The sequence below is a fragment of the Flavobacterium sp. NRK1 genome (genome assembly GCF_024054175.1).
Classification (GTDB): Bacteria; Bacteroidota; Bacteroidia; order Flavobacteriales; family Flavobacteriaceae; genus Flavobacterium.
Map to the genome: position 1 here is coordinate 3,318,140 of NZ_JAMXLA010000001.1, position 115,343 is coordinate 3,433,482.

Below are 115,343 nucleotides of genomic sequence, written 5' to 3' on the forward strand. Positions count from 1 at the left end.
CCCCCCCCTGACTTTTAACAAGATGACTTTGGATATAATAAGCACCTTTCAGAACAATTATTGTTTCTTTGTGAATTTTCTGAAGTGGTGTTATCTGTGTATAGCCTAACTGAGTTGTGCCCGTCTTTACTTCTATACGTTGAAAATGATACGAATCTTCTTCTGGGATATTCTCATCATCATGCCCCTGTTCAGCATGTTCACTATGATCAGGTTCCTTATGCTCATCTTCTAATATAAAAATATATTCCCTGCCCTCTGCTCTTACAACAGCCTCCGAAGGTATAGCCTCTACCCGGTGTGTTCCTACGTCAATAAGAGCATTTACATACATACCCGGAATGAGTGATTGTCCCGTATTTACAATATCGGCGTGAACAGCTACCGATTTGGTATCATTCTCAAAAGACTTGCTTACATTAAATACTTTTCCTATGATTTCAGTATTATCCTGATTTGTAAGCACAAAACGAACAGTTTGTCCCGGTTTTACTTTTGAGAGGTCTTTTTCATATACCAAAAGGTCTACATGAAGTTTGGAATTATCTACAATAGTAAGCAATGGTTTACCGGGTTCAGCACTGCTGCTTAGTGTTATATTAATTTCAGTTACATGCCCTGAAATGGGTGAAGTTACATACATTAGGGAGTTAACACTAGTTTTGCTTAAATTAAGAAGCGAAAGCTGTTTGTCAAGAGAATTAAATTTTGCCTTTTCAATTTCATAATCTGACTTAGTGCGCTGGAATATTTTTTTCGAATTTACATTCTCCTTACTAAGTATTTTTTGACGCTCAAAATCCAGTTTTAAAAACTCCAGATTACTTTTAGAGGTAAGATAAGCCTCCTGCAGGCGGGCAAATTCAGGGCTTTCCAACACCGCTAATATCTGTCCTTTTTTTACCTGCTCTCCCTCAATAACTTTGATTGATGTGACTATACCGCCCATATGCACAGAAACATCTGCCTGGTTCTGTGGTGGGAGTTTTGTATAGCCATTGGCATTAACCACTTCACTAAGATTCTTTAATGAAAAGCCACCCAATTCAATTGAAGCATTTTCAAACTGTGCCTTGCTAAGCTCCACCTCTTTCACTGCTGTGTTTTCTTCTTCTTTTACAGCTTCCTTATTTTTCTGATGCTTATGATCATGAGCAGTTTCCTCTGCTGGTTTGCGCAAAAAGAAATAATCGAGAGCAAAAACAACCGCAATTCCCAGGAGGATATAAAGTATAGTTCTAAAATTTATCTTTTTCATTTTCTATTGGTTTAAAAGGTATTGCAGGTTAATTACTGCCTGATTGTGTTTATTAATTGCATTAAGATAATTAAGCCTTATACCAAGGGCTGTTTCCAGTCCCTGTACATATTCTATATAAGAAATATCGCCATTTAAATAGGCTTTTGAAGCATTATTTTCAATGATACCTGCGTTAGGAAGTGCAGTATTTATATAATATCGGATAAGGGATTCAAAAGTTGTAAGCTGTTCAATCTGCTGACTATAAGCACTCTGAATCTGTTCCTTCATATAATCTGCATGTGCCTCCTGCGCGTGTGTATTAATCTTGGCTGCTTTAATTCTTGAAGAAGTACTACCTGCAAATATAGGTATGCCAATTCCTATTGAGAAACCGGTAAAACGTAATGCGCCATCATAATTTACGGTATTGCCGTTTACTTCCTGTGGCCCTCGTATGGACTGCATAAAATAACCGGCACTAACTTCAGGCCATAAAGCAGACTTTTCAATACGGGCATTAGCTTTTGCTATATCACTTTCCTTGCGGGCCAGCTTAAGGTTTGCATTGTTTTGAACCATAGTTGAGTCTGACAATTCAAAAGCCGGCAGAGATACAAATGCTGAATCGCTGAGTGTGAAATCATCTTTCAGACTCAACAGCGTTTTTATCTTATATTTTTCAATCTTCATTAAAGCATCATTTTGAAGTAATTGCTGTTCCAGTTCCTGCTGCTTGGCGTTGGCTGTGGTACTTTCAAGCGAGCCGGTTTCTCCTGTACGAAATTTCAGGTCGGAAGCCCGAACAAATTTCTTCATATGATCGTTTTGCTTCTTAAGGGCTTTATTTACGTGTAAGTAATAAAGCAACGCATTCCAAGATTGCCGTACACTTAATATCATATCCTGCTTATCACCTGTATAACGCAGTTCTGCTGCAAGAGCATTTTCATTAAGAAGCTTCTTTTTAGGCCCATAGGTAAAAGGACTGAAAGTTTGGGAAATGGTAATATTCTTATCCTGCTGTACTGTGTTTAGTTGTCCGAAAGTACCGGAAATATTAGTTTTTGGCAGGTCAAAAGCCGTTCCTTTTAACTGTGAATGCATTTTGCTTTCTAAAGAAGCTGCCTGCAATCCTTTGTTATTTTGCAAAGCAATGTTTATTGCTTTATTCAGGTTCAACGGTTCTGTGGATTGTCCGCGGACTCCAAAAATGGAAAATAAGAGTACAATTACAGTGATTACTTTCGTATCCGGCATTTTTCTGAATCCTTTTTCAAAGTAATAATAAAGAATAGGCAATACAATAAGAGTAAGCAGGGTTGCCGTTACCAGCCCGCCTATTACTACTGTTGCCAGAGGTTTTTGTACTTCTGCACCGGCTCCTGTACTTAAAGCCATAGGTAGAAAACCTAGTGAGGCTACCATAGCAGTAAGAATAACAGGTCTTAATCGTACTTTGGTACCTTCTTTAATACGTTCATAAATATTATCCATTCCTTCTTTTTTAAGCTGATTAAAATAAGCGATAAGCACAATACCATTAAGCACAGCTACACCGAACAAAGTAATGAAGCCTACACCTGCTGAAATACTGAAAGGCATATTTCTTATCCAAAGTGCAAAAACACCGCCAATGGCTGCCAGTGGAATAGCAGTAAATATGAGTATAGACTGCTTTACAGACCTGAATGTGAAATACAATAAGATAAATATCAAACCGAGGGCTATAGGTACAGCAACCATAAGCCGTTTATTAGCTTCCAGCAGATTTTCAAACTGTCCGCCGTAAGTTATATAGTAACCAGCGGGAAGTATAAGATTTTCTGATAATTTCTCCTGAATACGGCTTACCACGCTTTCCACATCTTCCCCCCTTACATTAAAGCCTACTACAATTCTTCTTCTTCCGTCTTCACGGCTTATCTGCATCGGACCCTCTTCATATTTTATATCTGCTACCTGTTCGAGGGGAATCTGGCTGCCGGATGGCAGGGTTACATACATAGATTTTAGGTTGTTTATGTCCTGTCGGTTTTCAGGTTTAAGGCGTACTACAAGATCAAAACGCTTTTCCCCCTCATAAACGGTACCTGCTGCCTCTCCGGCAAACCCCATACGGACCACACGGTTCAGCTCTCCTATGTTTAGTCCGTAAAGTGCCAGGCGATCTTTATTGTAACGTACTGTTACCTGTGGAAGTCCCGCCACTCTCTCTGCACGTGCATCGGAAACACCTTCAATACCCTGTATTACCTGCATTACTTCGTCACCTTTGGAAACAAGCATATCAATATCTTCACCAAATATCTTAATAGCTACATCACTCCTTACACCTGTCATCAATTCATTCATACGCATTTGTACCGGCTGAGAAAACTCTGTTATTGCTCCGGGTATCTGTTCCAGCGCTTCCTCCATTTTTTCCATAAGTTCTTCTTTGGTTTCAGCAGAGGTCCATAGTTTTTTATCTTTTAATATTATTATCATATCGCCGGCCTCAATAGGCATAGGATCGGTAGGTATTTCCGCACTGCCTATTTTGGTTACAATCATTTCTATCTCCGGAAAACGTTCTTTAAGAATTTTTTCTGCTTTAGTGGTTGCTTCCACTTCCTGAGACAGCGAACTTCCGGAAGCAATAATGAGGTGGGTAGCAATGTCACCTTCATCTAGTGTAGGAATGAATTCTCCCCCAAGAGAATTAAAAATAAACAAGGCTATTATAAATATCCCAACAAATACACTTATAATGATCCCTTTAAACTGAAGTGCAGTGTTTAACACAGGCTGATAAATAGTATAAATGGTGTTAAGTATTCTGTCACTGATATTAGGTTTGTGCCCTGTTTCTTTTTTAAGCACCCAAGCACTCATCATTGGCACATAGGTTAGCGAAAGCAGGAAGGCCCCCAGTATTGCAAAAGAAACCGTCTGGGCCATTGGCCCGAACATTTTCCCCTCTACGCCCACAAGGGCAAGTATAGGAAGATAAACTATAAGTATAATTATTTCTCCAAATGCAGCACTGCTTCGTATTTTAGAGGCAGCAGTATAAACTTCATCATTCATTTGATTGGAAGTTAACTGCTGTTTTTTCATAGCCTCCAGTCTTTGAATAATTGCCTCAACTATAATAACGGCACCATCTACTATTATCCCAAAATCAATAGCACCAAGGCTCATCAGATTGCCGCTTACACCAAAAAGGCGCATCATAGTAATAGCAAACAAAAGTGAAAGTGGAATAACAGATGCCACAACCAGGCCTGCACGCCAGTTGCCTAATAGCAGCACTAATACAAATATTACAATCAGCGCTCCTTCTATCAGATTGGTACGTACTGTTCCAATAGCATTGTCTACCAGCTTTGTTCTGTCAAGAAAAGGTTCTACAGACACACCTTCCGGTAATGATTTTTTTATCTGCTCCATTTTTTCTTTTACCCGGGCAACAACTTCACCACTGTTCTCCCCTTTCAGCATCATTACCATGCCGCTTACTTCTTCTCCTTTTCCGTCTTTTGTTACCGCACCATAGCGTATACTGCTGCCTATTTGGGCCGTAGCTACATCACGCACCAGTATAGGAATACCATTTTTATTTTTAATTACAATTTTTTTAATATCTTCAATACTGCTTACCATACCTACTCCGCGGATAAAATAGGCATAGGGCTTCTTATCGATATAAGCTCCTCCCGTATTCTCATTATTCTGTTCAAGAGCGTCAAAAATTTCGGTTATGGTTACATCCATACTCTTTAGCCTGTCAGGATCAACAGCTATCTCATACTGCTTTAACAAACCTCCCAAAGTATTTACTTCGGCTACACCAGGTGTTCCTGTTAACTGTGGTTTTATAATCCAGTCCTGAATAGTACGCAGTTCTATAGCGCTATACTTGTCCTCATAACCTTTTTCAGGAAATACAACATATTGATAAATTTCCCCAAGACCTGTACTGATAGGAGCCATTTCAGGGCTGCCTAAACGCTTGGGAATTATATTTTCTGCTTGCCGCAGCCTTTCAGAAATCTGTGCACGAGCCCAGTAAATATCAGTATCTTCTTTAAAAACCACTGTGACTACGCTAAGACCGAAACGACTTATAGAACGTAGTTCTACAATTTGGGGAATGGACTTTACTGAAAGCTCTATAGGATAGGTAATAAACTGTTCTACATCCTGTGTTGCCAGTGTAGGTGAAGTTGTTATGATTTGCACCTGATTATTAGTAATATCAGGAAGGGCATCAATTGAGAGGTTGTTAAGCGAATAACTTCCCACAGCTATTAATGCCAAAGTAAACAGCCCAACAATAAACTTATTGTTGATGCTGAAATGAATAATCTTATCTAACATCGAATTGTTTTACTATAATGACTACTATGTTAAAGTCCGGCTTAATGCCAAACACTTACAGCCGGTTCATCACCGGCACATCATTATACCAATTGGGGCGGCTGCCAGATAGAACCTTTGAACAAAGATTGTAATGATTGATAGAAAACAGGTTCCTGAAACGAAGTTGGAACAGGAATAAAAAATGTTATATCAAAAGGAGAATGTACAATTACAGCTGCCACACAACTGCCACAAACACAAAAAGGCGTACAAATTTCAATATCATCATGATGGCCGGCATGACTTTGTTCAATCTGACTGTGTTTTAAAACTACATTTTTAGTATGTGCATCACTACAAGGAAATACCATTAATACCAGTAAATATACTGATAGAAAATAAGTTGCTATTTGCTTTAAATTTTGCACGGGCTAAAATTAATAAATATAATTCAGTTGGGTTTAAATTGTTTCTAATTTTTATATAAAGCTAAACTTACAGATTTTACTTTAATACTATATTACATCAATATAAAAGAGCATAATATCAGGATATTAGATAAGCTAAAGTTAATACAATTGACAATTTTTTAAGAGATAATGATTGTAAATTTAACGTGACAAGTAAAAAAAATGCTTAAAAAATAGTAGCAATACCTCATGTATTAACCAACTAAAAATCTTACAATGAAGAAAAATGACACACCTACAACAGAAAATGCAAAATTAAAAGACCTGGAAAAAAACAAAGAATACAGCGAAAACCAGTTTATTACTACTGATCAGGGTGTTAAGATAAATGACGATCACAACACCCTAAAAGCCGGAGAACGCGGGCCTTCCCTACTGGAAGATTTTATAATGCGTGAAAAGATTACACACTTTGATCATGAACGTATTCCTGAACGCATTGTACATGCAAGAGGTTCTGCTGCTCACGGATATTTTGAATCGTATGGTAATATAAATCAATATACTAAAGCTGGATTTTTAAACGATACTACTATAAAAACTCCTGTATTTGCGCGTTTTTCTACGGTAGCAGGATTTAGGGGCTCAACAGACCTTGCGCGCGATGTACGTGGATTTGCTGTTAAATTTTACACTCAGGAAGGTAATTTTGACTTAGTCGGAAATAATATGCCAGTATTCTTCATTCAGGATGCTATGAAGTTTCCTGACCTTATACATGCTGTGAAACCGGAGCCGCATAATGAAATTCCACAGGCAGCTTCTGCTCATGATACGTTTTGGGATTTTATTTCCTTAATGCCTGAATCTATGCATATGATAATGTGGGTTATGAGTGACCGTGCCATTCCGAGAAGTTTAAGGATGATGGAAGGTTTCGGTATTCATACTTTCCGCCTTGTAAATGAAAAAAATATGTCAGTGTTTGTGAAATTTCACTGGAAACCCAAATTAGGTACTCATGCTGTTGTATGGGATGAAGCATTAAAAATATCCGGTAATGATCCTGATTTCCATAGAAGAGATTTATGGGAAGCTATTGAAAATGGAAATTATCCTGAATGGGAACTTGGAGTACAGATAGTGCCGGAAGAAGATGAACACAAATTCAATTTTGACCTGCTTGATCCTACTAAAATTATTCCTGAAGAATTGGTTCCTGTAACTAAGATCGGACGTATGGTACTTAACAGAAATCCTGATAACTTTTTTGCCGAAACAGAACAGGTGGCGTTTCACCCCGGGCATTTAGTTCCCGGTATTGACTTCTCTAATGACCCTTTACTACAGGGCAGGCTGTTTTCATATACAGATACTCAGCTATCACGACTGGGAAGTCCAAATTTTCATGAAATTCCTATCAACAGGTCTATTGCCCCTATGCATAATAACCAGAGGGACGGCCATATGAGACAGGAAATAAATGTGGGACGTACAAGTTATAGCCCTAATTCATTAGGTGGCGGATGCCCTTTTCAGGCAAAAATGGCTGAGGGAGGTTTTGTAAGTGTAAATGAAAGGGTTGAAGCTCACAAAGTACGCGAACGCAGTGAAAGTTTCGCCGATCATTTTAGCCAGGCGGCTTTGTTTTATAACAGTCAGACCGAAGTAGAACAAAATCATATTATAAATGCTTTACGTTTTGAACTTAGTAAAGTAGAAACTGTTGCTATTCGTGAAAGAATGCTTGGTTTACTATCTCAGGTAGATAAAAAACTTGCTAATAAAGTTGCTGAAGGTTTAGGAATTGCGGTACCATCCCAGCCTGAAAAGCCTTTAAATCATGGCATAGGCGCCGATACCGATACAAAGAAACATGAGCCAAAACCGATTGACAAAAGTTATAAGCCTTCGGATGCTTTAAGTATGCTAAAAAATCCAACTGTTACTAATACCATTGAAACCAGGCAAGTAGCTTTTATTTGCACAGATGGTGTTAGCGAAACATCAGTTAATAACCTTAAAAAGGCATTGGAATCACAGGGTGCAATGGCGATGATTATTGGCCCACATGCCGGCAATATAAAAACTGATAAGGGTAAAGAAATTAAGGCCGATCATACATTTTTTTCTTCGTCTTCTGTATTATTTGATGCAGTATATATTCCTGCATCACCTAATGCTGCGATGTTAGAGAATAACTATAATGTTTTAGAATTTATAAGCAATGCTTACAGGCATTGTAAAGTAATTGGTGCTGATATTGAAGTTCAGCAGCTTTTGGAAAAAGCGATTGGTAAAAAGCCTGCTGATAAAAAAGATGCAGCTATGTTAGGCATAGTAATTAATAACGACAAAAATTTTGCTGATAATTTTATCAAAGAGCTTGGAAAACATCGTATCTGGGAAAGAGAAGAAAAAACAATGCAGTAATAATCCGGAGGAAGGCATCGCCTTCCTCCTTTTATATATTATAATATGAAAACTACAGAAAAGCTAATTATAGCCGGAATTGTTGGTACTACATTTATGACTTTATATAGTTATTACATTTCTAAAAAGGAAAATGAGAAATACCTGGAACCCGAAATGATTAATGAACTTATTGACAATTCTAAAAATTTACCAAATGTAAATAATGAAAGATATCATCCTGCAGGATGGGGATTGCATTATGTTACAGGAATTAGCTTTATGGCTGTTTACTGGTTATTATGGAAAAGAGCTTTAACACATCCTACCATAAGTAAAATTTTAATTATTGGCTCTTTAAGCGGAGTTGTGGGAATTATTGTATGGAAAATTATTTTTTCACAACACGAGAAGCCGCCACATAATGATCGTTATGGTTATTACAAACAATTATTTACAGCTCATATTATTTTCTCATTTTTTGCTTTAAGTACATATAAACTATGCAATAAAGCCGATAATTATACTATAGAAAATAAGCATTAAAAAAACTCTTGCTAATAAGCTGGAAGAATATTAAAGGCAATCCCAATTAAACAGGATTGCCTTTTTTTGTTATAAGTAACGTTCCTTAAAAACATTAATATGATGATTCTGATGGCCTATAATAAGAAAACCAAACGCGCGGACAGACACTGTATAGCCTGAAGCAACACCTTTTCTTAGCATAGCATTTACAGGAAATGATTTGAACATCATAATATTTGCATGACGTAAAGCAGATATTTCGGTTAACAGATCATTTATAGATCTTTTTGAACCTTCAGCATTATCAGCATATAAATTTTCATCAAAGCCAGGTAATATGGTTTCATCGCCACGTGAAAAGCGTAAAGCCCTGTAAGCGAATATTCTTTCAGAATCAATTAAATGCTGAAGTATATCTTTTATAGTCCATTTTCCTTCTGCATAACGATAGTCATATTTATCCATAGGAATTTCCCTGACAAAGTGGATTAAATTATGAACACTTATCTCAAGCTCTTCAGTAAGTGTATAAGCCGGATCAACTAATTTAATATATGATTCCTGATAAGGCGCATATTCGTCAGTCTGTATATCGGTAATTTTCATTTTTTAAGCAGAATTTCTACTGGCATTAATATTTCCAAAAAGGGAACGGGTTACAATTTTTTCAAATACATCCAGCTTATCGGCATTCTCATCACCTTTTTTCATCTGCCTTATTTTTGTTAATGCATATTGTTGAATGGTAAGCAAAGGTAATACAATATGCTCTCTTAATTTAATTGAAGCTTTACCATCAGGGTAATTTTCCATTAATTCGCTATATCCCGAAATTTTAAGTAACAGTCGTTTCGTTTCAAGAAATTCTTCATAAATAATTTCCCAAAATTCACCAAATTCTTCGTCTTCTTTCATATAAGCCGTAAGCGGAAAAAATGATTTAGATAATGACATCATACTGTTTTCAAGAAGTGTTCTGAAAAACAGTGAATTATCATACAGGTTCTGAATTTTTTCCCATTCACCAGATTTTTCATAATGTGCTAATGCATACCCTACACCGTAAAAGCCCGGTACATTCTGCTTAAGCTGGCTCCATGATCCTACAAATGGTATTGCTCTTAATTCTCCGAAATCCAGCGAAGCTGATTTACTTCTCTTGGAAGGACGGCTGCCAATATTAGTTTTGGCATAGTAGTTTAGCGTACTCATCTGATCCAGATAAGGTAAGAATTTTGGATGCTGTTTAAAAGCAGTATATTTTTCGTAACCCAATTCAGAGAGATGCTTCATAATTTCACGCTGTTCCGGGGTAAATTGTTTTTTTTCTTTTTCAAATACACCATTTGTAATACCGGCACTTAATAAATTTTCAAGATTAAAACGACAGCTGTCTAATATGCCGAAATTAGAACTTATTGTTTGTCCCTGTATTGTAATCTGTATTTCATTATTATCTATTGTAGCTCCCTGAGATGCGTAGTACTTATGAGTTTTCCCCCCGCCCCTTGCCGGTGGTCCGCCACGCCCATCAAAAAACACAACTTTAATACCATGTTCACGGGCCATTAAAGTAAGATTTTCTTTTGCGGTATAAATACTCCAGTTTGCCATTAAATATCCCCCGTCTTTAGTACCGTCAGAAAAACCAAGCATAATGGTTTGTTTGTTACCGCGTGATTTAAGGTGTTTTGCATATACTTCATTTTCATAAAGCAATTTCATTATAGTGTCTGCTTCCTTAAGATCCTCCACAGTTTCAAATAAAGGGACTATATCTACAGGAGGATTTTTAAAATCCAGTAACGTAAATAATGTAAGCAGCTCAAGTACATTTAAAGCGCTTTCGTTATTGCTTATTATATACCTATTAACTCCAAGTTCGCCATTGCTTTGCTGGATAGTTTTTATAGTTATTATCGATTCTAATGTCTTTTTAGTATCTTCATTTTCAAAATCAGATGGTTTAATACTACCTTTTAGTGTGTTAAGTATTTTAATTTTCTCAAGCTCATCTAACTTGCCATAATCTGACAGATCCTTGTTAGTTTTGCTTAAATAATTTATTACATCAGAAAAAACAGAATCGTGTATTCTGCTATTCTGGCGAATATCCAGAGAAGCAAAGTGATAGCCAAAAAGATTTACCTTATTAATTAATTCGTCAATTTCATCAGAATACAAGGACTGATGCTCATTAACGATCAAATCACGAATTGAAGACAGCTCTTTTTTAAGCTCTTCCAGTGTAATATAAATCTCCCCCTGTGAATAGAAAACTGAGCGGTATAATTTTACTTCAATGTCAGTTATTTTTTCTTCAACACCAACAAAAGTAAGTTTCCTTTTAAGGTTTCTTATATCTCTGTAATAACACTTAAGAATAGAATTCCTAAGCCTGTCGGCTACTTTAAGTGTAATCTCAGTAGTTACAAACGGATTTCCATCACGATCTCCACCCGGCCAGAAACCAAATGACAAAACGGGATGCTTTAAAGTACCTTCTTTAAAAATTGCATTCTGTACATATGAAGACATATCACCCGCAGCCTTATAAAATACATTTTCCAGATACCAGATAAGACTTACTGCTTCATCATAAGGTGTAGGCTTCTCTTTTTTTATAAAAGGAGTTTTACCCAATTGTGATAACAGATTTTTAATCTCTCCCAGATTATTATTTTTAATGGCTTCAGTTAAATCGGTAATAATACCTAATACAGACCCGGGATAAAATTGGGTTGGATGCGCTGTTAAAACAGCACGCACCTGAAAGTCATCAAGAAAATCTCTTAATTCATCCATTAAACCCAGATTTTCAGCTTTATCACGGCTATGACGCAGCGAGCCATTACCTTCAAGATTATTAAGATTGGTAAAAGCAGCATCTTCTATAGCATCAAAAAGCACTATTTGCCTTTCTACATACTGAATGAAACGGAACATCATCCCTATTTTCTCTTCCTCTGAAGTATCAGTAAGGTACTTATCGGCAAATTCATTAAATATTTGTTCAGGGCTTTTATTTTCTTTATAGCCTTCTTCACATAGTTCAGAAAATAAAGGCAATAAACTACCTGTATTATCTATAGCCCTAAAGGGCAAGGTCATGAATATACTATTAAAAAGCTGGTATTTTAGCTGCACTTGTTCATTAAAGCGCTCTATTCTGGTAGCAGGATACATAAGATGTTTTTTATTGGATTGAATTTAATAAAAAAACCCTCATGTATATTACATGAGGGTTATAAAATTTTCATAAAAACCTTACAGGTCTTTAAATATTGTATGCATCAGTCTTTTTTTGTCATTGATGCTCTCTTCTAACGAAATCATTGTTTCAGTTCTGTAAACTCCTTCAATATCATCAATCATGAAGATAACCTCTTTAGCATGTTTTGTATCTTTAGCCCTGATCTTGCAAAAGATATTAAATTTACCGGTTGTAACGTGAGCTACAGTAACAAAAGGAATTTCGTTTATTCTTTCAAGCACAAATTTAGTTTGTGAAGTATTATGAAGGAAAACCCCAACATAAGCAATGAATGAATAGCCTAATTTTTCGTAATCAAGTGTTAATGAAGATCCCATTATAATACCTGCATCTTCCATTTTCTTAACCCTCACATGGACAGTTCCTGCAGAGATCAATAGTTTTTTTGCAATATCAGTAAACGGAACCCTTGTGTTGTCAATCAGCATATCCAGTATCTGATGGTCAACTTCATCTAAACGAAATTTGCTCATAAATGTGTCTTTTAAGGTTATATTGGTTTCTCTAATTCAATTTTTTAAAACCGTTATTAAAAAAATTCATTTATAAGGATATTTTACTACTCTATTTCTACTCCGTTAACAAATTTCCTGTTTAAATCAACAGAAAAATCTGCTTCATTTCCAATTATTGGCATTTTATTAAGCTCATCATCAAGAAATTCTGCACCAAAAGCATCAAATTCTTTGTGTGCATGCAACCCTTCCAAATTACCTATTTCGCTAATAATAGCTCGAAAAATTACAGAATTCTCAAATAGCACTTCCTTATATTGTGATGCAAAATTCGTTATTTTTTCTTTATTTTCATAATTTATTTTGACATTTTTGTACATGATATCATAAAATATAATCTTATTTTGAGGAATATTGAAATATTCTTCCTTTTTGTTAACAACTATAACGTTTTCGTAAATAGCATTAAATCCTGATAATAATGCAAAAAAGATGAATTTTCTTGTTTGCTCTCGCTCATAGTCATCCTGAAAATGTCCTGCTTCAAAAAGTATGGTTGGTACATTTAATGACTGGAACATATCCCCGATACAGTTTATATTAAAAGAATCATCAAACCTACCCACCTGCCCGGGTATAAATTGTTGGAGTGTTTCATTCATTGCCGCTATAACATTTATAGCTTTTAAACGGGTATTATTTATATCTCTTTCATTATTATAAGACGGGGCTAAGAAAGATACTGTAGCCGGCTTAGGAATATCTCCTACACCAAAAATAGTCCGCTGATCATGCATATTATAACAGTAGTCGGGCTTAAATTCCTCAAAAATATTTCTAAGTAATTTGCTTTCTGGTTGCGATAAATTAACTGAGTCACGATTAAGATCTACTTTAAATGCATTCTCTCTAGTATAAAGTTTTGCACCATCAGGATTAAGTATAGGAATAATTAGAAAAGTAAAAGTTGCTTTTAACCGCACAGCAAATTCATTATCTCCTTTAAGAAAATTAAGAAAATCAAAAATAGCTTTCGTAGTTGTCGATTCATTGCCATGCATCTGAGACCACATATAAATTTTTATTTTCCCACTCCCTGCTTTTACGCTATAGATAGGCTCATGAAGAACAGACGTGCCGATAACACTTACTGCGAAAACTTTTTTTAATTCATTTAAAACAGGTTCAATATGATTATTGGTAATATATCTGCCATATAATCTCTCCTCCTTGTTATCTATAAATATTTGCCTTAAATCCATGTATCTTAAATTTGATTACAAAAGTAAACATCTTAAAAGTTACAATTGTAAATACATCTAATTGTTTAATAATTTACTTTTGTAAACAGGCCTATTTTATTATCTTACAAATTAATCAATCACTGTTAAATACATATATTAAGCACTAATAAATCAGTGTATTATATATTGGAATTTAAAGTTTTAATACAGTTAATTTTTATATTTTTACCTCTGGTATTTTTTGCACAAATAAATTGTTTACATTTGTAATATCACAAATATATTTAAATAAGTTACAATGGTAAACACTGAAGATTTTGTAAAACGTCTTGAAATTATATTAGAATTTTATGGGCTGTCTGCTTCTGTTTTTGCAGATAAAATGAGTGTACAACGTTCGGCATTATCACATTTAATGTCCGGCAGAAACAAACCCAGCCTTGATTTTGTGATGAAGATTATTGACAACTTTCCTGAAGTAGACTTTTACTGGCTGGTAAATGGAGCTGGTAATTTTCCAAAGTCTGAAGCTGTACAAGAAACTGATAAAAAAGAGTATGACTCTCCTCCTCCTATTTCAGCCAAAGGAGCAGTTTCACTAGATTTATTTTCTTCTGAAGATAAAACAAGTGAACCAGAAATAAAAAAGGAATTGGATATAAAACCTGATACAGGCAAAACTGTTGAGTCTGTAAACAATAAAAAAGCTAATGAAAATTCTATAGAAAGAATTGTTATTTTTTACAATAATGGAACTTATAAAGAATATATCTCAGGCAATTAAAAAACCCCGATAGCTTTATAAAAAGCTGACCGGGGCCATTAACCAATAAAACAAACACAAATTATCTTTAATAAGATAATCCCCTTTTTCCGGGGAATGATATTCAATATATACTTTATTGGTAATAAGGTATCATTCGTATTTCTCTTGATGTAAAATTACTAAGAGTAGTTGTTAAATTGTTTAAACACTTAGTTAAACTATTCTTAATCATTTTTATAACTATATTCAGGAATATATCCGGCAACATCTTTATAATGTTTTTCTAACACCTTCATATCCCAATCTCTATCACCTGATAAATAATAAGGTTCAGCGATTTTTACGGTTTTATTGCCATAGTCAAATGCTACAGCAATTACAGGCACATTAGCTTTTAATGCTATGTAGTAGAATCCTGTTTTCCATACTTCAACTTTCTTTCTTGTCCCTTCCGGCGCAATCGCAAGCCTGAAAATATCACGCCCGTTAAAAATTCCGGCAATTGCATCCACTTTGTTTTCATTTTTTTGCCTGTTCAACGGAGCACCACCCATCCAACGGAAATAAGCACCAAACGGAAATCTGAAAAGCTCTTTTTTTGCTACGAAATTCATTTCAAGCCCTATACTTCCCCTGGCGAATACTCCAATTACAAAATCCATCCAGCTTGTGTGAGGCACTACGATAATAACGCATTTTTTTACTTCAGGATGCATCACACCTTCTATCTGCCAATGCAATAGCCTGAAAAATATAAATTGATATATTTTTTTCATATTCTTCTCAAAACAGAGCTGTAAAAATAATATATATTTACTGCCGAAAAATATATCCAATGCTTAAAAGACTCCTCAGTTTTTTTGTACCTATAAACATTTACAAGAAAAATTCTGCTATCAGTAATAAACTGGAAGTTACGTATAACAATGGACAGCTTATACTTGATTCTAAAAACACCAACTACTCTTATGGCAGCCTGCAGCGAATACTCCGTAAAGGCCTTAATTACATCGGGTACGAAAGAATACGAGGTTTTGAAAATGTTTTGGTATTGGGAGTAGCTGCAGGAAGTGTTATAAAAACCCTTGCAGAAGAAATACAATTTAAAGGAAAAATAACAGGTGTAGAAATAGATCCTGCAGCTATAGAAATTGCTAATACTTATTTTGACCTAAATAAAATAAAGAATCTGGAAATTGTAATAGATGATGCTTTTGAGTTTGTTTTAAAAACAAAAGAAAAGTATGACCTTATTATTATAGATATTTTTCAGGATACGAAAATGCCTAACTTTTTATTTGAAGATTTTTTCATTAACAGAGTTAACTATTTACTTAATGTAAATGGATTTATATTATTTAATACCATGACATTAACTGAAAAAGATTTTGAACGAAATAAAAATTATAAATCACGTTTCGATAATAATTATTCTTTACGAATGTACCCTAAAGTTGAGGTTCATAATGAGCTATACACTATTAAAAAACTTGCATAAAAATAATAAATGGTAAAGCAATATTTTTTAAGATATTGCTTTACCATTCTATTTGTTTAGCATTTTTCTTGCTTTCTCTAAATCTTCCGGAGTATCTATACCAATACCTGCATGACTGGTTTCTACCATTTTTATTTTCTTGCCATATTCAAGGTAACGAAGCTGTTCCAGTTTTTCTGAGGCTTCCAGTGATTGCATTGGTAAATTATAAAAATCTAACAAAGCATGTTTCCTGAAAGCATAAATTCCTATATGCCTGAAATACCTTACTCCTGCTTCCTTATCTCTTGGATACGGAATTACTGAACGTGAAAAGTATAGTGCAAACTTCTTTTGGTCTACAATAACTTTTACATTATTAGGATTTTCGATATCTTCCCAATCTGTTATATGCATCATAACAGATGCAAGGTCAATTTCATGAGCGGTATCACTTTTAAAAACCTCCAATAGATCAGCTAATGGTTCTTTATTTATAAACGGCTCATCGCCCTGAACATTAACTACAATATCTACATCAAGATTTTCAACAGCTTCACCAATCCTGTCGCTTCCGCTTTCATGCTCTTTTACACTCATAATGGCTTTACCGCCATTAGTTATTATTTCATTAAAAATAATATCAGAGTCAGTTACCACGAAAACATCATCAAACAGCCCGGTTTCCAGTGCTGCCTGATATGTTCTGGTAATAATGGTTTTACCACCCAGATCCTGCATTAATTTTGCAGGAAAACGGGTTGAGGCATATCGTGCGGGTATTACAGCTATTATTTTCATTATATTACAATTTATTCTTCAAAATAATCATCTTTAAAACCTATAAGGTACAATCTGTCTTTTGCCCTTGTTACAGCAGTATATAACCAGCGTATATAATCTTTAGTAATACCATCAGGCAAATACGGTTGTTCTATAAATACAGTATTCCATTGTCCACCCTGAGATTTATGACAGGTTATGGCATATGAAAATTTAACCTGTAGTGCATTAAAATGGGGGTTGTTTTTAACCTTTAGAAACTTTTTATATTGTGCTTCACCTTCATAGTCTTTCATTACCTCCTGATACAATCTATTAGATTCTTCATAAGTAAGAGATGGCGACTCACTTTCTACAGTATCCAGTAATAAATAGGTTTCAAGCGGAACCTGGTTAGGATAATCAACCATTCTTACCTTTACTTTTGCAAATTTAAATCCGTAAAGCTCCTCGATCCTGAATATTTCAAGTATTTCAATAATATCTCCGTTTGCAATAAATCCGGCTTCACTTTTTTCATTAAGCCAAAAATAATTATTCTTAACTACCATCATAAAATCTCCTGTAGAAAGTTCGCTTTCTCTTGATAATATTCTGGTACGTATTTGCTGATTATACTGATTAGCCCTTTTGTTAGAACGCACAATAAAAGCAGTATCTTCAATACTATAATTATTGTATGCCTGATTTATGGCATCCTGAATATCGTAGCCATCAGTTAGTCTTATAATATCTCTAAACCCTCTTAATTTAAACTGAAAGGTATCAATGAAAGATGACTTTAATATTTCTCTTAATTCAGTTGCATTATATAATATTCCTGAATTTTCTTCCTGACGCATTACTTCATCAAGCTCAATATGATGAACATCCTTAAAATAATGCAATGAAAGGGAATCTATATCTAATGCCGGGCTGAGATCAGAATTTACAGGAGGCAACTGTGCAGTATCTCCAATTAATATCATTTTACAATTATTGCCGGAATATACGTATGACATCAAATCATCCAATAATGACCCATTTTCATACATTTTAGATTCCTGTACAGTATCAGAGATCATCGAAGCTTCATCAACAATAAAAATTGTATTGGTAAATTTATTGGGTTGAAGCGTAAATCCTATATTGCCTCCACTACCCTTTTTAGGAAAATAAATACGCTTATGGATCGTAAAAGCCGGTTTATTGGAATATCCTGCAATTACTTTAGCCGCACGCCCTGTAGGTGCAAGTAAGACATATTTTTTATTAGCTTCTATTAAATGGTTTACAATAGTAGAAATTATTGTAGTTTTCCCAGTACCGGCATACCCTTTTAGTACAAACAATTCGTCTTTTGAAACGTTAGTAATAAAGTCTGCTGCTTTTTGCAAAAAAATATCCTGTTTTATCGTAGGATCAAAAGGAAATTTTTGACGGAGCAATTTATAAAATGTAGCAGAATTCATTAAAAAAGTGAAGTATGATATTTATTAGCCCAAAGATAACATGAATTTAAAGATGAGCCCGTACTAAACCAAAAAAGAATGTAAATTTGCAATGAAACTACGTATTAATGAACAACACCATAACTTCACGTAATTATAAAAAGCTGGCACTGCAGGTTTCTGCTAATGGTATGTCTTTTTGTTGCTTTGATACCCTAAACAGAGAGATAACACATTGCGTAACTGCTGATTTTTCTAAATACATTCCTTTAGAAGAAGAATTATGGAAAGCCTTTGTTAATAACCCTTTACTAACAAATCCTTTTGATGAAATTGTAGTATTGCACAACAATAGTTTTAACACATTTGTACCAACTGCACTTTTTGACAATAAATATCCGGGAAGCTACCTTCAGTATAATACTAAGGTTTTTGAAACTGATTTTTTTGCTGTAGATGAACTGGATAGCTATGAGCTGAATAATGTATACGTACCTATGATGAACGTAAATAATTTTCTTATAGACCAGTTTGGTGCTTTTGAATATAAAAATGCTAATAGCGTACTGGTTTCAAAACTATTAGATGCATCTAAAAATATTGATGAAAAGCAGGTTTATGTACACTTTCAGGATTCAAATTTTGAAATAGTGGTTGTTAGAAATCAAAAACTTTTATTATATAATTCCTTTGAATATAAAACACCTGAAGATTTTTTATACTTTTTGCTTTTCACAATGGAACAGCTTTTTCTTAATCCTGAAACAGCAGCAGTATATCTATTAGGAAAAGTAACTGAAAACGACGATAATTACACATTAGCTTATACTTATATCAGAAATATATCTTTATTTAACTCCCAGCCATTACAGCAAAAATGGAACATTACTAAAGATAATGCTTTACAACACTTTATACTATTTAACTCATGAGGATCATTTCAGGAAAATATAAAGGGAGAAGGATAACTGCTCCAAAAAACCTTCCGGTGCGCCCCACGACGGATATGTCTAAAGAGTCGTTGTTTAATATATTAAATAATCGTTTTGATTTTGAAGGCCTTAAAATACTCGATCTTTTTTCCGGCACTGGGAATATAAGCTATGAGTTTGCTTCACGAGGTGCAGCAAGTGTTACTTCTGTTGATGCTGATTTTGGGTGTATAAAATTTATAAAACAAACCAGTGCTGAGTTTGAGTTTGATATAATGGCCCAAAAAAGTGATGTAATTAAGTTTTTAAAAACCAACAAATCATCATATGATATAATTTTTGCTGATCCACCCTATAACCTAGATCAGAAAGTTTTTGAAGAAATAGTTACCCTTGTTTTAGAAAACGAACTTTTACAGCTTGATGGAATGATGATTATAGAGCATTCCAAGCATACAAACCTTAGCCATATGATGAATTTTTCTTTCCAGAAGAACTATGGTGGCTCGGTTTTTTCTTTTTTTGAATTTGATGAAGAAATAGAAGACGATATTATTGCCGATGAAGAAGATTATATGTAATTTTCCTGCAAAATAATTGTTAAAAAACTACTCTTCAATTTCAAATGAAAAAATTCTTTATGCTGGTATTAATACTGGCAGCATTTCCTGCAATTTCACAAACCTATATTAAATTTAATGCTCCTACAACTTTATTGGGCATACCACAAATTGGTATAGAAACAAGCCTTGCAAAAAAAGTAACTTTTCAGGGTGACGTATTAGGTGCATATTGGGAATCTGTAAACAATGCTCCTTTTAAAACATTAATGGTTTTTAGTGAAGTACGATACCATTTTAATGAAAACGATAAAGGCCTTTACGTTGGTGGCCATGTGGGTGGTGCCATATTTGAACTCCAAAAATGGAATTATCTTAATACTGATAAATACCAAAAAGGAGAAGCTTTCTTTTTAGGTATTACTATTGGCTATCAGGTAAAAATTAATGATAAATGGATGATTGACATGTTTATCGGCGGTGGTAACCAGCAGGCTCACTATAAAGGCCGTTACTTATCAAACAATGAACCCTACGAATTTGCCAAATACAATAAAAGCGGCGAATGGCTTCCTTACCGTGGCGGTATAATGTTTTGCTATAAGCTGTAAAAAAAGCAGGCCTGTAAGCCGGATTCTGTAACCCCGCCCAAAAGCGGGGTTTCTTATCATTTATCTAGTCCTTACATTACTGTAAAGGATCAATCTGCCTACCCCCCGGCATTGGGCGGGCAGCCCTTAATTGCCGGTATACATGGCATTTCACCGCATAGAGTTTACCTGGTTTCACTACAGCATTACCTGTACATACTTTCTGTTGCACTTGTCCTCTCCTATTTAAATAGAATGACGGGTGTTACCCGCTATGCTGCCCTATGGTGTCCGGACTTTCCTCCCTCTCTTTGAGACGGCGATAAGACGGCCTGCGGCTGCAAAGATACTCTTTACTTTTAAAGCCCGAAATTTAAAAGTATAAAGTAATTTACGGCCTCGTGCTGTGTGAGAAAATGTTTAACATTTCCTTGGCGGGGTTAAAAAAATGAAATATTTAATTTTAAGCATATAAAACAAACTAACTTAAATATTTTATACCATGGACAGACAAATGTATCATTATGCCACAGTTTCTAAGGCATTACAGGAATTAAGCGATAAAGGTTTTACAACAGATTTTAATCTTGAAGAAGATAGAATTAAAAATCATTGTGAAGATTTTGAGATTGAGCACATCTATCGATACGAAGGCGAAAGCGACCCGGGAGATGAAGCAACTGTTTATGGAATAAAAGCAAAAACAGGTGAAAAAGGCGTGTATGTTGTAAGTCCAGGTGCTTATAGCGAAAATAGCGCTGCAAAAGTATTACTTGATATGAGCATAAAAGGCAGAGCCAATTAAAAAGCCATGAACAGGCTGGAGAAAAAACTTGAAAAAATAGGGAGTAATCCTAAAGTCACTGCTAAAGCTGTTGGCCTTCGTTATTGTTTAAAATCTGATAAAGGTTTTTACAGAAAACGTAAGGGTAATGGCTTTAGTTATATAGATGAATCAGGACACACCGTTAAGGATAGGTATATATTAGAACGTATTAAAAAACTGGTAATTCCGCCCGCTTGGGAAAACGTATGGATATCACCATATGAAAATGGACATTTACAGGTAACCGGTACAGATGCTAAAGGAAGAAAACAATACCGTTATCATCCGGAATGGAACAGAATCAGAAACCAGTCAAAGTTTTACCGGTTAAGGCGGTTTGCACATGCTTTACCCTTAATTAGAGAACATGTTGAAAAAGATCTGAAAAGAAAAGGTTTGCCTTATGAAAAGGTAATTGCCTTAGTAATAAAACTTATTGAGTTAACAAATATCCGTATTGGCAACGACGCTTATAAAAAATTATACGGTTCATTTGGACTTACAACACTTCGGGATAAACATGTGAAATTTGAAGGAGCTTCTGTATCTTTTGATTTTATAGGAAAAAAAGGTGTCAAACATAAAATAAAATTGCAAAGCAAAAAGTTAGCTAATCTTGTAAAAAAATGCAAAGAAATTCCGGGTCATGAACTATTTCAATATTATGATGATGATGGGAAACGCCATACTATTGGGTCTGCAGATGTAAATAATTATATAAAAGATATTACAGGAGAAGATTTTACTGCAAAAGACTTCCGCGCCTGGGCAGGCAGCTTAAATGCATTATGTGCCTTTATAGACATAGGGAATTATAATAATGATACTGATTGTAAGCGAAAAGTAGTTGCCGTATTGGATTCCGTTGCTGAAAAATTAGGTAATACCCGTACTGTTTGTAAAAAATACTACGTTCATCCAACTGTTATTGCAGCTTATGAAAAAGGCACTATAAGTAAATATGCATATGCCGAAGATAATGATATAGAACTTAATCCTAATGAAAAAGCTTTATTAGACTTACTTATTTCTGAAGATATAGCAGAAGTGATTATTTAACTATAAAAGCAAATTATTACGCTATAATATTGGTGTCACTGCTGTAAAAAATTTTATATTTGTATCTCTTTACAGCCTATGGAACAGTTTATAGTATCAGCCAGAAAGTACCGACCGCAAACATTTAAGGATGTTGTTGGGCAACAAGCTATTACCAATACGCTGCTAAATGCCATAGAAAACAATCACCTGGCACAAGCTTTATTATTTACAGGTCCGCGCGGAGTAGGAAAAACTACTTGTGCACGAATATTAGCCCGAAAAATAAATCAGGAAGGTTATGATGACCCTTATGAAGATTTTGCATTTAATGTATTTGAACTGGATGCAGCTTCTAATAACTCAGTAGATGATATACGCAACCTTATAGATCAGGTTCGCATACCTCCGCAAACAGGTAAATACAAGGTATATATTATTGATGAGGTACATATGCTCTCCCAGGCTGCATTTAATGCCTTTTTAAAAACACTTGAAGAGCCGCCAAGACACGCCATATTTATATTGGCAACCACAGAGAAGCATAAAATTATACCTACCATCTTATCAAGATGTCAGATATTTGATTTTAAAAGAATCACCGTTAAAGATGCTAAAGAACATCTTGCAGAAGTTGCCACAAACCAGGGGATTACTTTTGAAGATGATGCATTGCATATTATAGCTCAAAAAGCTGATGGTGCAATGCGTGATGCCTTATCCATATTTGACAGGGTTGTTAGTTACTGCGGTAAGAATCTTACCCGTCAGGCCGTAACTGAAAACTTAAATGTACTTGATTACGAATATTACATAAATGTAACTAATCTTATTCTTGAAAACCGCATTCCTGAATTACTGCTGACGTACAATGAGATTTTAGCAAAAGGATTTGACGGGCATCATTTTATAGCAGGGCTTGCCTCTCATTTCCGCGATTTGCTTGTAAGTAAAAATCCTGCAACGCTAATTTTATTGGAAGCTGGTGAAATAGCTCAGAATTTATATGGTGAACAATCACAAAAAGCAAGTCAGGATTTTTTATTAAAAGCCATAGATATTGCCAATGATTGTGATTTGAAGTACAAATCAAGTCAGAATCAAAGGCTGCTTGTAGAGCTATGCCTTATGCAGCTTGCCTCCATCACTTTTGATGGAGAAAAAAAAAAGCTGACCAATTTATAATTCCTCCCCATTATTTTAAAAATAATCCCACAGTAGCAAAAACAAATGTTGCACCGGAGCAAACTGTTGCCCAAACTGAAAACACAGTTACCGTAACAGAAAGTAAATCTACGGTAATTACCCCGCTGCCTGCTGATAAACTTGAGGTAGATGAGCCGGAAATCATAAAACCTCCCGTAATTACAAAGGTTGATGATGATGGTAGTCCTAAAGTATCGGCTTTTTCACTGGCAGGTTTACGTCAAAAAAAAGAACTGCTGGAAAGTCAGAAGGCAATGGTAAGGCAGACTGATGAATTACCAAGAGAGCCTTTTAGTGAAACTGATATGCTGCTGCAGTGGAATAAGTTCGCGAAACGCCTTAGCGATTCCGGTCAGAAAATTATGGCTACCTATATGCAAATTAATGATCCTGTACTTGAAGGAACAATCATTAAGCTGGAATTGCCTAACGAAGGATCTAAAGTAGATTTTGACAACGGAAAGCACGAATTATTAGGTTATTTACGTGGTAAATTACATAATCACGACATTACTATTGAAGTAAACGTAAATGAAGTGGTTTCAACAAAACATGCCTTTACCCCTCTTGAAAAATTTGAAAAACTTAAAGCCATTAATCCTTCTGTTGAAACTTTAAGAAAAATGTTTGATCTGGACATTTAATATATTATGAAATTTCTCTATATCTTTTTCGTTTTGGGTTTTACATGTTTAGGGCAATCTCCTGAAAAACCAGGCTACCTCTTTAATGAAAAAGGTGAAATGATTACTCAGGATGTTTTTTCTAAAAAAACAAAAAGCAATAAGTATACATGGATTGCTTATGAAACCAAGGACTCAATAAATGCCAGGCTTATTTTAATAGAAGAATACGGAGAAATAAGTACAGAAAAAAGGAATCAGGTTTTAAATTATTTAAAAAAAATAACAGGATCAACCATTAATGAAGACCAGACTCTGGTTATAAATTTTGCATTTAAAAAGTCTATGCCTAACCAACCGCATTGCCTGGATTATTATAGTTCTGTAAAATCCTATAGAAACTTTTTTAAACGTAAAAAACAATTTATACAATTTTATATTACTGAAAAAGGATTTGTTTATCCTAAAGATTTTGTATTTGAAGATAATAATGATATTATAAGAAAATTACTTTTCCCTTTCGGATCAGGATGTAATTACATCATAATCAAACCTGACGGAAAATTTTACAGACAAATGGGTGAGCATCACCAAGATCAAATTCCTTCTAAAGTAAAAGCAGACTGGTGATAAAGTTTAAATAACTAAACTAATTTTAGTCAATCCTATTACAACATTAAAACATTATGTATTTTTATATATAATCTAAATGTACTTATATGCTGGTTGACAAACGGGTTCCTTTTCTTTACCTTTTAAAAATGGTAAAATATGAAATGCTTATTGTACTCTTTTTAGGCATTGGCATACATTTCCTGACTGAAAAAATTTATGATTATCTTCCTGAAATGCCCCTCACAATAGCAACATTTTTGGGTACGGCAATATCGGTATTATTATCATTTAAAATGAGCCAGTCTTATGACCGCTGGTGGGAAGCAAGAAAAATTTGGGGAGCTATAGTGAACGATTCCAGAAGCCTGGTTTTACAATTACAGGCATTTATAAAAACTGAAAATGCAGACAGCCACATAATAAAAACAATTTCTTATAGGCAAATTGCGTGGTGCTATTCGCTTGGACAATCATTAAGAGGGTTAAATCCATTACAAAATTGCGAGGCCTTTCTATCAGAAGAAGAATTAAATAAAGTTGCTAAGTTCAGTAATAAACCTTTAGGTATATTACAATTAAATACAGGAGAAATAAGCTCGTTGAGAAAACAAAATGCGCTAAGCGATTTTGAGCATATACAATTAAATACTACTTGTGTACGCTTTTCAGACAGTATGGGAGCAGCCGAAAGAATTAATTCGACAGTATTTCCTACTACCTACAGAATGTTTTTACATTTTACTATTTATCTGTTTGTAACTATACTGTCTGTTGCGTTAAAAAATGTAAAACTAGGATACGAAATACCCTTGCTTTTAGTTATTTCCCTTGTATTTTTTATGCTTGAAAAAACAGCTTTTCATTTGCAGGACCCTTTCAGAAACAGGCCTAGTGACACTTCTGTAACTGCTATAGCAAGAACAATAGAAATAAATATAAGGCAACTTCTTAAGGAAGAAAATGTACCGGAGCCTATTACAAAAGATGAATTTTATATTATGTAATTACAGATTTAATAAATCTTTGTAGAGTTTATAATTCTCATCATCAAAACAAACAAAAACTACTTCTTTTATATCTTCATTTTCCTCTAAAAAATGTTTTACAGTAGTAACAGCTATAGTAGCTGCTTTGTCTTTTGGAAATTGATAAATACCTGTACTGATATTAGGAAAAGCTATAGTTTGAATATTGTTTTGCAGAGCAATTTTTAAGCAGCTTAGATACGATTTTGCCAACAATTGTTCTTTCTCAGCTTTATCACCACTCCAAACAGGACCAACGGTATGTATAACATAATCTGCAGGCAGATTTCCTCCCGTGGTTATTACTGCATCACCAGTATTGCATCCACCCTGACGATTACGGATAGCCATACATTCTTCTAAAATTGCTTTTCCACCGGCTCTATGAATAGCTCCATCAACTCCCCCTCCGCCAAGTAAAGAAGAATTAGCTGCATTTACTATTGCTGCAACTTCTATTTTAGTTATATCACCCTTAATGAGTTTAATTTTTTGCATACATTGCTATATCTTATCATAATACATTGCCTTTACAATACCATCAGACAATCCTATTTTTGGAACGTAAATATTACGTGCTCCACTCCATTTCATAGCATTCAGATAAATTCTTGCTGCATATATAATAACGTCTGCACGGTCAGGATTCAACCCTAATTCTGCGATGCGTTGTTCATACGTAAGTCCATTAAGAAATTGATACTGGCTGTTCACATAGAAATATGATAATGGCTTTTCCTGTTGTTTGCCGGACATTTTAAATAATTTATTAATATTTCCTCCGGAACCAATAAGCGTAATAGTTTCATAAGGCGCTGTAACGGTTTTAATCCATTTTTCAATTTCTATCCATACAACCTCATTTACCATATTATTTAACAGTCTTACTGTACCATTTTTAAATGATTTGGAAGCCACTATTTTACCATTAGAAAATAAAGAGAACTCTGTACTTCCCCCTCCTACGTCAACATACAAATAGGTTTGGTCAGTTTTTACAAGATGATGTAAATCTGTTGAAGCAATAATAGCTGCTTCTTTTTTACCATCTATAATGTCTATTTTAATTCCTGATTCCTGTTCAATTATATCAGCAACTTCCTTACCATTGAAAGCTTCACGCATAGCCGAAGTTGCACAGGCCATATATTTTTCTACCTTATGCACTTTCATTAGCAGCTTATAAGCTTTCATGGCATCTACCATTCGCTCAATATTTTCATCTGTAATTTCACCCACCGTAAAAGCATCCTGCCCTAAACGTATAGGCACCCTCACTAATGAGCTTTTATTAAACTGAGGTTCTTTACCCTCCTGCTCTACGATATTAGACACTAATAGCCTCATGGCATTAGAGCCAATATCTATCGCAGCATATTTTTTTATTGTAATCATTCGTTAAATGCCTCAAAAACCAAAAACTATCATTTTCCGGTTACATGTTCATAAATAACTTCCAGTTTATCTCGATAATAATTGTACGTCTCTAACTGTGCACGAAATACTTTTTCATTAGGACGTTTCCTATATTTATTTTCAAGTGTTTCAGAATGTAATCTTGCCTTAACATTTGCCTTCCATCCAATATCAAAGGTTTCAAGAAGTTCAGTTTTAATTTCAGGATCATATACAGGGCATGTTACTTCAACCCTTGCATCCAGATTTCTGGTCATAAAATCTGCCGAAGAGATAAATATTTCCGGATCCCCGCAATTAGCAAACATATATACCCTTGAATGTTCCAGATAGTTATCTACAATACTTATTGCTTCAATATTTTCACTCATCCCGGGTACTCCCGGTATAAGACAGCATATACCCCTGATAATTAACTGAATTTTTACTCCTTCCCTGCTCGCCTCATAAAGCTTATCAATCATCTTAAAATCGGTAAGGCTATTCATTTTAAGTTTTATATAAGCTTCTTTTCCGGCAATAGCATTAAGTATTTCCCTATCTATGAGCTTATAAAACTTAGACCTGGTATAATGTGGAGATACAAAAAGATGCTTATAACGATGTACTCTGTAATTTACTTCAAAAAATTCAAATATTCTCTGAACTTCCTTCAATATCTGCTGATGGCTTGTAAACAGCGTAACATCAGTGTATACCTTAGCAGTAGATTCGTTAAAATTACCTGTAGAAATAAATCCGTAACGCCTAATTCTATTATTTTCCAGACGCTCAATAACACATATCTTGCTATGAACTTTAAGACCTTTAACACCAAAAATAAGATTTATGCCTTCAGTTTGCATCTGTTCTGCATAAGATATATTACTCGCCTCATCAAAACGTGCCTGTAACTCTATTTGTACAGTTACTTTTTTACCATTCTTAGCAGCATTTATAAGTGAACTAATAATCTGAGAGTTTTTAGCAAGTCTATATAAAGTAATGCTTATGGATGTTACTTTCGGATCCAAAGCTGCCTCACGAAGAAACTTAATTACATATGCAAAAGACTGATATGGAGCATTTAGCAGATAATCTTTCTGTCTTATTTTGTGAAGTATACTACCTTCAAGACTTAAACCCGGTACAGGTAATGGTACGTTTTGCTTATATAACAGATCATTTCTCCCAAGGTTGGGGAAATTCATGTAATCGCGCCTGTTATGATACCTTCCCCCTGGAATAATACTATCTGATGAATCAATTTCCATTCTTGTCTGGAAAAAATCCAGTGTATCCTGCTCTATTGCCTGATCATAAACAAAACGCACAGGTTCACCTATACGCCTGTCCTTAACGCTGGTCGAAATCTTTTCCATAAGACTTTTACTCTGGTCGCTGTCAATTTCAAGCTGTGCATCACGGGTAATTTTTATCATATGGGCAGAAATGCTCTCATACTTAAAAATATTAAATATACTGTGCAGATTGAACCTGATAACATCATCCAGCATAATTATATACTGCTTCTCACTTTTAGAAGGTAATATAACAAACCTGTTTATTGTTTTAGGAATTTCAATTACAGCATAACGTACTTCCTGCACAGGTTGGTCAGATCCATGAAAAACCTTTGGCTTCATCACGAGTTTAACTGCCAGATAGCCCGAAGTGTCTTTAAGCAGCGGAAACTCATCAAGATCATTTAAAATAATCGTAACAAGTTCCGGGCTTACTTTTTGTATAAAAAAATCTTTTACATAAATTTCCTGCTCTTTGGTAAGCTGGTTTTCATTTACCATAAAGATATTTTCCTTCTCAAGCTCTTTTTCAATTACGCTTAAAATACGAAGACTCTCTGATTGCTGTTCAATAACAATTTCGGTAATTTCCGTAAGAAGTTTTTGAGCAGTTATACCGCCAAGTATTTTTTCGCCCGTTTGTCCTTCAAGGCTTAAACGACGAATAGCCGCATAGCGCACCCTGAAAAATTCATCAAAATTATTGGAAAATATCCCTAAAAATCTAAGTCTGTCTAATAATGGTACCTTATCATCTCCTGCTTCCTGCAATACTCTGGCGTTAAATGCCAGCCAGCTTTTTTCCCTGTCAATATACCTGTTTACCGGTGAGTGGTGGATCATGTTTTTTTAATTCGCTTGGAAATAATACTTTTTCTATCTTTCCCTTTCGGATGTCTTTCCAGTCATTTTGCTGAAAGGAAAGGGATACAAAACCAGCAGTAGGTACATTATCTACAGCATGGCTCCCAAAGGTATTAACAAAATTAGTAATAGCGTCGTTATGTCCAAAAAGAATTAAGTTATCAAATTGGTTATTGCAGCTTTTTATTACATTTTCAAGGCTTTTCCCATCAAATGTGTATAAATCATCCTTAAACTCTATGGTATCAAGAGGTATAGAAAGGCTTTCTGCAAATATATAAGCAGTATTTTTTGCTCTTTTAGCTGTACTGCTCCAAACAATATAGGATTTTGGTAAATGACCTTCTACCTGCGAAGCCACCAAATGCGCATCATTAATCCCTCGCTTGGATAGGGGGCGGTCTTTGTCCATCAGTGGTGCCTCCCAACTCGACTTGGCATGCCTGATAAGGATTAAATTTTTCATACGCTAAGATTTTAATAGTTATGTATCAGTCTTTTAAATATCTAAAAAAAAACAAAGCCTTAATCCTTAAATTATGTTAAATTTTATCTTACGGAGCCAAACGTTCTTTAGTCCATGAAAAATCACTATTAAGTTTATATCGTATACGATCATGAAGCCTGTTAGGGCGCCCCTGCCAAAATTCAATTTCTATAGGCCTTACAAGATATCCTCCCCAGTATTCAGGCCGTGGAATATCTTTACCTTCAAATTCCTTCTCAAGCTTTTTTAAATTATTTTCAATAAAATCTCTTGACGGAATAACCTGGCTTTGAGGTGAAACCCTTGCTCCTAACTTACTCCCTGCCGGACGGCTCTCAAAGTAGCCATCAGATATATTATTTATAACTTTTTCAGCTTTTCCTTTTATTATTACCTGGCGTTCCATTCCTTCCCAAAAGAAAGAAAGGCAGACATGGGGATTAGCAGCTATAGCCTTACCTTTTTCGGATTCATAATTTGTAAAAAAAATAAAACCTTCATAAGTATATTGTTTAAGCAGTACAACCCTGTTTTTAGGAAACCCGTCTAAACCAAAAGTAGAAACAGTCATAGCATTTACTTCACCCGGCCCATCATATTCCTCTACTTCAATAAACCATTTTTTAAAGAGGTTAATTGGATCATACGGCAGATTGTTTTCTATAAGTTCACTCTTCTCATAAGATCTACGATAATTACTTAAATCCGTCATGATATGAAGTTTTAAAATTTAGTAAATAAAAATAAATCAGAATTCCGATTAATTAAATTCAAACAACTTTCCGTCGTCAGCCAATTGTGTATTGGCAAATATAGTTTCTGCCTCTTCTTTAAAAGGTTCTATAGCACCATAACGGGTAGAAAAGTGTCCTAAAATTAAATTCTTAGCGTTAGCTTTTAAAGCAATTGTTGCTGCCTGTTTTGCGGTAGAATGCATTGTTTTTTCACAAAGATGTTGTTCAGATTCCAAAAAAGTACTTTCATGATACAATACATCCACATCTCTTATCAAAGATATAATTGTTTCATCATACATAGTATCAGAACAAAAGGCATAGCTTTTAGGAGGATATGGATCAAAAGTAAGCAGTTCGTTATTAATAATCCTCCCATCTTCAAGTTTCATATCACTACCGCTCTTTATTTTATTGTAATAACATGTTTCTATTCCATATTGTTTAACAGCATCCAGATTAAGCTTTCTGTCACCCGTTTTTTCCTGAAAAAGATATCCATTAGTATAAACCCTGTGTTTAAGAGGTATGGTACTTACAATAACCTTCTCATCTTCAAAAACAACCTGAGGCTCTTTACTATCCAGCTCATGAAAATAAAGATTATAACTGGTCCACGAGGCCGAAAGCCGTAGTTGCAAAAGAGTAACTTCTTTAACTCCTTTAGGACCGTAAACGTGTAGGTCAGCCTGACGGTTAAGCAACGAAAATGTAGAAATTAAACCAATAAGCCCATAAAAATGATCTCCGTGAAGGTGAGATATAAATACATGATTTATACGGGAAAACTTGAGCTTATGCTTTCTTAACTGTACCTGTGTGCCTTCCCCACAGTCTATAAGAAACATCCTGTTTTTCATCTCCAAAACCTGAGATGTAGGATTGGTCATAGTTCGGGGTGTAGCGGCATAACAGCCAAGAATAGTTAAGTTCATTCTTATCTTGTTTAGGTTTCAGGCTATAAAGTTTCAAGCTTTACTATTACCTGAAAATCTAAATAGTTAATTAAAATCCGAGATCTCTTTCTATCTCTTCCATTTCTATAATATCATTGCCTTCAAGAAGTGTAGGCACAATTATCATTTCTTCGGGCATATCATTAAAATCAATACCTGAGACAACAAGCACAAAGGATTTTTTAGCCTTTCTGTGTTTGTTGGATAAAGGCAGAAACGAAAGAATAGCTTTTAAATCTACATCCGGATTCTGGCTGAGATCCAGTATAATATTAAAATCTTTAAAGCTATTATATTCAGTTGTTATTTTATCCCGAAAAGCAAAAATATCTCCCTGAGTTTCTTTTATAATAACGGTATGTCCTTTTTCTTCTACTTTCATTTTTCAAAAGGTTGCTGATTGCAGATTAGCTAAGATACAAAGTTGAAAAAGAACGCACTCTGCTCTTTACTAAAATTTAATAAATACTATAAACTTTACTGCTTAATTTTTGATGCAAGCAGATATATAACTGCCATTCTAATAGCTACACCATTCTCCACCTGCTCTAAAATTACAGATTGCTGAGAATCGGCCACATCACTTGTTATCTCTACTCCCCTGTTAATTGGGCCCGGGTGCATTATAACAATTTCTTTATTTAAAGAATCCAGCAATGCTTTATCTACTCCGTATTGCTGGGCATACTCTCTGGTAGATGGAAAGTAATTAACATCAAGCCTTTCATTCTGTACCCTAAGCATATTGGCTACATCTGCCCATTCCAATGCTTTACGCAGATTTGGTTCTACCTTTACCCCAAGTGATTCTACATATTTAGGTATAAGCGTTTTGGGGCCGCAAACTTTAACTTCTGCACCCTGCATCTGCAAAGCAAATATATTAGAAAGTGCCACCCTTGAATGAAGTATATCACCTACAATAACTACTTTTTTACCACCTACATCTCCCAGCTTTTCCCTTATTGTATAAGAATCCAGCAATCCCTGCGTAGGATGTTCATGAGCTCCGTCACCTGCATTTACAATGCTTGCGTTTACATTTCTCGAAAGAAAGTGTGCTGCACCTGGTCTTTCATGCCTCATAACTACCATATCAACCTTCATAGAAAGAATGTTATTTACAGTATCTATAAGCGTTTCCCCTTTTTTAACCGAAGACTGTGCTGCAGAAAAACTTATTACATCGGCAGAAAGTCTTTTTTGAGCCAGCTCGAAAGACAATTTAGTCCTTGTACTGTTTTCAAAAAATATATTAGCTATTGTAATATCCCTAAGTGAAGGAACTTTTTTAATTGGTCGGTTTATTACTTCTTTAAATTGATCGGCAGTTTCAAAAATAAGTTCAATATCGTTTTTGTTGATATATTTTATACCTAATAAATGATTAACGCTTAATTCTTTCATTGTAATTACTGTTGCAGTTAAGCCTTATATTAAATAAACACTGTCTTCTCCGTCATTTTCTTTCCACGATACTTTTACTTTTTCGTCGTTAATAGCATCAACCTGTCTGCCTCTGTAATCAGGCTGTATAGGAAGGTGACGGCTAAAACGGCGGTCAATAAGCACCAGCAGTTCAATTTCAGATGGCCTGCCAAACGATTGTATTGCTGTAAGTGCTGCACGAATGCTTCGCCCTGTATAAAGCACATCATCAATAAAAACCACTTTCTTGTTTTCTACCAAAAAGTCTATTTCTGTCCTGTTCGCTTCAAGAGGTTTATCAGACCTGCGGAAATCGTCCCTGAAAAAAGTTATATCAAGAAATCCAAGTTCTATGCCTGACACATTATACTCCAGTTCTAATAACTGTTTAATACGTTCTGCAAGAAATCGTCCGCGTGGCTGAAGCCCAATAAGTACGGTATCTGAAAAATCGAGATGCTTTTCAATTAACTGGCAGGCCAAACGGTGTAGGATGATATTGACTTCTCTTGAAGTAAGCAATATTTTATGGCTCATAATGCGGTATTGTGTTTGGTTTGTAAAAGTAGGGAAAAATTGGATTTAGAAAAAATAAGAATACGATTAATTAGTATTCCATCCTTTCTTTTTTGATTGAGAGGAAACCAGCAGGAGACAATTCTTAATTTTAAGATAATTAGTTTAATATTAACTAAATACTTCACATTCCTAAACTAATTTTATACATATAACCATTAAGAACAAAAAATTATGAAAAACAGGATATTTAAATTGGGACTGATTGCTTTATTATTAGGCAGCCTTACAAGTTGTGAAGCTATTGGAGATATATTCCAGGCAGGCGTAGGCGTAGGTATTTTTCTGGTAATAGCCGTTGTGGTAATTATTATATGGGTAATAAGCCGTTTCAGAAAATAAAACAATAACAAAAATCCCGTAAACATCAGCTTACGGGATTTTATATTAGTTATACATTTTCTTTCTCAATTCCTGCACTTTTTCATCATCAAGGTAATCATCAAAAGTCATATAACGGTCTATTACGCCGTTTGGTGTTATTTCCAGTACACGATTGGCAACGGTTTGCGCAAATTCGTGGTCATGTGTAGTAAATAATACAGATCCTTTAAAGTTTTTTAATGAATTATTGAAAGCAGTGATCGATTCAAGGTCAAGGTGGTTAGTAGGCTCATCCAACATAAGAACGTTAGCACGAAGCATCATCATACGCGAAAGCATACAGCGTACCTTTTCTCCTCCAGACAATACTCTTCCTGTTTTCAATGCTTCTTCACCACTAAATATCATTTTACCTAAAAAGCCACGGATATAAACTTCATCACGCTCTTCTTCTGTTTTTGCCCACTGACGAAGCCAGTCCACCAGAGTAAGATCGTTTTCAAAAAACTCGTGGTTATCTGCAGGTAAATAAGATTGTATTGTTGTAATACCCCAGTCAAAAGATCCGCTATCCGGAGTAAGATTACCATTAATGATTTCGTAAAAAGCAGTTGTAGCACGTGAATCTTTAGAGAAAACTACAATTTTATCGCCTTTCGCCATATTCAGATCAACATTTTTAAACAGCAGCTCTCCATCTACCGATGCGCTAAGGTCTTTAACGTTAAGTATCTGGTCACCGGCTTCACGTTCCTGGTCAAATATAATGGCAGGATATCTTCTGCTTGATGGTTTAATATCATCAACTTTAAGCTTTTCAAGCATTTTTTTACGGCTTGTTGCCTGTTTAGACTTTGCAACGTTTGCACTAAAACGCATAATGAACTCCTGAAGTTCTTTTTTCTTCTCATCAGCCTTCTTGTTTTGCTGCGCTCTTTGCCTTGCAGCTAACTGGCTTGATTCATACCAAAACGTGTAATTACCTGAAAAATGATTGATCTTGCTAAAATCTATATCTGAAATATGCGTACAAACAGCATCAAGGAAGTGACGGTCGTGAGATACAACAATTACAGTATTATCATAATTTGCTAAAAAGTTTTCCAGCCAAGCAATTGTTTCAAAGTCAAGGTCATTGGTAGGCTCATCCATAATAAGCACATCCGGATTACCGAATAAAGCCTGTGCCAGTAGCACACGTACTTTTAGCTTACTATCCATATCTCCCATAAGAGTATAATGGAATTCTTCACCTATACCAAGGTTAGAAAGCATAGCCGCAGCATCAGAGTCTGCGTTCCATCCGTTCATTTCTTCGAATATTACCTGAAGCTCACCTACTCTTTCACCATCTTTATCTGAAAAATCAGGCTTAAGGTATATTTCATCCATTTCTTTTTTAACGGCATACAGGGTCTTATTACCCATCATAACCGTTTCAAGCACAGTGTGCTCATCAAACATGTTGTGATTCTGGTTAAGTACCGACATACGTTTGCCCGGCTCTAAATATACATGGCCTGATGTAGGATCCATATCTCCTGCAAGGATTTTCAGGAATGTAGATTTTCCGGCACCATTTGCACCGATGATCCCATAACAGTTACCTTGTGTAAAAGAGGTATTAACTTCGTCAAACAATATACGTTTACCAAACTGTACCGATAAATTTGAAACTGATAGCATTTTAAAAAATTTTTGCAAAAGTACAAAAAAATGCCCCATTTTTAAAGGGAAGTCGTAAGATTATAATTCAATTTTTTTTAACGGTCTTTTAACTACCCGCAGCACATAATAAAAATATTTTTGTTAAATATTAACATCACCTTATGCTCAATTTTTGTAAAAACTTATTACTGCTGTTTACTCTGGCAGTGTTGGTATCATGTAAAAATGATAGTGATGATTATACTGCATATTTTGGAGGAATTGTAAGCAACCCTTCAACACGCTATATAATTTTAAGCCGGGACAATAAAGTAATTGATACTATTCCGCTTGACGAACATAATCACTTCTTTAAAAAGTTTGATTCTTTAACTCCGGGACTATACAGCTTTAAACACGATCCTGATTATCAGTACATATATTTCGATAAAAATGACAGCCTTATAATCAGTATAGATGCATTAAATTTTGATGAATCAATTGTTTTTAACGGACGTGGAAAAAAGAAAAACAATTTCATGATGGAATTGTATCTAATGAACGAAAAAGACAGAAAGCGTTTCCCTGATATTTACAAAAACAATATAGCCCAGTTTACTTCCATCTGTGATTCTGCTTATAAAGCTAAAGAAGTATTTTACAAAAAGCAGAAAAAACAAAGTAAGTGGAGCAATGATTTTGATTTTTACGCAAAAGCAAGACTTGATCTAAATTATTACACTAAAAACGAACGCTACGCCTATATACATAACATTCAGACAGGTGAAGATATAAGACCGCAGCTACCGGAAAACTATTATGACTTTAGAAAGAAGGTAAATTTAAACGATCCTAAATTAATTTACTTTTCTCCTTTTGCCAGATATATAACTTCAATGCTTAACAATATGGCTTCGGAAAGACATGATACTGCATTGGCACTTGAAAGTAAATCTCTGGAAGAAAATATAGATAAACTACAAATTGCAGATTCTATTTTTACTAATAAACAGGTGAAAAACGAAGTACTGGACAATATCGCTTTTGCATATATATTAGAGGATGAAAATATTGCTAATAACGAAAAATTCTTTGACGAATACACAAAGTTATCAGGCAGTAAAGATAATGACATAAAAAAAATGGGTAGGGCAATTAAAATACTTAAACCGGGCAATCCGATTCCTGCTATAACTCTGGTTGATAAAAAAGACAGGTCGTTCAATATAAATACAGACATTACCAGGCAAACCGTTATTTTTTTCTGGACTGCCTGTGCACAGTTACAACTGAATATGATGCATGAAAAAGTAAAAAAATTAAAAAAGGAATACCCCGATATAAATTTTATTGCCGTAAATGTAGATGAAGAAGCAGAATGGAAAAAAATGATGAGCGAGTATAGGTTTAGAGCTGCAAAGCCTCTTCATGCCGAGAACTTTAACGAACTAAAATTTAAATGGGTACTTACTAAAATAAACCGTACCATAATTTTAAATCCTGACGGTACTATTAAAAATGCTTTTACCAATCTTATGGATCCCAAGTTTACTGAGTATTTGAAGTAAGTTTAGAAGTTATTACATAGTGTCAAAGTTGCAAAATAGCAAAGTCAACTCTCTGAAGCTTGTCACTCCATTACTCTGTCACTTTGCAACTTTGAATAATTACCTAATCGGAATCCATATCTCCTCTTCTGAATCAGGATCTCCATTTTTGTATTTAGGTCCGAGTATCTCAAAATGCGGGCGGTCATCCAATTCATACCCCGAAGCCGGCAGCCATTCACTAAAAATATAGCTGAAGACATCAAACCCGTTATTGTGTGCGCCTTTATAAAAGAAAACAGCATATTGCCCACTGGGAAGCGTTAAAGCCTCCATTTCCTGAGGAATAGTATTAAAGTCTGACACCTCTACAGCAGCCCATTTTTTAAATTCAGTATGAGGATTAAACTTCACAAAAAATTCCTTGTCATAAATTTGTAAAGAATACATGTGATCTGTATTTATACTGTTCACTATATTTTTACGTTCCGGCATAAAACTGTTCCATAAATCGAATGTTTTATTATTGGCAAACGTCATGGTAAGGTGTTTACCAATAAGTTTTTTAGCGGGTATGGTTTGTATGGTTGGGGTCATTGATTATTAAATTGATAAAATTAGAAATATTCGTAAGTATATCTCCAAATATTAAACAACTTATCTGCTAAATATAACCTCTTTTCAACTATATCTCCATGATTATTATAAGTATAACTATAATTACTAACAACATCCCATTTCCTGTATTTTATTATATCTCCCCTTTTATTATAATAAATATCTTCTGAACCGCTATCCATATAAATATATTTAGCATTAACTAAAGTATCATTCTCATAAGTATATTTTTCAGTTGCCATAACGACTGGGACTTTCTCGATATATCCTATTCGTGAAACTTGAATTAGCTTATTTTTTCTATCGTAAGTCTTGAATTCTCTTGACGTTAATTCTCCAGTAGCTGAATAACTATCTACCGTAATAAGTGTATCGTTTTTAAATTCTTTTTCAATAAAATTATTATCTAACTCTTTTACTATTTTTTCTCTTATCAGATCAGAGTCAGAATAAAAAAACTCCTCTATTGTACCAAGATTGCTAATTTCAGATGTTTGAATTAAATGTTTCTGCTTATCATACTTGTAGATCTTAGTTATAAAGTTTGAAAAATCTCCAATAGTCTTATCATTACTATCAATTTCAGTCTTTAATCTTGATATATTATCTCCTACATATTCAAAAATTTTAGAAGTAGAAGTTTTACCATATTTATAGCGAAAAAAAGTGTTTACCTTGACAATTTTGGATTTTTTGTAATTTATTTTTTTCCATTTTTCAAATCTTTCTGCTTTTAACTTAGTTGAAGTTAAAAACCCATTATTGTCAAACACATAAGTTTCTATATCATTATTTAATGAATCTAGAATTTTAACTTTCTTAACCTTACTATAATATTTCAAACTTGTATTAGTAATATATTCTTGAGCAGATAGATTAGTTAATATGAATAAGCTTAATAAAAGGGAGATTGTTTTAAACATATGAACATTTTTTCATTTCAAATGTAAAAATATCTTTCAACTTATATCTACCACTTTAACAATTTCTTACCCAAACCCTCTGTATAAAAATAGCTTAAAAATGAGTACCTTTGCGTTTTGCACAAAATGCTATGCTAGATACTACCGATAATATAGAAGTGTTAGGCGCCCGTGCGCATAACCTTAAAAATATAGATGTTACCATACCGCGTGAAAAACTTGTTGTAATTACCGGGCTTTCGGGCTCCGGAAAATCATCTCTGGCTTTTGACACTATTTATGCTGAAGGGCAGCGCCGCTACATAGAAACCTTTTCAGCCTATGCCCGCCAGTTCCTTGGCGGACTGGAACGCCCTGATGTTGACAAGATAGACGGTCTTAGCCCCGTTATTGCGATAGAGCAGAAAACAACCAGTAAAAGTCCGCGTTCTACAGTTGGTACCATTACTGAGATCTATGACTTCCTGCGTCTTCTTTATGCACGTGGTGCTGATGCTTACAGCTATGTGACAGGTGAAAAGATGGTAAGCTATAGTGATGACCAGATAAAAGAACTTATCGTAGAAAAGTTTAACGGCAAACGTATTACTATTCTTGCGCCTATTGTTCGTACCCGTAAAGGGCATTACCGTGAACTGTTTGAGCAGATATCCAAACAGGGATTCCTTAAAGTACGTGTGGATGGCGAGATAAAAGATATTGAGCCGGGCATGAAGCTTGACAGGTATAAAAACCACGATATAGAAACGGTTATAGACCGTATGGCAGTAGATACTTCTGCCGATACAGATAAGCGCCTTGCGGACAGTATTAAAACAGCAATGTATCATGGGGAAGATGTTATGATGGTAATTGAACATGATACTAATGAAGTTCGTTATTACAGCCGTAATTTAATGTGTCCTTCATCAGGCATCTCCTACCCTAATCCTGAACCTAATAATTTTTCTTTCAACTCCCCTAAGGGAGCCTGTCCTAACTGTAATGGCTTAGGCACTATTAACGAAATTAATCTTAGAAAAATAATTCCAAATCCCAAACTTACTATCAAACAGGGAGGTTTTGCGCCTCTTGGTGAATATAAAAGCTCCTGGATATTTAAGCAGCTTGAGATTATTGGCGAGAAATATGGTTTTAAGCTAACTGATGCGATTGAGAAAATTCCGGAGGAAGCCATAACAATGATAATGAATGGCGGTAAGGAAAAATTTACTGTCAATTCTAAAACATTAGGCGTAAATCGTGAGTATAAAATAGATTTTGAGGGTATTGCCAATTTCATAAAAAATCAGCATGACGAAAGCGGATCGGCTTCGCTTAAACGCTGGGCAAAAGATTTTATGGATGAAATAGACTGCCCTGTTTGTAATGGCACAAGGCTTAGAAAAGAATCGCTTTACTTTAAGGTAAACGGGCTTAATATAGCCGAACTGTCTGCTATGGATATTGCTGACCTTGCGGATTGGTTTGAAAACCTTGACAGCAATCTCACTGAAAAACAGAAGGTAATAGCACTGGAAATTATAAAAGAAATTAAAGCACGTTTAAGCTTTTTAGTTGATGTTGGGCTTAACTACCTGTCTCTTAATCGCGGGTCGGGAACGCTTTCGGGTGGAGAAGCACAGCGCATAAGGTTGGCAACACAAATAGGCTCTCAGCTCGTCGGTGTGCTTTACATTCTTGACGAACCAAGTATAGGACTGCACCAACGTGATAACGAGAAACTTATACGGTCATTAGAGGCGCTTAGAGATATAGGCAACTCGGTTATTGTTGTAGAACACGACAAAGACATGATTGAACGTGCAGATTATGTAATTGATATTGGCCCGGCTGCAGGCCGTTTTGGCGGGCAGATAGTAAGTGAAGGAACTCCTGCCGAATTGCTTAAGGAGCACACGCTTACAGCAGCGTACCTTAACGGAGAAAAGGAAATAGCAGTACCAAAAAAGCGCCGCGAAGGAAATGGAAAAACGCTTAAACTTACAGGCGCTACAGGAAACAATCTAAAAAATGTTTCTATAGAAATACCTTTAGGTAAAATGATATGCGTTACAGGTGTTTCGGGCAGTGGGAAATCCACACTTATTAATGGAACCCTGTACCCTATTCTTAATGCCCACTTTTTTAATGGCGTTAAAAAGCCCCAGCCTTACAAAAAAATTGAAGGGCTAGAACATATTGATAAAGTTATAGATATAGACCAATCACCCATAGGGCGTACACCGCGTTCAAACCCTGCAACATATACCGACGTATTTTCAGAAATACGCTCATTATTTACACAAACACCGGAAGCAATGATACGTGGTTATAAACCCGGACGTTTTAGCTTTAATGTTAGCGGCGGGCGTTGTGAAACCTGTGAAGGTTCAGGACTTCGCGTTATTGAGATGAGTTTTCTTCCCGATGTATATGTAGAGTGTGAAACCTGTCAGGGTAAACGCTTTAACCGTGAAACTCTTGAGATACGTTATAAAGGGAAATCTATTGCAGATGTTCTTGATATGACTGTAGATGAAGCAGTTCCATTTTTTGAGAATATCCCTAAAATTTACAGGAAAATAAAAACCATTCAGGACGTAGGCCTTGGTTATATAACATTAGGTCAGCAAAGTACCACCCTGTCAGGTGGTGAGGCGCAGCGGATAAAACTTGCTTCTGAACTATCTAAAAAAGATACCGGTAATACTTTTTATATACTTGATGAGCCTACTACAGGCCTGCATTTTGAAGACATAAGAGTACTGATGGAAGTAATTAACAAATTAGTTGATAAAGGAAACACCGTACTTATTATAGAGCATAATATGGACGTTATAAAACTTGCCGATTACATTATAGATATTGGATATGAAGGCGGTAAAGGCGGGGGCCAGCTTATTGCCAAAGGCACACCTGAAGAAGTGGCTAAAAACAAAAAAAGCTACACTGCCCAATTCTTAAAAAAAGAATTATCTTAGAAGCCATTAAATTATTACCACAGCAAAGCCATGAGAGAAAAATTTGAAAACGACCACGAATGGATTAATGAAAGCCTTAAACAAAAATCATGGCATGAGATAAGAAGTAATGATTCCTGGGTTATTTTTAAGGTAATGTCGGAATTTGTAAATGGTTACGAAACCATGGCCAGAATAGGCCCTTGTGTATCAATATTTGGTTCTGCAAGAACACAACCTGAAAATAAATATTATAAGCTGGCTGAAAAGATAGCCGAAAAAATAACACGTGCCGGATATGGAATTATTACCGGTGGCGGCCCGGGTATAATGGAAGCAGGCAATAAAGGTGCTTCTCAGGGAGGCGGCCCGTCAGTAGGACTAAATATTGAGCTTCCTTTTGAACAGCACTTTAACCCTTATATAGATAATGACAAAAATGTGAATTTTGATTACTTTTTTGTTCGTAAAGTAATGTTTGTAAAGTACTCCCAGGGTTTTGTAGTTATGCCGGGGGGCTTTGGTACACTGGATGAAATGTTTGAGGCAATTACGCTTATTCAAACTAAGAAAATTGCTAAGTTTCCTATTATACTTGTTGGCTCTGAATTTTGGGGAGGACTTATGGAGTGGATTAAAAATGTAATGGTTGAGCAAAATAAAAATGCCAACCCTGAAGATCTAAACCTGATAAAAGTAGTAGATACTGCTGATGAAGTACTTGAGGTAATTGATGCATTTTATAAAAAATACAGTCTTAGTCCTAACTTCTAATATAGGGATTATTACTTATTTTAACATTAGCACAGGCAACCTATACCCTGCTTTTACATCTAAATTCAAACCTAATAAACATTGTGTAACTGCCATTAAATCTTTACAATAATTTGAATATAACAGCGAGGTTATTTTTCTTATTTCTACTGATGATTTCAGTACAACTGCATGCACAGCATTTGAACAAAATGTTTGTGGAAGCAGATACTGAAAAACAGATACTTAAAGTAAAACAGGAAATAATATATCATAACCAAACTGCTGATACATTAAAAGAATTTATACTTAACGACTGGAATAATGCCTACTCCGGTAAAGAAACGCCTTTAGCAAAACGATTTTCAGATGAATACATAAGGGCTTTTCATTTGGCCAGTGATAATGACCGTGGCTTTACAACCATATATTCAGTTATAGACCAGAACAACCTCAATTTAAACTGGAGCAGGCCTTCTAAGCACCCTGACCTTGTTGATGTAAAACTTAAAAATCCCATTTATCCCAATCAAAAGTTTAAGCTTATAATCACCTATCAGGTAAAGATACCTAACGAAAGATTTACAAAATTTGGTTATGATGACAAAACTCTTTCATTTAACCTTAAAGACTGGTACCTAACCCCGGCACGTGTAGAAAACAATAAATTTTTAAGATATAGCAATGAAAACCTGGATGATATAGCCAATGCCGTTGCTAACTATGAGATTACTTTATCTGTACCTAAAGGAACTATTATAACTACTGATCTTGATGACAGTAAATTACAAAAAGATACTGTTGACCAGTATTTGCTTACAGGTAAAAATCGCATGGGCTTCACTCTTGTATTAGAGACCAAAAACACTTTTGACGTATATAATAACACTTTTGCACAGGTTAGCTGCAACCTTAAGGACAATCGGGTTACAGAAATACAAAAAGCCTATCTCATAAATCAGATCACTGAATATATAGGGAATAATTTAGGAAAATACCCTTTCGAAAAAATTATGGTAACCCAGGCTGAATATGAACGCAGCCCCATGTATGGGTTAAATCAGTTACCGGCCTTTTTAAATCCCTACCCCGATTCATTTATGTTTGAAATAAGGTTTCTTAAAACATATATCAATGCTTATTTAAAAAACACACTTAAACTTGATCCGCGCAAAGATAACTGGCTGTATGATGGTATTCAGATAGACCTGATGCGAAAATATATAAATGAGTATCATACTGATAGAAAAATGATGGGACAGCTATCAAGCTGGGGAATACTTAAAGGGCATAACCTGTTTAATCTGAGTTTTAATGAACAATACAGTTATATATACCTGCTAACTGCCAGAAAGAATTTAGACCAGCCGATTGGCGATCCTAAAAACACTTTTATTAAGTTTAATGAGCAAATATCCGGTAAATACAGGGCAGGCCTTAGCATAAAATATCTTGATGATTATTTGGGTGACAGTATAGTACCAAAAACTATAATGGACTTTTATAGCCTGAATGTTAGTACTTCAAAAACAAACAGAAAAGATTTTGAAAACATTTTAAAATCTAAAACAACAAAAGATACAGACTGGTTTTTTAAAACTGTAGTTGGATCAAGAGATCTGATCGATTTTAAATTTGCTGATGTAAAAGAACAAAAAGATTCATTAAAAGTTACTATCAAAAACCGAACAGGTACTAATGTACCTGTTTCGTTATATGGTTTAGATAAAGATACTATTGTTTTTAAACAATGGATAGAAAATATAAGTAAAGACAGCACTTTTACTGTTGCACGCCTTAATGCAGACAGGCTTGCATTAAATTATAATAATGAAATTCCTGAATATAACAGAAGAAATAACTGGAGAAGGTTAGACAAGTTCTTTCCTAATAATAAGCCTTTAAAATTTACTTTTTTTCAGGATATTGAAGACCCACATTATAATCAGGTATTTTATGTTCCCAGTTTTACCTATAATTTATATGATGGTTTTTCTCCGGGTCTGAGGCTGCATAACAAATCTTTACTGGAAAAACCTTTTATTTTTGATATTGAGCCGACTTATTCAATAAATACAGGTGAATTGATAGGTTCATTTTCTTTATTGCTCAATAATTATATCAGAGACCAGTCATTATACAGTATCAGATATCTGGTTGGCGGCTCTACTTATCACTATGCTCCCGATGCCCGATATATAAAATTTAACCCTGCTGTAATTTTCCGTCTTAGAGAAGACGATTATCGTCAAAACAAAAAACAAACAATTGTTTTAAGACAGGTAATGGTAAACAGGGAGAAATCTGCCTATGTGAACACCGATAACCAAAATGAAAACTATTCTGTTTTTAATGCAAGATTCAGTAAATATGAATCGGAGATAATACGCCATTATAGCTTTTATACTGATGTACAAATAGCCGGTGCTTTTGGAAAACTTTCAGGTGAAATACAATATCGAAGGCTGTTTAATGATAACAGGAGAATAAACCTTCGCTTATTTGCAGGTGCATTTTTGTACCGCGATACAAACTCAGAATTTTTTAGCTTTGGGCTGGACCGCCCTACAGATTATATGTTCGACTATAACTTTTACGGGCGTTCTGAAACAACTGGTTTATTTAGTCAGCAATATATTATGGCAGAAGGCGGATTTAAGTCTAAACTCGATACAAGATATGCTAATCAATGGATGACAACCTTAAACGCCAGTTTTAATATCTGGAACTGGATAGAGGTTTACGGCGATGCAGGTGTTTTTAAAAATCATTATTCTGATGCTAAGTTTGCTTATGACAGTGGAATTCGCCTTAACCTGCTTCCAGATTATTTCGAATTATATTTTCCCGCCTATTCAAGCAAGGGATTTGAGCCATCTCAGGGAAGGTATATTGAAAAAGTACGCTTTGTAGTAACTATAAGTCCAAGTACATTAATCGGGCTCTTTACCAGAAAATGGCTCTAAAAAGTAATTACTCCAATAAAATTACACAAAACATAGTTTTTACGTTATTTTATTAAAATAAAATCATCCAAAACATCTTTAACTAAAGTTTTATTATCAAATATGAAATCATTTTTTCCAGATGTTCTTATGATATGTCATTCTTTTAATTAAATTTGTATTCATACAAAACCGGTTTTATGACAGATACAGAAATAAAAAAATCGATTTCATTTGAAGATTTCAGAACAGAGGTTCTAAATGATTATAAAATTGCTGTTACCAGCAGGGAATGCAGCCTGTTAGGGCGACGTGAAGTACTTACAGGTAAGGCTAAATTTGGAATTTTTGGAGACGGAAAAGAAGTGCCGCAGCTTGCTATGGCAAAGGCCTTTAAAAATGGGGATTTCCGTTCAGGTTATTACCGTGACCAGACTTTTATGATGGCAATAGGACAATTGAATATTCAGCAGTTCTTTGCCGGGCTTTACGGACATAGTGATCTGGAGCACGACCCTATGTCTGCCGGAAGGCAAATGGGTGGACATTTTGCAACTCACAGCCTTGATGAAAACGGAAATTGGAAAAATCTTACGCTGCAAAAAAATTCGAGCGCAGATATATCGCCAACAGCGGGACAAATGCCAAGATTACTTGGTTTAGCGCAGGCATCTAAAATATACCGAAACGTATCCGGAATTGAAAATAAAACCAATTTTTCTATAAATGGCAACGAAATAGCCTGGGGTACAATTGGTAATGCAAGTACATCTGAAGGATTATTCTTTGAAACTATTAATGCTGCAGGAGTATTACAGGTACCAATGGTAATAAGCGTTTGGGATGATGAATATGGAATTTCTGTACATGCACGTTATCAAACAACCAAAGAAAATATTTCAGAAGTGCTTAAAGGTTTTCAGCGTGATGAAAACAGTAAAGGATATGAAATAATTACTGTAAGAGGATGGGATTACCCTGAACTGGTATCGGCTTACGAAAAAGCAGCAGAAATTGCGCGTACCGAACATGTACCTGTTTTAATACATGTTTACGAACTGACACAACCGCAGGGGCACTCAACTTCCGGGTCACATGAACGTTATAAAAATGCCGACCGTCTTTCATGGGAAAGCGAATATGACTGTATTGTCCAGATGAAAAAATGGATGATAGAAAATAATATTGCGTCTGCCGAAGAGCTTGCTGTTATTGATGAAGAGGCTAAAAAGAATGTTTTAGAAGGTAAAAAAGCCGCTTGGGCTGCATATGTAAATCCTATTAAAGACGAACAAAAAGAGCTTATAACCTTATTAAATTCAATTGCTGCACAAAGCCCAAATAAAGTATTTATAGAAAAATACATCTCTGAGCTTTCATCTATAAAAGAACCTATAAGAAAAGATATATTAGTTACCGCCAGAAAAGTGCTACGCCTTATTCTAAAAGAAAACGGTAAAACATCACTTCCTAAATGGATAACATCATATATAGAAAAAATACAGCCAAAATTTAGTTCTCACCTGTTTTCTGAATCAGAAAAAAACGCACTGAATGTAAAAGAAGTATTACCGGAATATGGAGATAATACTGAAGATGCTGATGGACGCATGATAATGCGTGACAATTTTGATGCAATATTCAGCAAGTATCCTGAAGCACTGGTTTTTGGTGAAGACTGTGGTAATATAGGTGATGTTAATCAGGGACTTGAAGGCATGCAGGAAAAATACGGTGATTTTAGGGTTTGTGATGCCGGTATTCGTGAAGCCACTATCCTAGGCCAGGGTATAGGTATGGCAATGAGAGGGCTTCGACCTATTGCCGAGATACAATACCTTGACTATTTATTATATGCTATACAAATAATGAGCGATGACCTTGCAACACTGCAATACAGAACTGCAGGAAGACAAAAGGCACCGCTTATAATCCGAACACGCGGCCACAGGCTTGAAGGCATCTGGCATTCAGGATCACCTATGGGTATGATCATTAACGCAGTACGCGGAATCCATGTTCTTGTTCCAAGAAACATGACAAAAGCAGCAGGTTTTTATAATACCCTTCTTACTACAGATGAACCTGCATTAGTAATTGAATGTCTTAACGGGTACCGCCTTAAAGAAAAAATGCCTGAAAATCTTGGTGAGTTTAAAACGCCACTTGGTGTTGTAGAAACCATTAAAGAAGGAAAGGACATTACACTTGTTTCTTATGGTTCTACCCTACGCCTTGTTGAACAGGCAGCTAAAGAACTTTTAGAAATAGGTATAGATGCTGAAATAATAGATATTCAATCATTACTGCCTTTTGATATTAGCCATGATATTGTAAAAAGCGTTGCAAAAACGAACAGGCTTTTAGTTATAGATGAAGATGTACCCGGAGGAGCTTCTGCTTACATTCTTCAGCAAATAGTAGATGTTCAGGATGCTTATAAGCATTTAGACAGTAAGCCTGAAACATTAACTGCAAAAGCACATCGCCCTTCTTACGGTACTGATGGCGACTACTTTTCTAAGCCGTCTGTAGAAGATATATTTGAAAAAGTATATTCAATAATGAATGAGGTAAAACCGAATGAATTTCCTGAGCTTTATTAGAATTCTAAAGTAAAATAAATACCTTAAAAACTCCCGGATACAAATTGTATTCGGGAGTTTTATTTTAATACTATCTTAAACCGCTCTACACCTTTAAGTATAGCAATAAAAAAAGCCCCTCAATTGAGGAGCATTTTTATTCTATAAGAAATATATTATTTACCAGTTTGGTTTTTCATTTCTTTTTCAATCATATCGTAGAACTGATCTATTTTTGGTAGAACAAGAATTCTTGTTCTTCTGTTTGTGGCTCTGCCTTCAGCAGTATCATTTGACGTAAGCGGAATATATTCACCACGACCTGATGCTACTAAACGTTTAGGATCGATACCAAAATCATTCTGAAGAATTCTAACAATAGAAGTGGCACGTTTAACGCTTAGATCCCAGTTATCCTGTAACACAGGGTTTTTAATAGGCACATTATCAGTATGTCCTTCAACCATACACTCAAAATCAGGCTTGTCTTTTACAATTTTAGCAACTTTGCCTAAAATTTCTTTAGCTCTGTCGCTTACCTGATAGCTGCCGCTCTTAAACAGAAGTTTATCAGCTATAGAAATGTAAACCACACCTTTCTCTACATTAACTTCAATATCCGGATCATTAACACCTACTGCTCTCTTAATACTTGTAACAAGTGCAAGAGTTACAGAATCCTTACGTGTAAGTGCGTCCTGAAGCCTTGAGATCTTTAGATCTTTTTCTTTAAGGCTTTCTAAAGATTTCTCTATTGTAGCCGCTCCTTTAGAGGTTAAAGTGGCAAGATTGTCTTTTGTACTAATAAGGTCTGTATTCGTTTTTCTTAAGTCATCCAGATTACGGGCCATTGCATCTCTTTCAGCAAGGCATGTATTAAGCTTAATAGTAGCACTATTTAGCAAATCCTGGATCTCTTTGTTTTTAGCTTCCAGCTCGGCAATCTTCTTTTTAGAACCGCAGGAAGTCAGCGTCATAGCTGCTAAGGTAAGTACTAGAATGGCTCTTTTCATAAAAGTCAAATTTAAATTTCTAACAAAATTAAGGATTAATTAAAAAAACGGTTACAGTTTTGTCTATAAACTATTGTTAAATTTTGAATCAAATATCCTGCCTTTTTTTACAAAATACAAGTAAACAATACTCTTTACTTTATAGTAATTCTTATATTTCTTTGACTCTCTTTTATTTAGAAAATAAAAAAGTTTTAAATAAAAATAAAAATGTGCTTTTAGTACTGCCCAAAAGTGTAAAAACTGGCCTTGAGACACAAATTTAATACCTGCGAGGCCATCTTGCCAAAGCCTTACAAATAGTACCGGAAACAATTTGCCTGCTGGTAAATTCTTAAGCATCATCCATAATGAGTTCCTGAAATTCAAAAAGGTTTTTCGAGGATTGCTATTAGCAAGAGTAGCTCCTCCAACATGATAAATTACAGACTCGCTGCAAAAACGGACTTTATAATTTTTATTAAACGCCCGCCAGCATAAATCAATTTCTTCCTGATGTGCAAAGAAATCTTCATCAAACCCTCGCAATTCCCTATAAACATCTTTGCGTATAAAAAAACAGGCACCAGACGCCCAGAATATTTCACTTGTGTCATCGTACTGTCCCCTATCCTCTTCGATAGTTTCAAAAATACGGCCCCTGCAAAAAGGAAAACCATATTTATCTATAAATCCACCTGCCGCACCTGCATATTCAAAACATGTTTTATTTTTGTAATCAAGAATCTTTGGCTGAACTATAGCTGTTTCACTATCTTTTTCAAATAGTTCTATTACTGGTTCCAGCCATCCTTCTGTAACTTCAACATCAGAGTTTACCAAAGCATATATATCTTCTTCAACAAAAGCGAGCGATTCGTTATAACCTTTAGCATAACCAAAATTGCTGGTGTTTTCTATTATTTTTATATCAGGATAATTTTTACGGATAAAAGCAACAGAATCATCAGTAGATGCATTATCAGCTACATAGATTTCAGCCTCGGGAGAATATTTGGTAACAGATGGTAAAAACTTTTCAAGAAGGGCTTTTCCGTTCCAGTTTAAAATTACAACAGCTATGTTTTTCATAGATTGGGTGTATATACGGGCAGGTCTTCCAGAAAAAAATATTTTTCCTGTTCATAGTCCATTTGGCAAAAATAATGATTTAGACCATTTGTAACCATCATATGCACTGCATTTAATGACATATTATAACGTGCTATCTGATCAAAAGTATTTTGTGATATCGCAACTGCCGGAGCTTTACATTCAACCAGCAAAAAAATACTCCCGTCAGGATTAAAGATCACTACGTCATAACGTTTAATCAATCCATTGATTTTAATTATTTTCTCTACATTAATATAAGATTTTGGGTAGTTTTTTTCTTCTAAAAGATATCTCACTACATGTTGGCGTACCCATTCTTCGGGAGTAAGTATGATAAATTTTTTACGTATCTCATCAAAAATAGCGACCTTATTTTCACTATTTTTGAATCGGAATGTATAGTTTTTAAAGTTTAGCTTCTGCATTTGGCAAATTTACTTTTTTTCGGCTGTATATAATTCATTTCATTTAAATACCACTATTTTGGACGAAGTTATAAAGATTGTAAACGAAATAAAACAGGGCAATATTAAGCCCATTTATTTTTTTATGGGAGAAGAACCTTATTATATAGACCGGTTAACGGAATATATAGAGGACAATGTTCTTACTGAAGATGAAAAAGGCTTTAACCAAATGGTATTGTATGGAAAAGATGTATCAATAGAAGATGTGATATCAAATGCTAAACGATATCCGATGATGTCAGACAGGCAGGTAGTTATTGTTAAGGAAGCCCAGGAACTTTCACGCACCATTGAAAAACTGGAGAGTTATGCCGAAAATCCACAACTTTCAACTGTTTTAGTTTTCGCTTATAAATATAAAACCCTTGATAAGCGTAAAAAAGTTACCAAACTACTGGAAAAAAAAGGTGTAGTTTTTGAAAGTAAAAAAATGTATGACAATCAGGTAGCAGACTGGATAAAGCGCATACTGCAGGGAAAAAATTATACTATAGAACCTAAAGCTGCGGCAATGCTTGTAGAGTTTTTAGGCAACGATCTGAGTAAAATAAATAATGAACTTGATAAGTTAACAATAATATTACCCAAAGGCAGTACTATAACTCCGAAAACTATTGAGGATAATATAGGTATAAGCAAAGATTACAATGTATTTGAATTACGCAAATCAATTGGCGAAAGAGATCAGTTGAAAGCATACAAAATTGCCGATTATTTTTCTCAAAATCCAAAAGACAACCCATTAGTCATGACAACCGGCCTTGTATTTGGATTTTTTATCCAGTTATTACAATATCATGGGCTTAAGGACAAAAATCCTTCAAACGTTGCAAAAACTTTGAAAGTAAATCCTTATTTTTTAAAGGATTATGATATTGCACTTCGAAACTATCCTATGAAAAAAGTTAGTGCCATTATAGCAGCCCTAAGGGATATTGATGTTAAAAGTAAAGGCGTAGGTTCCAATTCAATATCACAACATGACTTATTAAAAGAGATGCTGGTAAAGATTTTTAATTAACCTTTTTAATCACGATATTTGTTAGCTAAAATTTGAATGAACAAATGGGAATGAATAAAAATACTATTTTAGGATGGGCAACATTTATAATGATACTTATGGGCTTCTTATTAATTGGACTTGGTGCCTTCCGTTATAATGATATAGCCGGCTGGGGATTTGCCGCCGTTGGAATAGGTTTTTTTGCCATTGCATGGGTGTTTAGCGCTTTAAAAGGCAGGGTTTAACTCCATTAGTACAAAACTCAAAATCTTTTCATTATAATAATCTAAACGTATAACTCATTAAGCTTTTATCATATGGCCAAGATTAAATATCCTATCCCCGAAAATGAAAAAGAAAGAGTAAAAGCCTTACATCGTTATAATATTTTAGATACACTTCCGGAACAGGAGTTTGATGATATAGCAAAGCTAGCTTCTTTTATTTGCAAAGTACCTATTGCACACGTATCCTTTGTTGACGAAAACAGACAATGGTTTAAATCAAAAATAGGACTTGATATTTATGATATGCCACGAGAGGAAACTTTTTGTCAGTATGCCATTATGGATACTAAAATGCTGGAAGTTCCTAATGCTGCCGAACATGAGATGTTTAAAAATCATCCTCATGTTACAGGAGATTTTCATATACGATTTTATGCAGGTGTGCCTTTAACAACCCCTGACGGATTTAATGTTGGTACATTATGTGTTGTTGATACTGAACCTAAAACTATAACCGATGAGCAGCGTATGGTACTTTCTACGCTAGCAAAACATGTAATAGTTCAGCTTGAGCTCAGAATCAAAAATTATGATTTAAAATCGGAAGTAGAAAGGCTTGCTTTAAAAGAGCTTGAAGCTGTAAGCCATGAGCTTGAAAGCTATAAACTGGCTTTAGATCAAACATCCGGTGTAGTGGTTTTTGATAAAGCCGGTATTGTGAGTTTTGTAAATGATAATACAGAAGCCATTTCTAAATATCAAAAAGAAGAATTAATAGGTCAACATATTAAACAAATAAATGCTGCTTATACCAGCGAATATGTATTTGACGATTTATGGAAAACCATAAGTTCAGGTAGAATATGGCATAACGAAATTAAAAACGAAGCCAAAGACGGGACCTTCTACTGGACAGATACTGTAATTGTACCCATACCTGATAAAACTGACAGCCCTTACAAATATGTTGAAATTAAAACCGACATAACTAATCGGAAGGAAGTTGAACAGGAATTAATTAAAGCAAAGGAAATTGCCGAAAAAGCAGTATTTACTAAAGATAGTTTTCTTGCTAATATGAGTCATGAAATAAGGACTCCAATGAATGCAATTGTAGGGTTTGCCGATTTACTTGAGCAAACTGCTTTGACAGTACAGCAAAAAGACTACATAAAAAATGTAAAAACTGCGGGAGACAATCTTTTAGTGATTATTAATGATATACTTGATCTTTCTAAAATTGAATCTGGAAAACTAACTATAGGCTCTGCCCCATTCAGTTTAAAAGATACAATGACACAGCTGTATAACTTGCTGAAAGTTAAAGCAGACGAGAAAAATTTAAAGTTCAGTTTAACTATTGATTCTGATGCACCTGATTATGTGATGGGAGATAAAGGGAGGATAAATCAGATATTGCTAAACTTAACGGGGAACGCTATAAAATTTACCGAAAACGGAGAAATAAAAATCACTGTAAAAAAAATAGCAGATTCAGCACAAAATCATACTATAAAATTTTCTGTAAAAGATTCAGGTATAGGAATACCGGTTGAAAAACTTGATACTATTTTTGAGCGGTTTACACAGGCAGAAGAGAGTACTACCAGAAAATTTGGCGGTACCGGATTAGGACTAAGTATTGTAAAACAACTTGTAGAATTGATGCAAGGTGAGATTAATGTAAAAAGTAAATTAGGTGAAGGTTCTGAATTTAATTTTACAGTTGACTTTTTAAAAGCTAATAATACTGCTAAACAAATTATAGATGCTGCTTCAAATTCTCACAATATAAGAGAACTTAATATTCTATTATGTGAAGACAATCCTTTAAATCAGCATTTAGCAAAAAATATAATAAAAGGTTTTGGATTTACAGTTGATGTTGCTGAAAATGGAGAAAAAGGTCTGGATCTATTAGCTAAAAATAAATATGATATTATTCTTATGGACCTTCAAATGCCTGTAATGGACGGATATCAAACTACAACCTATATTAGGAATGAGATTAAATCCGATATTCCTATTATTGCCATTACCGCCCACTGTTTGATAGGTGAAGAGCAGAAATGTTTAGATCTTGGCATGAATGCTTATATGTCAAAACCTTTTAAAAGGGAAGAATTATTAAACCAAATTCAGGGATTAATCAAAAGATAAGACTTTGAAGTATCAGCACTAATAGTTGATATTTTTTATTATTGAATTATATTTGTAATCCTAATTTATTCAGCAAGTTATATTAATAAACAGTCATATATTGATAAAAAATAAAATTAAATAAATCAAAATTAAATGTCAGACGATAAGAAAGTAATATTTTCAATGTCCCGCGTAGGAAAAACATTTCCCGGGGCTCAAAAACCAGTATTAAAAGATATCTATCTTAGTTTTTTCTATGGTGCTAAAATTGGTATTCTGGGTCTTAATGGTTCCGGTAAATCATCATTATTAAAAATTATTGCAGGTGTAGATAAAAACTATCAGGGCGATGTTGTTTTTGCTCCTGGATATTCTGTAGGATACTTAGAGCAGGAACCACAACTTGATGAGAATAAAACTGTAATTGAAGTTGTTCGTGAAGGAGTTGCTGAAACAGTAGCTTTACTGGATGAATTTAATAAAATCAACGATAGTTTCGGAGATCCTGAAGTATATGAAGATGCTGATAAAATGCAGAAGCTTATGGATCGTCAGGCCGAACTTCAGGACAAAATCGATGCTTCGGGGGCATGGGAACTGGACACCAAACTGGAAATAGCAATGGATGCTTTGCGTACGCCTGAGCCTGATACCCCAATTAAAGTGCTTTCAGGTGGTGAAAAAAGACGTGTTGCATTATGCCGTTTACTATTACAGCAGCCTGATGTGTTACTACTGGATGAGCCAACTAACCACCTTGATGCAGAAAGTGTATTGTGGTTAGAACAGCACCTTCAGCATTATGCAGGTACTGTAATTGCCGTAACTCACGACCGTTATTTCCTTGATAATGTTGCAGGTTGGATCCTTGAACTTGACCGTGGCGAAGGTATTCCATGGAAAGGCAATTATTCTTCATGGCTTGATCAGAAAGCCAAGCGATTAGAACAGGAGGAAAAAACAGCTTCTAAACGCAGAAAAACACTTGAACGCGAACTTGACTGGGTTAGACAGGGAGCTAAAGGCCGACAGACTAAACAAAAAGCCCGTCTGCAAAATTATGACAGGTTATTAAATGAAGATCAGAAAGAGCTTGACGAAAAACTTGAAATATATATCCCTAATGGTCCAAGGCTTGGTACTAATGTTATTGAAGCCAAAGGTGTTGCCAAAGGATATGGAGATAAGTTATTATATGACAATCTTAACTTTACCCTGCCTCAGGCCGGTATAGTTGGAATTATAGGCCCTAACGGTGCAGGTAAAACAACTATTTTCAGAATGATTATGGGTGAGGAAACTCCAGATGCCGGAGAATTTAAAGTTGGAGAAACCGTTAAAATAGCTTATGTAGACCAATCGCACTCAAACATTAATCCTGAGAAGTCAATATGGGAAAACTTTTGTGACGGACAGGAACTTATAATGATGGGTGGCAGGCAGGTTAACTCACGTGCTTATTTAAGCAGGTTTAACTTCAGCGGCAGCGACCAGAATAAAAAAGTAGCTACGCTTTCAGGAGGAGAACGTAACAGGCTTCACTTAGCCATTACCTTAAAGGAAGAAGGAAACGTATTATTACTGGATGAGCCTACAAATGATCTTGATATTAATACATTACGTGCTCTTGAAGAAGGTTTAGATAATTTTGCAGGTTGTGCAGTGGTAATTTCCCACGACAGATGGTTCCTTGACAGGGTGTGTACACACATTCTTGCATTTGAAGGAAATTCTGAAGTATATTTCTTTGAAGGAAGCTTCTCAGAATACGAAGAGAATAAGAAAAAACGTCTTGGAGGTGATCTAACTCCTAAACGAATAAAATACAAAAAGCTGATAAGAGGCTAAAAAATAAATCCCGCCTGAGAGCGGGATTTTTTATATCAACAACAGAAGTTATACGCTTACAGTTAAGATGTCTTAAAACAAAGAAAATCCCGCTCAGGCGGGATTTTCAATTTATATTTACTATGTAATTATTGCTTAATAATAAATGTTACTCTTCTAACAACCTGGCGAGCCTGTTTGTTATTTTTATTTACTGAAGCATCTTCTCCATTACCGATAATATTAAGTCTTGAAGCATCTATACCAGAATCAACAAGTATTTTCTTAACATTTTCAGCTCTTCTTTGAGAAAGTGCCTTGTTGTAATCGCTATTTCCAATCTCATCAGCATAACCAATAACATCAGCACTAGCAGAAGGGTTATTTTTCAGATATTTAGCTAAGAAGTTAATTCCTGAAGTTGACTGTGCATTCGGCATATCTTTATTAAAGTCAAAGTAAACATTTACATAACCTTCATTAATAAGCTCTTTAACATCAGTACCACCACCCATATTTTGGACAATTTCTTTATTTTTAGCATCTATATAAGATTCTAATTCGTCTGGCACACCATTATTGTTATTATCTATTGCTCTACCTTTAGTATCCACAGCAACACCTGTAGTTGAGTTAGGCTCAGCATCTAAATAATCAGGTACACCATCTTTGTCTGTATCATTCATCATTGTTTCAACAGATCCGATTCTGTCTTCTAATGCAGCTAACTCATCAGATTTAACATCCGTAGTCCAGTCAGCATGTTTTTCATGGCCTCCTAAATAGAACGTCAAACCAAGAGTACCATTAAGTACTACTCCGTCAAAAGTTCTGTTATTTTGGCTCATACCATCAAAATTCCAGTTTTGGAATCCATTAGCAATACCTGTAACATCTCCTGTTAACACGATGTGATCTGATAGTTTTAACTGAGCTGTAAAACCACCTATAAGGTTAGCTCCCCAGTCTTCTCCGTCAAATCCATTATCACTTTGCAGCTGGTACACACCTCCACCGGCGTGCGCTAATAAACCTATTACACTTGTCCAGTCTTCAAAATTTAATACTCTTCCAAGGTTTACTACACCCTGGATATCTCCTCTAAGGTAAGTACTTTCAAACTCTGGGCTGTCATCATTGTTTTCAAATTTGTTATAACCAAAATCAAGTTTCAAACCAAATTTGTTGTTAAACATGTACCTTGTTCCAAGATCTACTGTAAAAAAGTTTACACGATCTGTACGATACCCCGGTGTAAAAGTCCTAAAAGGCTTGTTTGCACCACCGCTTACTTCAATAGACCATTTATTAAAGTCATTGTTATCGGTGGCTACATTTTCCTGCATATCCTGCGCTTTTAAATTTGCCGATGTAAGGCAAACAAATAATAAGGGGAGTGCAATTTTCTTCATAATATTGGCTATTGTTTTTGTTGAATTATTTTGTAAAAGTAGTAATTTAGAAAAACTAAAAAAACGCCTTAAATAAAGGAAAAACATTGCTATCATGGAAAAAACAACAAAAACCATTAACCCATTTAACAGTAAAATATTGTTAAACTATCAGTATTATAATGAGATACAGGTATCAGAGTGTTTAAATATTAGTAAGGAAATATTTACATATTGGAAAAACCGTACCATTGAAGAAAGAGTAAATTTTATCAAAACTTTAGTATTTACTTTAACAAAACAACAACATTTGTTAGCCAAAAAGTGTACTTTAGAGATGGGAAAGCCTATAAAACAATCTATGGCTGAAGTAGAAAAATGTGGTCTTTTATGTCAATATTATATTGATAATGCCGCCACCTTTCTAAGTTCTAAGCATATTAAAACGGATGCTTCAGAAAGTTTTGTAACTCATGAACCATTAGGAGTAATTTTAGGTGTTATGCCATGGAATTTTCCCTATTGGCAGGTTTTCAGATTTGCTATTCCCGCTATATTAGCCGGTAATACAGTTGTTGTAAAACACGCTTCCAATGTTTCCGGATGTGCGCAGTTAATAGAAGATATTTTTATTGAGGCTGGATTTCCAAAGGGAGTATATCAAAATCTTATGATTTCCAGTGATCAGGTAGAAAGTGTGATAAATAACCCTATAATAAAAGCAGTATCACTTACAGGCAGTGAAAAAGCAGGTGCATCGGTGGCATCTGCAGCAGCAAAACAAATTAAAAAAGCAGTATTGGAACTTGGAGGAAGCAATGCTTTTATAGTGTGTGAAGATGCCGACCTTGAAAAAGCAATCCCTATCGCTGTAAATGCCCGTATGCAAAATACAGGACAAAGCTGTATAGCCGCCAAACGATTTTTTGTACATCAATCACTTTTTAAAACCTTCGTAAATAAATTTAAAGAAAAGGTAGAAGCATTAAAAATGGGAGATCCTATGCTTGAAGAAACTGAAATTGGACCTTTAGCCCGCATAGACCTGGCAGAAGATGTAGAAAAGCAGGTAAACAGATCGGTTAAGATGGGGGCTAAAATTATTACTGGAGGTAAAAGAAAAGAGGCTTTTTACGAGCCTACAATTTTGACAGATGTAACTACAGATATGCCTGTATTTAATGAAGAAGTATTTGGCCCGGCAGTTCCTGTGATGTCTTTTTCCACATTTGAAGAAGCGGCTGCATTAAGTAATAAAACCAGCTTCGGCCTTGGTGTAACAATATTTACTGAAGATATTGAAGGAATTAAAAGTAAAATTCCTTTGTTTGAAGAAGGGGCTGTATTTATTAATGCTATGGTAAAATCCGACCCTGCCTTACCATTTGGTGGAGTTAAACACTCCGGCTATGGAAGGGAGCTTGCAGAAAATGGTATAAAAGAATTTGTGAATGTAAAAACAATTTATATTAAATAATATAATAACAAACAAAAACTCACGCGTGGCGTGAGTTTTTGTTTAATCTAATGATAGTGTTATCTGACCATCATCATCCAGTGTTAAATTTCCATCATCAGTTATTTCCGTTTCTCCTGATACTTCCATTTCTTCAGGAATTTCTTCAACCGGTGGATCATATGGCAATGGCTCTAAAAGATTAACCTGTTTTAATTTATCAGCTGTGAGTTGGTTGCCAAGCGCTTTTATACCTTTTACTGCAATAAAATCTTCCATATCAATTATCTGATTTTCTTTTTGCACTCCTTTTACTTTGGCAAATACAAGTTCTGCTACAGGACGATAATCAGTAGATACTATCTCTAATTGCGATTTTGGATTTTCTGTAATAAATGTTTCTTCTTTATTTTCATTCTCAACCAGAAAACGTTTTATAAAATAGCGTTCTTTTTCACCATCAAAATAAATAGCAGATATTGGCTTATTAGGCATCCATTTTTCCAACACTATCATACCTTCATCAAAATGGGTTGTAAGTTCAGGAATAATGGTTTTTACTTTACCCGACTGATTTATAATAAGCAGCCTGTCATTGGGCCTGAATTCACCAAGCAGTTCTCCCCTGCCGTCTACATTAAGGCGCTGAACTGTATCATCAAACCAAACTCTTCTTGGCTTAAGTGTAGAAATACCCTTCTCTTTAAGCTCTATTTTTTTTATAGGATATTTGGTTACAGTATTACCTCTTGAACTTCGGCCTTTAATTGCCATAGCAGCAAAATCAAGATCGAATTTAAGCTTTTTAACACTGCCAACCTGACGAAGCAATACGGTAATTACTTCTGCTTCACCATTTGGGTTACAGGAGAAATACAATACCATAGAATCTTTTGTACCAGCAGTAAGATCATATATCTTATCGCGGGTAACACCAGATACATTAAACCTTTTAATATAAGAGGGCCCCGATTTACCATCACGATAAATCATATTGTAAATGGTACGTTTATCATTTTTGTCAAAAACAGCCACATGAATGATGTCTTTACCAACAAATGTCTTGACATCAACTTTGGTAATCATCATACTGCCATTTCGCAGAAAAACAATTACATCATCAATGTCAGAACAGTCTGCTACATATTCATCTTTTTTAAGGCCTGTACCTACAAAACCTTCTTCTCTGTTGACGTAAAGTTTAGTATTACGCAGCACTACTTTGGTAGCTTCTATATTATCAAAGCTTCTAAGTTCAGTTTTACGTTCCCGCCCTTTTCCGTACCTGTCTTTAAGGCCCTGAAAATAAGCAATAGTAAAATCTATAATATTATCAAGATGATGTTTTACCTGCTCTATTTCTCCCTCAAGTGCTTCAATCTTTTCCTGTGCCTTATCGATATCAAATTTTGAGATACGCTTAATTCGTATTTCGGTCAGTCTTACAATATCATCTTCAGTAACGGCACGCCTTAAATGTTTTGTATAAGGTTTTAACCCTTCATCAATAGCCTTTATAACTCCTTCCCAGGTCTCTTCTTCTTCAATAAGGCGATATATCCTGTTTTCTATAAATATTCTTTCCAATGACTGAAAATGCCATTGTTCTTCCAGTTCATCAAGTTGAATCTCTAATTCCCGTTTTAAGAGATCTACAGTTCGGTGCGTTGATATTTTAAGCATATCACTTACACCAATAAAAAGGGGCTTATGATTTTCAATAACACAGCCAAGCGGTGCTACTGAGGTTTCACAGGCGGTAAATGCAAACAATGCATCAATAGTTTTATCCGGAGAAACTCCTGTTGGCAGATGTATTAATATTTCTACATCAGCCGCAGTATTGTCTTCAATCTTACGGATCTTTATTTTGCCTTTTTCGTTAGCTTTAAGAATACTGTCTATTAAAGTAGTAGTGTTAGTACTAAAAGGTATCTGCGTAATAACCAAAGTACTTTTATCAAGCTGGGCTATTTTTGCACGAACCCTTATCCTGCCGCCACGCATACCATCATTATAAGCTGATACATCAGCTATACCAGCAGTAGGAAAATCAGGATAAAGCGTAAAAGGTTTGTTTTTTAATATTTTTATGGAAGCATCAATCAGCTCATTAAAGTTATGCGGAAGTACTTTTGTTGATAAACCTACAGCAATACCTTCGGCACCCTGAGCTAACAATAATGGAAATTTAACCGGAAGGTTTATAGGCTCATTACGCCTTCCATCGTATGAGGATTGCCACGGTGTAATTTTAGGGCTATAGAGTACCTCCAAAGCAAACTTAGAAAGACGCGCTTCAATATAACGGGATGCTGCAGCTCCGTCACCCGTAAGTATATTACCCCAGTTACCCTGTGTGTCAATAAGGAGGTCTTTTTGCCCTATTTGCACCATCGCATCACCAATACTAGCATCACCATGCGGGTGGTACTGCATTGTGTGCCCTACTACGTTAGCAACTTTATTATAACGGCCATCGTCAAGCTCCTTAAGTGAATGCATAATCCTGCGCTGAACCGGTTTAAAACCATCTTCTATGGCAGGTACAGCACGCTCAAGGATAACGTAAGACGCATAATCAAGAAACCAGTCTTTGTACATACCTGTTACCTTGGTAATAGTATCGCCAGAGTCCGGATTTCCTTCCTTATCGTAAAAATGTTCTCCTTCGTTTAAAGGCTCAAAATTTTCTTCGTCCATGTATTAACCTTCCGAATATATTGTGAAATTATTTTTTTTATTTTTTACCGCTATTCATTATTCGATTACATCAAGCTCAACCTTTAGGTTATTGATAATAAACTCCTGCCTGTCAGGTGTGTTCTTACCCATATAAAATTCAAGTAGAGTCTCGATAGAAGTAGCTTTATCCATTAAAACAGGGTCAAGACGAATGTCCTGACCTATAAAGTGTTTAAACTCATCAGGTGATATTTCTCCCAAACCTTTAAATCGGGTTATTTCCGGTTTACCTTTCAGTTTTTCTATAGCATCCCTGCGTTCTTCGTCAGAATAACAATATATAGTTTCTTTCTTATTTCGCACCCTGAAAAGAGGGGTCTGCAAAATATAAAGATGGTTTTCTTTTATAAGTTCAGGGAAAAACTGCAGGAAAAAAGTAATCAACAGCAGACGGATGTGCATACCATCAACATCGGCATCGGTAGCTATTACAATATTATTGTAACGCAGGTTTTCCATTTCTTCCTCTATATCAAGCGCAGCCTGCAAAAGATTGAATTCTTCATTTTCGTAAACAATCTTCTTGCTCATGCCATAAGAGTTTAATGGCTTACCTCTAAGACTGAATACTGCCTGTGTATTTACATCCCTCGATTTGGTAATAGAACCCGAAGCTGAATCTCCCTCCGTAATAAATAATGTACTTTCAAGGCTTCGCGGATTTTTCGCATCAGTAAGATGCACCCTACAGTCTCTAAGCTTCTTATTATGAAGTGATGCTTTTTTAGCTCTGTCCCTTGCCAGCTTACGAATACCTGAAAGTTCTTTACGCTCGCGTTCTGCCTGTAATATTTTTTTAAGCAGTAAATCGGCTACTTCAGGATTACGGTGTAAAAAGTTGTCGAGCTTATTCTTGATAAAATCATTAACAAATGTACGCACTGTGGGTGCATCCGGGCCCATATCTGTGGAGCCGAGTTTCGTTTTGGTCTGTGATTCAAAAACAGGTTCCTCAACCTTGATACTTATGGCACTGACAATTGACTTACGAATATCAGATGCTTCAAAGTTTTTATTATAAAACTCTTTTATAGTTCTAACTATAGCCTCACGGAAAGCCCCTAAGTGAGTACCTCCCTGTGTTGTATTCTGTCCGTTAACGAAAGAATAGTACTCCTCACTATATTGCGTTTTACTGTGAGTCATAGCTATTTCAATATCCTCATCTTTAAGATGGATAATAGGATATATCCTGTCATCTTCGCTAATGGTTTCGGCGAGCAGGTCTTTAAGTCCGTCTTCGCTAAAGTATTTTTCACCGTTATAAATTATTGTAAGCCCTGTATTCAGGTAACAATAATTTTTGAGCATTTTAATAATATACTCATTACGGTATTTATAGTTTTTAAAAATAGCTTCATCAGCCGTAAAGGTTACTTTTGTTCCTTTACGCTTGCTGGTTTCAGTCTGTTCTTCTTCACTTGTAAGATTACCTGCTGAAAATTCGGCAGCTTTTATAAGGCCATCCCTTACAGACTCTACACGGAAATAGTTAGACAATGCATTTACCGCCTTTGTACCGACACCGTTAAGACCTACTGACTTTTTAAATGCTTTTGAATCGTATTTACCACCGGTATTCATTTTAGATACTACATCTACAACTTTACCCAGGGGAATACCACGGCCAAAGTCGCGAACACTTACGGTTTTATCTTTAAGGGTAACTTCAATAGTTTTTCCGGTACCCATAACAAACTCATCAATAGAGTTATCAATAACCTCTTTTATAAGGATATAGATACCATCATCAGGAGATGAACCATCCCCCAGCTTACCGATGTACATACCCGGACGCATACGGATATGTTCCTTCCAGTCGAGTGAACGGATGTTATCTTCAGTGTACTGATTCTGCTCCAGCATAAAATTTATGGATTTTCTGCTAATGTAGCATTTCTGCGGAAAAAAAGAAAGCCGTAAGACAGAAACTTATCAATACTGAGAGAAAGTCTGTTTAATTACATTTTATGCTTTATTTATCTTGTAAGACGCAACGGACTTTTGATTAATATAGATTGTTAATGTTCCTACAGATTTACTGTTTAAAGGAATACTAAACGTAGCAATATCACCTTTTTTATCAGGATTTACCTCTTTAAAAATCCTGTCCCTGCTAAATGCATAAAATATGTTATCGCCAGGCTGCAGATTTTTTATTTTAAAAACAATATTTTCAGAAGAAGCAGCTTTAAAAATGCCCTCTTTAGGAGTTATAAACTCATAGTCTCCTAAAAGATAATTGCCATAATACAATGGCAGATTTGCAAAATCCTGTTCCGTTTTATCTGTTAATAACCATTTTTTATCATCAGGAAAATGGTTTAAAAAGAAGACATCCGGATCACTGAAAAAGTATTTATCATTAAATTTAAATACAAATTCAGGTTTCTCTCCTACAACAGTACCTGCCGCAAAGGTTGCATCCAGTAACTTCCACTCACCTCTTATTTTAACTGCATTCCATGCATGATCACTTGCTACCGGCGCTTTACCAATGTGAGCAGGATGAGACTTAGATGATCCCGGAATTATTACAGCTTCCAAACCCAATTTATCTGCAACTACAGCAAATAAAGTAGAATATCCCTGACACACACCTTTTTTTGATTTTAAAGTCTTTTGAGCTAACTCCTGCTTCATTGCTTTTTGCTTAAGCTCTTTTTCTTCCTGAGTTCTAAAAGAGTAAGCTACAGGGCGTTCATTAACACCATAAGCAGCATAATCATATTTAATATTAGTTGCAATCCATGTAAAGACAGCACGTGCTTTTTCATCATCACGGGTAAAATCTTTAGCTATCCGTTCAGCCAGCTTATCAGTAGATGAAAAAGATCCCGCATATGTTTTTACAATATTATCCACTTTTGCATAATCCTGGGCTTGCGCCGAAAAATCCAAGAACAAAAACAGTAAAAGAAAGAGATTGAATGTTTTAGTTATATTTCTCATAATGAGATAATATTCAAGAATCTTGCCAATTTTGACATATAGAAATCAGAGAGTAACAAAGTATTTACAAAATGAACTTCACTACTCATAATGACAAAAAATTCCTTTATCGTAAACTGTCCATAAAGCCGCTTTTTGATGTCCCGCCTTCAGGCAATTATTAGCCCAGGTATTACAGGTATAAAATAAGCTATACCTTCCTTTGCCTTCATAAAAAGCATCATACTTGCCATAGCTACGGTTAGCTATCCATTGTACATGGTCATCTTTATCCAAAAGAAAACTATCTTCAATATACTTTACCATATCCTGGTAGTCTTTTTTACTTATAGTAACCTTTACACAATCATTATCTTCAACAACAGTATTATAAAAGCGGGTGTGCATGGCAGATGTACCCATGTAAAAAGCTGCTTTAGCGGCCGTACTAGCTTTTAAATCACTCCATTCAGGCGTTTCTAAATAAAAACCTTTATCTCCCCAACCAAAGGCTACATAACGCATAAGACTATCTTTAGATGTAGTCTGTTCGTATAAGATTTCTTTCGTCCAGTCTTTTACCTCATTCTTAACAGGAACAAGTATATCAGTATGTACACCGTTGGAGTTAATGTATATAGTTACATCATCACCCTTTTCAGGATTAGAATTTACAGTTATATGTGACAGAATAAGTATTGCGATAACATACACAACAAGAAATAGCAATATACCAAGCACGAGTCTGCCTGAGAATTTTAAAACCTGTTTGAGTTTATTATTCATACTCGAAATTGCGTATAATTTCCTTTAACGCATTATCAAGTTCTTTATTTGATATATTACCTCTACTTTCATCAAAATTCTCTTTAAATGAAGGTAAGGAAAAAGTAGCTTTAATATTACCTCCATACCATTTCATACTTATCTGAGCTGCTTCCAGCGCACTGGCACCACCTCTTTTGCCAGGTGAAGCAGATAGCAAGAGCATTGGCGTATTATTGAAAACCAATTTCTTTTGACGTGATGCCCAGTCATATATATTTTTAAAAGCAGCCGTCATACCTCCGTTGTGCTCAGCAACGGAAATAACCAATACATCAGCCCACTCAATTTTCTCGTAAAAATCCTTAGCAATAGGAGGTTGTCCTATTAACTTTTCACGATCAACACTAAACAATGGTAATTCATAATCATTCAAGTCAAGTATTTCAATTTCATCGGCATTAAAAAGAGATGCAGCATAGGTAGCAAGCTTCTTATTAATCGAATTTCTACTGCTGCTTCCACCAAAGGCTAATATTTTCATAAGTTATTTGTTGGTTAAAAGATAAAAATACTAATTATTAATAAAAAAGCCCTACAATTTTGCAGGGCTTTAATATATCAGTATTCAGTATAAAAAATTTACACGTTAAATCTAAAGTGCATTACATCACCATCTTTAACTATATATTCTTTTCCTTCTACGCGAAGTTTACCTGCCTCTTTTACTTTAGCTTCTGTACCAAAAGTAACGTAGTCATTATAAGCGATAACCTCTGCACGAATAAATCCTTTTTCAAAATCAGTATGTATAACACCTGCTGCCTGTGGTGCAGTGTCACCAATATTAATTGTCCATGCACGAACTTCTTTAACACCTGCTGTAAAATACGTTTGTAAGTTTAATAGCTTATACGCAGACCTTATCAGTGAAGAAGCTCCCGGTTCTGTAAGGCCAAGGTCTTCAAGAAACATCTTACGCTCTTCATAGGTTTCAAGCTCAGTAATATCTGCTTCAGTACCTACAGCAAGAAACATTACTTCTGCATTTTCATCTTTCACAAGTTCACGAACCTGATCTACATATTTGTTACCGGTTGCAGCAGCACTTTCATCTACATTACAAACATACAATACAGGTTTAGTAGTGATAAGCTGAAAGCTATCCATCAACTCTTCTTCATCGTGATTTTGAGGCACAACTGTTCTTGCAGATTTTGCCTGTAACAATGCATCTTTTATTCTTTCTAACAATCCTGCTTCTACCTGAGCTTCCTTATTACCTGTTTTAGCAGTTTTTTTAGCCTTTTCCAGGCGTTTTTCTACTGTTTCAAGATCTTTAAGCTGAAGTTCAATATCTATCGTTTCTTTATCACGGATTGGGTTTACACTCCCATCAACGTGAACAATATTATCATTATCAAAACAACGTAATACGTGAATGATAGCATTACATTCCCTGATATTACCTAAAAACTGGTTACCAAGTCCCTCCCCCTTACTTGCTCCTTTTACAAGTCCGGCAATATCTACAATATCAACAGTTGCAGGCTGCACACGCTCCGGTTTAACCAGCTCTTCCAGTTTTTCGAGCCTCGGGTCTGGTACGTTTACCACACCTATATTAGGCTCAATAGTACAAAACGGAAAGTTAGCGCTCTGTGCTTTAGCATTAGACAAACAATTAAAAAGTGTCGATTTACCTACGTTTGGTAATCCTACTATACCTGCTTTCATGAATTGGCTTTTTTTGAGGGTGCAAATATATAATTTTTAGTCTAAAGTCTAAAGCCCAAAGTTGTAAAGTCTAAAGCCCAACTATAATGAAGGGTAATATCACAAACTTAACTTTACCAATACTTTATGTTTTTATACAAACTTGTTTAACATACAGGCTGTAATTTTGTTATGAGTAATAATCTAAAATAACAAAAGTCATGAAAAATATTGCAGTAATTATAATGCTTGCTTTAAGCTTATCGCTTAATGCGCAGGTTAATAAGAACGTCACGGAAGAAACAAAGACAACTAAAGTGACTGTTAATGACGGATCAAGTCCAAAAACACTTACCAAAACTGAAAAAAGAGCGGCTAAACAGGATATAGAATTAAAAGATGCCGAATCTAAAAAACTAAATAAAGATGTAAAACCAACTCCTGTAAAGGTTACAGCCACTACTACAGTTTCAGGTGATGGCGTACCAACACAAATAAACCGTTCATCTTTTTATACCATGAATGGCGAAAGATATCAGTTTGTAAGTGATAAAATGGGATACAAAATAGCCTCACCGGACAATGTAAGCTATGGAGTACTTAGAAAAACGTCTAACAACAACTACATTTATAAAACAAAAGACAGAACATCTGTTGGTTATTTTGATGCTGATGGGAATTTTGTAGTTGAAACTTATGATGAAAATGCAGATGGTATTACTGTAGAAACTTATAAAAAAGCTGAATAAAAATACAATTGCTATGAAAATAAAAAATCCTGAGTTTAAACTCAGGATTTTTTTATGTTTATTCATCTCCGTGTAAAAAAGCCTGCCTGTTAAGCAGCGTTTCTTCACTCTCAACATGGTTATCGTCGGGCACACAACAATCTACCGGGCAAACTGCTGCACATTGAGGCTCATCATGAAAACCTTTACATTCTGTACATTTATCAGGCACTATATAATAAATATCATCTGATATAGGAGTGCGTGGCTCTTCGCTGTCTACTTCTTCTCCGGATGGTAATACAACCCTGCCACGAAGGCTGGTACCATCTTTATACCTCCAGTCATCGGCTCCTTCATATATAGCCGTATTTGGACATTCAGGCTCACAGGCCCCACAGTTAATACATTCGTCTGTTATAATGATTGCCATAGCGTATCTTAGTATTTAAAAGCTTAAATTTGCAACAAAATTACATGCAAATCCATTCATACGCAAACATAATGACGTTAACGAAAAGAAAAAACGCTTTTATTGAGCTTGGAAAGTTTTTGAGCCAGTTTCATCTGGATAACAGCCAGCCAAAAAATGATGTGCTACATAATGATAATTTTTTCAGCAAAATGCTGGATTTGATACAGCAATCTAAATCACATAATGGCTGGTATACTGAAGAACAGGTTATTTTTGCCCTTCAATCATGGGCGGAAGCTTTAACACCTGAAAACCTTGACAACTGGTTAAGAAATTATACTTTAGATAATATAGAGCCTAAAACTGTTGGGCTGGTACTGGCAGGAAATATACCATTGGTCGGTTTTCATGACTTTTTATCGGTACTTATAACCGGTCATAAAGCATTAATAAAAACATCAGGCAACGATCAGCATTTATTGCCATTCCTATCAAAATACCTTATCGCAACTGAGCCTGAATTTAAAGATTTTATATTTTTTACTGAGGGTAAGCTTGAAAATTTTGATGCCGTTATAGCTACCGGAAGTAATAATACTGCCCGTTACTTTGAATATTACTTTCAAAACAAACCTTCCATTATTCGTAAAAACAGAAATTCAGCAGCCATACTTACGGGTAATGAAACCAAAGAAGACTTAATAGGACTTGGAGAAGATATTTTCCGTTATTTTGGTTTAGGCTGCCGTAATGTTTCTAAATTATTTGTACCGAAAGGATATGACTTCAAGGATTTTTTTGAAGCAATGTATGAATATAAAGATGTTATTCATTATGAAAAATACGCTAACAATTATGATTATAATAAAGCTGTTTTTTTAATGAGTAATTTTAAATTACTTGATAATGAATTTCTTACTATAAAAGAAGATTCCGGGTATGCCTCCCCTATCTCCAGCGTATTTTATGAGTTTTATGAGGATTTAAATACTTTAAAGCAAAAGCTGGAAGATGATCATGAACAGCTTCAGTGTGTTGTGAGTAATAATTTAACTCCAGATAGTATTCCTTTTGGTCAAACTCAAAAACCAGGATTGTTAGATTACGCCGATAATGTAGATACAATTGCATTTTTATCAAAAATATAGCAGAATTATTTATAATTTTTCTTGCTGTTATTCGGGCTTTAATTAGGAAATTTGCAATACCAAAATTCATCTCATTCCATGAAAAAACATAATTTCAGCGCAGGACCATCTATCCTGCCTCAGGAAGTTTTCGAAAAAGCTGCACAGGCTGTATTAGAATTCAATAACTCAGGCCTTTCCTTACTTGAAATTTCTCACCGAAGCAAAGATTTTGTAGCGGTAATGGAAGAAGCCCGCGCCCTGGCATTAGAACTTTTAGGACTTACAAGTAAAGGCTATCAGGCACTTTTTCTTTCCGGAGGAGCAAGTCTTGAATTCTTAAGAGTTCCCTATAACCTTATGACGCAACATGGCAAAGCAGCTTACCTTGACACAGGAACATGGGCTGCTGGTGCTATAAAAGAAGCCAGACAATTTGGCGATACAGTTGTTGTAGCATCATCTAAACCTGATAATTATACTTATATACCAAAAGATTATGCAATTCCTGCTGATGCAGACTATTTTCACTGCACAAGCAACAATACCATATTCGGAACGCAAATGCATAGTTTTCCTGAAATAGGAATACCTGTTGTATGTGATATGAGTTCTGATATTTTTTCACGCCAGCTTGACTTTTCAAAATTTGACATTATCTATGCCGGAGCACAAAAAAATATGGGACCTGCCGGTACCACACTAATTGTAATTAGAGAAGAAATTCTTGGTAAAACAGGCAGACAAATACCTTCAATACTTGATTATAAGCAGCATATAGACAAAGAAAGTATGTATAATACTCCTTCAGTATTTGCTGTTTATACTTCTTACCTTACTTTACAATGGTTAAAAAATAATGGCGGGATAGCTGCAATGGAAAAGAAAAATGATGCAAAAGCCAAGCTCCTTTATAATGAAATAGACCGTAACCCGTTATTTAAAGGCACTGCAAAACCGGAAGACCGTTCTAAAATGAATGTTACATTTTTACTAAAAGATGAAACACATACAGAGCAGTTTGATAAAATATGGAAAGCTAAAGGTATAAGCGGCCTTAACGGGCATCGTTCTGTAGGTGGTTATCGCGCATCTATATATAATGCAATGCCAATAAAAAGCGTACAGGTTTTAGTAGATGCAATGCAGGAATTAGAAAAAACTGTTCTGCAGTAGTGGGACACTAAGTCGCTTCACTAACTAACTAACTAACTAAATAACTAACTAAATAACTAACTAAATAACTAACTGAATATAATATGGTTGGAAACTTTAAGTTCATCCATCCTTAAATTTTAAATGAAGAAAATGAAAGTATTAGCAAATGACGGTATATCTAAAAGCGGTGTAACAGCTCTTGAAGATGGCGGATTTGAAGTTATAACAACAAAAGTAGCACAGGAACAGGTTGCCAATTATATTAATGCAAATAATATTAGTGTATTATTAGTACGCAGTGCTACTAAAGTACGTAAAGATATTATAGATACCTGTCCGGGTCTTAAAATTATTGGGCGCGGCGGTGTTGGTATGGATAATATTGATGTAGATTATGCCCGTGAAAAAGGTATTCATGTTATTAACACTCCGGCTTCGTCTTCAGACTCTGTAGCAGAACTTGTATTTGCACACTTATTTAGCGGGGTTCGTTTTCTTTATGATTCCAACAGAAATATGCCTCTTGAAGGAGATACTAATTTTGACGGTCTTAAAAAAGCCTATGCTAACGGTATAGAACTTCGTGGAAAAACGTTAGGTATTATCGGTTTTGGTCGTATAGGCCGCTCTGTGGCAAGAATAGCACTTGGTTTAGGCATGCGTGTTATTGCTTCAGATAAATTTGAACACAGCGCAGAAATACGCGTTGATTTTTATAATGGACAGTTTATTAATGTAGCTATACCTACTGAACCTATTGAGGATATATTAAAACATTCTGATTTTGTAACACTTCACGTACCTGCACAGGACAATGGTTATGTAATAGGAGCAGCGCAATTTGAAGCTATGAAAGACGGTGTAGGTATAATAAATGCTTCACGTGGCGGTGTTGTAGATGAAGTTGCCCTTATAGATGCTCTTGATTCCGGTAAAGTTGCTTTTGCAGGACTTGATGTTTTTGAGGAAGAACCTAAACCTGCAATTCAGGTATTAATGAATCCTAAAGTATCACTTACGCCACATATAGGTGCTGCAACCCTGGAAGCTCAGGATCGTATCGGGACTGAACTTGCTGAACAGATCATTAGTTTATTAAAGACAGAGAATTCGTAATTCAATTTTTTTTTATATCAAATTAAAGCTCCCTTTGGGAGCTTTAATTATTTTATTTTATCATTCTAAACGTAATCCAATGAAGTGAAGAATCTTATAATACAAATAGATTCTTTGTCAGAATGACAGGCAGCATGCTAAAAAATATCAATATCTCCTTTACCCTCCCTTATTACTACCGGTTCATCACCCGAAAGATCAATTATGGTTGATGCTGTATTATCTCCATAACCCCCATCTATAACAGCATCAACACGATTTTGCCATTTTTCGAATATAAGTTCAGGATCAGTACTATATTCAAGTACCTCATCTTCATCATGAATAGATGTTGAAACAATAGGATTTCCTAACTGACGTACTATTTCTAGCGCTATATTATTATCAGGTACACGAATACCAACAGTTGTTTTCTTTTTAAATTCTTTAGGTAGGTTATTATTACCCGGTAAAATAAAAGTATAGGGTCCCGGCAATGATCTTTTAAGTATTTTAAAAGTAGAAGTATCTATTTGTTTCACATAGTCGGAAATATTACTTAAATCACTGCATACAAAGGAAAAATTAGCCTTATCCAGTTTTATACCTTTTATCCTTGCAATTTTTTCAAGCGCTTTAGTATTTGTAATATCACACCCAAGCCCATATACTGTATCTGTAGGATATATTATTAATCCACCATCCCGTAATATTTTTACAACTCGTGCAATTTCCTTTTCGTTAGGATTTTCGGGGTATATCTTTATAAATTGAGCCATAATTAAATTTCATCTTCAGGCAAGATTCTAAATTTGAATCGCCTTATTCATTAACACTATTAAAGTTACAAATTTACACTATCAATCTTTACCTTATTAACACATATTTACTATTAACTATAAAATTTTAAAATAAAAGTAAATGCAATTATATATATTTGTGAGTATTGGTTTGTTCTGCTTCTATTCACCACCTTATGAGAATACATAAATACAAATTAAAAATCCCGAAAGATGAAACTTTTGAAAGCATTATGCTTGAAAGAGATAATGGTGCCAAATTTGTATTTTATGAATATGTGGTACCAAGGCCTATTATTGCTCCCGGACGAGCTCCTTCAAAAATCTATTTCGTTAAAAAAGGAGACCATAAAAGATATTATAGAAAATATAATTTAATAACACTTTTGTGGGGATGGTGGGGTTTACCTTTTGGTCCTGTATATGTTTATAAAGTTGTTGCAAATAATAAAAAGGGAAACAACGTTACAGAAGACGTATATGAAAACCTCACCAGAGAAGATTTTGAGCAAAGGCTGGTAGTAATAAAAACCGTTGCTACATTATTCATTCCTGTTGATAAGTCATCTTTTAGGGAGCTTACTAAATGTCTAAAAAAACACTCTCAAAAAAGAGGCAGATTTACATCTAACCCCATAGCCGGATTATATATAGATTCTGAAACACCTACCATTTATATTGGCTTGGATGCAAATGATATGGATAAAAAATATGATCTTAAAAAAGAGGTTTATAATTATTTTTATTCGCACACAAAATTTGAATTTGTAAACTTAAGCGATGATACTGAAATAGTGACTAAGCTTAAGCAGCAAGGCACATATATACAATGCGATTAGCAATTATTCCAATATATCAAGTTTAGCAAACCTCAGCAGTAATTTTTTAATACCGCCTACTTCAAACTGAATTTCGGCCTTTTTGTCGGCTCCTACACCCTCGAGATTAAGTACTTTACCCCTGCCAAAGCGTTCATGCATTACAACATTTCCAACAATAAGTTTAGTATCCGGCATTGCGGCACCCGATGAAACAGGAGCATTACCTGACATTGGTTTCAATTTTCTAATAGGCAAATCGGGTTTAGGATCATTATCTGTAACCCATTTTGGCGGTGCTGTATTGATAGGCTTAGTTTGCCTCAATTTTGATTTATCTATATCTCCAAAAATATCTGAATTGATCATCGGCTTATAACGATAATTACTCTCTGCCGGAGTTAGATATTCCAGGAATTTATCTGTTATTTCTTCAATAAATCGGGAAGGTTCGCTATCTACAAGTTTACCCCAGCGGTAACGCGACTGAGCATAGGTTAAATAAGCCTGATGTTCCGCTCGTGTAAGAGCAACGTAAAATAACCTCCGCTCCTCTTCAAGCTCACTACGTGTGTTAAGGCTCATTGCGCTTGGAAACAGGTCTTCTTCCATACCTACAATAAATACATATGGAAACTCAAGGCCTTTAGCAAGGTGAATCGTCATTAGTGCAACACGGTCATCATCTCCGGTATCTTTATCAAGATCTGTAGCAAGGGCAACATCTTCCAAAAATTCTGACAGTGCACCACGGGCACCATCTACCTCTTTTTGTCCTTCAATAAAGTCGCGCATACCATTTAGCAGCTCTTCTATATTCTCTATACGGGCAATACCTTCAGGTGTGGCGTCTTTCTTAAGCTCCTGTATAAGCCCGGTTTTTTTCGTTACAAGTTCAGCAAGATAAAAAGCATCATGATCCTGATTAAGAATCTGAAAACTCTTTATCATGGTTACAAAATCCTGCAGTTTATTTTTTGTACCACTGGTAAGTTTAAGATCTATGCGGTCTATGTTCTCCATAACTTCAAAAACAGAACGACCGTAATGATTAGCAGCTACAGTAAGCTTTTCAATGGTACTGTTACCAATTCCCCTTGCAGGGTAATTTATAATACGCATCAATGCCTCTTCATCTTTAGGATTAATAATCATCCTTAAATAAGCAAGCACATCTTTAATTTCTTTTCTTTGATAAAAGGATAGTCCTCCATAAATACGGTACGGAATATCTCTTTTACGCAGTGCATCTTCCATAGCACGCGACTGTGCATTGGTACGGTACAAAATAGCAAAACTTCCGTTATTTAACTGGTTTTGCATTTTTTGCTCAAATATAGTACTGGCTACAAAACGGCCTTCTTCTCCATCGGTAAGACTGCGGTGCACTTTTATTTTTGGCCCTTCATCATTAGATGTCCAGACTACTTTATCAAGCTTGGTTTTATTTTTATCTATAATAGCATTTGCAGCTTCTACTATATTTTTACTTGAACGGTAATTTTGTTCAAGACGGTACATTTGTACATTATCATAATCCTTCTGAAAATTAAGGATATTATTAATATTAGCCCCCCTAAAGGCATAAATACTCTGTGCATCATCTCCTACCACGCAAATATTCTGAAATCTGTCTGACAAAGCACGAACAATAAGATACTGTGAATGGTTGGTATCCTGATACTCATCTACAAGTATATACCTAAACCTGTCCTGGTACTTCATCAATACATCCGGAAAACGGGTAAGCAGCTCATTGGTTCGTAATAAAAGATCGTCAAAATCCATTGCCCCCGACTTAAAGCATCGTTCTACGTAGGCTTCATAAATTTCGCCCAAACGTGGCTTTTTAGACATTGCATCAGCTTCCTGAAGTTCCGGATTATTAAAATATGCCTTAACAGTAATAAGGCTGTTTTTATAACTTGATATTCTGCCTAAAACCTGTTTCGGTTTATATACATCTTTGTCAAGCTGTTTTTCTTTAATTATTGCACTTATAAGCCTAACGCTGTCCTGAGTATCATAAATTGTAAAGTTAGACGGGTAGCCAAGTTTATCGGCCTCAAATCGAAGAATTTTAGCAAAAATAGAGTGAAATGTACCCATCCATAGATTTTTAGCTTCAGAGTTACCTACTATATCTGCTATACGTTTTTTCATTTCTTTTGCTGCCTTATTGGTAAAGGTTAGCGCAAGAATATTAAAAGCATCTACTCCCTGACTCATCAAGTAAGCAATACGTATGGTTAGTACCCTTGTTTTTCCCGAACCTGCACCTGCTATAACGATCATCGGACCATCTTTTTGCAGCGTTGGTGCCTGCTGGGCTTCATTTAACTGGCTTATATAACTGTGAATATCCATTTTTGCAATTTACTACGCAAAAATAGACATTTTAAGTGACATTACCTTTAGTCATTTTAGTTCGGGAAAGCATAAAATTTTCAAAAATAAATGCTGCAACTACGCCTATGATATATGCTAATAGGTCACTCCATAAAAAGCCTGAACCTAATATAAGTTTACCCGGTAATGTTTGTCTTACAACAACAATCCATTCAGAATTATATAACTGTAAAAACTCTATACTAAAGCAGATAAATAGAGCCATATATGCTCTCGTGTATTTGTTTTTATGTACAACAATAAAACTAACTATGTAAAACATCATAAAAGCATATAATATATCTCCCAGATACAAATTCACAATATCGGGGAACCATGCTTTTTTCAATCTTACAAGCAGTCCTGTTAAAATTGTTAAACAACAAATAATTAAATACATTACCCTTTTGTTCATCATTGTTTTTTTAATACATTAAATATAATTGCAAATTATTTGAATAGCGCATTACAGGAAAAACTTATTTCCTTATTTTCGCTTTTTACAATTAGTATGTCTCTGTGACGTTATATCTTAAAAAACACCATAATTATAACTTATGAACGCTGACAAAATTATTGAACTTGCCTTTTATACACTACCGGCTCTGATAACCGGAGGCGTTGCCTATTACTTTTTTAATATGCATACGAGTAATGAAGAAGGAAGACGACGCTATCTTATACATAAAGAAGCACAAAAAAATGCTTTACCTCTACGTTTACAAGCTTATGAAAGGCTGACGCTATTCCTGGAAAGAACAAATCCTGCCAAATTGCTTATACGTATTACTCCCCAATCTTCAAACAAGCACGATTATGAAGAATATCTTATATCTCAAATAGAGGTTGAATATGAACATAATCTTTCGCAACAGATATACATATCATCTGAAAGCTGGGACATTGTTACAACAGCAAAAAATGCAACAATACAAATGATACGTAAAACAAGTTCAGATTCTACTATTGCAACAGCACAGGATTTGCGTGAAACGATACTCAAAAACCTTTTTGATAAGCAAAGTCCGAGCAGTGTAGGTATAGCTCATTTAAAAAATGAAGTATCCGGACTTTGGAGTGAATAAATATTTTTAAGCGAAAAGCATCTTGAAGATGCTTTTTTTGTACATATTTATTATTTTTATAGTAAATATCTTATAATATGAGAAAAACATACTATTCCTTAATTATCTGTTTCTATATAAATGTATTTTTTGCACAAACCGTGCAGGATGTTATTGGAGACTGGGAGTTCTATTCCTTAGAAGTAAAAGAGTCTGAAGCGAAACCTCAGGAAGCTAAAGCAAAATTAACACCGTTAATGAATAGTATGAAAATAAAGCTCAACAGCGATAAAAGCTATGAGTCAAGCCTTTTAGGTATTACTGAAACAGGAAGATGGGATATAAAAGATAAAAACATTGAATTTATTACCAATGACGGTAAAATGTATGGCTACCCTATTACAGCTTATGAAAAAAATAAGCTTACATTAGATCATACAAAAATTTACCTTATATTGTCCCGTGTCGGTGCCGGACTACCGTCTGCTCAGATGGCAGCAACCCCTCATGAAAAATCCAATTATCAGGTTATTACCCCAAATATTATTACAAAAAAATGGTTTCTTAAACAACGTCCTGCTCCCGCTAACCTTACCGAAAAGCAAAAAGAAGATTTTGGCGAAATGCTTTCGGGAAGTTATATTGAATTCAGTCCTAACAATAAATGCATCCTTCAATTAGGTAGTAAAAAAGAAAATGGGCAATGGACACTAAATAATACTAAAACTGGTGTAAAAACTACATTCAAAAATATACCTGCTCAATGGATGTTTATAAAAGTGTCTGCCAGTGACCTTATAATAGAAGATGCCTCTTCACATGAACAATGGGTATTTTCTTCTATTGAATAAAAACTTATGCATAACAAAACATTTAAAACCTATTTCAACTGGAGTTCCGGTAAAGACAGTGCTCTTGCTTTATACTATTTATTGCAGGACAAAAATTATAGTGTCGATTATTTATTAACATCAGTTAATTCACATTACAACCGTGTAAGTATGCATGGGTTAAGGAAGGAGCTATTAGAAAAACAGGTTCAGGCTGTAGGAATTCCGGGTACAAACATTGAATTATTGGAGCAGCCTACAAATGCAGAATATGAGACTATAATGAAAGGCAAAGTTGAAAATTTACTTACTGAAGGATATGAATATGCTGCATTTGGTGATATTTTTTTAGAAGACCTGAAAACCTATCGTGAAAATCAATTAAAGCCTTTCGGTATTAAAACTGTATTTCCCCTATGGAAAAAAGACACTAAGAAACTAATGAGCCAGTTTATTGATTTGGGTTTTAAAGCCATTACTGTTTGCATTGATGGAAGTAAACTTGACAAATCTTTTGCAGGCCGCATTATAGATCATGATTTTATTAATGATCTGCCGAAAGATGTAGATATATGTGGCGAAAATGGCGAGTTTCATACCTTTTGCTTTGATGGGCCTTATTTTAAAAAGCCTGTAAACTTCACCAAAGGTGAAATCATCATGCGGGAATATAATACTAAAGGTTTTAAGTCAAAGTTCTGGTTTTGTGATTTACTACCGGAATAACTTATTCTGCCAAAAGTTTTTCTAAACTTTTTTTCTCTGCTTCAGGTAATGTTGGTAACAGGCTTTCAAACTGCTGTCGGTAACCTTCTTTCTTCAGCAGCTTACGAATGTTATCCTTACCAAATTTTACAAACTGCCATTTATGATGCAGTGTAGCATTTACCAGATTTTGCAGTACAACCGGATCCTGTTTACCTAAATAAAGCAAGTTAGCTAATGCATTAAGACGCACTGTACTTTCATAACCGGGAGCTGCATAACTTTGAAGTTCTTCATAAAAACTTTCCTTTTCAGTATCATGATAACCTTTGGCTTTATATGCGAGCGTTAACCACAAAATACGTAGGTTTTTATCATTAAAGCCTACCCAGTCTTTGCCTGCATCTAAAAATTCATCCTGCCTGTCAGGAAAATTTCTGCAAAGTACATTTATTGCAATTTCGCGTGTTATATAAGAATCATCATATAAAAAAGTTTTATACTCCGGTATAAAGCTTTCTGGAAAAACAGTTACAGTTCTTGCAACTGCCTGACGCAGGCGTGTATCTTTATTCTGCATTGCAAGACGTATAAAATCTTCTTTTTCATCAAAAGGTACATCAGCAGTCTGAAATATAGCTTCTTCTTTTAGTGCATAAAAAGCATTAGATTCCATCATCTGCATAAAAACCTTTTTCTTTTCTTCAAAACTATTATTCTGAAGTTCTCCTACTCCAAAATATAATTCCATAAATTCGTTTTGTTTGAGCAATTCTATAGCCTCATCAACCTGAAAACTCCCCGATTCAAGCCAGCGTTTTTTCCAGTCGTTAGTGTCATAAGATGAAATTTTGTTAATCTCTGCCAAAAATTCATCGGTATTTACATTTTTAAAAGCATATTTTTCCAAATAGGATTTTACAGCAGTTTGAAACGCATCATGGCCTACTCTTTCTCTAAGCACGTGCAAGGCCCATGCACCCTTTTGATAAAATGAAAGCGAACTTGCCTTTTCGTTTAATACAGGTATTGTATCTGTTTTAGAAGCCTGCTGCAAGCGTTCTGCCATTTGATACATTTCGTAATTAAAATGATCTTCCCCAAAAAGCTTCTGCTCGGCAAGCAATGCATAATAGGTTGCAAAACCTTCCTGCAGCCAGTGATGCTTACCGCTTTTGGCTGTAACAAGATCGCCAAACCATTGATGAGCCAGCTCATGTGCATTAACATTGGTATAGGTACGGTCATTAAATCCTATAGAATCTACCACAAAATCCTGAGCAAAAATCGTAGAGGTAGTATTCTCCATTCCTGCATAAAGAAAATCGAGTACGGGAACCTGACGATACACTCCCCAGGGATATTTTACACCTATTTCCTGTTCAAAAAAATTAAATATATCCCAGCTATAACGATAAGTGGTTGCAAAATCCGCACTGTCTTTTTCTCTTAGATAAAACTCTAAAGGTGTCCCTGAAGCCGAAATCATTTCCCATCTTTTAAATTTTCCAATAGCCAGCATAACAAGGTAGCTACTCATAGGATTTTCCATTTGGTAATTCCACTTTTGAGATGCCCCTTTTATAGATTTATCTTTAAGCTTTCCATTAGATAAAACAGTATATTCTTTATTAAAAGAAGCAGATATATTAAAAATAACCTTTTCATTTACATCATCAAAACTTGGCAGCCAATGGCTGGTATATTTACCCTGCCCCTGTGTCCATATCTGAACATCGTTACAATCATTAACAAAATACAATGTTTGTTTTGGCTGTACGGAATAATCAAATTCCAGTCTGTTTTTCCCTTTCTTAAACCCCTTATAAAGTTTTAATGCTTTAGAAGAACTTACCCATCCGGCTTTTTTCCCATTAATAGTAACATTACTAAACTGCATGTTATGAGCATCAATAAAAATGGTATCGGTTTTTTTATCAATTACATTGAAAGAATAAACCATTTTACCAATAACTTTTTTTTGAGGCACATCAAAAGAAATGTCAGCGTTAGCGGTAATAAAATCTACCTTATTAGTTTGCTGTGCAAAAGAAAAAGTAGTTATAAGAAGAAAGAAAAGGTATTTCATTTGAATTTTCGGCGTTTATACAAAGCTAAGCAATTGCATATGTACTGGCAACGGTTTATTTTTAGAACATAACGTTAAAAACAGGAATAAGGCTGGTATATTTTTTCTAATTTTATATTTCATTCTGCTAATGCCACACCTATGCAATTACAAGCCGGACATATTTTAAAAAAACTGATACAATCTATATGTATTCTTATAGTACTGGTATCATCTTATACAGTTAATGCACAACTGTTAACGGCTACAAAAAGTGCTGCCGAAACAACAGAAGAAATCCCGCAGGATTCTTTAGGCAGGCGCAATCCCCGCGGAACGGTTAATGGATTTATTCAGGCTATGGCGGATCAGAACTACGTTAGGGCAAGTCAGTACCTGGTATTAAGCAAACGTTCTTTCAGGAAGGAAGAAGAAAGAGAACGCATAGTAAAATCTTTTCAGAGTTTACTCGATCAAAGCGGCGATATTGTTCCCTATTCATTAATAAGCAACAAAAGTACGGGACGCACCGACGATGATCTTGGACAGGGTATAGACCTTGTAGGTACAATTACAGTAGACGATAAACCTATAAGCCTTTATGTAGAAAACCAGGCAGGCGAAAAAGATCCGCCGCTATGGCAATTTTCCGCAGAAACGGTAGATGCTATTGCGGCAATAAATACTGAAGACCAAACATTGCTTGACAGAATACTGCCGGATGCACTTAAAGAAAGAAAGCTCGCAGGAGTACCTGTAGGCCACTGGGTTGCAGTTGTAGTATTAGTGCTTATTTCCTATTTAATGGCATGGGGAATTATTGCACTCATTAGTTTTTTACTAATAAAATTATGGCCCAAAGCACGCACGCAAAAAATGGAAGCCATTATAGAGGCTTTTTCGTTACCGCTAAAATTATATCTGGCGGTTTGGCTTTTTGTCTCGTTATCGCAGCATGTAGGTATTTCTATTATAGTGCGTCAAAGGTTTAGTTATATAACTGTTACCATAGGCATTGTAGCATTTTTAATATTACTTTGGAAACTAACTGACTTTATAAGCGTTTACAGCAAGGAGAAAATGACATTGCGTGGCCGTATATCTGCCATATCCGTAATATTATTTTTAAGAAGAACCGCTAAAATGGCTATTGTTATAATAGGTGTAATAGCTATTCTTGGTGCTATAGGTTTTGATGTTACCACCTGGCTGGCAGCATTAGGTATTGGTGGTATTGCGCTGGCTTTAGGTGCACAAAAAACTGTAGAGAACTTTGTAGGAAGCGTAGCCCTTATAACCGATCAGCCAATACGTGTGGGAGATTTTTGCCGTGTGGGAGATATTAAAGGAACCGTAGAGTCTATAGGGATGCGCTCTACAACACTGCGCACAGTGGCAAGAACGATAGTAACCATACCTAATGGCGAATTCTCTTCTAACAGTATCGAAAATTATTCACAGCGCGATCGTTTCCTGTTTAACCATGTGTTTGGCTTAAGAACTGAAACTTCACCGGATCAGATACGTTATCTTCTGGTTGAATTACGTGCAATACTCTACTCCCACCCTTTGATTAATCCCGAACCGGCAAAAGTGCGGTTTACAGGTGTGGGGGAAAGTTCATGGAATATTGAAATACTGGCTTATATAGAAGTGGGTAATTTTGACGCCTCGCAGGAGGTACAGGAAGATTTATTACTCCGCATGATGGATGTAATAAACAAAAGCGGCAGTGGTTTTGCCTTCCCTTCTCAAACGGTATATTTTGCAAAAGATGGCGGCCTGTCTAAAGAAAAATCAGATGAAGCCGCGACCAAAGTAAAAAACTGGAAAGAAAACAAAGAGTTACACCTGCCTAAATTTGACCCGAAACATATTGATGAACTTAAAGGTAGTATTCAGTATCCCGAGGAAGGAAGTGTTCTTAACAAAGATGAAGAAAACGGCAAATAGCAAAAGATGTGTTTTTGCATAATTATGTATGCTTTCTTATCTTCGTGATCCGATTTCGCTTTGTGACCTCGATGGGATTCGAACCCGCAACCTCACGTATTTATGAACAACCTACTCGAAACCCCTATTGAATACCTTAAAGGTGTGGGCCCGGCGCGCGGTGAGCTGCTCCGGAAAGAGTTGGGTATTCATAAGTATGCCGACCTTATAAACCTTTACCCAAACCGCTATATAGACCGTACCCGCTATTACCGCATCAACGAATTGCTAAACAGCAATAGCGAAGTTCAGGTGGTAGGCAAAGTAATAAACATCAAGTCGATTGGCGAGAAGCGAACACGTCTTGTGGCTACTTTTACCGATGGCACAGGCGAAATGGAACTGGTTTGGTTTCAGGGGCAAAAATGGATTCGTGAGAACCTGAAGATCAATACGCCTTATGTAGTGTTTGGTAAAGCCACATCGTTTAATGGCGTATTTAATATGGCGCATCCTGAAATGGAATTGCTTACCGAGCATGAGCAAAGCCTGCGAAGTGCTATGCAGCCTATCTATCCTTCTACCGAAAAACTGGTACAGCGTGGCATTACCAATAAGGTAGTAAACAAGATCATGCAGCAGTTGTTTATAGAAACCCAGGCATTGTTTACCGAAACCCTGCCCGGACATTTAATAAACGAACTGCAGCTTATCCCGAAAAATGCGGCATTGTTTAATGTGCATTTCCCTAAGAGCCAGGATTTGCTGGCAAGGGCACAATTCAGGCTAAAGTTTGAAGAATTATTTTTTATTCAGCTACAGCTTATAACCAAGAACCTTATAAGGAAACATAAAATAAAAGGGAATCCGTTTGATAAGGTAGGCGATTATTTTACAGGGTTCTACCAAAATCATTTGCCTTTTGAACTGACCGGTGCGCAAAAACGTGTTTTAAAAGAGATCCGTCATGATATGGGGCAGCCTGCCCAAATGAACCGCCTGCTACAGGGCGATGTAGGCTCGGGTAAAACCATTGTGGCATTAATGAGTATGCTATTAGCACTGGATAACGGATTTCAGGCGTGTTTAATGGCGCCGACAGAGATATTAGCCAATCAGCATTTTGCAGGGCTAAACGAACTGGCTAAGCCATTAGGAATAAACATAAAGATACTTACCGGCTCAACTAAAACGTCAGAGCGAAAAATTATACATGAGCAGTTAGAATCGGGGGAGCTGCATATTATTATTGGCACCCATGCCCTGCTTGAAGATAAAGTTCAGTTTAAGAACCTCGGACTGGCTATTATAGACGAACAGCACCGTTTTGGTGTAGAGCAGCGCAGTAAATTATGGCATAAAAATGAGATTCCGCCGCATGTGCTTGTTATGACCGCCACCCCTATTCCGCGGACGCTTGCCATGAGCCTGTATGGTGATCTGGATATTTCGGTAATTGATGAACTCCCTCCCGGACGTAAACCCATACAAACGGTTCACCGTTATGACAGCAACCGCCTTAAAGTATGGGCTTTTCTTAAAGAAGAGATTGCCAAAGGAAGGCAGATATACATTGTTTATCCGTTGATACAGGAAAGCGAGAAAATGGACTATAAAGACCTTATGGATGGCTACGAAAGCATTTCGCGCGACTTTCCATTACCGCAGTACAGCGTGAGCATTGTACACGGTAAAATGAAACCCTCGGAAAAAGACAGCGAAATGGAACGTTTTGCCAAAGGCAAAACCAATATAATGGTAGCCACCACAGTTATAGAGGTAGGTGTAAATGTACCCAACGCCAGTGTTATGATCATAGAAAGTGCCGAACGTTTCGGGCTTTCGCAATTGCACCAGCTTCGCGGACGTGTAGGACGTGGGGCCGAACAAAGTTACTGCATATTAATGACAGGACAGAAACTTAGCAACGACAGCAAAATACGTATGGACACCATGTGCCGTACCAACGATGGTTTTGAAATTTCTGAGGTTGACCTTAAACTGCGCGGCCCCGGTGATATTATGGGCAAACAGCAAAGCGGTGTACTCAACCTGCAAATTGCCGATTTGGTACGAGACAAAGACATACTACAACTGGCACGCCACCATGCCATAAAGATACTTAAAGACGATGCCGCCCTGGCACGCCCCGAGCATACTGCTATGCGCAATGCTTTTTTGGAAATGAGCAAGAAGAAAAGTATTTGGAATTATATTAGTTAACAGTTGCTTAATTATACACACTACGCGATCCCTGTCATTACGAAGAGAAACGACGTGGTTTAATATCAAAAGAAAATTTAACTTAATACCCTGATAATCTCACCTAAAAGCACATCCAAATCACTACTAAAATTAACTTGAGTTTTTGTTGGCAAAATCTCTTTTTTCCTAATATGAGTATGTAAAAACGAATCTGCTATTTTTCTGGAACTTTTATCTAAATGTATCATTGAATCTTTAAAACTTTTTGAACCATGCCCTCCCGCAACATCAGTAAAAGTCGTTTTGTTAAAAATTGGTGGAACGTGATCAATAATGGCACGCGTTAGCATTCCAACAGAAAAATAACACTTTGTTGAATATGCAACATTCAACTCTATACATTTTCTTACAAGTTTAGTTAAATCAAATTCTAAATTATTTATTTTTTTCAATTGTTCAATTCTTTCAGGATCAACAAATACTGATCCTTCCCCTAAATCTTTATTTTCTTTTTTTATTTGATCAACAATAAATTCAGTATGTGCTTTTTCGTCATAAATCAATTCCCCCATTTCATTTACCCACATAAATCCATGCACTTCAACCTGAGTATTTTTATTACTATTTTTAATTTCTGTTTTTAAATATTTAGTCCAATCCTCCATAACTTTAATTAATTTATCGACATCAATACTAAGTCGATATAAGGCTATAACATATTGGGCACTTTGTTTAAGTGATTTACCAGAATTTTTTAACCTATAAAATTCTTTAAAAACAACTTGGTTCGTTATTCCAATTTTTATTACTCCATCAATAGTTCCCTCACTTAAAAATTTAATGTAACTGTCAGTTATTTTAAGTTTTTCATTTTCTTCGATTATAATACCACATAAGCGCAAAAAATTAAGAGCTTTTTTTACATAGCTAGGTGTTTTTGCAATTGCATAAACAATTTTATTCTCAGTAATATCATCAGCTGAATATAATGTGAAATATTCTAAAATTTCTTCACATAACTTAAATGAAGGACTAATTAGATGCATTGGCTAATAACTTTTTTCTGATTTTTACTAAAGTTGCTTCAACAATTAGTAGATCATCCTCTTCCTGAATTTCTAGTGTTGTATTCATACCAGGTCCAACAAATTTAATTGTATATACATTCGATGGAACAATTAAAGCCTCATCAAAATAAGGTTGAGGTATTGACGGGTTAGTTTCAACATTACTTGATATGATTTCGGCATTAGACTCTACATCGTCATCATTTACAATTATTTGATTGTCGTTATCGTCATTTAACAAAATATCGTTACCTGACAAAGTAGCTAAGGAAGCTATACTTAATAATTTAATCAAAAACTCACCTCCTTTTTGATAATATACGGGACTTTTGTTAGGTATTCCATCTTTTAGAAAATGCTCTAACTCATGTAATGTTTTTTCTTTTTCATTTTTAAAAAATTCAGATTTTAAAGTTTGAAATAGAATATGGTTTTTAAAATGCTCTTTTAATTTATCTTTAGCTGCATCTTCTCTACCAGCTTTTAGTTCATAAGTTATATTTCTAACATAAGAGTTTTCATTAACTAAAAATTTTTGATTTTTTCCTTTCCCTCTTTCTTCTTCAACGATACCTAAATATTTCAGATAAGATAAATTCCTACTAATGTTATCCTCATTATTAGTATACAATCCCGACTTAATTAATTGTTCTTTACTAAATACATTTCCTGTTTTAGAAATAGTCAATAAATATCGCCATATTGATTCAGGATTAACAAGCATCCAATTGCTTGGTAACTTAATCTTTTCATTTAAATTCTCCATAATTTTTAATTATTATATACAAAATAAAAACAACTTACCTAGACAACGTAAGTCATTTTCAAAATTACAAAACAAGAAATATAAATCATTTAAATTTTATTCACAAAACATACCATTTATTAACATTTAAAGCGTAATATTTATGATTTAAAATAAAACTGTTAATCTAATTTTTCACTTATCAACTATTCCTTAACTTAGGAATATGAAAATCGCAACTTATAATGTAAACGGAGTTAACGGCAGGCTTCCGGTACTTTTGCGCTGGCTTGGCGAGGCAAAGCCTGATATTATATGCCTGCAGGAGCTTAAAGCACCACAGGAAAAGTTTCCTGAAGCTGAAATTAACAAAGCAGGCTATAATGCTATATGGCACGGGCAAAAGCAATGGAACGGTGTCGCCATCCTCTCAAAAACAGGTTTAAAAGCTGAAGAAGTGGGCCGTGCATTGCCCGGTGATGCCGAAGATGTACAAAGCCGTTACCTTGAGGCTATGGTTGAGGGCATACTTATCTGCTGCCTGTACCTGCCCAACGGCAATCCTGCCCCCGGCCCTAAATTCGATTATAAATTAAAATGGTTTCAGCGATTGACCAATCGTGCCAAGGCATTGTTAGAATTTAAAATTCCGGTTATCCTGCTGGGCGACTTTAATGTTATGCCTACCGAACTGGACGTATATAAACCCGAACGCTGGGTAAAGGATGCGCTCTTCAGGCCGGAAGTGCGTGAGGCTTTTCATAACCTTGTGGCACAGGGCTGGACAGATGCCATACGTAAACTCTACCCCAACGAGAAGATCTATACCTTTTGGGATTATTTCCGAAATGCATACGGCCGCGATGCCGGACTGCGGATAGATCATTTCCTGCTAAGTCCGCAACTCGTAGATAAATTAAAAAACGCTAAGGTTGACCGCCATGTGCGCGGCTGGGAAAAGACCAGCGATCATGCCCCCGTATGGATAGAGATAGATAGTAAATAGGTTTGCGCAGTTTTAAATCAGCACTCACCAATGTACTGACAACCGGCTGTTTAATGAAAAACACGTTATTAAACCAAGTTTTTATCGGTTTACCTGTACATAATTTCCATTCATCTATTTAAAACTACCATTCACCTAAAAATCAAATAAGTATAATTTTGATTGAGTAAGTTTGGGTATAACTTTAAACCTTACGCTCATGAGAAATGCCCCCCACGCACATTCTTTCAGGAAAAACTTTACTTTAAGGTTTTCAGCGCTTATGTACGCTGTTACACACCTGGAATCGATTATTAGGTTTTAAACGAAATAAGGTGGGTACTTTTAGAAGTACCTGCCTTATTATATTACATCATTATACATCATAGCCGAAAAATATCTCTACATTTTTCTACATTTGCTTTCGTTAAAATACAATAGCAAACTATGATCTCATACAACCCAAAAGAGTGGTTCTCATTTATTTTCAGGTTTCATAAAGGCGATACCTTCAGAAAATTAATTCCTATAATGGCAGGCATTGCTGTTTATTCCGCCATTATTGCTTTTCTGGAAATCGAGTATTTTCAGCTTTCAGAAGCCAGTCACATAAAGAATGTTACCGTTATGCATACAATGCTGGGGTTCGTTATCTCATTATTACTTGTTTTCCGAACCAATACTGCTTACGACCGTTGGTGGGAAGGAAGAAAAATGTGGGGTGCGCTGGTAAACAACAGTCGTAATTTAGCCCTAAAGCTTGCCGTTATACTTCAGGAGAAAGAAGATAAAGAAATTATGCGCAAACTTATTCCTGCTTATTCTTCTGTACTTAACCTGCACCTTAAAAACGTAGATATAAGCCATGAGTTGTTTGATGATGCAACACTCTCGGCAGATCATTACAAACACAAACCCAACCAGATAGCTAAAACCATTATGGCTAAAATTAATGAATTGTATAAGCAGGGCAAAATAACCGGCGATCAGCTTATTATACTTAATGCCGAGGTGCAGTCGTTAACAGACATTTGCGGTGCATGCGAGCGTATAAAAAACACTCCTATACCCTATTCTTACAGTGCTTTTATTAAGAAATTCATTTTTGCTTATGTAATTACACTGCCTTTTGGCTATGTGTTTCAGCTTGGTTATTATGTTATACCTGTAGTAGTATTTATATTTTATGTGCTTGCCAGCCTTGAGCTGATTGCAGAAGAAATTGAAGATCCGTTCGGTAATGATCCTAATGATCTGCCAACCGCTAAAATTGCCGAGAACATAAGTAAAAATGTGGAAGAGCTAATTTATTAAAACGCAGCTTTACAAATAAATTAACAGAACTGAAAAATATCATTTATAACTTTATTGTTCAAAAAATTTAAAGTTATGAAAGACGATAAAAAACCTTCGGAAAGCAGAATAACTGCCGATGATAACATGAGTAATAATGCTCATTATACAAAATCCGGAAAAGTTGTACGTGAAGACGAGCGTGATCAAAACGACAGCTCTGAAGAATGGAATGCAGAAAAAAGCCGCACAAGCCGCAACAAATAACCAATTATTTACCGGTAGATAAAATGACCGATACAATTACCTCTGAACGCCTGACAATTGAAAGGCTGTCTGTTAATGACGCAGTATTTATATTCAAACTGCTCAATTCAAAAGAATGGATTGATAATATTGGAAACAGGAATATTGTAACACAGGATGATGCTTTAAACTATATTAAAAAAGTAAATGCCGTAGATGATTTTTATTTCTGGACGGTAAGGATCGGTGAAATTCCTATTGGTATAATTACCCTGCTCAAAAAAGAATACCTTCCCTGCCCCGACATTGAATTTGCTTTCCTTAAAGAGTATTCGGGTAAAGGATATGCTTTTGAGGCAAGTAAGGCTGTTATAGATCAGGTGGTACACAAGCACAATATAGCTCCTGTATGCGCCGTTACTATAAAAGAAAATACCAGATCACAAAAACTTTTAAAAAGACTGGGGCTAAACCGGCAGGGAACTATTACTCTTGAAAATGAAGAGCTTGAGTTATTTATGCTGCCTGATAAAAACTGATTAACATGGCATACAAATTGATAGTTGTTATGTTAAAATAATTAGATTTGCAATGTGCAGGCAAAGCTTTAAAATTATGAGATACATATATACCAGATACTTTTTTATTTTTACGCTGATACTTTCGGGAACATGTATGTTCGCACAGATAGATAACCCAATGGGAGGACTTTCCATACCAAAAAGCAATACTACAACTACGGCATCTCCTACCCTTCCTGCAAAAGCTGATGTAATTTCACCTATAACTCCTCCTAAAAAAAATTATTCTTCATCTGACTTTAAAGAAGAAAGTAATTTTAGCATGATTAAAAAAGACGAGTTTGTTAACCGTGGTACAGAATTTCAGGAGAAAGTAAATGCCAGCGTACAGCGAAAAGGAGAATCAAACGAAGCATATCGTGGTAATCAGTCTTTTGGAGAAATACGTACAAAATCCGGATATTTAAATATACTTTCCGCAGATTACGGACTTGAAGATGGCGACAGGATTAGAGTTCTTGTTAATGACCGTGTTGTAATTCCTGAATTTACACTTACAAATAATACAAAAGCTTTACAAATAATGCTTCAGCCTGGATTTAACAAGATTGATTTTGAAGCAATGAATCAGGGTACCTCAGGGCCTAATACGGCTCAGTTCAGTGTTTATGATGATAAAGAAGATCAGCTGTTATCCAATCAGTGGAATTTAGCTACAGGATTTAAAGCAACTGTAATGGTTATAAAAGAATAGTGTAGTATATTTGTCTGTAAGCCAACTAAACTTATGAGACGTTTATTATTACAATACCTGCCACTTCTTTTTTTACTTGTATTTTTACCGGTTACCGCACAGGAACACAAAGCAATACTTTATTTTCTTGACGGCACAGACATTAGTGGGTATGCAACCCTAAAGTTCGATAAAGAATCTTTTTATGGCATGCCACAGGATAAAATTGTTTTCAGGGTATCTAAAGACGAGGAAGCCGATACATGGGATGAAGAATCTGTATCTAAAGTCGTATTTACTGACTTTGAGTTTCCCCGAACTTTTGAGTATGTTGAAATAAAAACCTTTAATGTTTCAGAATATTATCTTTTGGAATTATTAGTTTCAGGAGAGGTTAATCTCTATGCAGACGCTATGGAAGCATGGAAAATGAAACCTGCCAAAGAAGATGAAGGTACTCTGCCAATACCTGATGAAAAGTACTTGAGGGTTAAGCGAAAAAATGAAACAAAACTAACTGCTTTTGGCGGAAGCAAAAGAAAAATAGCTAGTTATTTTTATGAATGCCCCGGTATTATTGAAAGGCTGAACAGTAATGTTTTTAATGTAAGAACGTTAATGGACATTGTAGAATATTATAATGATCTGTGCGATACTGAAATTGCAGATATTGAATCGGCAAGGAAAAAAGCAGAAGAAGACGATCAGAAAGGTGAATAAAAAAATGCCCCGCAATATGCGGGGCATTTTTATAATTTAATCATTCATTGATATAAGAAACTCTTCATTGTTTCTTGTTTTCTTGAATCTTTCATTAATAAAGTCCATAGCTTCAACAGGGTTCATATCAGCAAGATATTTCCTCATTATCCACATACGTTGTATTGTTTTCTCGTCAAGTAATAAATCATCTCTTCGCGTACTTGAAGAGGTAAGATCAATAGCCGGGAATATACGCTTATTAGCAATTTTCCTGTCAAGCTGAAGTTCCATATTACCTGTACCTTTAAATTCCTCAAAGATAACTTCATCCATTTTAGAACCTGTATCGGTAAGTGCAGTTGCAATAATACTTAAAGAACCTCCCCCTTCAATATTACGTGCAGCACCAAAGAAACGTTTTGGCTTTTGAAGTGCATTAGCATCAACACCTCCACTTAATACTTTACCCGATGCAGGCTGAACTGTATTATAAGCTCTTGCAAGACGTGTTATAGAGTCAAGAAGAATTACTACATCATGACCACATTCAACTAAACGTTTTGCTTTTTCAAGCACTATATTAGCAACTTTTACGTGACGCTCTGCAGGCTCATCAAAAGTAGAAGCAATAACTTCACCCCTAACGCTGCGCTGCATATCTGTTACCTCTTCAGGGCGCTCATCAATAAGAAGAACAATTAAATATACCTCAGGATGATTAGCCGCAATAGAATTGGCTATATCTTTAAGAAGCATAGTTTTACCTGTTTTCGGCTGGGCAACTATCATTCCCCTTTGTCCTTTACCTATTGGTGAGAACAAATCTATTATCCTTGTAGATATAGTACTTTGTTTATCGGCAAGATTAAATCTTTCCTCAGGAAAAAGCGGCGTTAAGTGTTCAAAAGACACCCTGTCGCGAACAACTTGCGGATCATGACCGTTAATTTTTAAAACTCTTACAAGAGGGAAATATTTTTCACCTTCTTTAGGCGGGCGAACCACACCTTTTACAGTATCACCAGTCTTCAGTCCGAAAAGACGAATTTGAGAATTTGATAGATAAATATCATCCGGAGATGCAAGGTAGTTGTAATCTGATGATCTAAGGAAACCGTATCCGTCAGGCATCATTTCAAGAACACCCTCGCTCTCTATAATTCCATCGAACTCATAATCAGGTTCGCGATAATTTTGTTTTTTATTTTGAGGTGTATTTTGTGCAGCTACAGGCTGGGCAGCAGCGACTGTGGGTTGTGCTGCAGATCCGTTTTCCTTATTAAGGTTGCCCTTATAACTGGGATGGTTAGGATTGTTGGCATTAGCCCTTTCAATCTGTGCAAGCCTTTCTTCTTCACTAAGCTGAGGTTTCTGTGGCCTGTTTCCCGGTGCCGCCTTTGTTTCGGCACTTGCGGCAGCTTGCCTTGCCTGCGCATTATCTTTTGCAGGAATATTTCTTTTTCGATTTTCTTCCTTTACAGGAGTTTCTTTATCCGTACCAGCCGTTTTAGCAGATATATCAGCTGCTTTTGAGGCTGTTTCAGTTTCACCAGCATCTGCTTTGGCTGTTGGTTTTTTAAATTCTGGTTTAGTCTTAGCTGCAGCAGTATCTTTTTTTTCAGCTTCACTATCAGCTACAGGTTTCGTTACTGCCGTTGACGGTTTAGCAGGTTCTGTTTTTTTAATTGCAGAATCTTTTTTAGCACTATCAGGAGCTATTCGTGCTCTTTTAGTTTTTTCAGCCGGCTGCTCTGTTACTGCAGTGGGTGCAGGAACAGCTTCTTCAAAAAGAGGCTTAATAGTAGAGGGGTTAGCAGCCTGATGATCCAGTATCTGGTAAACCAATTCATCTTTTTTAAGACCTCTGTATTTATTTATTTTTGCCTTTTTTGCAATTTCCTGAAGCTCAGGAAGCTTCATTTCTTTTAGTTCGGAAATATCAAACATGAAAAATTTTTGGTTAAATTAAATAGTGTAATGGTAATGTTTTGGTGGATGCAATTTTTAGGGTTACCCCTTTACTTCAGAATGAAGCAGTTATGATTTTGGTACTGCAATATTACAAATTTATTTTTACTATGCAATAGTATTTTTTAAAAAGAAAGCATATTTTTGTACAGCAAATAAAGCAAAAATGTTACAACGAATACAAACAGTATATCTAATTATATCATTTATAGCAACGGGAGTACTACCATTTGTATTGCCAATTGGTGTTACTGAAACGGGTGAAAACTATTACTTTATAAGAGATCTTTCTTTTGTAATGCTGTTTGCCTTTAGTACAACATTAAGTATTGTAAGTATACTTACTTATAAAAAAAGAAAAAATCAGTTTGTAATGGGCAGGCTGAACATAATATTAAATTTAATTTTATTAGGGTTATTTATAATTAGGGTACTAAACTTATCCGGAGAAACAGATCCTGAAAAGGTGGTTTCAGAGAAGGGTATTGGATTGCTTCTTCCTATTGTTTCTATCGTTTTTTTAAGCTTAGCCAATAAAGCTATCAAGAAGGACGAAGATCTCGTAAAATCAGTAGACCGATTACGATAAACCTTTTAACTTAGTTTATTAGTGCGTTAAAAAAGCCAGACCATACGGTCTGGCTTTTTGTATTATTTGACTATACTATCTCTTCCCTATCTCTATTACTTCAAGATTCTGAATTTTTTCTCCTTCAATTTCAAACCGCAACATTGTACGCACCTGATGAAAACCGCTAATACCCGCAGCTCCCGGATTCATATGAAGCAACCCTAATTTTTTATCGAACTGAACTTTTAATATGTGTGAATGTCCGCAAATAAAAAGTTTAGGCGGGTTAAGATTTAATTCTTCCCTTACTGCCTGATTGTATTTTCCCGGATATCCGCCTATATGGGTTATCCATACATCTACACCTTCACACATAAAACGATTATTTAACGAAAATTCCAAACGGGCTTCATTACTGTCTATATTACCATAGACCGCTTTCAATGGCTTTTCTTTTTTAATAGTATCCGTTACCGAAAGATCGCCAATATCCCCTGCATGCCAAACCTCGTCTGCCTGGTGTACATATTTCAGTATTGTATCATCTATATAACTGTGAGTATCGCTAAGCAGGAGAATTTTTGTCATTTTTTTATAGTTACAAAAGTGTAAGAGTTACAAAGCTGCAAAGTTTTCAGGAGGTTTCAAAGTAAACAAGTCAATTATGTACAATACACTTTAAAATTTAGACTCAAATTTTTAACAGCAAAATACTGCTGCTTTGAAACTTCTAATTCCACAAACTTTGCAACTGAGCTACTCTGCTACTTCGTAGCTTATTCTTATCTTTGCAGCCTTATGAGGTATTTTATAGAGTTTGCATATAACGGAAAAAATTATTGTGGCTGGCAATATCAACCGCACAGCCCATCAGTACAGGAAACATTAAACAAAGCACTCTCAACTCTCATAAGAACAGAAATAGACGTTACTGGAGCCGGGAGGACAGATACCGGTGTACATGCCCGCCAAATGTATGCGCACTTTGATCATGAAGAGATTAGAGATACGGCAAAACTTATTCAAAGGCTTAATTCGTTTTTACCAAAAGATATTGTTGTTTATAATATTATACCATTACACGACGGTGCCCATGCTCGTTTTGATGCTGTAAGCCGTACTTATGAATACCATATACATACCTTTAAAGATGCTTTTGACAATGAAGGAAGCTGGTATAACTTTAACAGCCTTAATGTAGAAAAAATGAACGAAGCAGCTCAGCAGCTTTTTAATTATACCAATTTTAAATGCTTTTCAAAAACACATACCGATGTAAGAACATTTAACTGTGATATTAAAGAAGCATACTGTGTACAAAATGGCAATAAACTGGTATTTACTATTAGCGCTGATCGGTTTTTAAGAAATATGGTGCGTGCCATTGTAGGCACTTTGGTTAACGTAGGGATGGAAAAAATAACTATAAACGACTTTAAAGATATTATAGAAAGTCGCGACAGAAACAGAGCAGGTTTTTCGGTTCCTGCTCACGGATTATATCTTACAAAAGTAATTTATCCGTACCTTTAAACCGATAAATTGATATGAAAGCCATAAAATCTACATCGTTTCAAAAGGTAATGCAGTTTGCAAAACCTTATAAAGCCCGTTTTGTATGGGTAATATTATCCTCAATATTTCTTTCTTTATTTGCTGCAGCAAGGCCCTACCTGCTAAAGCAGACTGTTGATGCTTATCTTATTCCTAAAGATACATCAGGACTTGTTTTTTATGTAACCCTTATGGGTATTGTTTTAATGCTTGAAGTGTTGTCTCAATTTTACTTTGTGTATCTGGCTAACTGGCTGGGACAGGATATTGTAAAAGATATTCGTGAAAAGTTATTTATGCACATAAATAGCTTTAGAATGAAGTTTTTTGATAATGAGGCTGTAGGAAGACTGGTTACAAGAACAGTTTTTGATATCGAATCTATTTCAAAAATATTTAGCCAGGGGCTGTTCATGATAATCAGTGATATGCTGAAGATGCTTGTTATCCTTACATTTATGTTTTACATGAACTGGAAGCTAAGCTTAGTAGTTATGCTTGCCATGCCTGTATTGGTATATGCTACCCGAATTTTTCAGAAGAAAATGAAAGGTGCATTTGAAGAAGTTCGTACACAGGTAGCAAATCTAAATACATTCGTTCAGGAGCGTGTTACAGGTATGCGCATAGTTCAGCTTTTTAACCGTGAAGACATCGAGTATGAAAAATTTAAGGAAATAAATAAAAAGCATAATGATGCCTGGCAGAAAAATATCCTTTACAACTCTATCTTCTTCCCTATTGCCGATACTATATCATCATTAACCTTAGGTGTAGTTATATGGTATGCGGGTATTAGTATTGTTAGCGGTGATACTATTACCGAGCCTGGCGACATGTTCGCCTATATAATGTATATAGGAATGCTTTTTAATCCGTTGCGCCAGATTGCAGATAAGTTTAACGAGATGCAAATGGGTATTGTAGCTTCGGACAGGGTTTTTGAATTACTTGAAATGGAAGACCTGGTGCAGACAACAGGAACTGTTACAGCAGGGCATTTTAAAGGTGAAATTCAATTTAAAAAGGTACATTTTAGTTATATAGCAGACGAAGAGGTAATTAAAGGCATAGACTTAAAAATAGAAGCAGGAGAAACGATTGCTATTGTTGGGGCTACAGGAGCAGGTAAATCAACTATTATTAATCTGCTTAACCGTTTTTATGAAATAAGCAGCGGAAAAATTACTATTGACGGAACCGATATTAATGAATTTACACTTGAAAGCCTTAGAAAGCAAATAGGTATTGTATTACAGGACGTTTTCTTATTTGCTGATACTATACTGAATAATATAACACTTAATAACCCTGAAATTACGCGTGAAACGGTTATTACTGCCGCAAAAGATATAGGGGTTCATGATTTTATTATGAGCCTGCCGGAAGGATATGACTATAATGTAAAAGAGCGCGGTGTTATGTTGTCATCAGGTCAGCGACAGCTTATCGCTTTCTTAAGAGTATTGGTAAGCAACCCAAGTATCCTGATACTTGATGAAGCTACATCCTCTATTGATACTTACTCTGAAGAGCTAATACAAAATGCTACAGATAAAATTACTGAAGGCAGAACATCTATAATTATAGCGCACAGGCTTGCAACAGTTGTAAATGCCGATAAGATTATAGTTATGGATAAAGGAAAAATTGTTGAGGCAGGATCACATTATGATCTTATAAACCGTGCAGAAGGGTATTATAAGAACCTGTATTATTCACAGTTTGTTGTAGAAAATGAAACTGAATAATAAATGGTAAGGGCTTATTACAGCCTATAAAGGATTAATAAACATTTTAGAATAACCAAATTTATACTTACTTTCGTAGGCACAAATTAATACAGAAATTATACACTGATGAAATACGATGTTATTGTTTTAGGAAGTGGCCCGGGCGGATATGTTGCCGCTATCAGGGCAGCACAATTAGGATTTAAAACTGCAATTGTGGAAAAAGAAAACCTTGGCGGTATATGCCTTAACTGGGGCTGTATCCCAACGAAAGCACTTTTAAAAAGTGCACAGGTTTTTGATTACCTGAAACACGCTTCAGATTACGGACTTACCGTAAACGAATTTGACAAAGATTTTGGTGCTGTTATTGCACGCAGCCGTGGCGTTGCCGATGGTATGAGCAAAGGAATACAGTTCTTAATGAAGAAAAATAAAATTGATGTTATAGATGGTACCGGAAAACTTAAGCCGGGTAAAAAACTTGATGTAACTTCTAAAGACGGAAAAACTACAGAGCTTAGTGCAGATCATATAATTATTGCTACTGGTGCACGTTCTCGCGAACTGCCTAACCTGCCTCAGGATGGTAAAAAAGTAATTGGTTACCGTCAGGCTATGAACCTGCCGGAACAGCCAAAATCTATGATAGTTGTAGGTTCAGGAGCTATAGGTGTTGAGTTTGCTCATTTTTACAACTCTATGGGTACTAAAGTAACAGTAGTTGAATTTATGCCAAACATTGTTCCTGTAGAAGATGAGGATGTATCAAAGCATTTTGAGCGTTCGCTTAAAAAAGCAGGTATAGAGATCATGACTAATTCTTCCGTAGAGAAAGTTGATACTTCAGGTAACGGAGTTAAAGCTACAGTTAAGACTGCTAAAGGCGAAGAAATTCTGGAGGCTGATATTCTTCTTTCTGCAGTAGGAATCAAATCTAATATAGAAAATATTGGTCTTGAAGAAGTAGGTATTGCTACAGACAGGGATAAAGTATTGGTTAATTCATATTATCAGACTAACATACCGGGCTACTATGCAATTGGAGATATTGTTCCGGGTCAGGCATTAGCACACGTAGCTTCTGCAGAAGGTATTCTTTGCGTTGAAAAAATCGCAGGTTTACATGTTGAGCCATTAGATTACGGAAATATACCAGGCTGTACATATGCTACTCCTGAAATAGCATCTGTAGGTTTAACTGAAAAACAGGCTAAAGAAAAAGGATATGAACTTAAAATAGGTAAATTTCCGTTCTCTGCTTCAGGTAAAGCCAAAGCTGCAGGCACTCCTGATGGTTTTGTAAAAGTTATATTTGATGCTAAATATGGTGAATGGTTAGGTTGCCATATGATTGGTGCTGGTGTAACAGATATGATCGCTGAAGCCGTTGTTGCAAGAAAACTTGAAACAACAGGTCATGAGATTATCAAATCGGTTCACCCTCACCCAACTATGAGCGAAGCTATCATGGAAGCTGCTGCGGCTGCTTATGATGAAGTTATTCACTTATAGTATTTCACAGAAAGTAATAATTGGCAATATACCGACATTTATAATAAAATCCGCCTTGAGCAATCAAAGCGGATTTTTATTTGAATTAATTCTTATTTTAGCACGAATTAACCTGTAACCATTCATGAAGAAAATTTTTACCCTCTCATTATTTATCCTGTTCTTATCTGTTCTAGCAAGTAGTTGTAAAAATGATACCGAAACTATTGTTAATAAAGAAAAAACTACTTCTCCTGAAAAGGCTAAAGATGAAGTATTTGCTGTTGCAGATAAATTTCACACCGCATTTAAAAATAAGAACATTGAGGAAATAAAAAACCTCCTTACCGGAGAAGGCTTTTATATGGGTACAGATCCTGCTGAAGTATATAACTCTTTAAGTTTTACCGATTATCTAAATAAAAAACTACTGAATCCTGCCATAGGAACTATTGAATATACTATTGACAGGCGCGAGTTAGTTTTAGATGACGATGGTAATGGAGCTATTATAGTTGACCAGTTTAATCCTGCTGTTTTTACACAGAATATTCCCTGGAGGATGTGTTCTCATCTTATAAAAAAAGATAATAGCTGGAAGTTTAATTTTATCTCTTTTTCACTTACACCTGATAATGATGTTTTACCTGCAGTAAATATGGCTGCTTACCGTGAGGAATAACTTTACATCCTATCCTATCCTATCCTATCCTATCCTATCTGTTAATTTTGAAATTAACGACTCTTTAGTACTGATCGTTTATAATCATAACTATATTTAATATTTAAAAACACGTTATGAGCAAACTCAGGAAAAAGGCGAAAAAAAGCAGCGAAAAAAAGAACAAACTTGGCGTTAAAAATTCGCTTGTAAATAATATCAATGCCCGAAAGCATAAAGGAATTTCACGGTCTAAAAAGAAATCTACAGTTTCTAAAAAGTCATACAAAAAAATGCAGAAGAACTGGGGTAGAAAAAATAAAAAATAAACCTGAAAAATAGAAAAACATTTTCTAAACCATGATTAATATCAGGTAATGTGGTTTTTGTCTTACATACTTTTGACTTGTAATTCAAAAACAAATACACATGAAAAAATTAATATTATCTGTTCTGGCTCTAACATTATTAGGACTAACAACAGTATCTGCCCAAACAGAAAAACAAGATTTATCTCGTGATCTTAAAAAATGGCAGGTTCGTGTTCGGGGTATAGCTGTTACTCCTGATGAAAGCGCCAATATAAATGTAATTGGCGGTGATGCTTCTATATCATCTACATTTATACCTGAACTTGACTTTACTTATTTTTTTACTAAAAATTTTGCAGCAGAACTAATTTTAGGAACATCAAAACATGATGTAAACACAACCGGATCTGATATCTCAGCAATTGGGGGACCTTCAAAAGCAAATATAGATCTTGGCAGTGTTCGGCTATTACCTCCTACACTTACTTTTCAGTATCATTTTTATCCATTAGCAGATAAAGCCTTTAAGCCTTATGTAGGAGCCGGTATTAATTACACCATTTTTTATGATGCTAAAGAAGGTAATACTGTAAAGGGTATTGAATATGAAAATGCGGTAGGCTACGCTTTTCAATTAGGTATAGACTATATGCTAACTGATACTTTTTTTATAAACATAGATGCTAAGAAACTGTTTCTTAGTACCGATGTAACCGTAGATGCTTCTAACCTTTCACCGGAGCTTAGCATACCGGCCGAAGTGGACATCGACCCATGGCTATTTGGCTTTGGTGTAGGCATGAAGTTCTAAATTGTAGCTTATGTTGTAAAGCCGCCACATGGCGGCTTTTTTATTTTATACAGTCATTAATGCAGCTATCAGCATGTCAATATCATTTTTAGTATTAAAATGACTGAAAGAAATACGTAAAGAAGGTTTCTTAACATCTTCACCTGTTAGTATTTCTTTCAATACATGAGAAGGTTTAACACTTCCTGACTGGCAGGCACTGCCTCTTGAGACTGCTACGCCCTGCATATCAAGATGAAATAATATCATAGATGTTTTTTCATCAGGTAAAGGAAGCATAACATTTATAATATTGTAGAAAAGGTCTTCACTATATCCATTAATCTTATATCCCGGCATATGAATATCCATTTGTTCAATAAAATAACTTTTCAATGAACTTATATACTTTGTTTCTTCTTCCATATTTTGACATGAAATTTCAAGTGCCTTCGCCATTCCTGCTATCTGATGAATTGCTTCTGTTCCTGCTCGAAATCCTTTTTCCTGCTCGCCGCCATAAATGAGAGGCTCAACAGTTATATTCTTTTTAATATAGGCAAAACCAACTCCTTTAGGCCCATGAAATTTGTGTGCGCTGGCAACTAAAAAATCAACAGACAAATTTTGAAGATACAAAGCTGTTTTACCCATAGATTGTACAGTATCGGTATGGAAGTAAGCATTGTGCTGTTTACAGATACGGCCTATTTTATCAATATCCAAAACTGTTCCTGTTTCATTGTTAACATGCATTAAGCTGACAAGAGTCGGAGTTTCCTGATCGAGTAATTGCACCAGATGAGTTATATCAATACTGCCATCCGGTAATAAATTCACATAATCTACCGTAACATTAAACTGTTTCTTTGCTTCAATTACCGAATTAAGCACAGAGTGATGCTCAATTTTACTACTTATGATTCTCTTAATACCAAGGGCTTTTACTGCACTGAAAATAATCCAGTTGTTTGCTTCGGTTCCGCCTGATGTAAAAATTATTTCACGTGCTTCTGCATTTATTTGTCTTGCAATATTTTTACGTGCCGTTTCTATAATAACTTTTGCACTTCTGCCAAAACTATGTGTAGATGAGGGATTGCCATAATTTTCGGCAAGTATGTGCGTTATTTCTTCTATTACTTCCGGTCGAAGAGCAGTTGTAGAAGCGTTATCTAAATATGCTTTTTTCATTGGTGCAAAATTACTTAAAAAGATTTTACCATTTTATTTTATGCTATATAGCTTACAAACATTTCTAAAAACTGATTAAAAACATTATTTTTGTTTAAAATACTCACATATGAAAAAGATTTTTAGCCTCATTGCCATACTTATAATTATAGCAGGCTGTGATGATGGTGATATAACTTTTAAAACATTTAATTTTACTGATGCAGAAGTAAATGTTTGTACAAATACAGACATAAATACATTTTATAAACAAAATGAAACTGAGATCCTAGAATTAAAACTTGCAGAAGGATCATTAAGGAACAGGTCAACAGTAGATCCTGAAACTAAAAATGATATCCCATACACTATTGCTGTTGGCGGAGATGCTCCTAATAAAATTACTTATAAAAATTACAATAGTAAAGTAACAAGTTATTGTACTTCTACAACTGCAGCATCTGAAACATGGAATGGAACAGGAACACTTTCTGTAATTACCAGAGAAAGAAGAGTAGATGGCAAATTAAAGGGATATAGTCATGTAATAACGCTGCAAAATATCACCTTTAGTAAAGGAGACGAAACCATAACTATAAATAATAATGCGTTTGGCAGTGTAAATAAAGATTTCAATTTTGATTTTGATTTTTCACAAAATGATGCAGATCCTATAGTGCAGAAATGCGACGAAACTTCAACCTTTATTTATACTACTAAAAGTAAAGAAGTATTAGTATTAGCTTTTAATGACTTTAATGGAACTTTTCAAAACACCAGTGGTACTACAGAAATTGCTTTGGGTGCCGGCAGTGATGATAATACACTAAAATTCACATTATACGATGGCACTTTAACCCGTAGTAAAATATGCGATCCTGATTCTCAGGCACCGGTTACTCCAAAGTCAGTTGAGCAATGGCAGGCAACTAATGGAAATATAAAAATTGTAACTACAGAACAATCAACAGGAGAATTTGAGCACAAAATATATTTATATGATGTTACTTTCTTAAATACTGCAACAAACGATGTATTTATATTGTCTGATGTGGTTGATACAACTGAAGATAATGGCTATTTATTCGGAACTTATATAACAAGCCCATAAAAAATCCCGCTTCGCCGGATTTTTTATTTTACCTGTTTGGGTTTTGCTTAATATAAACTTCTGTAGCACCCAATCCGTATTTTTGATAATCGGCATCTTTAAAATCTATTCCTTCATAGCGCCCAAGCAAAAAATCAAGTTCTGCTTTTAATACTCCCTCTCCTACTCCATGGATAAATACAACTTTTTGCATTCTGTTTTTTATAGCAAATTCAAGTTGTCTTTTGGCAGTGTCCGATTGTAGGGTTAATATATCATAATTAGACATTCCTCGTTTGTTGGGCACCAGCTTTTCTATATGCAGGTCAACTTCTAGAACAAAATCATCTTTACGTGATTTTTTTTCTTTTACAAAACTTCGTTTCCTGGGTTCTTCTTTCTCCTTCAAAACAGCATTTACGCTTTGATGGGAAATAAGTGATTTCAATTCATTTGAATTATGATTCTTAACAAGCTCTTTTTCTTCAAAAGCAAGTTCAAATCCTTCATTAGTCTCAATAATAATTTTACCGCCCTTAAATGCTTTTACGCGGCCGCTGAAAGAGTCATCTAATACTGTAACCTCATCACCTATCTTAAACATCATTGTGATTTTCTTCGTTGTTATCTCCCTGATTTTTACTCGGAACTTTAGACATAAGTTTCATCATTCCCATCATAAAAATGACTATACAGCTTATCATAATAAACATATTAGGATGACCTGTAGATTGTTCATATAAAGCAACAAAAGCTGCGGCAAAAAATAAAACTATATAAATAGTTTTCATATAAATAATAATTTAATTATAGCTTGTGCTAATTTGCAAATATATACTTTCTGGCTAACTCATTAAACTCTAAAACAAAAAACCTCCGGCCAGGAGGTTTAAATAAATTATAAAATCTATCCGATTAAAAATAAACATTGCAACCGGGCAATGCTTTTTTAATAACTTCCCTTTCCTGTTCAGATATAGGATTTCCTGTAAGTATTAGTGTTTTTAGGCCTGTCATTGCAGATATCTGGCTTGGTAAACTTTTAATATTATTATGTGACAATGATAGCAATTCAAGATTTGTAAGTTTGCTAATGTCTATAGGTACTGCCGAAAGTTTATTGTGATCTGCAATTAGAGATTTTAGTTCTCTAAGGGACGCTATTGTTTCCGGGATATTTAGTAACTGATTATACTCCAGATTTAGCTCCTGCAAGGATAATAGTTTTATCCATTCTGCATCAAATTCATTAAACTGGTTTCTTCCCAAATGCAGGGTTTTGAGTTTTTTTAGCCCGGTAATATCCTGTGGTAAATAGCTTAACTGATTATTATTTAATGCTAAAACTTCCAAATCACTGCATTTACCAATGCTTCCCGGAACAGAAGTGAGCATGTTCTCTGATAAATACAGATATTTTAATTTTTTTAGTTTTTCAATCTCATCCGGAACTCCTGTAATTTCATTATCGGAAAGATTTAAATTTATAAGTGATTTGAAAATTGAGATTTTTTTTGAAATATATTTTAAATTATTTCCCTGCATATTAATAACTTCAAGTTTAGTCTGATTAAACAATACATCATCCCAAATTGCCAGATTATTTCCCATGAGGTTTATAAAATGTAACCCTTTTAAATTATTAAGCTCTTCCGGAAGGTTAAAGTAATGCCTGTCACGCAAGTTTAGCTGGGTCACGTTTTTTGCTGCCAGAGCATCTGTTATGCTATAATAAACAGGCTCTTTTAAAGGATTTGCATTTTGAGCGTAGCTGTTAATAGCAAATAGGACACCTAAAAACAAAATTGAATTTTTAATCATAATAAAAATTAAAAAAGGACCGATATGAACATACCGGCCCTAAAAAAATTAACTTAACTATTTAGTTCTTTTTAAGCAGTTTGTAAGTACCGGTTTTGTCACCTACATGCACACGAACAATAAACACCTGGTCACCGGCTGCAGAAGCAAGATTAATATCTAATTTCTGATTGCCTCCTATAGACTGTCCTTTAGTTTCAGAAACTTTTCTTCCAAGCATGTCAAATACTTCTACAGAAACATTGTTTCCTGCTTCACCATTTATTTCAACAGTAACAATACCGTCTGTAGGGTTAGGATAAAGACTTACCATGCCTTTTAACTGGTTAGGCATATCTGTACCTAAAACTTCTTCTACTACAATATAATCTGTTTTATCTGCTGCTTCACTTGTACCTGCAGCATTAGACGTAACAAGAGTAACATTATAAGTACCAGGCTCAGCATAAGTTACTACAGGAGATTCTTCAGTAGAAGTTGGAGGCTCACCACCTTCAAATGTCCACATCCAGCTTGTTGGGTTGTTTGTACTCATATCAGTAAACGTTACTGTTTCCCCCTGATTTACTGTAGTAATATCAGCAGTAAAGTCAGCCATTGGAGTATGAGCACCAAGATCTTTATCAAGAGCAAATACTATAGTAGTAGATGCATTAAAAGTTACATCTCCAAATGTTGCGTCCTGTTGTGCAGCATTATTACCGTTAGGGTGCTGTACAGAGAAGAAACCATATTTAAAGTCAGGAGTAAATGTTAAACCTGTAGGCTCTGAACCAGCTGGCATAGAAGCAAATAACTTCACATTAGGATTACTTTGTGTATGATCCGGACGGATTACCCAAATATAATTTAATCCACCATCCTGAAGTACCCAAAGGTTACCCTTATCATCAAAAGTAAGGTTATCATTACCATCAGCCCAAGGCTCGTTCACTGTACCATTTGCAGTTTCAATGTTATAGTTCATACCTCCAACGAATGTTTCAAATTCAGAGATAGTGCTTCCGTTATCTTTAAAACGATATACACGGTTTTTACCTTTACTTGTAAAGTATATTTTACCATCAAGCGGGCTGATCTCACAATCTTCAACTCCGTTAAAGTTTGTACCTCCAAGGTTAGAAGCAACTGTACGAAGATTGTTACGGTCTGCCTGAGTAGTATTAGGTACCAGTACCCATGTAGCAGTAGCAGAACTAGGCTCATCGTTAGATAAAGCTAAATCCATTTTAAGTACATATACTTTACCCGCAGTAAAATTATTAGGAGTATCAGCTACAAATTTGTAAACACAATGAGTACCTCCATCTTCACCATAATAAGCCGTAGTACCATCAGCAGTTATTACAATATTCTCGTGGTTCATTCTTCCAAGAGCCCAAAGTTTTTCCTGTTTGTTATTACCGTATTCCATAACAGAAGCAGTAGTAGGATCAATTTCCACAAACCATCCAAGGTCTTCATAACCATCTCCGTTGGTATCTCCTGAACCTGAATCTTCTTCAGTAGTAATTACGGTACCCCAAGGCGTAATACCTCCCGAACAGTTTCTTGAAGTAGTTACAAGGTCAGTATTATACATATCAACCATTTGAGAATTATCTACAACCCAAAGTTTCTGTTCTTCATCCAGGTGAATGTTTAACATTGAAACGCCACCAGGAGTATTTTCCTGATTAACTGAAAGATGACCTGCTGCGCTGCTGCCTTCTATAGGAAGATAAGCCGTAAAGTCATTATTACCCGGAACAATTCCTCCTCCTGTCATGTAAGCAGAACCTTCTTTAAAAAGCACCTGGAAACGGTGTTCCGGAGCTATGATAAGATGGTCTAACTGAGCTGTTGGATTGATAGATGTAAAACAACCTATATGTTCTTCATCACAATTTACAACAAGATCATTGTTTGTGTTTTTGATATAAAGGTCAAAACCTATATCAGAGCTGGATCCGTCACGATTATGCACTTCTACTGCAATCCTGTTAATACCTGTCTGGAAAACAGTTTTAGGAACTTTATGAATAAAGAATCTTTTTTCATCAGCACCATCTACAATGCTCGAAGAGAAAGTTAAGTATGTAGTAGGTTCTGCAGGCATATTATCTCTGTAAACCTCAACACCGTTTACATACACTATAGCACCGTCGTCTCTTCTTAGTCCAAATTCTACAAACTCTGTAAGAGATGAAGGATTTACATCAATATCTTTATAAAAATAAGAAGTAATGTATTTATTTCCGGAATCAGGCCCAAAAGATATTACTGTTGCGGCAGGGTCTCCGTATCCAAGAGGTGCAATACCTGAATTCCATCCGGTATTAGCACCGGCAGGCATGTTCCAGTCAGTATCATCTTGGCTTGTACCGTTATCAAGATACATCCATTGAGATCCTTTTGCTACAGGAAAAATTCCTTCCTGGGCATAAATTGCACCTGAAAGCAAAAGACTTACAATTAGTAAACGTTTTTTCATAATGTTAATTAGTTTTTGTTATGTAGGACAAAAGTAGGCCCGGCAGGTTGCCTGTATCTGAAGTAAGGCTTAAGTTTAGATTAACTATACCTTTAAATTTTAAGCAAATCTTAAGTTATTGTTTACATATTATCAGATAAAAAAACCGGGTATAAAACCCGGTTTTTCTAATTCAGTAGATTTATTTCTTTTTATGAGGAACATCATTCAATGAGTTTATAAATGCAATCAACTCATTTTTTTCTTTTTCCGTTAGATTTAATGGATCGAGAGATAATGTCTGATTAATAACATTAAGCCCTAAACCGCCCCCTCCGCCATTATTATAAAAATCTATAACCTGATCAAGAGTTTTATAAGCACCATTATGAAAATAAGGTGCTGTAAGGCCTGCGTTTCTTACAGTACTCGTTTTAAACGATTTTTCATAAATCCAGGCATATTCATTTAAAATAGAATTTGCCCAGCGTCCTTCATCTGAATCAAGTTTTGGCGATTTTGTATCAGGATCGGCTAATACACCTAATATTTCACTTTCATTTTCACTATATAATGGCGGTACCAGTCCTGTAAATGTCGGAGCAAAATGACAGGTAGCACAATTGGCTTTACCCATAAAAAGATTAAATCCGTTTTTCACATCCTCACTCAACTGATCTGACTCACCTCTTACATATTTATCGAAAGGGCTATTGAAAGATCGTAATGATAGTACATAGGATGCCAATGCTTTAGAAAATTTTTCACGTGTAACTTCACCCTTGCCATATACTTCTTTAAACTGTTTGATGTATTTCTTACTTTGAGCCAGTTTCTTTAATATAGAACTATATGCCGTATTAAATTCATCAGGATTAAAAATTACATGTTCAGCCTGTTGTTCAAGCGTGAATGCACGAAGATCATAAAAAAAGCGATCTGCATATACAGCATTTACAAGTGTAGGCGCATTGCGCAATACTGTTTTCCCCTGAACATTACTTAATGATTTTGTAATACCGTCGGCAAATCCTTTCTCGGGCTGATGACATGAAGCGCAACTCATATTGCCGTTCCCACTTATTATAGGATCATAAAATAAAGCTTCTCCTAAAGCCCGAAGTTCTTCACTATCGTCCTCTTCTTTTAAATCAGTAAAAAAGTATGGATTAAGAAAGTTATTACCAAATATTGAGGTGCTTGAAGGATTCCAGGCACTGGTCTCCATAAGAAATTCCGGCTCTGCCCCTATTTCAATATTACCCAGTTTATTATATATAGGATCAATGTATTTCTTTAATATTTCAAGCCTGTCGAGTGTATCAAACGTATTATTTACCTTAAGATAGTTTAGAGTCTCATCAAATAACTGCAAAATATCATTAGGCTTTTCATTAGAATAGTTTTCTGCCAAATAGCTTTTCATACCTTCAAGAGAAGCAATAGCTTCGGGTATAGCATTAAGTGATCCCGGAGTATCAAATCCTGTAAGCCCTAATGAGTAAATCCTAACCAACTGTATTCTCATAGCAGCAATATTACCTTTACCTGTATTTTTTGAATTAAGGCTGGCAAAGAGTAATTTATAATTAGAACTAAGCTGTTTTGCCAATGCAGATATCTGTACTTTTTCTTCAGAAGCCTCTTCAGAAAAAACAAGTTCATCTAATACCTGAAGCCCCTCAGGAGTTAATACAACAGGACTTGTGCCTGCTTTTTCAATATGCAGCAATGGTGCTCCGTTTATATGTTCTTTTACATAATCTGCATAATGAAATGCAAGGTAAAATTCTATCTTTTTATAACTTATCCTCGTATCAGTTAAAACTTTTTGCAATGAATCCAGACTTATCTTTTCCTGTCTAAAATCTTCAGCAGCTTTATCAAGGTTAGCTGCCGCTTCTTTAAAATTAAAAGTATACTTATTTATTACTGCTGGTAAAACTTCGTAATTAGCTGTTGAAGAAAATGAAAAAGACATAGCTGCTGCTATCATAACAATAGCAGTAATAATAAAGAACTTTATTTTATTGTAATTTACAAACATAGATAGTATTGCTTATTAAGCTTAAATTCCGCAAACTTAACAAAGCATAAAGGGCAACAGGTTAAGTGCACATTAAGTAATGATTAAAATAAATTGATGGAAACCGCCTCAAATAAAACTTCCGGGTAACTTTTTTAAAATTTTTAAAGCACCATACTTATTAAGTATATTTGAATGAAATTTAGTTCCAAAAATGTCTCTTACCATACATGCATCATAACAAAAAACATATAACTAAATTAGTATTTATACTATTATTGGCTTTAATGCCACTATATATAAATGCCCAAACTAAAACCTACTGCGACTCACTTATAAAAAAAGGCCAGGAAGCCAGGCACAATAAAAATCACGTTAAGTCGCTGGAGTTATTATCAACCGCAAGATCTATTGCAGAAAAAAACCGATGGAATAAGCAGTTATTTTATGCAACGCTCTATACAGGCTCTAATTACCTTGCAATGATGGATTATGGCGAAGCCCTGAACTATTATCTTGAGGCTTATAATCTTTCTATAAAAGATCTGGGGCCTGAATATGAAATGATTGCCTTAAATAATATTGCTACTCTTTATACCGGAGATAAAAATTATAAAAAAGCACAGGAATATTATTTTAAAGCTTATAAAACAGCTAAAGATGAGAATTACAAGAGCCTTGGTATTTATCTTGTCAACCTTGCCAATATTGAGAATATTTTAAATAATCCTTTAAAAGCAAAAGCATATATAGCAGAAGCAATGCCAAATCTTAAAAAGCACTGGCCCAGATCTGTAGTAGCCGCTGATATGATTATTGCAGAAAGCGATCTTTTAGAAGGCAAAAATAAACTTGCCCGTGAAGAAGTACAAAAATTAATGCTCAATAAAGAAGATGTTAGTTATAATGATATAGGTATTCCGCTTCAGGAATTGGTAGTACGAAGCTACATACAGGAAAAAGATTATACGAATGCCGCTTTAACAGCCGAAAAAATATTAAAAGAAAAAAAACCAGACTTTGAAACAAAAAAAAGATTATTTGAGCATCTTATAGAAATTTATATTAAAACCAAATCATTAGAAAAAGCACTTCGCTACAAAGACTCAATTATTGAAACTGATAAAAAGCTTAACGAAATAAGAAGCGGCAGACTATTTGAAAACAGCCGTGTTAAGTTTGAAATGCAGGATTATAAAAATCAACTGGCAATTAAAGAAGAAAAAGTTGCTGCAGAACGTAAAATAATATACTCGTTACTGGCGATATTTATAGCTGTATTAACAGGAACAGTTTTTATTTTAAGACAAAAGAAATTGATTGCAGAGCGCAATCAAAGAATTATAGCACTTGAACTTGAAAAAGAAAAAAACGATAATTTACTTTTAGAAAAACAATTCAGGGAAAATGAAACTAATGCGCTTTTAGAACAGGAGCGACTTAAAAATGAAATTGAAGCCCGCAACAGAAAATTATCGGCCAAAGCGCTTTATCTGTCTGACAGGAATCAGTTGATAGAAGAAATACTTACATCTTTATCCAAGAAACCTAAATTATCTAAAGATCTGTCGCTAGCCAATCAGATAAGATCCCTTAAAAATCATCTTAAAACAGATGAAGAATGGGATAGTTTCATAACTCATTTTGAAGAGGTAAATCATGGCTTTCTTACCCGCTTAAAAACACTCCACCCCACCCTTACAGCTAATGATGTAAGATTTATAGCTTATATTTATATGAACCTGAGTATTAAGGAGATTGCCTCTATCCTTAATATTACAGTAGAGGCCTGCAGAAAGAGAAAAGACCGTTTGGCAATTAAAATGGAACTTCCTGAAAATTTAAGCCTATATGATTATATATCAACACTATAATATATACATGTCTTACTTTTTCGACTAATTGTCGTACTGTTTCCTATTCGATTGTTATGCGCATTTTAAATATTGCGTGAAATTTTTGTTAATGTTGTGCTCAGTAACATAAGCGATAAAATTTATGAAGATGAAATTCAGCTTAAATTTTCGCCTCGGCCAAACTCAAAATTTACTACACACATAAACTACTAATTATTAATCATCAAAAAAAGGGAAACGGTATGAAAAAAATCTCACTCTTTTTAATTGCATTGCTTTTTTCATTAAGCAGCTATGCACAGCTGCCTCTCGAGAGTTTTGAGAGCTGGACTCCGGGACAGGGACCTGCCAACTGGAAAATTCTCCAGAATGATATTGGCACAAATACACAATGGGTACAAACAACATTAAATTTTGATCCTACACCTCCGCATACAGGCCAATATGCTGCTTATATGCAGCCTCAAAATGTAAGTACAGGAATTCCTGAAGATTACTTAGTAACGCCTTTATTTAATGCTCCTGTAAATGGGCGGGTTGAGTTTTATTCACGACTCATACAGGTTGGCGATCAGGGAAGCATTTATAAGGTTAAACTATTACCGGCAGGTGCAGATGCAGATGATATAACCAATTATATTGAACTCCAGTCCTGGACAGAGCTTGAAATTAATCCTGTACAAACAGATTATACAAAAGTTACTGTAGAAATTCCTGCAGAATACGAAGGAACAAATGTGCGCATTGCTTTTGTTATACTAAGTGATAATGGAGACAGATGGCTTATTGATGACGTGAGAGTGATATCGCTATGTGTTGCACCAGAAAACCTTTCTGCCGCAAATATTACAACTACTACTGCAGATTTAAGCTGGGATAATCCTTCAGGGGCTACAGAATGGGAAATAGAAATTAAAGAAGAAGGAACTCCTGCTACAGGAACAGGGATCACTTATAATGGAGCTCTGCCTTATACGGCAACAAACCTTAATCCGGGAACGCAATATAACTTTCTTGTAAGGGCGCTTTGTGATGATGGTGGAGAAAGCGAATGGGTAGGTGCTTATAACTTTACTACTTTTAAACCCGGAGACAATTGTCAGACTCCTAAAATAATCACATCGCTACCCTATAGTTCTACAGATAATACTGCCAATTATTTTGACGTTTATCAAGGAAATAACGGAGGATGCGGTACACCTTCATTTTCAAGTTATTTGGATGGAAATGATATTACATATGCATTTACACCTACACAAGATGGTATAATAAGCATTAATGTAACAGGTATTACAGAAGCTTATGCAGGTATATTTATATATACTTCTTGTAATGATATTGGTACAAATTGCTTTGCAGGTACTGTTAATGAGTATGAGACTCCGGCACCCGACCTTAATATACCAAATATGAATGTTACAGCGGGTACTACTTATTATATTGTAATATCTACCTGGTTTGCACAAACAACCGGATTTACACTTAATATTCAACAGGAATTTTGTGATAAGCCTTCTGATTTAACGGCAACAAATCCCACTAATGATGGTATTACTCTGGGGTGGGAGTCTTCATCATCATCATGGCAATATATAATACAGCCTGTAGGTTCAGGATTACCGATGGGATCCGGCCTTACTGCTACCACTAATCCTATAACAGTAACATCACTTAACCCAAGTACGCAATATGAATTTTATGTACGTGCAAATTGTGGTGATGGAACTTTTAGCAGCTGGGCAGGCCCTTTAGTATTCAATACATTATGCGCATCATTTACTGTTCCATATACCGAAGGTTTTAATTCAAATTCAACCTCACAGTTCTGCTGGAATATAGCAGATAACAATAATGACGAGGTAGTATGGGATATGGACTTTACGTATGATTCCTATGAAGGGGATCAGTCTGCTAAATTTGATGTAGGGTCAACATCCGAAAATGATGATATGCTAATATCTCCTGCAATATTACTTACAGGTAATGAGCGTCTTAGATTTTTCTATAAAACGCAGCAATATGGTGCAATAGCGTTTAAGGTAATGGCTTCAACTACAGGAAATGCTCCTGAAGATTTTACTATAGAGCTATCGCCTTTAACCAGCTATGGAGTAGATAATTTTACTGAAAAAATAATTAATTTAACTAATCTACCGGCTGGGCCTGTATATTTTGCATGGTATGTTCCTGCAGGTTTTAACGGAGGCTATGAGTTAATGATCGACAACATTATTGTAGAGACTATGCCGGACTGTGCAGAGCCTTCGGACATAGTTGTAAACGACATTTCTAATAACTCAGCGCATATAGAATGGACTGCGGGTAATAATGAATCGCAATGGGAAATCATAGTTGGGCAAGCAGATGTAGTAGGTACTCCGGGAGCATCTACAACAGGAACTCCATGGAACAGTACAATGTATAATGCAACTAATCTGAATTCAAATACACTTCAGGCAGTATATGTTCGCTCGGTATGCAGCTCTGCGAGTAAGAGTATATGGCAGGGACCTTATTATTTCACAACCAAATGTGATGCATTTGACACTCCATTTACAGAAGGATTTAATAGTGACTCAGCTACTGAACAGTGCTGGAAAGTTGTAAATAACAACGGAGACTGGGCAGAATGGAATATGTCTGATAATGTTGCATTTGAAGGCGATGAAGCAGCCTCAATTTATGTCGGCAATCCTGCAAATGATGAATGGCTGATTTCCCCGGCAATAAATCTTACAGGTAATGAAAGACTTAAATTTCATTATAAAATAAGCGATGCCAATAATGGCCAGACAGGTTTTAGATTATTATTATCTACTACAAATAGTGATCTTAGCAGCTTTACGGAAGTACTATTACCCGAAACAGCTTATACTAACGAAGAGTACTTAATAAAAGTAATTTCACTGGAAGCATATACAGGTCCGGTTTATTTAGCATGGCATGTATCCTCAACTTATGAATTCGGATCAGATCTATACATTGATAATGTAATTGTAGAACCTATACCTTCATGTCCGGAACCGCTATATGTTGAAGTAAGTAATATTACACAGACATCAGCCGAAGTTACCTGGCAAGCAGGCGGTACAGAAACAGAATGGGAATTATTAATAAATATTCAGGGAGAAGAGGTGCCTGCTACAGGTATATCAGTTACAAGCCTGCCATTTACAATTACCGAATTGCCCGATGGTACACCTATAGATTCAGGTACACCTTATGAAATTACTGTAAAAGCAGTATGTAGTGCTACTGAATCCAGTTTAGCGTCGGATAAGGTTGTTTTTGCCACGCTTATTTCAAATGATAACTGCGACACAGCTAAAACAATACCGGTAAATGTAGGCCCTGTTTGTGATGTTTATGCAAGCGGAACACTTAATGGAGCTACAGAATCATCACAGCAAAATCCTTGCGGAGACTGGACAAGTGCAGATGATGATGTTTGGTTTGAATTTACAGCTACCTCTTCACTTCACACACTATCTCTTATAGATATCACTCAGGGTGCCCCATACCTTATGTATATTATTTATGAGGGTGATGATTGTGACAACTTAACGCAAATTGGTGACTGTATGACTGCTTATTCTGAATATGGTATAGAGGCATCTACAACACTTCTTGAAAACTTAACTGTTGGTACAACATATAAAGTGAGAATATTTAGTGCAGAGGCTACTACAAACCAAACAACTACGTTTAAAGTTTGTATTAAGGTACCTGTTACACCTATTGCTGTAAACACAGATCAATATACAGTAGAACAATTGGTTACAGATGTTCTATTTAATGGAGATTGCGCGCAGGTTAGTAATATTACATGGTCTACAGGAACAAATTATCCCGATCCTGATAATATATTTGGAGATAATCCTAATGGTATAGGATATTTTAATCAAAATGGCTCTGGTTTTCCATTCGCTGAAGGAATCGTAATGACAACCGGAGATGTATTAAAAGTTCCGGGACCTAACTATAGAGGTATGGAGCAGGGATCGGCAGTATGGTTAGGTGATACAGATGTATATAATGTTATGGAAGGTATGCTTGGCGCGCCGCCATTCCAGGATAATACAAATGCATCGGTTATAGAATTTGATTTTGTACCATCGCAGCCTACATTCAGTTTTGATTTTATTTTTGCATCTGAAGAATATGGTGATCTTATACAGTGCTATAGTTATGATACTTTTGCAGTATTACTAACAGATTCAAATGGTAATACACAAAATATAGCGGTAATTCCGGGAACGCAGACTCCTATATCTGTATTTAGTATTAGTGGTGCGGGCTATCCTAATTTCTGTCCTGGTTATAATCTTGACTATTTTGATAAATACAATGTTTTTGGAAATAATGATTTATCAAGTACTGCTTTTGACGGACAAACAGTGGTAATGACAGCTACCGCAGATGTACAGGTAAATCAGCCCTATCACCTGAAAATAGCAATTGCAGAAACTGATAATAACTTAGATTCAGGAGTATTTATTAAAGCGGGTATAAATGGTAGCGGCGAAGGCAGCGTTGATCTTGGAGAAGATTTACTTGTATCAACTAACAATGCTATCTGTGAAGGTCAGACTGCTACATTACATACGGATTTAGATCCTTCAGTTTTTGAAATTGAATGGAGTTTAAATGATAATGTTATAGATGGAGAAACTGGTCAGGATTTAGTAGTTAGCCAACCGGGTAACTATAAAGTTAGTGCAAATATAATAGGCTACAACTGCTTAAGAGAAGACAGTATTGTGGTAGAATTTTATCCATCTGTAGCAGATGCTACCGGAAACCCAACAGATCTTACTGTTTGTGATGCAGATGGCTTTGCAGAATTTGACCTTTCTCAAAATACGGTATTAATATTGGAAGGCTTAAATCCGGCTGATTATACAATTAGCTATCATTTAACATCTGATGAAGCGGCAAATAATACCAGAGCTATAAATAATCCATATACAAATGTAACTCAGTTTACACAAACTTTGTATGTAAGAATACAGGATAACAGTAACCTTTGTTATGCAATAAAATCTTTTACTATAAATGCAGAAGATTTAACTCCGCAGTTTACTATTACAGAAGATTTTTCAATTTGTGAAGGAAATAGTGCAGCAATAGTTGTGACCCCTATAAACTTTAATATTGAAGATGTTACTTTTACCTGGACACTGAATGGAGATGCTTTAGCGGATACTACTCCTGCTATAGAAGCAGATACGGAAGGGGTTTATGAAGTTACGGTAGGCGATACCGGCTGCACAAGTACAGCTGCAGTAAAAGTTACTGCAATCCCTGCTCCTATTGCCGATGCTCCTGCTGATATTGAAGCTTGTGATAGTTATATGCTGCCGGCACTTAGTCCTGGCAATAATTACTATACCCAGACAGGTGGTACAGGAACAATGCTTATAGAAGGAGATGTAATTACTTCCACACAGGAAATATTTGTGTATGCTCAAACAACAACTACACCAGCCTGTAATGATGAAAATTCATTTATAGTTACTATTACTCCTACACCTGCATTTAGTTTAGGAGGGCCATATGAGGCTTGTTCTGCTGATAATGTTATTATCGAAATTATTGATGCTAACTTTGATATGAATGATGCAGAGTATG

At 35.3% G+C, this 115,343-nt stretch carries 97 protein-coding genes and 1 other RNA gene (1 of these 98 cut by a window edge); 50 read left to right on the plus strand and 48 right to left on the minus strand.

Translation table 11 applies throughout. The features are described 5' to 3' along the window. The 3 genes from NHE85_RS15355 to NHE85_RS15365 form a co-directional block, all read right to left on the minus strand. On the minus strand, nt 1-1,258 hold a 1,258-nt coding region (locus NHE85_RS15355), incomplete at its 3' end, for an efflux RND transporter periplasmic adaptor subunit (protein ID WP_252813021.1). Nucleotides 1,259-1,261: 3 nt separating this feature from the next. Next, nucleotides 1,262-5,605 carry a CusA/CzcA family heavy metal efflux RND transporter gene (locus tag NHE85_RS15360; RefSeq protein WP_252813022.1) on the minus strand — a complete coding sequence of 1,448 codons (4,344 nt, stop codon included), beginning with the start codon at nt 5,603-5,605 and terminating at the stop codon, nt 1,262-1,264. A gap of 83 nt (nt 5,606-5,688) precedes the next feature. Next, a complete protein-coding gene (locus NHE85_RS15365) occupies nt 5,689-6,015 on the minus strand; it encodes a DUF6660 family protein (protein ID WP_308219365.1) in 327 nt (108 codons plus the stop codon). 258 nt (nt 6,016-6,273) lie between these two features. Here NHE85_RS15365 and NHE85_RS15370 point away from each other — a divergent pair, with 258 nt between their 5' ends. Beyond that, on the plus strand, nt 6,274-8,430 hold the full coding sequence (locus NHE85_RS15370) for a catalase (protein ID WP_252813024.1): 2,157 nt from the start codon (nt 6,274-6,276) through the stop codon (nt 8,428-8,430). Nucleotides 8,431-8,475: 45 nt separating this feature from the next. Then, nucleotides 8,476-8,955, plus strand: a complete 480-nt coding sequence (locus NHE85_RS15375) for a hypothetical protein (RefSeq protein WP_252813025.1) — start codon at nt 8,476-8,478, stop codon at nt 8,953-8,955. Between the two features lie 69 nt (nt 8,956-9,024). Here the strand turns inward: NHE85_RS15375 and NHE85_RS15380 are convergent, their stop codons facing one another. The 4 genes from NHE85_RS15380 to NHE85_RS15395 form a co-directional block, all read right to left on the minus strand. Next, entirely contained in the window at nt 9,025-9,543 is a 519-nt protein-coding gene (locus NHE85_RS15380) for a DinB family protein (protein WP_252813026.1), read from the minus strand. Nucleotides 9,544-9,546: 3 nt separating this feature from the next. Further along, on the minus strand, nt 9,547-12,123 hold the full coding sequence (locus tag NHE85_RS15385; protein ID WP_252813027.1) for a phosphoenolpyruvate carboxylase: 2,577 nt from the start codon (nt 12,121-12,123) through the stop codon (nt 9,547-9,549). A gap of 81 nt (nt 12,124-12,204) precedes the next feature. Continuing rightward, nucleotides 12,205-12,684 (minus strand): Lrp/AsnC family transcriptional regulator, encoded by a 480-nt coding sequence (locus NHE85_RS15390; RefSeq protein ID WP_026300077.1) that lies wholly within the window; start codon nt 12,682-12,684, stop codon nt 12,205-12,207. Between the two features lie 86 nt (nt 12,685-12,770). After that, entirely contained in the window at nt 12,771-13,928 is a 1,158-nt protein-coding gene (locus tag NHE85_RS15395) for a M14 metallopeptidase family protein (protein ID WP_252813028.1), read from the minus strand. A gap of 280 nt (nt 13,929-14,208) precedes the next feature. Here NHE85_RS15395 and NHE85_RS15400 point away from each other — a divergent pair, with 280 nt between their 5' ends. Beyond that, complete coding sequence (locus NHE85_RS15400; protein ID WP_252813029.1) at nt 14,209-14,694, plus strand: helix-turn-helix transcriptional regulator; 486 nt, start codon at nt 14,209-14,211, stop codon at nt 14,692-14,694. 206 nt (nt 14,695-14,900) lie between these two features. On the opposite strand, the gene NHE85_RS15405 is transcribed toward NHE85_RS15400, so the two are convergent. Then, nucleotides 14,901-15,452 carry a 1-acyl-sn-glycerol-3-phosphate acyltransferase gene (locus NHE85_RS15405; RefSeq protein ID WP_252813030.1) on the minus strand — a complete coding sequence of 184 codons (552 nt, stop codon included), beginning with the start codon at nt 15,450-15,452 and terminating at the stop codon, nt 14,901-14,903. Nucleotides 15,453-15,511: 59 nt separating this feature from the next. Between NHE85_RS15405 and NHE85_RS15410 the strand changes: the two genes are divergently transcribed. Beyond that, nucleotides 15,512-16,174, plus strand: a complete 663-nt coding sequence (locus NHE85_RS15410; protein WP_252813031.1) for a spermidine synthase — start codon at nt 15,512-15,514, stop codon at nt 16,172-16,174. Nucleotides 16,175-16,222: 48 nt separating this feature from the next. Here the strand turns inward: NHE85_RS15410 and kdsB are convergent, their stop codons facing one another. Then, nucleotides 16,223-16,954: a 3-deoxy-manno-octulosonate cytidylyltransferase gene (gene kdsB, locus NHE85_RS15415; RefSeq protein ID WP_252813032.1), complete on the minus strand. Its 732-nt coding sequence runs from the start codon at nt 16,952-16,954 to the stop codon at nt 16,223-16,225. Nucleotides 16,955-16,965: 11 nt separating this feature from the next. Further along, nucleotides 16,966-18,387: an ATP-dependent RecD-like DNA helicase gene (locus NHE85_RS15420; RefSeq protein ID WP_252813033.1), complete on the minus strand. Its 1,422-nt coding sequence runs from the start codon at nt 18,385-18,387 to the stop codon at nt 16,966-16,968. Between the two features lie 107 nt (nt 18,388-18,494). Here NHE85_RS15420 and NHE85_RS15425 point away from each other — a divergent pair, with 107 nt between their 5' ends. Genes NHE85_RS15425 through NHE85_RS15435 form a run of 3 tightly spaced genes read left to right on the plus strand, consistent with a single transcriptional unit; the run spans nt 18,495 to nt 20,469 of the window. After that, entirely contained in the window at nt 18,495-19,298 is an 804-nt protein-coding gene (locus NHE85_RS15425; RefSeq protein WP_252813034.1) for a DUF3822 family protein, read from the plus strand. Then, nucleotides 19,295-19,879, plus strand: a complete 585-nt coding sequence (rsmD, locus tag NHE85_RS15430; RefSeq protein WP_252813035.1) for a 16S rRNA (guanine(966)-N(2))-methyltransferase RsmD — start codon at nt 19,295-19,297, stop codon at nt 19,877-19,879. Before NHE85_RS15425 ends, rsmD begins: the two co-directional genes overlap by 4 nt. Nucleotides 19,880-19,923: 44 nt before the next feature. Further along, nucleotides 19,924-20,469, plus strand: a complete 546-nt coding sequence (locus NHE85_RS15435; protein WP_252813036.1) for a DUF3575 domain-containing protein — start codon at nt 19,924-19,926, stop codon at nt 20,467-20,469. Here NHE85_RS15435 and rnpB read toward each other — a convergent pair. Continuing rightward, an RNA gene (rnpB, locus tag NHE85_RS15440) (RNase P RNA component class A) lies at nt 20,468-20,787 on the minus strand. The genes NHE85_RS15435 and rnpB overlap by 2 nt on opposite strands. A gap of 163 nt (nt 20,788-20,950) precedes the next feature. Between rnpB and NHE85_RS15445 the strand changes: the two genes are divergently transcribed. The 6 genes from NHE85_RS15445 (at nt 20,951) to NHE85_RS15470 (ending at nt 25,760) form a co-directional block, all read left to right on the plus strand. After that, entirely contained in the window at nt 20,951-21,253 is a 303-nt protein-coding gene (locus NHE85_RS15445; RefSeq protein ID WP_252813037.1) for a hypothetical protein, read from the plus strand. A gap of 6 nt (nt 21,254-21,259) precedes the next feature. Next, nucleotides 21,260-22,333 (plus strand): DNA topoisomerase IB, encoded by a 1,074-nt coding sequence (locus tag NHE85_RS15450; RefSeq protein WP_252813038.1) that lies wholly within the window; start codon nt 21,260-21,262, stop codon nt 22,331-22,333. A 78-nt stretch (nt 22,334-22,411) separates the two neighbouring features. Further along, nucleotides 22,412-23,497 (plus strand): DNA polymerase III subunit gamma/tau, encoded by a 1,086-nt coding sequence (gene dnaX, locus NHE85_RS15455; RefSeq protein WP_252813039.1) that lies wholly within the window; start codon nt 22,412-22,414, stop codon nt 23,495-23,497. A 275-nt stretch (nt 23,498-23,772) separates the two neighbouring features. Continuing rightward, complete coding sequence (locus tag NHE85_RS15460) at nt 23,773-24,162, plus strand: hypothetical protein (RefSeq protein WP_252813040.1); 390 nt, start codon at nt 23,773-23,775, stop codon at nt 24,160-24,162. A gap of 6 nt (nt 24,163-24,168) precedes the next feature. Beyond that, nucleotides 24,169-24,771, plus strand: coding sequence for a hypothetical protein (locus NHE85_RS15465; RefSeq protein WP_252813041.1), 603 nt, complete (start codon nt 24,169-24,171; stop codon nt 24,769-24,771). Between the two features lie 89 nt (nt 24,772-24,860). Beyond that, nucleotides 24,861-25,760 carry a bestrophin family protein gene (locus tag NHE85_RS15470; RefSeq protein WP_252813042.1) on the plus strand — a complete coding sequence of 300 codons (900 nt, stop codon included), beginning with the start codon at nt 24,861-24,863 and terminating at the stop codon, nt 25,758-25,760. Here the strand turns inward: NHE85_RS15470 and NHE85_RS15475 are convergent, their stop codons facing one another. The 9 genes from NHE85_RS15475 to pyrR all read right to left on the minus strand — a co-directional run bounded on the left by NHE85_RS15475 (nt 25,761) and on the right by pyrR (nt 33,486). Next, entirely contained in the window at nt 25,761-26,279 is a 519-nt protein-coding gene (locus NHE85_RS15475) for an O-acetyl-ADP-ribose deacetylase (RefSeq protein ID WP_252813043.1), read from the minus strand. Between the two features lie 6 nt (nt 26,280-26,285). Then, nucleotides 26,286-27,176, minus strand: coding sequence for a Ppx/GppA phosphatase family protein (locus NHE85_RS15480; RefSeq protein WP_252813044.1), 891 nt, complete (start codon nt 27,174-27,176; stop codon nt 26,286-26,288). A 29-nt stretch (nt 27,177-27,205) separates the two neighbouring features. After that, nucleotides 27,206-29,323 carry a polyphosphate kinase 1 gene (gene ppk1, locus NHE85_RS15485; protein WP_252813045.1) on the minus strand — a complete coding sequence of 706 codons (2,118 nt, stop codon included), beginning with the start codon at nt 29,321-29,323 and terminating at the stop codon, nt 27,206-27,208. After that, the gene (locus tag NHE85_RS15490; RefSeq protein WP_252813046.1) at nt 29,289-29,810 is read right to left on the minus strand and encodes a histidine phosphatase family protein; all 522 of its coding nucleotides are present in this window, start codon (nt 29,808-29,810) and stop codon (nt 29,289-29,291) included. Before NHE85_RS15490 ends, ppk1 begins: the two co-directional genes overlap by 35 nt. Before the next feature lie 88 nt (nt 29,811-29,898). Beyond that, the gene (gene pdxH / locus NHE85_RS15495) at nt 29,899-30,543 is read right to left on the minus strand and encodes a pyridoxamine 5'-phosphate oxidase (protein ID WP_252813047.1); all 645 of its coding nucleotides are present in this window, start codon (nt 30,541-30,543) and stop codon (nt 29,899-29,901) included. A 48-nt stretch (nt 30,544-30,591) separates the two neighbouring features. Beyond that, on the minus strand, nt 30,592-31,500 hold the full coding sequence (locus tag NHE85_RS15500) for a ribonuclease Z (RefSeq protein WP_252813048.1): 909 nt from the start codon (nt 31,498-31,500) through the stop codon (nt 30,592-30,594). A 70-nt stretch (nt 31,501-31,570) separates the two neighbouring features. Next, complete coding sequence (locus NHE85_RS15505) at nt 31,571-31,903, minus strand: ribonuclease Z (protein WP_252813049.1); 333 nt, start codon at nt 31,901-31,903, stop codon at nt 31,571-31,573. 95 nt (nt 31,904-31,998) lie between these two features. After that, on the minus strand, nt 31,999-32,928 hold the full coding sequence (locus NHE85_RS15510) for an aspartate carbamoyltransferase catalytic subunit (protein ID WP_252813050.1): 930 nt from the start codon (nt 32,926-32,928) through the stop codon (nt 31,999-32,001). A gap of 24 nt (nt 32,929-32,952) precedes the next feature. Next, a complete protein-coding gene (gene pyrR, locus NHE85_RS15515) occupies nt 32,953-33,486 on the minus strand; it encodes a bifunctional pyr operon transcriptional regulator/uracil phosphoribosyltransferase PyrR (protein ID WP_252813051.1) in 534 nt (177 codons plus the stop codon). A 213-nt stretch (nt 33,487-33,699) separates the two neighbouring features. Here pyrR and NHE85_RS15520 point away from each other — a divergent pair, with 213 nt between their 5' ends. After that, entirely contained in the window at nt 33,700-33,867 is a 168-nt protein-coding gene (locus NHE85_RS15520; protein WP_252813052.1) for a hypothetical protein, read from the plus strand. A gap of 45 nt (nt 33,868-33,912) precedes the next feature. Here the strand turns inward: NHE85_RS15520 and NHE85_RS15525 are convergent, their stop codons facing one another. Further along, nucleotides 33,913-35,535: an ABC-F family ATP-binding cassette domain-containing protein gene (locus NHE85_RS15525; protein ID WP_252813053.1), complete on the minus strand. Its 1,623-nt coding sequence runs from the start codon at nt 35,533-35,535 to the stop codon at nt 33,913-33,915. 143 nt (nt 35,536-35,678) lie between these two features. Between NHE85_RS15525 and NHE85_RS15530 the strand changes: the two genes are divergently transcribed. Next, complete coding sequence (locus NHE85_RS15530) at nt 35,679-37,064, plus strand: thioredoxin-like domain-containing protein (protein ID WP_252813054.1); 1,386 nt, start codon at nt 35,679-35,681, stop codon at nt 37,062-37,064. A gap of 99 nt (nt 37,065-37,163) precedes the next feature. Here NHE85_RS15530 and NHE85_RS15535 read toward each other — a convergent pair whose 3' ends face one another. Both NHE85_RS15535 and NHE85_RS15540 read right to left on the minus strand, forming a co-directional pair. Then, entirely contained in the window at nt 37,164-37,640 is a 477-nt protein-coding gene (locus tag NHE85_RS15535; RefSeq protein ID WP_252813055.1) for a GyrI-like domain-containing protein, read from the minus strand. A 20-nt stretch (nt 37,641-37,660) separates the two neighbouring features. Continuing rightward, the gene (locus NHE85_RS15540) at nt 37,661-38,584 is read right to left on the minus strand and encodes a hypothetical protein (RefSeq protein WP_252813056.1); all 924 of its coding nucleotides are present in this window, start codon (nt 38,582-38,584) and stop codon (nt 37,661-37,663) included. A gap of 131 nt (nt 38,585-38,715) precedes the next feature. Between NHE85_RS15540 and uvrA the strand changes: the two genes are divergently transcribed. The 4 genes from uvrA (at nt 38,716) to NHE85_RS15560 (ending at nt 47,830) form a co-directional block, all read left to right on the plus strand. Further along, the gene (uvrA, locus tag NHE85_RS15545) at nt 38,716-41,547 is read left to right on the plus strand and encodes an excinuclease ABC subunit UvrA (RefSeq protein WP_252813057.1); all 2,832 of its coding nucleotides are present in this window, start codon (nt 38,716-38,718) and stop codon (nt 41,545-41,547) included. 30 nt (nt 41,548-41,577) lie between these two features. Continuing rightward, the gene (locus NHE85_RS15550) at nt 41,578-42,300 is read left to right on the plus strand and encodes a TIGR00730 family Rossman fold protein (protein ID WP_252813058.1); all 723 of its coding nucleotides are present in this window, start codon (nt 41,578-41,580) and stop codon (nt 42,298-42,300) included. Between the two features lie 152 nt (nt 42,301-42,452). Beyond that, entirely contained in the window at nt 42,453-45,245 is a 2,793-nt protein-coding gene (locus NHE85_RS15555; RefSeq protein WP_252813059.1) for an aminopeptidase, read from the plus strand. 179 nt (nt 45,246-45,424) lie between these two features. Beyond that, nucleotides 45,425-47,830 carry a thiamine pyrophosphate-dependent enzyme gene (locus tag NHE85_RS15560; RefSeq protein WP_252813060.1) on the plus strand — a complete coding sequence of 802 codons (2,406 nt, stop codon included), beginning with the start codon at nt 45,425-45,427 and terminating at the stop codon, nt 47,828-47,830. A gap of 155 nt (nt 47,831-47,985) precedes the next feature. Here the strand turns inward: NHE85_RS15560 and NHE85_RS15565 are convergent, their stop codons facing one another. The 3 genes from NHE85_RS15565 to NHE85_RS15575 form a co-directional block, all read right to left on the minus strand. Beyond that, nucleotides 47,986-48,822, minus strand: coding sequence for an OmpA family protein (locus NHE85_RS15565; protein WP_252813061.1), 837 nt, complete (start codon nt 48,820-48,822; stop codon nt 47,986-47,988). Nucleotides 48,823-48,885: 63 nt separating this feature from the next. Beyond that, nucleotides 48,886-49,893: a glycosyltransferase family 2 protein gene (locus tag NHE85_RS15570; protein ID WP_252813062.1), complete on the minus strand. Its 1,008-nt coding sequence runs from the start codon at nt 49,891-49,893 to the stop codon at nt 48,886-48,888. Beyond that, complete coding sequence (locus NHE85_RS15575; protein WP_252813063.1) at nt 49,890-50,342, minus strand: type I restriction enzyme HsdR N-terminal domain-containing protein; 453 nt, start codon at nt 50,340-50,342, stop codon at nt 49,890-49,892. The genes NHE85_RS15570 and NHE85_RS15575 overlap by 4 nt, the downstream gene beginning before the upstream one ends. A gap of 58 nt (nt 50,343-50,400) precedes the next feature. Between NHE85_RS15575 and holA the strand changes: the two genes are divergently transcribed. From holA to ettA, 4 genes are all read left to right on the plus strand, one after another. Further along, nucleotides 50,401-51,405 (plus strand): DNA polymerase III subunit delta, encoded by a 1,005-nt coding sequence (gene holA / locus NHE85_RS15580; RefSeq protein WP_252813064.1) that lies wholly within the window; start codon nt 50,401-50,403, stop codon nt 51,403-51,405. 50 nt (nt 51,406-51,455) lie between these two features. Further along, nucleotides 51,456-51,632: a CAL67264 family membrane protein gene (locus NHE85_RS15585; protein WP_252813322.1), complete on the plus strand. Its 177-nt coding sequence runs from the start codon at nt 51,456-51,458 to the stop codon at nt 51,630-51,632. Between the two features lie 72 nt (nt 51,633-51,704). Next, the gene (locus NHE85_RS15590) at nt 51,705-53,774 is read left to right on the plus strand and encodes an ATP-binding protein (RefSeq protein ID WP_252813065.1); all 2,070 of its coding nucleotides are present in this window, start codon (nt 51,705-51,707) and stop codon (nt 53,772-53,774) included. Nucleotides 53,775-53,909: 135 nt separating this feature from the next. After that, entirely contained in the window at nt 53,910-55,604 is a 1,695-nt protein-coding gene (ettA, locus tag NHE85_RS15595) for an energy-dependent translational throttle protein EttA (RefSeq protein ID WP_252813066.1), read from the plus strand. Between the two features lie 128 nt (nt 55,605-55,732). On the opposite strand, the gene NHE85_RS15600 is transcribed toward ettA, so the two are convergent. Further along, the gene (locus NHE85_RS15600; RefSeq protein ID WP_252813067.1) at nt 55,733-56,995 is read right to left on the minus strand and encodes an OmpA family protein; all 1,263 of its coding nucleotides are present in this window, start codon (nt 56,993-56,995) and stop codon (nt 55,733-55,735) included. A gap of 94 nt (nt 56,996-57,089) precedes the next feature. On the opposite strand from NHE85_RS15600, the gene NHE85_RS15605 reads away from it, so the two are divergent. Further along, nucleotides 57,090-58,451 (plus strand): NAD-dependent succinate-semialdehyde dehydrogenase, encoded by a 1,362-nt coding sequence (locus NHE85_RS15605; protein WP_252813068.1) that lies wholly within the window; start codon nt 57,090-57,092, stop codon nt 58,449-58,451. Nucleotides 58,452-58,493: 42 nt separating this feature from the next. Here the strand turns inward: NHE85_RS15605 and NHE85_RS15610 are convergent, their stop codons facing one another. From NHE85_RS15610 to ychF, 6 genes are all read right to left on the minus strand, one after another. Continuing rightward, complete coding sequence (locus tag NHE85_RS15610; RefSeq protein ID WP_252813069.1) at nt 58,494-61,133, minus strand: DNA gyrase/topoisomerase IV subunit A; 2,640 nt, start codon at nt 61,131-61,133, stop codon at nt 58,494-58,496. 57 nt (nt 61,134-61,190) lie between these two features. Next, nucleotides 61,191-63,041 (minus strand): DNA topoisomerase IV subunit B, encoded by a 1,851-nt coding sequence (locus tag NHE85_RS15615; RefSeq protein WP_252813070.1) that lies wholly within the window; start codon nt 63,039-63,041, stop codon nt 61,191-61,193. A gap of 102 nt (nt 63,042-63,143) precedes the next feature. After that, on the minus strand, nt 63,144-64,127 hold the full coding sequence (locus tag NHE85_RS15620) for a transglutaminase domain-containing protein (protein WP_252813071.1): 984 nt from the start codon (nt 64,125-64,127) through the stop codon (nt 63,144-63,146). Between the two features lie 81 nt (nt 64,128-64,208). Then, nucleotides 64,209-64,892, minus strand: a complete 684-nt coding sequence (locus NHE85_RS15625; RefSeq protein ID WP_252813072.1) for a TIGR02117 family protein — start codon at nt 64,890-64,892, stop codon at nt 64,209-64,211. Next, on the minus strand, nt 64,885-65,415 hold the full coding sequence (locus NHE85_RS15630) for an NADPH-dependent FMN reductase (protein WP_252813073.1): 531 nt from the start codon (nt 65,413-65,415) through the stop codon (nt 64,885-64,887). The genes NHE85_RS15625 and NHE85_RS15630 overlap by 8 nt, the downstream gene beginning before the upstream one ends. Before the next feature lie 98 nt (nt 65,416-65,513). Then, complete coding sequence (gene ychF / locus NHE85_RS15635; RefSeq protein ID WP_252813074.1) at nt 65,514-66,608, minus strand: redox-regulated ATPase YchF; 1,095 nt, start codon at nt 66,606-66,608, stop codon at nt 65,514-65,516. A gap of 200 nt (nt 66,609-66,808) precedes the next feature. Here ychF and NHE85_RS15640 point away from each other — a divergent pair, with 200 nt between their 5' ends. Continuing rightward, nucleotides 66,809-67,336 (plus strand): hypothetical protein, encoded by a 528-nt coding sequence (locus NHE85_RS15640; RefSeq protein ID WP_252813075.1) that lies wholly within the window; start codon nt 66,809-66,811, stop codon nt 67,334-67,336. A 58-nt stretch (nt 67,337-67,394) separates the two neighbouring features. Here NHE85_RS15640 and NHE85_RS15645 read toward each other — a convergent pair whose 3' ends face one another. Beyond that, nucleotides 67,395-67,748 (minus strand): 4Fe-4S dicluster domain-containing protein, encoded by a 354-nt coding sequence (locus NHE85_RS15645; RefSeq protein WP_252813076.1) that lies wholly within the window; start codon nt 67,746-67,748, stop codon nt 67,395-67,397. 71 nt (nt 67,749-67,819) lie between these two features. Here NHE85_RS15645 and NHE85_RS15650 point away from each other — a divergent pair, with 71 nt between their 5' ends. The 3 genes from NHE85_RS15650 (at nt 67,820) to NHE85_RS15660 (ending at nt 71,131) form a co-directional block, all read left to right on the plus strand. Next, nucleotides 67,820-68,878, plus strand: coding sequence for an acyl-CoA reductase (locus NHE85_RS15650; protein WP_252813077.1), 1,059 nt, complete (start codon nt 67,820-67,822; stop codon nt 68,876-68,878). A 78-nt stretch (nt 68,879-68,956) separates the two neighbouring features. Then, nucleotides 68,957-70,033: a 3-phosphoserine/phosphohydroxythreonine transaminase gene (gene serC / locus NHE85_RS15655; protein WP_252813078.1), complete on the plus strand. Its 1,077-nt coding sequence runs from the start codon at nt 68,957-68,959 to the stop codon at nt 70,031-70,033. 132 nt (nt 70,034-70,165) lie between these two features. Next, nucleotides 70,166-71,131 (plus strand): D-2-hydroxyacid dehydrogenase, encoded by a 966-nt coding sequence (locus NHE85_RS15660; RefSeq protein ID WP_252813079.1) that lies wholly within the window; start codon nt 70,166-70,168, stop codon nt 71,129-71,131. Nucleotides 71,132-71,268: 137 nt separating this feature from the next. Here the strand turns inward: NHE85_RS15660 and NHE85_RS15665 are convergent, their stop codons facing one another. After that, nucleotides 71,269-71,889 (minus strand): L-threonylcarbamoyladenylate synthase, encoded by a 621-nt coding sequence (locus tag NHE85_RS15665; RefSeq protein WP_252813080.1) that lies wholly within the window; start codon nt 71,887-71,889, stop codon nt 71,269-71,271. A 197-nt stretch (nt 71,890-72,086) separates the two neighbouring features. On the opposite strand from NHE85_RS15665, the gene NHE85_RS15670 reads away from it, so the two are divergent. Next, nucleotides 72,087-72,749 carry a hypothetical protein gene (locus tag NHE85_RS15670; protein ID WP_252813081.1) on the plus strand — a complete coding sequence of 221 codons (663 nt, stop codon included), beginning with the start codon at nt 72,087-72,089 and terminating at the stop codon, nt 72,747-72,749. 3 nt (nt 72,750-72,752) lie between these two features. Here NHE85_RS15670 and NHE85_RS15675 read toward each other — a convergent pair whose 3' ends face one another. Both NHE85_RS15675 and NHE85_RS15680 read right to left on the minus strand, forming a co-directional pair. After that, a complete protein-coding gene (locus NHE85_RS15675; protein WP_254004416.1) occupies nt 72,753-75,095 on the minus strand; it encodes a UvrD-helicase domain-containing protein in 2,343 nt (780 codons plus the stop codon). A 31-nt stretch (nt 75,096-75,126) separates the two neighbouring features. Then, nucleotides 75,127-75,534, minus strand: coding sequence for a DUF2809 domain-containing protein (locus tag NHE85_RS15680; RefSeq protein WP_308219366.1), 408 nt, complete (start codon nt 75,532-75,534; stop codon nt 75,127-75,129). A gap of 139 nt (nt 75,535-75,673) precedes the next feature. Here NHE85_RS15680 and NHE85_RS15685 point away from each other — a divergent pair, with 139 nt between their 5' ends. The 3 genes from NHE85_RS15685 (at nt 75,674) to NHE85_RS15695 (ending at nt 77,736) form a co-directional block, all read left to right on the plus strand. Continuing rightward, nucleotides 75,674-76,201: a hypothetical protein gene (locus NHE85_RS15685; RefSeq protein ID WP_252813082.1), complete on the plus strand. Its 528-nt coding sequence runs from the start codon at nt 75,674-75,676 to the stop codon at nt 76,199-76,201. 77 nt (nt 76,202-76,278) lie between these two features. Continuing rightward, nucleotides 76,279-77,031 carry a hypothetical protein gene (locus NHE85_RS15690; protein ID WP_252813083.1) on the plus strand — a complete coding sequence of 251 codons (753 nt, stop codon included), beginning with the start codon at nt 76,279-76,281 and terminating at the stop codon, nt 77,029-77,031. 6 nt (nt 77,032-77,037) lie between these two features. Continuing rightward, entirely contained in the window at nt 77,038-77,736 is a 699-nt protein-coding gene (locus NHE85_RS15695; protein WP_252813084.1) for a diphthine--ammonia ligase, read from the plus strand. Nucleotide 77,737: 1 nt separating this feature from the next. On the opposite strand, the gene NHE85_RS15700 is transcribed toward NHE85_RS15695, so the two are convergent. Then, entirely contained in the window at nt 77,738-79,804 is a 2,067-nt protein-coding gene (locus NHE85_RS15700; RefSeq protein ID WP_252813085.1) for a M1 family metallopeptidase, read from the minus strand. A gap of 141 nt (nt 79,805-79,945) precedes the next feature. Here NHE85_RS15700 and NHE85_RS15705 point away from each other — a divergent pair, with 141 nt between their 5' ends. Together NHE85_RS15705 and recG are read left to right on the plus strand one after the other, a co-directional pair. Then, entirely contained in the window at nt 79,946-81,736 is a 1,791-nt protein-coding gene (locus tag NHE85_RS15705) for a mechanosensitive ion channel family protein (protein WP_252813086.1), read from the plus strand. Nucleotides 81,737-81,838: 102 nt separating this feature from the next. Further along, nucleotides 81,839-83,938, plus strand: a complete 2,100-nt coding sequence (gene recG / locus NHE85_RS15710; RefSeq protein ID WP_252813087.1) for an ATP-dependent DNA helicase RecG — start codon at nt 81,839-81,841, stop codon at nt 83,936-83,938. A 77-nt stretch (nt 83,939-84,015) separates the two neighbouring features. Here recG and NHE85_RS15715 read toward each other — a convergent pair whose 3' ends face one another. Then, nucleotides 84,016-84,966: a hypothetical protein gene (locus NHE85_RS15715; protein ID WP_252813088.1), complete on the minus strand. Its 951-nt coding sequence runs from the start codon at nt 84,964-84,966 to the stop codon at nt 84,016-84,018. After that, nucleotides 84,953-85,753, minus strand: coding sequence for a hypothetical protein (locus NHE85_RS15720; RefSeq protein WP_252813089.1), 801 nt, complete (start codon nt 85,751-85,753; stop codon nt 84,953-84,955). The genes NHE85_RS15715 and NHE85_RS15720 overlap by 14 nt, the downstream gene beginning before the upstream one ends. A 205-nt stretch (nt 85,754-85,958) precedes the next feature. Between NHE85_RS15720 and xth the strand changes: the two genes are divergently transcribed. The 6 genes from xth (at nt 85,959) to NHE85_RS15750 (ending at nt 90,230) form a co-directional block, all read left to right on the plus strand. Beyond that, complete coding sequence (gene xth, locus NHE85_RS15725; RefSeq protein ID WP_252813090.1) at nt 85,959-86,738, plus strand: exodeoxyribonuclease III; 780 nt, start codon at nt 85,959-85,961, stop codon at nt 86,736-86,738. Nucleotides 86,739-87,164: 426 nt separating this feature from the next. Further along, the gene (locus NHE85_RS15730) at nt 87,165-88,031 is read left to right on the plus strand and encodes a bestrophin family protein (protein WP_252813091.1); all 867 of its coding nucleotides are present in this window, start codon (nt 87,165-87,167) and stop codon (nt 88,029-88,031) included. Nucleotides 88,032-88,106: 75 nt separating this feature from the next. Continuing rightward, on the plus strand, nt 88,107-88,277 hold the full coding sequence (locus tag NHE85_RS15735; protein ID WP_252813092.1) for a hypothetical protein: 171 nt from the start codon (nt 88,107-88,109) through the stop codon (nt 88,275-88,277). Next, a complete protein-coding gene (locus NHE85_RS15740) occupies nt 88,238-88,795 on the plus strand; it encodes a GNAT family N-acetyltransferase (RefSeq protein ID WP_252813093.1) in 558 nt (185 codons plus the stop codon). Before NHE85_RS15735 ends, NHE85_RS15740 begins: the two co-directional genes overlap by 40 nt. Nucleotides 88,796-88,871: 76 nt before the next feature. Further along, nucleotides 88,872-89,531, plus strand: a complete 660-nt coding sequence (locus NHE85_RS15745; protein WP_252813094.1) for a hypothetical protein — start codon at nt 88,872-88,874, stop codon at nt 89,529-89,531. A 33-nt stretch (nt 89,532-89,564) separates the two neighbouring features. Beyond that, nucleotides 89,565-90,230, plus strand: a complete 666-nt coding sequence (locus NHE85_RS15750; RefSeq protein WP_252813095.1) for a hypothetical protein — start codon at nt 89,565-89,567, stop codon at nt 90,228-90,230. A 36-nt stretch (nt 90,231-90,266) separates the two neighbouring features. Here the strand turns inward: NHE85_RS15750 and rho are convergent, their stop codons facing one another. Continuing rightward, nucleotides 90,267-92,159 carry a transcription termination factor Rho gene (gene rho / locus NHE85_RS15755; protein WP_252813096.1) on the minus strand — a complete coding sequence of 631 codons (1,893 nt, stop codon included), beginning with the start codon at nt 92,157-92,159 and terminating at the stop codon, nt 90,267-90,269. 187 nt (nt 92,160-92,346) lie between these two features. On the opposite strand from rho, the gene NHE85_RS15760 reads away from it, so the two are divergent. Then, nucleotides 92,347-92,769: a DUF4293 domain-containing protein gene (locus NHE85_RS15760; RefSeq protein ID WP_252813097.1), complete on the plus strand. Its 423-nt coding sequence runs from the start codon at nt 92,347-92,349 to the stop codon at nt 92,767-92,769. 75 nt (nt 92,770-92,844) lie between these two features. On the opposite strand, the gene NHE85_RS15765 is transcribed toward NHE85_RS15760, so the two are convergent. Then, nucleotides 92,845-93,339, minus strand: a complete 495-nt coding sequence (locus NHE85_RS15765; RefSeq protein WP_252813098.1) for a metallophosphoesterase — start codon at nt 93,337-93,339, stop codon at nt 92,845-92,847. Between the two features lie 210 nt (nt 93,340-93,549). Here NHE85_RS15765 and truA point away from each other — a divergent pair, with 210 nt between their 5' ends. The 6 genes from truA (at nt 93,550) to NHE85_RS15795 (ending at nt 99,315) form a co-directional block, all read left to right on the plus strand. Beyond that, a complete protein-coding gene (truA, locus tag NHE85_RS15770) occupies nt 93,550-94,284 on the plus strand; it encodes a tRNA pseudouridine(38-40) synthase TruA (protein ID WP_252813099.1) in 735 nt (244 codons plus the stop codon). Between the two features lie 14 nt (nt 94,285-94,298). Further along, nucleotides 94,299-96,056: an ABC transporter ATP-binding protein gene (locus NHE85_RS15775; RefSeq protein WP_252813100.1), complete on the plus strand. Its 1,758-nt coding sequence runs from the start codon at nt 94,299-94,301 to the stop codon at nt 96,054-96,056. A gap of 108 nt (nt 96,057-96,164) precedes the next feature. Continuing rightward, on the plus strand, nt 96,165-97,553 hold the full coding sequence (gene lpdA, locus NHE85_RS15780; RefSeq protein WP_252813101.1) for a dihydrolipoyl dehydrogenase: 1,389 nt from the start codon (nt 96,165-96,167) through the stop codon (nt 97,551-97,553). Nucleotides 97,554-97,677: 124 nt separating this feature from the next. After that, entirely contained in the window at nt 97,678-98,214 is a 537-nt protein-coding gene (locus NHE85_RS15785; RefSeq protein WP_252813102.1) for a nuclear transport factor 2 family protein, read from the plus strand. 116 nt (nt 98,215-98,330) lie between these two features. After that, nucleotides 98,331-98,522 carry a hypothetical protein gene (locus NHE85_RS15790; protein WP_252813103.1) on the plus strand — a complete coding sequence of 64 codons (192 nt, stop codon included), beginning with the start codon at nt 98,331-98,333 and terminating at the stop codon, nt 98,520-98,522. Between the two features lie 100 nt (nt 98,523-98,622). Further along, nucleotides 98,623-99,315, plus strand: coding sequence for an OmpW family protein (locus tag NHE85_RS15795; protein ID WP_252813104.1), 693 nt, complete (start codon nt 98,623-98,625; stop codon nt 99,313-99,315). Nucleotides 99,316-99,360: 45 nt separating this feature from the next. On the opposite strand, the gene NHE85_RS15800 is transcribed toward NHE85_RS15795, so the two are convergent. Beyond that, nucleotides 99,361-100,488, minus strand: a complete 1,128-nt coding sequence (locus NHE85_RS15800) for a cysteine desulfurase family protein (RefSeq protein WP_252813105.1) — start codon at nt 100,486-100,488, stop codon at nt 99,361-99,363. A 109-nt stretch (nt 100,489-100,597) separates the two neighbouring features. Between NHE85_RS15800 and NHE85_RS15805 the strand changes: the two genes are divergently transcribed. Continuing rightward, a complete protein-coding gene (locus NHE85_RS15805; protein ID WP_252813106.1) occupies nt 100,598-101,578 on the plus strand; it encodes a hypothetical protein in 981 nt (326 codons plus the stop codon). Between the two features lie 28 nt (nt 101,579-101,606). Here the strand turns inward: NHE85_RS15805 and NHE85_RS15810 are convergent, their stop codons facing one another. From NHE85_RS15810 to NHE85_RS15830, 5 genes are all read right to left on the minus strand, one after another. Next, a complete protein-coding gene (locus tag NHE85_RS15810) occupies nt 101,607-102,161 on the minus strand; it encodes a Smr/MutS family protein (RefSeq protein ID WP_252813325.1) in 555 nt (184 codons plus the stop codon). After that, nucleotides 102,154-102,348 carry a hypothetical protein gene (locus NHE85_RS15815; protein ID WP_252813107.1) on the minus strand — a complete coding sequence of 65 codons (195 nt, stop codon included), beginning with the start codon at nt 102,346-102,348 and terminating at the stop codon, nt 102,154-102,156. Before NHE85_RS15815 ends, NHE85_RS15810 begins: the two co-directional genes overlap by 8 nt. Nucleotides 102,349-102,472: 124 nt before the next feature. Then, nucleotides 102,473-103,378: a leucine-rich repeat domain-containing protein gene (locus NHE85_RS15820; RefSeq protein ID WP_252813108.1), complete on the minus strand. Its 906-nt coding sequence runs from the start codon at nt 103,376-103,378 to the stop codon at nt 102,473-102,475. Nucleotides 103,379-103,439: 61 nt separating this feature from the next. Further along, nucleotides 103,440-105,851: an alkaline phosphatase PhoX gene (locus NHE85_RS15825; RefSeq protein WP_252813109.1), complete on the minus strand. Its 2,412-nt coding sequence runs from the start codon at nt 105,849-105,851 to the stop codon at nt 103,440-103,442. A gap of 181 nt (nt 105,852-106,032) precedes the next feature. Next, nucleotides 106,033-107,877 (minus strand): cytochrome-c peroxidase, encoded by a 1,845-nt coding sequence (locus NHE85_RS15830; protein ID WP_252813110.1) that lies wholly within the window; start codon nt 107,875-107,877, stop codon nt 106,033-106,035. Nucleotides 107,878-108,143: 266 nt separating this feature from the next. Between NHE85_RS15830 and NHE85_RS15835 the strand changes: the two genes are divergently transcribed. Both NHE85_RS15835 and NHE85_RS15840 read left to right on the plus strand, forming a co-directional pair. Further along, nucleotides 108,144-109,730: a tetratricopeptide repeat protein gene (locus tag NHE85_RS15835; protein ID WP_252813111.1), complete on the plus strand. Its 1,587-nt coding sequence runs from the start codon at nt 108,144-108,146 to the stop codon at nt 109,728-109,730. Between the two features lie 224 nt (nt 109,731-109,954). Beyond that, a protein-coding gene (locus NHE85_RS15840; protein ID WP_252813112.1) for a choice-of-anchor J domain-containing protein crosses the window boundary here: on the plus strand, nt 109,955-115,343 show its 5' portion. 626 nt of this gene lie beyond the right edge of the window; only the first 5,389 of its 6,015 coding nucleotides appear in the window; its start codon is at nt 109,955-109,957; its stop codon lies off the right edge, out of view.

What these genes read in the sequence shown, in the direction of transcription:
- NHE85_RS15360 (WP_252813022.1), bottom strand. Translation starts at nt 5,605, where the DNA reads ATGTTAGATAAGATTATTCATTTCAGCATCAACAATAAGTTTATTGTT.
- NHE85_RS15370 (WP_252813024.1), top strand. Translation starts at nt 6,274, where the DNA reads ATGAAGAAAAATGACACACCTACAACAGAAAATGCAAAATTAAAAGAC.
- NHE85_RS15375 (WP_252813025.1), top strand. Translation starts at nt 8,476, where the DNA reads ATGAAAACTACAGAAAAGCTAATTATAGCCGGAATTGTTGGTACTACA.
- NHE85_RS15380 (WP_252813026.1), bottom strand. Translation starts at nt 9,543, where the DNA reads ATGAAAATTACCGATATACAGACTGACGAATATGCGCCTTATCAGGAA.
- NHE85_RS15385 (WP_252813027.1), bottom strand. Translation starts at nt 12,123, where the DNA reads ATGTATCCTGCTACCAGAATAGAGCGCTTTAATGAACAAGTGCAGCTA.
- NHE85_RS15390 (WP_026300077.1), bottom strand. Translation starts at nt 12,684, where the DNA reads ATGAGCAAATTTCGTTTAGATGAAGTTGACCATCAGATACTGGATATG.
- NHE85_RS15395 (WP_252813028.1), bottom strand. Translation starts at nt 13,928, where the DNA reads ATGGATTTAAGGCAAATATTTATAGATAACAAGGAGGAGAGATTATAT.
- NHE85_RS15400 (WP_252813029.1), top strand. Translation starts at nt 14,209, where the DNA reads ATGGTAAACACTGAAGATTTTGTAAAACGTCTTGAAATTATATTAGAA.
- NHE85_RS15405 (WP_252813030.1), bottom strand. Translation starts at nt 15,452, where the DNA reads ATGAAAAAAATATATCAATTTATATTTTTCAGGCTATTGCATTGGCAG.
- NHE85_RS15410 (WP_252813031.1), top strand. Translation starts at nt 15,512, where the DNA reads ATGCTTAAAAGACTCCTCAGTTTTTTTGTACCTATAAACATTTACAAG.
- kdsB (WP_252813032.1), bottom strand. Translation starts at nt 16,954, where the DNA reads ATGAAAATAATAGCTGTAATACCCGCACGATATGCCTCAACCCGTTTT.
- NHE85_RS15420 (WP_252813033.1), bottom strand. Translation starts at nt 18,387, where the DNA reads ATGAATTCTGCTACATTTTATAAATTGCTCCGTCAAAAATTTCCTTTT.
- NHE85_RS15425 (WP_252813034.1), top strand. Translation starts at nt 18,495, where the DNA reads ATGAACAACACCATAACTTCACGTAATTATAAAAAGCTGGCACTGCAG.
- rsmD (WP_252813035.1), top strand. Translation starts at nt 19,295, where the DNA reads ATGAGGATCATTTCAGGAAAATATAAAGGGAGAAGGATAACTGCTCCA.
- NHE85_RS15435 (WP_252813036.1), top strand. Translation starts at nt 19,924, where the DNA reads ATGAAAAAATTCTTTATGCTGGTATTAATACTGGCAGCATTTCCTGCA.
- NHE85_RS15445 (WP_252813037.1), top strand. Translation starts at nt 20,951, where the DNA reads ATGGACAGACAAATGTATCATTATGCCACAGTTTCTAAGGCATTACAG.
- NHE85_RS15450 (WP_252813038.1), top strand. Translation starts at nt 21,260, where the DNA reads ATGAACAGGCTGGAGAAAAAACTTGAAAAAATAGGGAGTAATCCTAAA.
- dnaX (WP_252813039.1), top strand. Translation starts at nt 22,412, where the DNA reads ATGGAACAGTTTATAGTATCAGCCAGAAAGTACCGACCGCAAACATTT.
- NHE85_RS15460 (WP_252813040.1), top strand. Translation starts at nt 23,773, where the DNA reads ATGGTAAGGCAGACTGATGAATTACCAAGAGAGCCTTTTAGTGAAACT.
- NHE85_RS15465 (WP_252813041.1), top strand. Translation starts at nt 24,169, where the DNA reads ATGAAATTTCTCTATATCTTTTTCGTTTTGGGTTTTACATGTTTAGGG.
- NHE85_RS15470 (WP_252813042.1), top strand. Translation starts at nt 24,861, where the DNA reads ATGCTGGTTGACAAACGGGTTCCTTTTCTTTACCTTTTAAAAATGGTA.
- NHE85_RS15475 (WP_252813043.1), bottom strand. Translation starts at nt 26,279, where the DNA reads ATGCAAAAAATTAAACTCATTAAGGGTGATATAACTAAAATAGAAGTT.
- NHE85_RS15480 (WP_252813044.1), bottom strand. Translation starts at nt 27,176, where the DNA reads ATGATTACAATAAAAAAATATGCTGCGATAGATATTGGCTCTAATGCC.
- ppk1 (WP_252813045.1), bottom strand. Translation starts at nt 29,323, where the DNA reads ATGATCCACCACTCACCGGTAAACAGGTATATTGACAGGGAAAAAAGC.
- NHE85_RS15490 (WP_252813046.1), bottom strand. Translation starts at nt 29,810, where the DNA reads ATGAAAAATTTAATCCTTATCAGGCATGCCAAGTCGAGTTGGGAGGCA.
- pdxH (WP_252813047.1), bottom strand. Translation starts at nt 30,543, where the DNA reads ATGACGGATTTAAGTAATTATCGTAGATCTTATGAGAAGAGTGAACTT.
- NHE85_RS15500 (WP_252813048.1), bottom strand. Translation starts at nt 31,500, where the DNA reads ATGAACTTAACTATTCTTGGCTGTTATGCCGCTACACCCCGAACTATG.
- NHE85_RS15505 (WP_252813049.1), bottom strand. Translation starts at nt 31,903, where the DNA reads ATGAAAGTAGAAGAAAAAGGACATACCGTTATTATAAAAGAAACTCAG.
- NHE85_RS15510 (WP_252813050.1), bottom strand. Translation starts at nt 32,928, where the DNA reads ATGAAAGAATTAAGCGTTAATCATTTATTAGGTATAAAATATATCAAC.
- pyrR (WP_252813051.1), bottom strand. Translation starts at nt 33,486, where the DNA reads ATGAGCCATAAAATATTGCTTACTTCAAGAGAAGTCAATATCATCCTA.
- NHE85_RS15520 (WP_252813052.1), top strand. Translation starts at nt 33,700, where the DNA reads ATGAAAAACAGGATATTTAAATTGGGACTGATTGCTTTATTATTAGGC.
- NHE85_RS15525 (WP_252813053.1), bottom strand. Translation starts at nt 35,535, where the DNA reads ATGCTATCAGTTTCAAATTTATCGGTACAGTTTGGTAAACGTATATTG.
- NHE85_RS15530 (WP_252813054.1), top strand. Translation starts at nt 35,679, where the DNA reads ATGCTCAATTTTTGTAAAAACTTATTACTGCTGTTTACTCTGGCAGTG.
- NHE85_RS15535 (WP_252813055.1), bottom strand. Translation starts at nt 37,640, where the DNA reads ATGACCCCAACCATACAAACCATACCCGCTAAAAAACTTATTGGTAAA.
- NHE85_RS15540 (WP_252813056.1), bottom strand. Translation starts at nt 38,584, where the DNA reads ATGTTTAAAACAATCTCCCTTTTATTAAGCTTATTCATATTAACTAAT.
- uvrA (WP_252813057.1), top strand. Translation starts at nt 38,716, where the DNA reads ATGCTAGATACTACCGATAATATAGAAGTGTTAGGCGCCCGTGCGCAT.
- NHE85_RS15550 (WP_252813058.1), top strand. Translation starts at nt 41,578, where the DNA reads ATGAGAGAAAAATTTGAAAACGACCACGAATGGATTAATGAAAGCCTT.
- NHE85_RS15555 (WP_252813059.1), top strand. Translation starts at nt 42,453, where the DNA reads ATGATTTCAGTACAACTGCATGCACAGCATTTGAACAAAATGTTTGTG.
- NHE85_RS15560 (WP_252813060.1), top strand. Translation starts at nt 45,425, where the DNA reads ATGACAGATACAGAAATAAAAAAATCGATTTCATTTGAAGATTTCAGA.
- NHE85_RS15565 (WP_252813061.1), bottom strand. Translation starts at nt 48,822, where the DNA reads ATGAAAAGAGCCATTCTAGTACTTACCTTAGCAGCTATGACGCTGACT.
- NHE85_RS15570 (WP_252813062.1), bottom strand. Translation starts at nt 49,893, where the DNA reads ATGAAAAACATAGCTGTTGTAATTTTAAACTGGAACGGAAAAGCCCTT.
- NHE85_RS15575 (WP_252813063.1), bottom strand. Translation starts at nt 50,342, where the DNA reads ATGCAGAAGCTAAACTTTAAAAACTATACATTCCGATTCAAAAATAGT.
- NHE85_RS15585 (WP_252813322.1), top strand. Translation starts at nt 51,456, where the DNA reads ATGAATAAAAATACTATTTTAGGATGGGCAACATTTATAATGATACTT.
- NHE85_RS15590 (WP_252813065.1), top strand. Translation starts at nt 51,705, where the DNA reads ATGGCCAAGATTAAATATCCTATCCCCGAAAATGAAAAAGAAAGAGTA.
- ettA (WP_252813066.1), top strand. Translation starts at nt 53,910, where the DNA reads ATGTCAGACGATAAGAAAGTAATATTTTCAATGTCCCGCGTAGGAAAA.
- NHE85_RS15600 (WP_252813067.1), bottom strand. Translation starts at nt 56,995, where the DNA reads ATGAAGAAAATTGCACTCCCCTTATTATTTGTTTGCCTTACATCGGCA.
- NHE85_RS15605 (WP_252813068.1), top strand. Translation starts at nt 57,090, where the DNA reads ATGGAAAAAACAACAAAAACCATTAACCCATTTAACAGTAAAATATTG.
- NHE85_RS15610 (WP_252813069.1), bottom strand. Translation starts at nt 61,133, where the DNA reads ATGGACGAAGAAAATTTTGAGCCTTTAAACGAAGGAGAACATTTTTAC.
- NHE85_RS15615 (WP_252813070.1), bottom strand. Translation starts at nt 63,041, where the DNA reads ATGCTGGAGCAGAATCAGTACACTGAAGATAACATCCGTTCACTCGAC.
- NHE85_RS15620 (WP_252813071.1), bottom strand. Translation starts at nt 64,127, where the DNA reads ATGAGAAATATAACTAAAACATTCAATCTCTTTCTTTTACTGTTTTTG.
- NHE85_RS15625 (WP_252813072.1), bottom strand. Translation starts at nt 64,892, where the DNA reads ATGAATAATAAACTCAAACAGGTTTTAAAATTCTCAGGCAGACTCGTG.
- NHE85_RS15630 (WP_252813073.1), bottom strand. Translation starts at nt 65,415, where the DNA reads ATGAAAATATTAGCCTTTGGTGGAAGCAGCAGTAGAAATTCGATTAAT.
- ychF (WP_252813074.1), bottom strand. Translation starts at nt 66,608, where the DNA reads ATGAAAGCAGGTATAGTAGGATTACCAAACGTAGGTAAATCGACACTT.
- NHE85_RS15640 (WP_252813075.1), top strand. Translation starts at nt 66,809, where the DNA reads ATGAAAAATATTGCAGTAATTATAATGCTTGCTTTAAGCTTATCGCTT.
- NHE85_RS15645 (WP_252813076.1), bottom strand. Translation starts at nt 67,748, where the DNA reads ATGGCAATCATTATAACAGACGAATGTATTAACTGTGGGGCCTGTGAG.
- NHE85_RS15650 (WP_252813077.1), top strand. Translation starts at nt 67,820, where the DNA reads ATGACGTTAACGAAAAGAAAAAACGCTTTTATTGAGCTTGGAAAGTTT.
- serC (WP_252813078.1), top strand. Translation starts at nt 68,957, where the DNA reads ATGAAAAAACATAATTTCAGCGCAGGACCATCTATCCTGCCTCAGGAA.
- NHE85_RS15660 (WP_252813079.1), top strand. Translation starts at nt 70,166, where the DNA reads ATGAAAGTATTAGCAAATGACGGTATATCTAAAAGCGGTGTAACAGCT.
- NHE85_RS15665 (WP_252813080.1), bottom strand. Translation starts at nt 71,889, where the DNA reads ATGGCTCAATTTATAAAGATATACCCCGAAAATCCTAACGAAAAGGAA.
- NHE85_RS15670 (WP_252813081.1), top strand. Translation starts at nt 72,087, where the DNA reads ATGAGAATACATAAATACAAATTAAAAATCCCGAAAGATGAAACTTTT.
- NHE85_RS15675 (WP_254004416.1), bottom strand. Translation starts at nt 75,095, where the DNA reads ATGGATATTCACAGTTATATAAGCCAGTTAAATGAAGCCCAGCAGGCA.
- NHE85_RS15680 (WP_308219366.1), bottom strand. Translation starts at nt 75,534, where the DNA reads ATGATGAACAAAAGGGTAATGTATTTAATTATTTGTTGTTTAACAATT.
- NHE85_RS15685 (WP_252813082.1), top strand. Translation starts at nt 75,674, where the DNA reads ATGAACGCTGACAAAATTATTGAACTTGCCTTTTATACACTACCGGCT.
- NHE85_RS15690 (WP_252813083.1), top strand. Translation starts at nt 76,279, where the DNA reads ATGAGAAAAACATACTATTCCTTAATTATCTGTTTCTATATAAATGTA.
- NHE85_RS15695 (WP_252813084.1), top strand. Translation starts at nt 77,038, where the DNA reads ATGCATAACAAAACATTTAAAACCTATTTCAACTGGAGTTCCGGTAAA.
- NHE85_RS15700 (WP_252813085.1), bottom strand. Translation starts at nt 79,804, where the DNA reads ATGAAATACCTTTTCTTTCTTCTTATAACTACTTTTTCTTTTGCACAG.
- NHE85_RS15705 (WP_252813086.1), top strand. Translation starts at nt 79,946, where the DNA reads ATGCAATTACAAGCCGGACATATTTTAAAAAAACTGATACAATCTATA.
- recG (WP_252813087.1), top strand. Translation starts at nt 81,839, where the DNA reads ATGAACAACCTACTCGAAACCCCTATTGAATACCTTAAAGGTGTGGGC.
- NHE85_RS15715 (WP_252813088.1), bottom strand. Translation starts at nt 84,966, where the DNA reads ATGCATCTAATTAGTCCTTCATTTAAGTTATGTGAAGAAATTTTAGAA.
- NHE85_RS15720 (WP_252813089.1), bottom strand. Translation starts at nt 85,753, where the DNA reads ATGGAGAATTTAAATGAAAAGATTAAGTTACCAAGCAATTGGATGCTT.
- xth (WP_252813090.1), top strand. Translation starts at nt 85,959, where the DNA reads ATGAAAATCGCAACTTATAATGTAAACGGAGTTAACGGCAGGCTTCCG.
- NHE85_RS15730 (WP_252813091.1), top strand. Translation starts at nt 87,165, where the DNA reads ATGATCTCATACAACCCAAAAGAGTGGTTCTCATTTATTTTCAGGTTT.
- NHE85_RS15735 (WP_252813092.1), top strand. Translation starts at nt 88,107, where the DNA reads ATGAAAGACGATAAAAAACCTTCGGAAAGCAGAATAACTGCCGATGAT.
- NHE85_RS15740 (WP_252813093.1), top strand. Translation starts at nt 88,238, where the DNA reads ATGGAATGCAGAAAAAAGCCGCACAAGCCGCAACAAATAACCAATTAT.
- NHE85_RS15745 (WP_252813094.1), top strand. Translation starts at nt 88,872, where the DNA reads ATGAGATACATATATACCAGATACTTTTTTATTTTTACGCTGATACTT.
- NHE85_RS15750 (WP_252813095.1), top strand. Translation starts at nt 89,565, where the DNA reads ATGAGACGTTTATTATTACAATACCTGCCACTTCTTTTTTTACTTGTA.
- rho (WP_252813096.1), bottom strand. Translation starts at nt 92,159, where the DNA reads ATGTTTGATATTTCCGAACTAAAAGAAATGAAGCTTCCTGAGCTTCAG.
- NHE85_RS15760 (WP_252813097.1), top strand. Translation starts at nt 92,347, where the DNA reads ATGTTACAACGAATACAAACAGTATATCTAATTATATCATTTATAGCA.
- NHE85_RS15765 (WP_252813098.1), bottom strand. Translation starts at nt 93,339, where the DNA reads ATGACAAAAATTCTCCTGCTTAGCGATACTCACAGTTATATAGATGAT.
- truA (WP_252813099.1), top strand. Translation starts at nt 93,550, where the DNA reads ATGAGGTATTTTATAGAGTTTGCATATAACGGAAAAAATTATTGTGGC.
- NHE85_RS15775 (WP_252813100.1), top strand. Translation starts at nt 94,299, where the DNA reads ATGAAAGCCATAAAATCTACATCGTTTCAAAAGGTAATGCAGTTTGCA.
- lpdA (WP_252813101.1), top strand. Translation starts at nt 96,165, where the DNA reads ATGAAATACGATGTTATTGTTTTAGGAAGTGGCCCGGGCGGATATGTT.
- NHE85_RS15785 (WP_252813102.1), top strand. Translation starts at nt 97,678, where the DNA reads ATGAAGAAAATTTTTACCCTCTCATTATTTATCCTGTTCTTATCTGTT.
- NHE85_RS15790 (WP_252813103.1), top strand. Translation starts at nt 98,331, where the DNA reads ATGAGCAAACTCAGGAAAAAGGCGAAAAAAAGCAGCGAAAAAAAGAAC.
- NHE85_RS15795 (WP_252813104.1), top strand. Translation starts at nt 98,623, where the DNA reads ATGAAAAAATTAATATTATCTGTTCTGGCTCTAACATTATTAGGACTA.
- NHE85_RS15800 (WP_252813105.1), bottom strand. Translation starts at nt 100,488, where the DNA reads ATGAAAAAAGCATATTTAGATAACGCTTCTACAACTGCTCTTCGACCG.
- NHE85_RS15805 (WP_252813106.1), top strand. Translation starts at nt 100,598, where the DNA reads ATGAAAAAGATTTTTAGCCTCATTGCCATACTTATAATTATAGCAGGC.
- NHE85_RS15810 (WP_252813325.1), bottom strand. Translation starts at nt 102,161, where the DNA reads ATGTTTAAGATAGGTGATGAGGTTACAGTATTAGATGACTCTTTCAGC.
- NHE85_RS15815 (WP_252813107.1), bottom strand. Translation starts at nt 102,348, where the DNA reads ATGAAAACTATTTATATAGTTTTATTTTTTGCCGCAGCTTTTGTTGCT.
- NHE85_RS15820 (WP_252813108.1), bottom strand. Translation starts at nt 103,378, where the DNA reads ATGATTAAAAATTCAATTTTGTTTTTAGGTGTCCTATTTGCTATTAAC.
- NHE85_RS15825 (WP_252813109.1), bottom strand. Translation starts at nt 105,851, where the DNA reads ATGAAAAAACGTTTACTAATTGTAAGTCTTTTGCTTTCAGGTGCAATT.
- NHE85_RS15830 (WP_252813110.1), bottom strand. Translation starts at nt 107,877, where the DNA reads ATGTTTGTAAATTACAATAAAATAAAGTTCTTTATTATTACTGCTATT.
- NHE85_RS15835 (WP_252813111.1), top strand. Translation starts at nt 108,144, where the DNA reads ATGCCACTATATATAAATGCCCAAACTAAAACCTACTGCGACTCACTT.